Annotated in this window: 108 protein-coding genes and 3 tRNA genes (2 of these 111 running past the window's edge); 47 read left to right on the top strand and 64 right to left on the bottom strand. The window is 68.5% G+C overall.

Annotation, left to right across the window (positions count from 1 at the left end; genetic code table 11):
* Both ABD727_RS12780 and ABD727_RS12775 read left to right on the top strand, forming a co-directional pair.
* Positions 1-2,891, top strand: the 3' portion of a protein-coding gene (locus ABD727_RS12780; RefSeq protein WP_344707769.1) for a chromosome segregation SMC family protein. It extends 514 nt beyond the left edge of the window; the window shows 2,891 of its 3,405 coding nt (coding positions 515-3,405); the start codon falls outside the window, past its left edge; its stop codon occupies positions 2,889-2,891.
* 135 nt (positions 2,892-3,026) lie between these two features.
* The gene (locus tag ABD727_RS12775; RefSeq protein WP_344707768.1) at positions 3,027-5,174 is read left to right on the top strand and encodes a TonB-dependent receptor; all 2,148 of its coding nucleotides are present in this window, start codon (positions 3,027-3,029) and stop codon (positions 5,172-5,174) included.
* Between the two features lie 28 nt (positions 5,175-5,202).
* On the opposite strand, the gene ABD727_RS12770 is transcribed toward ABD727_RS12775, so the two are convergent.
* The 11 genes from ABD727_RS12770 to ABD727_RS12720 form a co-directional block, all read right to left on the bottom strand.
* The gene (locus tag ABD727_RS12770) at positions 5,203-6,720 is read right to left on the bottom strand and encodes a UdgX family uracil-DNA binding protein (protein WP_344707767.1); all 1,518 of its coding nucleotides are present in this window, start codon (positions 6,718-6,720) and stop codon (positions 5,203-5,205) included.
* Positions 6,717-7,961: a putative DNA modification/repair radical SAM protein gene (locus ABD727_RS12765; protein ID WP_344707766.1), complete on the bottom strand. Its 1,245-nt coding sequence runs from the start codon at positions 7,959-7,961 to the stop codon at positions 6,717-6,719. Before ABD727_RS12765 ends, ABD727_RS12770 begins: the two co-directional genes overlap by 4 nt.
* 63 nt (positions 7,962-8,024) lie before the next feature.
* A complete protein-coding gene (locus ABD727_RS12760; protein WP_344707765.1) occupies positions 8,025-8,828 on the bottom strand; it encodes a DUF1206 domain-containing protein in 804 nt (267 codons plus the stop codon).
* Between the two features lie 102 nt (positions 8,829-8,930).
* Positions 8,931-9,326, bottom strand: coding sequence for a hypothetical protein (locus ABD727_RS12755; protein ID WP_344707764.1), 396 nt, complete (start codon positions 9,324-9,326; stop codon positions 8,931-8,933).
* A 51-nt stretch (positions 9,327-9,377) separates the two neighbouring features.
* On the bottom strand, positions 9,378-9,935 hold the full coding sequence (locus ABD727_RS12750; RefSeq protein ID WP_344707763.1) for a demethoxyubiquinone hydroxylase family protein: 558 nt from the start codon (positions 9,933-9,935) through the stop codon (positions 9,378-9,380).
* On the bottom strand, positions 9,914-10,414 hold the full coding sequence (locus ABD727_RS12745) for a disulfide bond formation protein B (RefSeq protein ID WP_344707762.1): 501 nt from the start codon (positions 10,412-10,414) through the stop codon (positions 9,914-9,916). Before ABD727_RS12745 ends, ABD727_RS12750 begins: the two co-directional genes overlap by 22 nt.
* Complete coding sequence (locus tag ABD727_RS12740) at positions 10,414-11,739, bottom strand: S41 family peptidase (protein WP_344707760.1); 1,326 nt, start codon at positions 11,737-11,739, stop codon at positions 10,414-10,416. Before ABD727_RS12740 ends, ABD727_RS12745 begins: the two co-directional genes overlap by 1 nt.
* A gap of 40 nt (positions 11,740-11,779) precedes the next feature.
* Positions 11,780-12,895, bottom strand: a complete 1,116-nt coding sequence (locus ABD727_RS12735) for a murein hydrolase activator EnvC family protein (protein WP_344707759.1) — start codon at positions 12,893-12,895, stop codon at positions 11,780-11,782.
* Between the two features lie 4 nt (positions 12,896-12,899).
* Positions 12,900-13,322 (bottom strand): 23S rRNA (pseudouridine(1915)-N(3))-methyltransferase RlmH, encoded by a 423-nt coding sequence (locus tag ABD727_RS12730; RefSeq protein WP_344707758.1) that lies wholly within the window; start codon positions 13,320-13,322, stop codon positions 12,900-12,902.
* Positions 13,323-13,337: 15 nt separating this feature from the next.
* On the bottom strand, positions 13,338-13,655 hold the full coding sequence (gene rsfS, locus ABD727_RS12725) for a ribosome silencing factor (protein WP_344708083.1): 318 nt from the start codon (positions 13,653-13,655) through the stop codon (positions 13,338-13,340).
* Positions 13,656-13,707: 52 nt separating this feature from the next.
* Entirely contained in the window at positions 13,708-14,367 is a 660-nt protein-coding gene (locus ABD727_RS12720) for a nicotinate-nucleotide adenylyltransferase (protein WP_344707757.1), read from the bottom strand.
* 65 nt (positions 14,368-14,432) lie between these two features.
* On the opposite strand from ABD727_RS12720, the gene ABD727_RS12715 reads away from it, so the two are divergent.
* Complete coding sequence (locus ABD727_RS12715) at positions 14,433-15,404, top strand: DUF3667 domain-containing protein (protein WP_344707756.1); 972 nt, start codon at positions 14,433-14,435, stop codon at positions 15,402-15,404.
* 1 nt (position 15,405) lies between these two features.
* On the opposite strand, the gene ABD727_RS12710 is transcribed toward ABD727_RS12715, so the two are convergent.
* From ABD727_RS12710 to ftsH, 3 genes are all read right to left on the bottom strand, one after another.
* Complete coding sequence (locus tag ABD727_RS12710; RefSeq protein WP_344707755.1) at positions 15,406-15,783, bottom strand: hypothetical protein; 378 nt, start codon at positions 15,781-15,783, stop codon at positions 15,406-15,408.
* A gap of 23 nt (positions 15,784-15,806) precedes the next feature.
* Positions 15,807-16,187 carry a hypothetical protein gene (locus ABD727_RS12705; RefSeq protein ID WP_344707754.1) on the bottom strand — a complete coding sequence of 127 codons (381 nt, stop codon included), beginning with the start codon at positions 16,185-16,187 and terminating at the stop codon, positions 15,807-15,809.
* A gap of 62 nt (positions 16,188-16,249) precedes the next feature.
* Positions 16,250-18,196 carry an ATP-dependent zinc metalloprotease FtsH gene (gene ftsH, locus ABD727_RS12700; RefSeq protein ID WP_344707753.1) on the bottom strand — a complete coding sequence of 649 codons (1,947 nt, stop codon included), beginning with the start codon at positions 18,194-18,196 and terminating at the stop codon, positions 16,250-16,252.
* 216 nt (positions 18,197-18,412) lie between these two features.
* Between ftsH and ABD727_RS12695 the strand changes: the two genes are divergently transcribed.
* The gene (locus tag ABD727_RS12695) at positions 18,413-19,270 is read left to right on the top strand and encodes a serine hydrolase (protein WP_344707752.1); all 858 of its coding nucleotides are present in this window, start codon (positions 18,413-18,415) and stop codon (positions 19,268-19,270) included.
* Here the strand turns inward: ABD727_RS12695 and tilS are convergent.
* The 7 genes from tilS to ABD727_RS12660 form a co-directional block, all read right to left on the bottom strand.
* Entirely contained in the window at positions 19,267-20,223 is a 957-nt protein-coding gene (tilS, locus tag ABD727_RS12690; protein ID WP_344707751.1) for a tRNA lysidine(34) synthetase TilS, read from the bottom strand. The two genes, ABD727_RS12695 and tilS, sit on opposite strands and share 4 nt — an antisense overlap.
* Positions 20,224-20,262: 39 nt before the next feature.
* On the bottom strand, positions 20,263-21,138 hold the full coding sequence (locus tag ABD727_RS12685; RefSeq protein ID WP_344707750.1) for a tol-pal system YbgF family protein: 876 nt from the start codon (positions 21,136-21,138) through the stop codon (positions 20,263-20,265).
* 40 nt (positions 21,139-21,178) lie between these two features.
* Entirely contained in the window at positions 21,179-21,973 is a 795-nt protein-coding gene (locus ABD727_RS12680) for a helix-turn-helix domain-containing protein (protein ID WP_344707749.1), read from the bottom strand.
* A gap of 79 nt (positions 21,974-22,052) precedes the next feature.
* Positions 22,053-24,317 (bottom strand): phosphoenolpyruvate--protein phosphotransferase, encoded by a 2,265-nt coding sequence (ptsP, locus tag ABD727_RS12675; RefSeq protein WP_344707748.1) that lies wholly within the window; start codon positions 24,315-24,317, stop codon positions 22,053-22,055.
* Between the two features lie 49 nt (positions 24,318-24,366).
* Entirely contained in the window at positions 24,367-25,305 is a 939-nt protein-coding gene (locus ABD727_RS12670; RefSeq protein WP_344707747.1) for a J domain-containing protein, read from the bottom strand.
* 88 nt (positions 25,306-25,393) lie between these two features.
* Positions 25,394-26,377 (bottom strand): NAD(P)H-dependent flavin oxidoreductase, encoded by a 984-nt coding sequence (locus ABD727_RS12665; RefSeq protein ID WP_344708082.1) that lies wholly within the window; start codon positions 26,375-26,377, stop codon positions 25,394-25,396.
* Between the two features lie 17 nt (positions 26,378-26,394).
* Positions 26,395-27,633, bottom strand: a complete 1,239-nt coding sequence (locus ABD727_RS12660; RefSeq protein ID WP_344707746.1) for an aspartate kinase — start codon at positions 27,631-27,633, stop codon at positions 26,395-26,397.
* Positions 27,634-27,732: 99 nt separating this feature from the next.
* Between ABD727_RS12660 and ubiG the strand changes: the two genes are divergently transcribed.
* Entirely contained in the window at positions 27,733-28,458 is a 726-nt protein-coding gene (gene ubiG / locus ABD727_RS12655; protein WP_344707745.1) for a bifunctional 2-polyprenyl-6-hydroxyphenol methylase/3-demethylubiquinol 3-O-methyltransferase UbiG, read from the top strand.
* A gap of 13 nt (positions 28,459-28,471) precedes the next feature.
* Here the strand turns inward: ubiG and ABD727_RS12650 are convergent, their stop codons facing one another.
* From ABD727_RS12650 to ABD727_RS12640, 3 genes are all read right to left on the bottom strand, one after another.
* Positions 28,472-28,960: a hypothetical protein gene (locus tag ABD727_RS12650; protein WP_344707744.1), complete on the bottom strand. Its 489-nt coding sequence runs from the start codon at positions 28,958-28,960 to the stop codon at positions 28,472-28,474.
* Between the two features lie 16 nt (positions 28,961-28,976).
* Positions 28,977-30,899 (bottom strand): CocE/NonD family hydrolase, encoded by a 1,923-nt coding sequence (locus ABD727_RS12645; RefSeq protein ID WP_344707743.1) that lies wholly within the window; start codon positions 30,897-30,899, stop codon positions 28,977-28,979.
* A 97-nt stretch (positions 30,900-30,996) separates the two neighbouring features.
* Positions 30,997-31,182: a hypothetical protein gene (locus ABD727_RS12640; RefSeq protein WP_344707742.1), complete on the bottom strand. Its 186-nt coding sequence runs from the start codon at positions 31,180-31,182 to the stop codon at positions 30,997-30,999.
* A gap of 308 nt (positions 31,183-31,490) precedes the next feature.
* Between ABD727_RS12640 and ABD727_RS12635 the strand changes: the two genes are divergently transcribed.
* Positions 31,491-31,982, top strand: coding sequence for a hypothetical protein (locus ABD727_RS12635; protein ID WP_344707741.1), 492 nt, complete (start codon positions 31,491-31,493; stop codon positions 31,980-31,982).
* A 55-nt stretch (positions 31,983-32,037) separates the two neighbouring features.
* A complete protein-coding gene (locus ABD727_RS12630; RefSeq protein ID WP_344707739.1) occupies positions 32,038-32,406 on the top strand; it encodes a hypothetical protein in 369 nt (122 codons plus the stop codon).
* Positions 32,407-33,166: 760 nt separating this feature from the next.
* On the opposite strand, the gene ABD727_RS12625 is transcribed toward ABD727_RS12630, so the two are convergent.
* Entirely contained in the window at positions 33,167-33,460 is a 294-nt protein-coding gene (locus ABD727_RS12625; protein ID WP_344707738.1) for a hypothetical protein, read from the bottom strand.
* Positions 33,461-33,626: 166 nt separating this feature from the next.
* Here ABD727_RS12625 and ABD727_RS12620 point away from each other — a divergent pair, with 166 nt between their 5' ends.
* Positions 33,627-34,349 carry a Crp/Fnr family transcriptional regulator gene (locus tag ABD727_RS12620; RefSeq protein ID WP_344707737.1) on the top strand — a complete coding sequence of 241 codons (723 nt, stop codon included), beginning with the start codon at positions 33,627-33,629 and terminating at the stop codon, positions 34,347-34,349.
* Between the two features lie 190 nt (positions 34,350-34,539).
* Here the strand turns inward: ABD727_RS12620 and ABD727_RS12615 are convergent, their stop codons facing one another.
* Positions 34,540-35,211: a glutathione S-transferase family protein gene (locus ABD727_RS12615; RefSeq protein WP_344707736.1), complete on the bottom strand. Its 672-nt coding sequence runs from the start codon at positions 35,209-35,211 to the stop codon at positions 34,540-34,542.
* Positions 35,212-35,267: 56 nt separating this feature from the next.
* Here ABD727_RS12615 and rlmB point away from each other — a divergent pair, with 56 nt between their 5' ends.
* The 6 genes from rlmB (at position 35,268) to ABD727_RS12585 (ending at position 40,301) form a co-directional block, all read left to right on the top strand.
* Positions 35,268-36,014 carry a 23S rRNA (guanosine(2251)-2'-O)-methyltransferase RlmB gene (gene rlmB, locus ABD727_RS12610; RefSeq protein WP_344707735.1) on the top strand — a complete coding sequence of 249 codons (747 nt, stop codon included), beginning with the start codon at positions 35,268-35,270 and terminating at the stop codon, positions 36,012-36,014.
* Entirely contained in the window at positions 36,014-36,631 is a 618-nt protein-coding gene (locus ABD727_RS12605; RefSeq protein ID WP_344707734.1) for a DNA-3-methyladenine glycosylase family protein, read from the top strand. Before rlmB ends, ABD727_RS12605 begins: the two co-directional genes overlap by 1 nt.
* Positions 36,632-36,657: 26 nt before the next feature.
* Positions 36,658-37,227 carry an NADPH-dependent FMN reductase gene (locus ABD727_RS12600; RefSeq protein WP_425566791.1) on the top strand — a complete coding sequence of 190 codons (570 nt, stop codon included), beginning with the start codon at positions 36,658-36,660 and terminating at the stop codon, positions 37,225-37,227.
* Positions 37,224-38,687 (top strand): FGGY family carbohydrate kinase, encoded by a 1,464-nt coding sequence (locus ABD727_RS12595; RefSeq protein ID WP_344707732.1) that lies wholly within the window; start codon positions 37,224-37,226, stop codon positions 38,685-38,687. The genes ABD727_RS12600 and ABD727_RS12595 overlap by 4 nt, the downstream gene beginning before the upstream one ends.
* Before the next feature lie 530 nt (positions 38,688-39,217).
* On the top strand, positions 39,218-39,640 hold the full coding sequence (gene arsC / locus ABD727_RS12590) for an arsenate reductase (glutaredoxin) (protein WP_344707731.1): 423 nt from the start codon (positions 39,218-39,220) through the stop codon (positions 39,638-39,640).
* A gap of 10 nt (positions 39,641-39,650) precedes the next feature.
* Entirely contained in the window at positions 39,651-40,301 is a 651-nt protein-coding gene (locus ABD727_RS12585) for an aquaporin (protein WP_344707730.1), read from the top strand.
* Positions 40,302-40,357: 56 nt separating this feature from the next.
* Here ABD727_RS12585 and ABD727_RS12580 read toward each other — a convergent pair.
* Positions 40,358-40,428 (bottom strand) — tRNA-Gly (locus ABD727_RS12580).
* 238 nt (positions 40,429-40,666) lie between these two features.
* Here ABD727_RS12580 and ABD727_RS12575 point away from each other — a divergent pair.
* The 5 genes from ABD727_RS12575 to pip all read left to right on the top strand — a co-directional run bounded on the left by ABD727_RS12575 (position 40,667) and on the right by pip (position 44,978).
* Positions 40,667-40,876 (top strand): hypothetical protein, encoded by a 210-nt coding sequence (locus ABD727_RS12575; protein ID WP_344707729.1) that lies wholly within the window; start codon positions 40,667-40,669, stop codon positions 40,874-40,876.
* A 134-nt stretch (positions 40,877-41,010) separates the two neighbouring features.
* On the top strand, positions 41,011-41,856 hold the full coding sequence (locus tag ABD727_RS12570; protein WP_344707728.1) for a hypothetical protein: 846 nt from the start codon (positions 41,011-41,013) through the stop codon (positions 41,854-41,856).
* Between the two features lie 47 nt (positions 41,857-41,903).
* Positions 41,904-42,635 (top strand): 16S rRNA (uracil(1498)-N(3))-methyltransferase, encoded by a 732-nt coding sequence (locus ABD727_RS12565; RefSeq protein WP_344707727.1) that lies wholly within the window; start codon positions 41,904-41,906, stop codon positions 42,633-42,635.
* Between the two features lie 10 nt (positions 42,636-42,645).
* Positions 42,646-44,016, top strand: coding sequence for a glutamate--cysteine ligase (locus ABD727_RS12560; protein ID WP_344707726.1), 1,371 nt, complete (start codon positions 42,646-42,648; stop codon positions 44,014-44,016).
* A gap of 2 nt (positions 44,017-44,018) precedes the next feature.
* The gene (gene pip, locus ABD727_RS12555) at positions 44,019-44,978 is read left to right on the top strand and encodes a prolyl aminopeptidase (RefSeq protein WP_344707725.1); all 960 of its coding nucleotides are present in this window, start codon (positions 44,019-44,021) and stop codon (positions 44,976-44,978) included.
* Here the strand turns inward: pip and ligD are convergent.
* Positions 44,975-47,584, bottom strand: coding sequence for a DNA ligase D (gene ligD, locus ABD727_RS12550; protein WP_344707723.1), 2,610 nt, complete (start codon positions 47,582-47,584; stop codon positions 44,975-44,977). The two genes, pip and ligD, sit on opposite strands and share 4 nt — an antisense overlap.
* Before the next feature lie 84 nt (positions 47,585-47,668).
* Complete coding sequence (gene ku, locus ABD727_RS12545; protein WP_344707722.1) at positions 47,669-48,577, bottom strand: non-homologous end joining protein Ku; 909 nt, start codon at positions 48,575-48,577, stop codon at positions 47,669-47,671.
* Positions 48,578-48,650: 73 nt separating this feature from the next.
* On the opposite strand from ku, the gene ABD727_RS12540 reads away from it, so the two are divergent.
* A complete protein-coding gene (locus ABD727_RS12540) occupies positions 48,651-48,980 on the top strand; it encodes a hypothetical protein (RefSeq protein WP_344707721.1) in 330 nt (109 codons plus the stop codon).
* 9 nt (positions 48,981-48,989) lie between these two features.
* On the opposite strand, the gene phoB is transcribed toward ABD727_RS12540, so the two are convergent.
* From phoB to ABD727_RS12470, 14 genes are all read right to left on the bottom strand, one after another.
* Positions 48,990-49,679 (bottom strand): phosphate regulon transcriptional regulator PhoB, encoded by a 690-nt coding sequence (gene phoB, locus ABD727_RS12535; RefSeq protein WP_344707720.1) that lies wholly within the window; start codon positions 49,677-49,679, stop codon positions 48,990-48,992.
* Positions 49,679-50,374, bottom strand: a complete 696-nt coding sequence (phoU, locus tag ABD727_RS12530) for a phosphate signaling complex protein PhoU (RefSeq protein WP_344707719.1) — start codon at positions 50,372-50,374, stop codon at positions 49,679-49,681. The genes phoB and phoU overlap by 1 nt, the downstream gene beginning before the upstream one ends.
* 13 nt (positions 50,375-50,387) lie before the next feature.
* Positions 50,388-51,134 carry a phosphate ABC transporter ATP-binding protein PstB gene (gene pstB / locus ABD727_RS12525; protein WP_344708081.1) on the bottom strand — a complete coding sequence of 249 codons (747 nt, stop codon included), beginning with the start codon at positions 51,132-51,134 and terminating at the stop codon, positions 50,388-50,390.
* 195 nt (positions 51,135-51,329) lie between these two features.
* Complete coding sequence (pstA, locus tag ABD727_RS12520; protein WP_344707718.1) at positions 51,330-52,223, bottom strand: phosphate ABC transporter permease PstA; 894 nt, start codon at positions 52,221-52,223, stop codon at positions 51,330-51,332.
* Positions 52,216-53,607, bottom strand: coding sequence for a phosphate ABC transporter permease subunit PstC (gene pstC / locus ABD727_RS12515; protein ID WP_344707717.1), 1,392 nt, complete (start codon positions 53,605-53,607; stop codon positions 52,216-52,218). The genes pstA and pstC overlap by 8 nt, the downstream gene beginning before the upstream one ends.
* Before the next feature lie 23 nt (positions 53,608-53,630).
* A complete protein-coding gene (locus ABD727_RS12510; protein WP_344707716.1) occupies positions 53,631-54,665 on the bottom strand; it encodes a substrate-binding domain-containing protein in 1,035 nt (344 codons plus the stop codon).
* Positions 54,666-54,775: 110 nt separating this feature from the next.
* Positions 54,776-55,780 carry an ATP-binding protein gene (locus ABD727_RS12505; RefSeq protein ID WP_344707715.1) on the bottom strand — a complete coding sequence of 335 codons (1,005 nt, stop codon included), beginning with the start codon at positions 55,778-55,780 and terminating at the stop codon, positions 54,776-54,778.
* A gap of 20 nt (positions 55,781-55,800) precedes the next feature.
* Positions 55,801-56,235, bottom strand: a complete 435-nt coding sequence (locus tag ABD727_RS12500; protein WP_344707714.1) for a hypothetical protein — start codon at positions 56,233-56,235, stop codon at positions 55,801-55,803.
* 69 nt (positions 56,236-56,304) lie between these two features.
* On the bottom strand, positions 56,305-56,649 hold the full coding sequence (locus ABD727_RS12495) for a hypothetical protein (protein ID WP_344707713.1): 345 nt from the start codon (positions 56,647-56,649) through the stop codon (positions 56,305-56,307).
* Positions 56,650-56,720: 71 nt separating this feature from the next.
* A complete protein-coding gene (locus ABD727_RS12490) occupies positions 56,721-57,269 on the bottom strand; it encodes a response regulator transcription factor (protein ID WP_344707712.1) in 549 nt (182 codons plus the stop codon).
* Between the two features lie 350 nt (positions 57,270-57,619).
* Positions 57,620-57,705, bottom strand: a tRNA-Tyr gene (locus ABD727_RS12485).
* A gap of 55 nt (positions 57,706-57,760) precedes the next feature.
* Complete coding sequence (locus ABD727_RS12480) at positions 57,761-59,098, bottom strand: hypothetical protein (protein ID WP_344707711.1); 1,338 nt, start codon at positions 59,096-59,098, stop codon at positions 57,761-57,763.
* An 82-nt stretch (positions 59,099-59,180) separates the two neighbouring features.
* The gene (locus ABD727_RS12475; RefSeq protein ID WP_344707710.1) at positions 59,181-59,873 is read right to left on the bottom strand and encodes a pirin family protein; all 693 of its coding nucleotides are present in this window, start codon (positions 59,871-59,873) and stop codon (positions 59,181-59,183) included.
* A gap of 38 nt (positions 59,874-59,911) precedes the next feature.
* On the bottom strand, positions 59,912-60,436 hold the full coding sequence (locus tag ABD727_RS12470; RefSeq protein ID WP_344707709.1) for a gamma carbonic anhydrase family protein: 525 nt from the start codon (positions 60,434-60,436) through the stop codon (positions 59,912-59,914).
* Between the two features lie 77 nt (positions 60,437-60,513).
* Between ABD727_RS12470 and ABD727_RS12465 the strand changes: the two genes are divergently transcribed.
* The 7 genes from ABD727_RS12465 to ABD727_RS12435 all read left to right on the top strand — a co-directional run bounded on the left by ABD727_RS12465 (position 60,514) and on the right by ABD727_RS12435 (position 71,649).
* The gene (locus ABD727_RS12465; RefSeq protein ID WP_344707708.1) at positions 60,514-62,847 is read left to right on the top strand and encodes a PAS domain-containing sensor histidine kinase; all 2,334 of its coding nucleotides are present in this window, start codon (positions 60,514-60,516) and stop codon (positions 62,845-62,847) included.
* A complete protein-coding gene (locus ABD727_RS12460) occupies positions 62,840-63,190 on the top strand; it encodes a response regulator (RefSeq protein ID WP_344707707.1) in 351 nt (116 codons plus the stop codon). The genes ABD727_RS12465 and ABD727_RS12460 overlap by 8 nt, the downstream gene beginning before the upstream one ends.
* Positions 63,191-63,223: 33 nt before the next feature.
* Positions 63,224-63,577: a thiol-disulfide oxidoreductase DCC family protein gene (locus ABD727_RS12455; RefSeq protein ID WP_344707706.1), complete on the top strand. Its 354-nt coding sequence runs from the start codon at positions 63,224-63,226 to the stop codon at positions 63,575-63,577.
* Positions 63,574-64,914: an ABC1 kinase family protein gene (locus ABD727_RS12450; RefSeq protein ID WP_344707705.1), complete on the top strand. Its 1,341-nt coding sequence runs from the start codon at positions 63,574-63,576 to the stop codon at positions 64,912-64,914. The genes ABD727_RS12455 and ABD727_RS12450 overlap by 4 nt, the downstream gene beginning before the upstream one ends.
* A gap of 215 nt (positions 64,915-65,129) precedes the next feature.
* The gene (locus tag ABD727_RS12445) at positions 65,130-67,238 is read left to right on the top strand and encodes an autotransporter assembly complex protein TamA (protein ID WP_344707704.1); all 2,109 of its coding nucleotides are present in this window, start codon (positions 65,130-65,132) and stop codon (positions 67,236-67,238) included.
* The gene (locus ABD727_RS12440) at positions 67,238-71,482 is read left to right on the top strand and encodes a translocation/assembly module TamB domain-containing protein (RefSeq protein ID WP_344707703.1); all 4,245 of its coding nucleotides are present in this window, start codon (positions 67,238-67,240) and stop codon (positions 71,480-71,482) included. Before ABD727_RS12445 ends, ABD727_RS12440 begins: the two co-directional genes overlap by 1 nt.
* Positions 71,482-71,649 carry a hypothetical protein gene (locus ABD727_RS12435; protein WP_344707702.1) on the top strand — a complete coding sequence of 56 codons (168 nt, stop codon included), beginning with the start codon at positions 71,482-71,484 and terminating at the stop codon, positions 71,647-71,649. Before ABD727_RS12440 ends, ABD727_RS12435 begins: the two co-directional genes overlap by 1 nt.
* A gap of 25 nt (positions 71,650-71,674) precedes the next feature.
* Here the strand turns inward: ABD727_RS12435 and ABD727_RS12430 are convergent.
* Positions 71,675-71,761 (bottom strand) — tRNA-Leu (locus tag ABD727_RS12430).
* Positions 71,762-71,885: 124 nt separating this feature from the next.
* On the opposite strand from ABD727_RS12430, the gene ABD727_RS12425 reads away from it, so the two are divergent.
* The 3 genes from ABD727_RS12425 (at position 71,886) to ABD727_RS12415 (ending at position 74,164) form a co-directional block, all read left to right on the top strand.
* Positions 71,886-72,839 carry a complex I NDUFA9 subunit family protein gene (locus ABD727_RS12425; RefSeq protein ID WP_344707701.1) on the top strand — a complete coding sequence of 318 codons (954 nt, stop codon included), beginning with the start codon at positions 71,886-71,888 and terminating at the stop codon, positions 72,837-72,839.
* Between the two features lie 4 nt (positions 72,840-72,843).
* Entirely contained in the window at positions 72,844-73,644 is an 801-nt protein-coding gene (locus tag ABD727_RS12420; RefSeq protein WP_344707700.1) for an undecaprenyl-diphosphate phosphatase, read from the top strand.
* Between the two features lie 73 nt (positions 73,645-73,717).
* Positions 73,718-74,164 (top strand): hypothetical protein, encoded by a 447-nt coding sequence (locus tag ABD727_RS12415; protein WP_344707699.1) that lies wholly within the window; start codon positions 73,718-73,720, stop codon positions 74,162-74,164.
* An 84-nt stretch (positions 74,165-74,248) separates the two neighbouring features.
* Here the strand turns inward: ABD727_RS12415 and rplQ are convergent, their stop codons facing one another.
* The 4 genes from rplQ to rpsM form a co-directional block, all read right to left on the bottom strand.
* Positions 74,249-74,674, bottom strand: a complete 426-nt coding sequence (gene rplQ / locus ABD727_RS12410; RefSeq protein WP_344707698.1) for a 50S ribosomal protein L17 — start codon at positions 74,672-74,674, stop codon at positions 74,249-74,251.
* Between the two features lie 113 nt (positions 74,675-74,787).
* Complete coding sequence (locus ABD727_RS12405; RefSeq protein ID WP_344707697.1) at positions 74,788-75,870, bottom strand: DNA-directed RNA polymerase subunit alpha; 1,083 nt, start codon at positions 75,868-75,870, stop codon at positions 74,788-74,790.
* A 76-nt stretch (positions 75,871-75,946) separates the two neighbouring features.
* Entirely contained in the window at positions 75,947-76,336 is a 390-nt protein-coding gene (rpsK, locus tag ABD727_RS12400; RefSeq protein ID WP_029941296.1) for a 30S ribosomal protein S11, read from the bottom strand.
* A 73-nt stretch (positions 76,337-76,409) separates the two neighbouring features.
* Entirely contained in the window at positions 76,410-76,778 is a 369-nt protein-coding gene (gene rpsM / locus ABD727_RS12395) for a 30S ribosomal protein S13 (RefSeq protein WP_344707696.1), read from the bottom strand.
* 238 nt (positions 76,779-77,016) lie between these two features.
* Between rpsM and ABD727_RS12390 the strand changes: the two genes are divergently transcribed.
* From ABD727_RS12390 to ABD727_RS12365, 6 genes are read left to right on the top strand one after another with little or no spacing between them, the layout of a single operon-like run.
* Positions 77,017-77,937: a bifunctional riboflavin kinase/FAD synthetase gene (locus ABD727_RS12390; RefSeq protein ID WP_344707695.1), complete on the top strand. Its 921-nt coding sequence runs from the start codon at positions 77,017-77,019 to the stop codon at positions 77,935-77,937.
* 26 nt (positions 77,938-77,963) lie between these two features.
* Entirely contained in the window at positions 77,964-80,882 is a 2,919-nt protein-coding gene (gene ileS / locus ABD727_RS12385; protein ID WP_344707694.1) for an isoleucine--tRNA ligase, read from the top strand.
* Positions 80,879-81,379: a signal peptidase II gene (gene lspA / locus ABD727_RS12380; RefSeq protein ID WP_344707693.1), complete on the top strand. Its 501-nt coding sequence runs from the start codon at positions 80,879-80,881 to the stop codon at positions 81,377-81,379. Before ileS ends, lspA begins: the two co-directional genes overlap by 4 nt.
* A complete protein-coding gene (locus ABD727_RS12375; protein WP_344707692.1) occupies positions 81,372-81,785 on the top strand; it encodes a DUF3035 domain-containing protein in 414 nt (137 codons plus the stop codon). The genes lspA and ABD727_RS12375 overlap by 8 nt, the downstream gene beginning before the upstream one ends.
* A 30-nt stretch (positions 81,786-81,815) precedes the next feature.
* Positions 81,816-82,367: a winged helix-turn-helix domain-containing protein gene (locus tag ABD727_RS12370; protein WP_344707690.1), complete on the top strand. Its 552-nt coding sequence runs from the start codon at positions 81,816-81,818 to the stop codon at positions 82,365-82,367.
* Between the two features lie 37 nt (positions 82,368-82,404).
* On the top strand, positions 82,405-82,761 hold the full coding sequence (locus ABD727_RS12365) for a hypothetical protein (RefSeq protein WP_344707689.1): 357 nt from the start codon (positions 82,405-82,407) through the stop codon (positions 82,759-82,761).
* A gap of 3 nt (positions 82,762-82,764) precedes the next feature.
* Here the strand turns inward: ABD727_RS12365 and ABD727_RS12360 are convergent, their stop codons facing one another.
* The 4 genes from ABD727_RS12360 to ABD727_RS12345 all read right to left on the bottom strand — a co-directional run bounded on the left by ABD727_RS12360 (position 82,765) and on the right by ABD727_RS12345 (position 87,492).
* Positions 82,765-83,592: a sulfurtransferase gene (locus tag ABD727_RS12360; RefSeq protein WP_344707687.1), complete on the bottom strand. Its 828-nt coding sequence runs from the start codon at positions 83,590-83,592 to the stop codon at positions 82,765-82,767.
* Positions 83,592-84,038: a preQ(1) synthase gene (queF, locus tag ABD727_RS12355; protein ID WP_344708080.1), complete on the bottom strand. Its 447-nt coding sequence runs from the start codon at positions 84,036-84,038 to the stop codon at positions 83,592-83,594. Before queF ends, ABD727_RS12360 begins: the two co-directional genes overlap by 1 nt.
* 236 nt (positions 84,039-84,274) lie before the next feature.
* Positions 84,275-86,278: an OPT family oligopeptide transporter gene (locus tag ABD727_RS12350; protein ID WP_344707686.1), complete on the bottom strand. Its 2,004-nt coding sequence runs from the start codon at positions 86,276-86,278 to the stop codon at positions 84,275-84,277.
* Complete coding sequence (locus ABD727_RS12345) at positions 86,275-87,492, bottom strand: M20 metallopeptidase family protein (RefSeq protein ID WP_344707684.1); 1,218 nt, start codon at positions 87,490-87,492, stop codon at positions 86,275-86,277. Before ABD727_RS12345 ends, ABD727_RS12350 begins: the two co-directional genes overlap by 4 nt.
* A 119-nt stretch (positions 87,493-87,611) precedes the next feature.
* Here ABD727_RS12345 and ABD727_RS12340 point away from each other — a divergent pair, with 119 nt between their 5' ends.
* Positions 87,612-89,774, top strand: a complete 2,163-nt coding sequence (locus tag ABD727_RS12340) for a prolyl oligopeptidase family serine peptidase (RefSeq protein ID WP_344707683.1) — start codon at positions 87,612-87,614, stop codon at positions 89,772-89,774.
* A 45-nt stretch (positions 89,775-89,819) separates the two neighbouring features.
* Here ABD727_RS12340 and ABD727_RS12335 read toward each other — a convergent pair whose 3' ends face one another.
* A complete protein-coding gene (locus ABD727_RS12335) occupies positions 89,820-90,368 on the bottom strand; it encodes a L,D-transpeptidase family protein (RefSeq protein WP_344707682.1) in 549 nt (182 codons plus the stop codon).
* Between the two features lie 224 nt (positions 90,369-90,592).
* On the opposite strand from ABD727_RS12335, the gene ABD727_RS12330 reads away from it, so the two are divergent.
* Both ABD727_RS12330 and guaA read left to right on the top strand, forming a co-directional pair.
* Entirely contained in the window at positions 90,593-91,180 is a 588-nt protein-coding gene (locus ABD727_RS12330; RefSeq protein WP_344707681.1) for a hypothetical protein, read from the top strand.
* An 84-nt stretch (positions 91,181-91,264) separates the two neighbouring features.
* Positions 91,265-92,824 carry a glutamine-hydrolyzing GMP synthase gene (guaA, locus tag ABD727_RS12325; RefSeq protein WP_344707680.1) on the top strand — a complete coding sequence of 520 codons (1,560 nt, stop codon included), beginning with the start codon at positions 91,265-91,267 and terminating at the stop codon, positions 92,822-92,824.
* 65 nt (positions 92,825-92,889) lie between these two features.
* Here the strand turns inward: guaA and ABD727_RS12320 are convergent, their stop codons facing one another.
* Positions 92,890-93,408 (bottom strand): hypothetical protein, encoded by a 519-nt coding sequence (locus ABD727_RS12320; RefSeq protein WP_344707679.1) that lies wholly within the window; start codon positions 93,406-93,408, stop codon positions 92,890-92,892.
* 117 nt (positions 93,409-93,525) lie between these two features.
* Between ABD727_RS12320 and ABD727_RS12315 the strand changes: the two genes are divergently transcribed.
* From ABD727_RS12315 to ABD727_RS12305, 3 genes are read left to right on the top strand one after another with little or no spacing between them, the layout of a single operon-like run.
* Complete coding sequence (locus tag ABD727_RS12315; protein WP_344707678.1) at positions 93,526-94,107, top strand: L,D-transpeptidase family protein; 582 nt, start codon at positions 93,526-93,528, stop codon at positions 94,105-94,107.
* Positions 94,108-94,166: 59 nt separating this feature from the next.
* On the top strand, positions 94,167-94,748 hold the full coding sequence (locus tag ABD727_RS12310) for a ferric reductase-like transmembrane domain-containing protein (RefSeq protein WP_344707677.1): 582 nt from the start codon (positions 94,167-94,169) through the stop codon (positions 94,746-94,748).
* Positions 94,745-95,047 (top strand): PepSY domain-containing protein, encoded by a 303-nt coding sequence (locus ABD727_RS12305; RefSeq protein WP_344707676.1) that lies wholly within the window; start codon positions 94,745-94,747, stop codon positions 95,045-95,047. Before ABD727_RS12310 ends, ABD727_RS12305 begins: the two co-directional genes overlap by 4 nt.
* A 1-nt stretch (position 95,048) precedes the next feature.
* Here ABD727_RS12305 and ABD727_RS12300 read toward each other — a convergent pair whose 3' ends face one another.
* From ABD727_RS12300 to ABD727_RS12280, 5 genes are all read right to left on the bottom strand, one after another.
* Positions 95,049-95,936 carry a hypothetical protein gene (locus tag ABD727_RS12300; protein ID WP_344707675.1) on the bottom strand — a complete coding sequence of 296 codons (888 nt, stop codon included), beginning with the start codon at positions 95,934-95,936 and terminating at the stop codon, positions 95,049-95,051.
* Positions 95,937-95,964: 28 nt separating this feature from the next.
* Complete coding sequence (locus tag ABD727_RS12295; protein WP_344707674.1) at positions 95,965-98,040, bottom strand: 3-hydroxyacyl-CoA dehydrogenase NAD-binding domain-containing protein; 2,076 nt, start codon at positions 98,038-98,040, stop codon at positions 95,965-95,967.
* 3 nt (positions 98,041-98,043) lie between these two features.
* On the bottom strand, positions 98,044-98,823 hold the full coding sequence (locus ABD727_RS12290) for an SDR family NAD(P)-dependent oxidoreductase (protein ID WP_344707673.1): 780 nt from the start codon (positions 98,821-98,823) through the stop codon (positions 98,044-98,046).
* A 4-nt stretch (positions 98,824-98,827) separates the two neighbouring features.
* Positions 98,828-99,607: an SDR family NAD(P)-dependent oxidoreductase gene (locus ABD727_RS12285; RefSeq protein WP_344707672.1), complete on the bottom strand. Its 780-nt coding sequence runs from the start codon at positions 99,605-99,607 to the stop codon at positions 98,828-98,830.
* Between the two features lie 111 nt (positions 99,608-99,718).
* A complete protein-coding gene (locus tag ABD727_RS12280) occupies positions 99,719-100,975 on the bottom strand; it encodes an acyl-CoA dehydrogenase family protein (protein ID WP_344707671.1) in 1,257 nt (418 codons plus the stop codon).
* A 68-nt stretch (positions 100,976-101,043) separates the two neighbouring features.
* Here ABD727_RS12280 and ABD727_RS12275 point away from each other — a divergent pair, with 68 nt between their 5' ends.
* The 5 genes from ABD727_RS12275 to ABD727_RS12255 all read left to right on the top strand — a co-directional run bounded on the left by ABD727_RS12275 (position 101,044) and on the right by ABD727_RS12255 (position 105,618).
* A complete protein-coding gene (locus ABD727_RS12275) occupies positions 101,044-102,201 on the top strand; it encodes an acyl-CoA dehydrogenase family protein (protein WP_344707670.1) in 1,158 nt (385 codons plus the stop codon).
* A 112-nt stretch (positions 102,202-102,313) separates the two neighbouring features.
* Positions 102,314-103,438, top strand: a complete 1,125-nt coding sequence (locus ABD727_RS12270) for an acyl-CoA dehydrogenase family protein (RefSeq protein ID WP_344707669.1) — start codon at positions 102,314-102,316, stop codon at positions 103,436-103,438.
* Between the two features lie 80 nt (positions 103,439-103,518).
* Positions 103,519-103,716 carry a (2Fe-2S)-binding protein gene (locus tag ABD727_RS12265; protein ID WP_344707668.1) on the top strand — a complete coding sequence of 66 codons (198 nt, stop codon included), beginning with the start codon at positions 103,519-103,521 and terminating at the stop codon, positions 103,714-103,716.
* Between the two features lie 76 nt (positions 103,717-103,792).
* Positions 103,793-104,275: a bacterioferritin gene (bfr, locus tag ABD727_RS12260; RefSeq protein ID WP_344707667.1), complete on the top strand. Its 483-nt coding sequence runs from the start codon at positions 103,793-103,795 to the stop codon at positions 104,273-104,275.
* A 104-nt stretch (positions 104,276-104,379) separates the two neighbouring features.
* The gene (locus ABD727_RS12255) at positions 104,380-105,618 is read left to right on the top strand and encodes a DUF418 domain-containing protein (protein ID WP_344707666.1); all 1,239 of its coding nucleotides are present in this window, start codon (positions 104,380-104,382) and stop codon (positions 105,616-105,618) included.
* Here the strand turns inward: ABD727_RS12255 and ABD727_RS12250 are convergent.
* From ABD727_RS12250 to panB, 5 genes are all read right to left on the bottom strand, one after another.
* On the bottom strand, positions 105,615-106,076 hold the full coding sequence (locus ABD727_RS12250; RefSeq protein ID WP_344707665.1) for an Hpt domain-containing protein: 462 nt from the start codon (positions 106,074-106,076) through the stop codon (positions 105,615-105,617). The genes ABD727_RS12255 and ABD727_RS12250 overlap by 4 nt on opposite strands.
* Before the next feature lie 35 nt (positions 106,077-106,111).
* A complete protein-coding gene (der, locus tag ABD727_RS12245) occupies positions 106,112-107,458 on the bottom strand; it encodes a ribosome biogenesis GTPase Der (protein ID WP_344707664.1) in 1,347 nt (448 codons plus the stop codon).
* Positions 107,459-107,622: 164 nt separating this feature from the next.
* On the bottom strand, positions 107,623-108,942 hold the full coding sequence (locus ABD727_RS12240; protein ID WP_344707663.1) for an outer membrane protein assembly factor BamB family protein: 1,320 nt from the start codon (positions 108,940-108,942) through the stop codon (positions 107,623-107,625).
* Between the two features lie 16 nt (positions 108,943-108,958).
* The gene (locus tag ABD727_RS12235; RefSeq protein WP_344707662.1) at positions 108,959-109,675 is read right to left on the bottom strand and encodes a tetratricopeptide repeat protein; all 717 of its coding nucleotides are present in this window, start codon (positions 109,673-109,675) and stop codon (positions 108,959-108,961) included.
* Positions 109,676-109,771: 96 nt separating this feature from the next.
* Positions 109,772-110,633: the 3' portion of a 3-methyl-2-oxobutanoate hydroxymethyltransferase gene (gene panB, locus ABD727_RS12230; protein ID WP_344707661.1), read on the bottom strand. The gene runs 8 nt beyond the window's last position; only the last 862 of its 870 coding nucleotides appear in the window; its start codon lies off the right edge, out of view — the gene reads right to left on this strand; its stop codon occupies positions 109,772-109,774.

The following is a 110,633-nucleotide window of genomic DNA, read 5'->3' as shown; positions in this document are numbered from 1 at the left end:
AGCAGAAGCTCCGCGCGACCGAGACCAACCTCCAGCGGCTCGACGAATTGCTCGGCGACCAGGAAATCCGCGCCGCCGCGCTCCGTCGCCAGGCCCGCGCCGCGGAGCGCTATCGGGCGCTGACCGACCGGATCCGGTTGAGCGAGGGCCGGCTGATCTACCGCCGCTGGGCCGAGGCCGATGCCGCCGCCCGCGAGGCCGGGGTCGAAGCCGATCGCGCCGCTCGCGAAGTGGAGGCGCTGACCGCCGGACTCGGGCGCGCCCAGGCCGCGCAGCAGGTCGCCGCCGGGCTGGTCGCGGAGCGGCGGCAGGCGGCGACCCGCGCCCGCGAGGAAGGGCAGGAGCTCGCCCACAAGCTCGCCACCACCCGCGCCGCGCTCGACACCGCCCGCCACCGTCTGGTCGAGCTCGAGCGCAGCGCCGGGCAGCTCGACGCCGAGCGCACGCGCGAGCAGGCGCTGTCCGCCGACGCGACCCAGGCGATGGCCGCCCTCGCTGCCGAACAAGAGGCCATCGCGGCGCGACTTGCCGACTCTACCGATCACCAGGCGCGACTGACCGACCAGTTGCGCGGCGCCGAGGAACAGGCTCGGGCGGCCGAGGCGGCGCTCGCCGGTCTCCTGACCCGCGAAGCCGCACTCCGCGCCGAGCGGCAGGTCGCGCTCGCCGCGCTCAATGCGGCGCGCAGCCATGCGGCACGGCTCGCCGACGAGGCTCGCCGGCTCGAGGACCAGCTGGGCCGCCTCGGCGACGGTGCCGACCACTCCGCCCGCCGTGACCAGGCCGCGGCGCGCGCGGCCGAGGCTTCCGCCAAGGCGGCCAGCGCCGAGCAGGCGATCGCCGCCGCCGAGCAGGAGCGCGGGAAGGCCGCCGAGGCACGCAACCTTGCCGAGGCCGCGCTCGCCGAAGCCCGCGCCGCCCATGCCGCTGCGACCAGCGAGGCCGAGGCGCTTCGCCGTGCGCTCAGCCAAGGCAAGGGCTCGGGCGTCCTTGCCAGCATCACGGTCGCGTCGGGCTACGAGAAGGCCTTGGCCGCCGCGCTCGGCGACGATCTCGGCGCCCCGGTCGGAAGCGCGGGCGAGCGCGGCTGGGCGGGGGTCGAGCCCTCGCCCTACGATCCCCCGCTGGCCGACGGTCTTGTCCCCCTCGCAACCCTGGTCACCGCGCCACCCGAGCTTGCCCGCCGCCTCGCCCAGGTCGGGGTCGCCGACGCCGACGACGGACAGCCGCTCGCCGCGGGGCAGCGGCTGGTGACCCGCGACGGCCGGCTTCGCCGCTGGGACGGATTCGTCAGCAGCGGAAGCGGCGCCGCCGCGGCCGAGCGGCTCGAGCGCGCCAATCGCCTCGCCGCGCTCGACGACAGGCTCCCTGAACTTCGTGGGCGATTCGATGCGGCCACCCGCGAGCGCGAGGAGGCGCTTGCCAGGGTGACCGCCGTCGCCACGGCCGCCGACCGGGCCCGGGCCGAGCTGCTCGCCGCGGAAAACACCGCTCGCCAGGCCCGCCGCGACGAGGACGCCGCCGCCGCCGCGCTCGAGCGGCACGAGGAACAGCGTGCTTCACTTCGCCAGCGCCGCGAGGAGCTCGCCCCCGTGCTCGACGCCTCGGCGAACTCGGTCGCGCAGGCCGAGGCGGTGCTTGCCGCGCTGCCCGCGCAGGACGCGCTTGCCGGCGAACTCGCCGACGCCCGCGCGATTGCCGCCGAGCGCGGTCGCTCGGTCGCCGATCACCGCGCCGAACTCGCAACTGCCGCGCGCTCCGCTGCCAGCGATCGTGACCGCCAGCTTGCCGCTGCCCGCGAGCAGTCGGCGTGGGACGAGCGCTCCCGCACGGCGATGCAGCGGATCGCCGGCGCTGAGCGCCGCGCCGAGGAGCTGGCAAGCGAGGCCACGGCGCTCGCGGGCGAACCCGAGCGGCTCGCCGCACAGGTCGCCGCCCACGAGCAGGAGCTGCAGGGTTCGAGCGCGGCGATCGGCGCGGCGCTTGCCGCCGAGCGCGAGGCCGAGGCCGCGCTCGCCGACGTCGGCAAGGCGCTCGCCCAGGCCAACGAGGCGATGGCTCTGGCTCGTGAGCGGCGCGCCGCCGCGGCAACCCGGGCCGAGGCGCAGGCCCTGCGGCGGATCGAATATGGCCGGGTCTGCGGCGAGAAGTTCGAATGCCCCCCGCCGCTGCTTCCCGGAAAGCTAGGCTTCGCGCCCGACGACCTCGCCGACTCGGTCGAGGAAAGCCAGTCGCTCGAACGCCTGACCGCCGAGCGCGAGCGGATCGGGCCGGTCAACCTCGTCGCCGAGCAGGAGCTCGCCGAGCTCGATGAGGCCCGCACCCAGGGCGCCGCCGAGCGCGATGAGCTGACCCAGGCGATTCATCGCCTGCGCGGCTCGATCGGAAGCCTCAATCGCGAGGGCCGGCTCCGCCTGCTCGACGCCTTCGAGCAGGTCGACCGCCACTTCCGGAGCCTTTTCACCACCCTGTTCGACGGCGGCCAGGCGCACCTCGCGCTGATCGACAGCGACGATCCGCTCGAGGCGGGTCTCGAGATCATGGCGCAGCCGCCCGGTAAGCGGCTCAGCGCCCTGTCGCTCCTCTCGGGCGGCGAGCAGGCGCTGACCGCGGTCGCGCTCATCTTCGCGCTGTTCCTGACCAAGCCTTCGCCGATCTGCGTGCTCGACGAAGTCGACGCCCCGCTCGACGACGCCAACGTGGAGCGCTTCTGCGACCTCCTTGTGCGGATGACCGCCGAAACCGACACCCGCTACCTCATCGTCACCCACAATGCGGTGACCATGAGCCGGATGCATCGCCTCTATGGTGTGACGATGGTCGAAAAGGGCGTCAGCCGGATCGTCTCGGTCGACCTCGGCGGCGCCGAGGAGCTGCTCGCAGCCGAGTAGATCATCGATTCATTCGATTGAACAAGGCTGGCTGATGAACCTTTCCATCAGTCAGCGACCTCTTCTTGCGAATAACTCGCATTAGCTTTAGCAGGATCGGACCGAAACGATCCTGACTCGAAGGGGCTTTCTGCCTTGCGTACCGTTGCTCGCGCCCTTGCTGGCGCCACCCTCCTCGTTGTGCCCGCTTCCTCGGTCCTCGCCGCGGAAGTCGTCGCAATCGGCACCGCGACCACCGCCGAGGAGCAGGCCGCGCAAGTGGTCACCGTCACCGGCAAGCGCGACGAATATGGGGTGAAATCGACCGTCACCGGTACCAGGACCAACACGCTGGTGCGCGACATTCCGCAGGCGATCTCGGTCGTGTCGGAAGCGCAGATCGAGGACCAGTCGCTGCGCTCGGTCGCCGACCTCCTGCTGTTCGTCCCCGGCGCGACCCCGGGCACCGGCGAGGCCAATCGCGACCAGCTGACTCTGCGCGGCAACAACACCACCGCCGACTTCTTCGTCGACGGGATCCGCGACGACGCGCAATATTTCCGCGACTTCTACAATCTCGACCGTGTCGAGGTGCTCAAGGGCCCCAATGCGATGATCTTCGGCCGTGGGGGCGGCGGCGGGATCATCAACCGCGTCACCAAGCGCGCCGGCGTCAAGGACAGCCAGCAATTCATCCTCAGCCATGACAGCGAGGGCGGTACGCGCCTCACCGCCGACGACAGCCTGCGCCTCACCGGCGCGCTCGGGCTCCGGGTCAACGGTGTCTACGAGAAGGGCGACAGCTTCCGCCGCGACGTCGACCTCAAGCGCTACGGCATCAACCCGACGATCGGCTGGCAGCCCGGCGCCGACACACGGGTCGACCTGTCCTACGAATATTTCCACGACCGCCGGACCACCGACCGCGGCGTGCCCTCGCTGAACGGGCGCCCGATCAAGGGCTACGACCGCGACTTCTTCGGCGATCCGTCGAACAGCGTCTCCGACGCCGACGTCCAGATCGCCACGCTCGCGGTCGAGCAGAAGTTCGGCGAAGCGCTGCTGCTCCGCCACCGCACCCAGTTGGCCGACTACGACAAGTACTATGTCAACGTCTTCCCGAGCTCGAACGCGAATAGCGGAACGGTCGCGATCGGCGCCTACAACAGCCGCAACGATCGCCGGAACCTCATCAGCCAGACCGACCTCGTGTGGGACGGCCGCATCGCAGGGATCGACCAGACTTGGCTCGTCGGGGTCGAGCTCGGCCGCCAGAAGAGCCGTAACCAGCGGCTGAGCGGGCGCTTCCTCAATGACCTCGGCGCGGTCGACGCAAGCCTCGGCCGGGTCAGCCTGGCCGACACGACGGTCGAGCGCCGGATCGACTTCTTCCGCTCGGCCACCGACGCCGACAACCGGACCCGTGCCACCGTCGCCGCCGGCTATGTCCAGACCCAGCTTCGTCCTGCCGACTGGATCGAGCTGGTCGCCGGCCTGCGCTACGATCGCTTCAAGCTGCGCGTCACCGACGAGAGGACCACCGTTCCGACCTTTGGCCGCACCGACCGCCTGGTCTCCCCGCGGGTCGGGCTCGTCCTCAAGCCGCGCCGCGACCTGTCGCTCTACACCAGCTTCTCGCGCTCGTTCCTGCCGCAGTCGGGTGACCAGTTCTCGGGCCTGACGCAGACAAGCGAGGCGCTGAAGCCCGAGCGGTTCGACAATATGGAGGTCGGCGCCAAGTGGGAGCTGCTCGATGGCCTCCTCGCCACCGCCGCGCTCTACCAGCTCGACCGCAGCAATACCCAGTCGCCCAACCCTGTCGTCGGGCTTCCGCCGCTGCTGACCGGCGCGACCCGCACCCGCGGGCTCGAGCTCGGCCTCGAGCGGAGCATCGCCTCGCGCCTCCAGGTCTCGGCCGGCTATGCGCTGCAGGACAGCGAGATCCTCCGCACCACCGCCTCGGCGCCCGCCGGGCGCAAGGTTCCCCTGGTGCCGCGACACAGCTTCTCGCTCTGGTCCAAGTATCAGTTCAGCAAGCCGCTCGCCGCCGGCCTCGGCCTGCTCGCCCGCTCGAAGAGCACCGCTTCGCTCGGCGGCACCGGCGCGGTTAGCACCGCGACCGTGCTACCCGGCTACGCCCGCATCGACGGCGCGCTTTTCTACAAGCTCGCCCCCGGCATTGAGGCGCAGCTCAACGTCGAGAACCTCACCAACCGCGACTATTTCCCGACCGCGCACAACGACAACAACATCGCTCCCGGCGCTCCGCGCACAGCGCGGCTGAGCCTCAAGGCGGAGTTCTGATCGCTCCTCCCCCGCGGAGGAGCGGCGGCTAGCCCGCCAGTTCCTCGCTCCGCGCCCGGATCCGTTGCAGATCCTCGACGAAGCGTGCGCGCTCCTCCTGCCGGCGATCCTCTTCGGGAATGCGGAGCAGGAAGCTCGGGTGCACCGTCACCCAGCATTCGCTGCCATCGGCCAGCAGCAGGGGTGCGTCGCGCACCTTGCTGATGGTCACCGTCTTGCCGGTCAGCGAGCGGGCAGCGGTGGCTCCGAGCGCGACGGTCAGCGGCGGCCGGATCAGCGCGCGCTCCTGCTCCTGCCACCATTTGCAGGCGTCGATCTCGGCGGTGTCGGGGCGCGCATGGATGCGCTTCTTGCCGCGCAGCACGAACTTGAAATGCTTGACCGCATTGGTGACGTAGGTGGTCGAGCGGTCGATCCCCGCCTTCTCCAGTGCCGCGTCGAACAATTGCCCGGCCGGGCCCACGAACGGCCGTCCGGCGAGATCCTCCTGATCGCCCGGCTGCTCTCCAACGAAGAAGATGCGCGGGTCGAGCGGGCCCTCGCCGAACACCGTCTGGGTGCCGCAGCGGAACAGGTCGCAGCGGGTGCAGTGCATCGCCTCCTCGCGCAGCGCGGCCCAGGCCGCTTCGAGGTTGCCACCGGGTCGCGGGGCCGCCTGTGCGCGTTCGATCATCTCCAGCTCCCGTGCCCGAGCGCCCGCGATCAGCGGCGCGACCAGCGCCGTCTCGGGCATGTTCTTCCAATATTTCTTGGGCATCTCCTTGAGCATCGCCTTCACCTTGAGGCGCGCCGGGTTGAAGATGCTCGAATAATAGGTCCGCCACATGTCCTCGAGCGGATCGCCGTCGGGCGCCTGCGAGCGGTTGGCGCCGGGTCCCTCGCTCAGGATCTCGCTCGCCGGATCCCAGTGGATCGACAGCTCGGGCGTGAGGATCGACCAGCGCATGGTGGCGAAGCGGCGGACGAAGAAGCCCGCCTCGCGCCGGACGATATGATGGTCGGGCTCGAAGAAGGCGACGAAGCGCGTGGTGCCATCCTCCGCCACCTCGCGGAAGCGGACGAAGGCGTGCATCTTGTGCGCGTCACGCCGCACTTCCTTGGCGAGCTTCTCGAGCCGGTCGACAAGAGGGTCGGCGCGATCCTCAAGCGCCCGGCGATTGGCCTTCAATTTCCACAGCAGGGTGTAGAGCAGGGCAAAGCGCTGCGGCTCCGAATGGCAGATCGCCGCCTTGGCCATGTCGATGAACGGCTTGGGCACCGAGAACATCGGCTGGCCCGAAGAAGGCGGCGCCGCGCCCTCGCTTCCGAACAGCTCGCCGTCCTCGCCAGCGACCTGCCAAACCACGCCCATGGGCGGCACGCCGGCCATGACCAGCTCGCGCGCCGCCTCGCGCCAGCCGTCGAAATCGTCGGGCTGGTCGAGGGTGATCTTGAGCGGGTCGATCTGCGGCCCGTCGGGCAGCAGCACGCCCGCACTGCCGCTCACTCCGTGGCGCCGGTCGAACAGGTCGGCGGGATTGCCGCACCGCCCGTTGGCGTCGCTCATGCGGCGAACAGCTCCATCTGGCTCTTCTCGGGCTTGATCCAGCGCTTGAGGTCGGCCTTGTCGGTCAGCAGCGTCGGGCGCCAGTCGCTGGTCACGATGAAAGGCCGGATCTTGGCGACGCTCACCGTCAGCCGAGCCACGTCGTCGAGGGTGAACGTGCGGAAGCGACGCGAGCTCAGGATTCGCGACACGGCCTTGGTCCCGAGCCCTGGCACCCGCAGCAACTGCTCCTTCGTCGCCTTGTTGACGTCGACCGGGAAGTATTCGCGAAACTTGAGTGCCCAGGCGAGCTTGGGGTCGATGTCGAGCGGCAGCATTCCGTCATCGCCCGCCGCGCTCACCACCTCATCGGGCTTGAACCCATAGAAGCGCATCAGCCAGTCGGACTGGTAGAGGCGGTGCTCCCGCATCAGGGGCGGACGTTGCAAGGGCAGCACCGCACTCGCATCGGGGATCGGCGAGAAGGCCGAATAATAGACCCGGCGAAGGCTGAAGCGGTCGTAGAGCGTGCTCGCCTTGGCGACGATGTCGCTGTCGGTCGCCGCGTCCGCCCCGACGATCATCTGGGTCGACTGCCCGGCCGGCGCGAAGCTCGGCGCCGACTTGTACTTCTTCTTGGCGTCGCGCCCGTCCTCGATCGCGCCCTTCATGCCGGCCATCGCGCCCTCGATCTGGCCGACGCTCTTCTCGGGGGCGAGCCGCTTCAGCCCGGGCGCGGTCGGAAGCTCGACGTTGATCGACACGCGGTCCGCGTAGAGCCCGGCCTTCTGCACCAGCTCGGGATCGGCATCGGGGATGGTCTTGAGGTGGATGTAGCCACGGAAGTCATGGTCCTCGCGAAGGCTGCGCGCGACCTCGACCAATTGCTCCATCGTGTAGTTGGACGAAGCGATGATCCCCGAGGAGAGGAACAGTCCCTCGATATAGTTGCGCTTGTAGAAGGCGAGGGTGAGGTTCACCACTTCCTGCGCCGTGAACCGCGCCCGCCGCACGTTCGAGCTCTTGCGGTTGATGCAATAATGGCAATCGAAGATGCAGCTGTTGGTCAGCAGGATCTTGAGCAGGCTGATGCAGCGACCGTCGGGCGCATAGGCGTGGCAGATCCCCATGCCTTCGGTCGAGCCGATGCCCTTTCCGCCGACGCTGTTGCGCTTGGAGGTGCCCGACGACGCGCAACTCGCATCATATTTCGCCGCGTCCGCGAGGATCCCAAGCTTCTCGCGAGTGTCGAGCTGCGCCATTCGTTCGTTATATGTTCACGGCGTCGTCGAGGCAAGCTTTTCCGCTTATTTCCGGCATTTAGCTCAGATCGGAAGCTTGGAGCGAGCCTTTGCGGCCATGCCGTCGACGGGCACGTCCTGGAGCACCCGATAGCGTGCCTCGATCAGGCTGTAGACCCCGAACAGGAGCAGCCCGATGGCGACCAGCACGTCCCACGGCGAAGTCAGCCAGGCCAGCGCCTCGGCCATTCCGCCCGCCTCGCTCGCGCGTTCCTTGAAGCCGGCGGCGACGAGGAAGGTGCCGCTGATCAGGAACACCAGCCCGCGCGCGGCATAGCCGGCCTGGCCGCTCCACCGCGCCCACGGCTGGCTTGCGACCTGCGGCTCGAGATGCTGGAGGAACTTCGCCTTATAGGCATTGACGAGCTGCGCCACGCCGACGCCAAGAAGCACCAGTCCGGCGAGCTCCAGCGCCAGTTCGCCGCCGGGAAGCTGGAGCGCGGTTTGCGCGCCTTCCTGGGTGCCGCTGCCGCTCGACTGGCCCGAGCCCTTGAGCAGCTTTACCGCCTGCCAGGCGAGGAACAGGTGGACGATCCCGCTCGCTCCCGCGCCGAGCCGCTCGACCAGTCCCTTGCGGCCCGATTCATGACGCTCGATGTTGAATGCCGCATCGCTCAGCCGCCACAGGCCGTAGGCGAGGAAGCCGGCGATGATGAGGTAGAGGAGAGTGCGCCCGCCGCCCTCGGCCACCACCGACAGGGCGCCCGCGGGATCCTCGGTTCGCCCGGTCCGCAGGATCAGCAGCCCAATAACCAGATAGAGCAGTCCGCGCGCAGCGAAACCGAGGCGAGTCAGCAAGGTTAGGGTTCGGCTCGGGTCGGCTGTCATGATCATGCTCCTGTCAGCCGCGCCAACTCACCTGCGCCGCCTCCGTTCCGTCGCCGCAACGGTCACGACGGAGAAGCGGTCAGCGACGCGGTCGGAAGATGATCATTCGGGCGGAGTGTCGCCCGCGTCCTGTTCGGCCCGCTCGGCGACGCCTTGCTGAATTTCCTTCAGCGCGCAGCCGTCGACCCCGCCGGGACCCACGCCCGAGCAGGTGCCCGGCCCGGTCGAACCGACCGTCGCGAGCGCCTTGGAGCGCGCGGCCCAGCTCTGGCTGAGCTGCGGCGGGCCCGAGGGGCGAAGCGCCTCGGGAAGGCGATAGCGCTCCTTCTCGCTGCGGCGGGCGCAGACCACGACATCGTCGTCGGTCGAGCGCGGGCAGGGGTCATTGCCGTAGACGATGATCTCGCGGGTCCGGGCGGGAGCGGTCTGCGCATCGGCCGGAAGGGCCAGCGCGCCGGCTCCGGCAGCGGTCAGGGCGATCAGCAAACGGGCCTTCATCATGCATTCCTTTCAGTGGCTTCAGCGCACGGGACGGGCCCGCGTTCCAGCTCAGATCTTCTTGGAGGCGGCGATCGCGACCTTGCAGATGGTGCGGATGGCCGCGCTCAGCACCGGATAGCCGGCGGCTTCTAGCGCGCCATGCTCGCGAGCGGTGTCGCGATGTTCGAGCTCCTCCGCCTGGAACTGGCGGATGTCGCCGGACAGCTCGGCGTCCGAATCGCCGAGTTCGACCAGCTGCTCCTCGTAATGCTTGTCGATCTCGGTCTCGACTGCCTCGGTGCAGGCCATCGCGGCCTTTTCACTGATCAGCGCGGTGACCGCCCCGAGCGCGAAGCCGCCGACGTGCCACAAGGGCTTGAGCAGGGTCGGGCGCACCTTGCGCTCGGTCAGCAGCTGGTTGAAGCGGGCGAGGTGCCGCTCCTCCTGCGCCGCCATGTGCGCGACGAGATGCGCCGCGCGCGAGGAGCCGCGGAGCACCGCAAGCTGCCCGGCATAGATTCGGGTCGCGCCATACTCGCCGGCGTGGTCGACCCGGATCATCGAGGCGAGGTCCGAGCGCCGGTCGCCCGGCTTCCAGCTCCTGCTCAGCGTCGGTTCGTCAGCCATAGGATCGCTCCAGCGGAGGAAAGGGAGATGATCGCGTTCCACGCCGCAAGCGACAGGCCGAGGAAGCTCCACTGGACCTGGTCGCAGCGCACCACGGGCGTGTTGAGGATGGAGTTGAGAAGCTCGGCGGTGCTTCCACCCTGGACCATCGACGAACAGGCGGTGAGACCTTCCCACCAGCGCGCCTCGACCCCGGCGTGGAACAGGCCGATCGCGCCCGACACCGCGATCGCGATGGCGGCAAGGATGGTCAGCAACCGCGCCCTGGCGGGCAGGAAGAAGGACAATCCGCCGAGCGCCAGCGCAACCCAGTGCGGATAGCGCTGCCAGTAGCACATCTCGCAGGGGTTCAATCCGCCGAGATGCTGGGAGCCGAGCGCCCCGGCGAGCAGTGCGCCCGGGACCAGGATCGCAAGCCACTGTCCAAGTCGCGCCGGACCGGAAGCTACCCCGGTAAGCGAACCACTGCGCGCGTCCATCAGCCGGCCCGCGAGGTGCCCGCCGGACCCGTCGCGAGCCGCCGCAGCGTCTTCACCGCATAGTCGAGCTGGAAGTCCTTGATGCCCTTCTTCTCGAGCTCGGCGGCGCTTGCCGAGAAGCGCGGATCGACGTTCGCGTCCTTCTCCAGCAGCTTGTCGTCGACCTTGTTCTGGCTGATGAGGTGGCGGCGGAGGTCCGCCTCGCGCACCGTCGGCCGGTCCTTGTAGTCGGGGTCGCTGAGCTGCGGAACGAGGATGTCCGGCTCGATCCCGCCCGCCTGCACCGAGCGGCCCGACGGCGTGTAGTAGCGCGCGGTAGTCAGACGCAGCGCGCTTGCCTGGTCGAGCTGGATCACCGTCTGCACCGAACCCTTGCCGAAGCTGCGCTCGCCCATGACGAGCGCGCGGCGATGGTCCTGGAGCGCGCCGGCGACGATCTCGGCCGCGCTCGCCGATCCGGCGTCGACCAGCACGATCAGCGGCTTGCCCGCGGTGAGGTCGCCCGGACGGGCATAGAAGCGCTCGATGTCGTCGCGCGCCCGGCCGCGCTCGGAAACGATCTCTCCACGCTCGAGGAAGGCGTCGCTGACCGACACTGCCTCGTCGAGGAGGCCGCCCGGATTGCTGCGCAGGTCGACGATATAGCCGATCGGCTTGGCCGAGCCCGCGGCCTTGTCCATCGCGGTCAAGGCGGCGGCGACCTGCTCCCCGACATTGGCCGAGAACTGGTTGATGTTGAGGACCCCGACTCCGTCCTTCAGTTCCCACTTGACCGGGCGAAGCTCGATCCGCTCGCGGCGCAGCGTGACGTCGAACGGCTTGTCGCGGCCCGGACGGACGATCGTCAGCTTGATCGCCGAGCCCGGAGGCCCGCGCATCTTCTCGACCGAGGCGTCGAGGTCGAGCCCGTAGAGCAGCTCGCCGTCGAGGTGAGTGATATAGTCGCCCGACTTGATCCCCGCGCGATCCGCCGGCGTGTCCTCGGTCGGGCTGATCACCTTGACCGTCCCGTCCTCCTGCGTGACCGACAGGCCAAGCCCGCCGTAATTGCCGTCGGTGGTGGTCTTGAGCTGGGCGAAGTCCGACGCCTCGACGTAGGAGCTGTGCGGATCGAGGCTGGCGAGCATGCCGTCGATGGCGCCCTTGATCAGCGTGTGGTCGTCGACGGTGTCGACATAGTTGGCGCGCACCCGCTCGAACACGCCCATGAACGTCTCGAGTTCCTTGTAGGTGTCGGTGTCCGCGGCGGCGACCGTCGCGGTGGTGAGCGGAACCAGCGCGAGAGCGCCGACGAGAGCCAGGGGCGGAAGCAGCTTGCGGATCATGACACTCACTCTAGCCGGTTAGACCAGCGCATAACAGCATTCAGGATGAACGGGCGATGAGGGCCGCCGGCTCCACCGTACCGCCACGGAACAGTTCGGCGGTCAGGTCGCCGAGTGCGCTTCCGACCCGCTCGCCCGGCGCGACTCGCTCGCCGACACGGCGCGTCGGGCGAAGTCCGCTGAGGAGGGTCATCCGGCCGCCGCCATGATCGATGATTAGCACGCCTTCGCGGCGGCGGAACGGCCCCGAGAAGACGACCGTGCCGCCCGCCGGGGCAACCACCTGCGCGCCGCGTCCGGCGGCGATCGTCAGCCCGCGCGAGCGCACGCCATTGTCCATCAGTTCGCCGACCCCGGTGAGCAGGCGCCCGCTCGCCGGAACGCGCCAGGCGAAGGACTCCGCTTGAGCGGACCCGGCATCGGCGACCGGGCGCGGCTCGGCTTCGGGCAGCTGCGCGAGCGCGGCCGCCAGCCGGTTCGCCGCGGCACGCTGCTCGGTCTCGCTCCGGAGCGAGGCCAGCCGGTCCGCCCGGTCGACCACCGTGTCGCCGGCCGCAAGTGCCTGCCGGCCGCTCGCCGCAGAGGCCGCAAGCGCGTCCTGCTCCAGCCTTGCGAAGCGCTGCTGGGCCGTCTTCGCGGCGGCGCGCTGCTCGCCGAGCGCGGCGACCAGGCTGCGCTGCCGCTCGGTCACCGCCCTTAGTGCCTCGACCTCGCCGCGAAGCGCCGCGCTCCGCCGGTCGACCTCGGGCCGGACGTGCCGCACCAGCGCCGCCAGCCGGACCTGCTCGTCGGCGCCGCCATGGCTTGCAAGAACAACCCACGCCGGTCGCCGAGCCGACTGCACCAGCCCGGCAAGGAGATTGGCGGCCGGCGCTCGCGCCTGTGCCAGTCTCTGGTCAAGCACCGCCTGGCGTCGTGCGAGGCTCGCCAGTTCCGCCTCGCTCGCGGCGATCCTGGCGTCGGCGGCGAGCATCGCCTGCGCCGCCGCCGCCGCCGCCGCCGAGGCCCTGGCCGCCGCGCCGCGGGCCTGGCTCTCGACTTGCTCGAGCCGGCGCTGCTCGGCTTCTGCCGCGCGCGCCTCGCGCTCGGCCTCGATCAGCGGATCGGCCGCCGACAGCAACAGCGGCGCGGCAAGGAGGAGGGCGAGGGCTCGCATCGCCTCAACCCTGCCGGTGATAGGGATGTCCCGCAAGCCAGGAGGTGGCGCGATAGAGCTGCTCGGCCAGCATCGCCCGCGCCATCATGTGCGGCCAGGTCGCCGGTCCGAAGCTCAGCAGCAGGTCGGCGCCTGCACGCACCTCGTCCGAATGGCCGTCGGCGGCGCCGATCAGGAAGCGACACTCGCGCCGTCCCTCGTCGCGCCAGCGCCCGAGCCGTTCGGCCAGGTCGCTCGACGCCAGTGCCTTGCCGCGCTCGTCGAGGAGGACGGTCACGGTCGGAGAGAGGGCAGGGGGAGGGGTTCCGCCGCGGTCGGGCAGCTCGCTGATCTTCGACGGCCATTGCAGCCGCTTCATGTAGCGTTCGACCAGTTCGGCCTCGGGCGAGCGGCCGATCTTGCCGCGCGCGATGATGTGAAGGAGCATGGGGCGAGCCTCAGCTCACCCCGCCGCGACCGCCTTGTCGTCGCCGAACGCCCACATCCGCTCGAGATTGTAGAAGCTGCGGACCTCGGGGCGGAAGAGGTGGACGATGATGTCGTCGGCGTCGATCAGCACCCAGTCCGCGGTCGGCAGGCCCTCGATCCGGACCAGCTTGCCATAATCCTGCTTAAGGCGGTCGGCGAGCTTGTTGGCCATGCTCGCCACCTGCCGGGTCGAGCGGCCGCTGGCGATCACCATATGGTCGGCGATGCTCGACTTGCCGGCGAGTGGGATGGAAACGATGTCGAGGGCCTGATCGTCGTCGAGGCTGCGCATCACCGCGGCGTGAAGGTCGTCGACGGAAGCCGGCGCGCGCGCACCAGCCAGCTCAGGGGTGTCGGCCAAGGTCTCTCCTGTACTCTCTCAAATGGTCAACGCACGATGGTGCGTTCGTGTTGCGGACGAAACGTTCGTGCCAGCGGGGGTCGGCGGCGCGGAGCTGCGTGGCGGAAGTCCGGTCGGGCGGTAGCCGCAGGAAGACGATCGCCGGGGCACTCCACCGCGTCCACTGCTTTGCCTGGCTGCCGGGCCGGACGAAGCGCCGGAGCCAGCCCGAAGCGCTAGCCGTCCGAGCCTCGTCATCATATCCCGGACGCGACAAAACGGCAATCGGCACCGTTGCCGCCAACCGCCGCCAATCTTTCCACTGATGGAATTGCGCCACAGTATCCTCGCCCATCAGCCAGATGAAGCGATCGCGCGGGTAGCGGCGGACGAGAACCTCGAGCGTATCCACGGTGTAGACCTTGCCCAGCCGCCGCTCGATGTCGCTGACCTTGATCGGCGACCGCCGGGCCATCTCCCGGGCCGAGGCGAGTCGCGCCGCATAGGGTGCCATCCCGGCCTTGGGCTTGAGCGGATTGCCGGGCGAGACCAGCCACCACACCTCGTCGAGCCCGAGCGCACTGGCCGCGGCAAGACTCATCGCCCGGTGCGCGCGGTGCGCCGGATTGAAGCTGCCGCCGAGAAGCCCGATGCGCCGTGTCACGGGCGAGGGGCTAGCAGGGCGGCCCCGCCTCTGCCACTCTCGGGGCTGCCGTCAGGGGAAGGCAGATGAACGCGCTCGACAAAGACATCGCTGCTGCCCAGCAGGCGCAGTGCCTCAACTGCGCCGCGCCGCTGAGCGGCCCGTTCTGCGCCAGCTGCGGGCAGAAGGCCCGGATCAACCGCTCGCTCGCCGCCTTCTTCAGCGATCTTCTCGCCGGACTGTTCAACTTCGAAAGCCGCTTCTGGCGCACCCTGCCGATGCTTGCCTGGTGCCCGGGCGACCTTACCCGCCGCTACGTCGAGGGGCAGCGCGCACGCTTCATCTCGCCGATCGCGCTTTACCTGTTCAGCGTCTTCCTGATGTTCGCCGCATTGGGCTCGATGGGCGGTGCGATGGCTGGACTGAACGTCAACAACGGCCTCGCCAAGGCCCGGACGGAAAATCAGGCCCAGCTTGCGGCGCTCGATCGGCAACGGGCCGAGGCTGTCCGCACAAAGTCTCCGACGGTCGAGCTGGATCGCCAGATCGCCGCCAAGCGAGGCGAAATCGCCGACATCGACCGGACCATCAAGGGCGACTTCTCGACCGAACTGGAGAGCGGCAACGACGGGGCGCCCGCTTGGGTCGTCGAGGGCGTCCGCAAGGTCGCCGCAAATCCCCGCGAATTCATGAGCCACGTCCAGGAAGCCGCGTCCAAGTACAGCTGGGCGCTGATCCCCTTGTCCTTGCCCTTCATGTTCCTGCTCTTCCCTTTCAGCAGGCGGCACGTCTTCGATCACGCGGTGTTCGTGACCTACTCGCTGTCCTTCATGATGCTTCTGATCCTTGCCGGAAGCCTGCTGGTGGTGGTGGGAGCCGGCATCATGGCGCCGTGGCTGCTGCTGGTCCCGCCCTTCCACATGTATCGCCAGCTCAAGGGCGCCTACCAGCTGCGCTGGTGGAGCGCGCTGCTGCGCACCTTCGTGCTGCTGACCTTCTCCTTCATCGCCCTGCTGCTGTTCGCGGGGGCGATGGTCGCGCTCAACCTCGTCGCCTGAGCTAGCGGCAGGGGTAGCGCTTCACCATGATGTGGCGGAAGCCGTCCGAAATCGTCATCGAACGGGACTGGGCAGGGGGAATGGCGCGAAGCTCTGCCAGCAACTGCTGCGCACTGAAGCCCACCCTCTTCTGACCCGCCGGGCGGCAATAGACTCCGGGCTTGCCGCTCTTTTCGGCCGCCAGCTGCTCGGCCTTGAGCGCCTCGCCGGACCCCTTCATCTGGGCCATGAGGACGTTGATCTCGCCCTTGTGGAGCAGGGCCAGCATGCCCTTCTTCTCCAGCGCCGTGCCGCGCTTGACGAATTCCGCCAGTGGCATGCTCTGCGCGCTCGCCGCGCTGGCCATCATCAATCCCGTGATCAGAAGAACCAGCCGCATTCCACCCCCATCGATGCCGCCGGTCAGCCCCGGCAAGGATATTTGCGCTGCAACACGATCAGCATGCCTTGCCGCAGGCTGATCCGCTCACGCTGCTGTTGAGGAATGGCTCGCAGACCTTTGATGAACTCCATATTACCAAGCTCGGCGCGCGGCTTGGGCGAGCAATAGAGAATCTTGCGCCCGGCCTTCTCGGCCGCTTCGCGCTCCAGCCGGATGCTGTCGCCCGCCGCCGTCCCCTCGCGTTGCAGTCGCTTGTAGTCGCCATCGACCAGCGCCAGCGGTCCCTTGCCAAGCAGCCGCTCGGCGCGCGTCAGGAAGTTCTGCGCGGTGCCCGGTGCCGCGGCGGCGGCGGGCGTGGCGATCGCGCTGGCGGCAATCAGGACGGTGACCAGATAACGCATAAGACAAACCCCTTCCCGGCAAGCGCCGGAAAGGGGTTTGCCGTTGAGATGCTGGTAACGCGTCAGGCGCCGGCGGGTGCCGCTCCGCCGATCGCGCCCGGACGGCGAGTCTTGGGAATGCCCGCGCCCGCCGTCGGGAAGATCGGCCTGGCCGACGATCCGCGATCGATCGAGCCGCCCGCCAGCAGCGTCTTGATCTCTTCGCCGGTCAGCGTCTCGAATTCGAGCAGCGCCTTGGCGATGAGGTGGAGCTGGTCGACATGGTCGGTCAGGATCTGCCGGGCCCGCTCGAGGCCGCCTTCGACGAACCGCTTCACTTCCGAATCGATGAGCTTGATCGTCTCGCCGCTCATCCGCTTCTGCTGCGGCGCGAAATAGCCGGTCGGGGTCTCGTCGCCCTCGGAGAAGTCGAGCGGTCCGAGCGCGTCCGACATGCCCCACTTGGTGACCATCGCGCGGGCCAGTCGGGTCGCCTGCTGGATGTCGCTCTGCGCACCCGACGACACCTTGTGGTGGCCGAAGATCAGCTCTTCCGCGACGCGCCCGCCGAACGCCACCGCCAGGTCGGCGTGCATCTTGTCGCGGTGGTAGGAATAGCTGTCCCGCTCGGGAAGCGGCTGGACCATGCCCAGCGCGAAGCCGCGCGGGATGATCGTTGCCTTGTGGATCGGGTCGGCGGTCGGCTCGTGCGCGAACACCAGCGCGTGGCCCGCCTCGTGATAGGCGGTCATCCGCTTCTCGTCCTCGGTCATGACCATCGAGCGGCGTTCCGCGCCCATCATCACCTTGTCGCGGGCGTCGTCGAATTCCTGCGCCGCGACCAGCCGCTTGCCGCGCCGGGCGGCGAGCAGCGCCGCCTCGTTGACGAGATTGGCGAGGTCGGCACCCGAGAAGCCCGGGGTTCCGCGGGCGATCACCCGGCCGTCGACGTCGGGCGCCAGCGGCACCTTCTTCATGTGCACCGCGAGGATCTGCTCGCGGCCCTCGATGTCGGGGCGCGGCACCATAACCTGGCGGTCGAAGCGGCCCGGACGAAGCAGGGCGGGGTCGAGCACGTCGGGACGGTTGGTCGCGGCGATGATGATGATGCCCTCGTTGGCCTCGAACCCGTCCATCTCGACCAGCAGCTGGTTGAGGGTCTGCTCGCGCTCGTCGTTGCCGTTGCCGAGCCCGGCGCCGCGATGGCGACCGACGGCGTCGATCTCGTCGATGAAGACGATGCACGGCGCGCTCTTCTTGGCCTCGGCGAACATGTCGCGGACTCGGCTCGCGCCGACGCCGACGAACATCTCGACGAAGTCCGAACCCGAGATGGTGAAGAAGGGCACGCCCGCTTCACCCGCGATGGCGCGGGCGAGCAGCGTCTTGCCGGTACCGGGCGAGCCGACCAGCAGCGCGCCCTTCGGGATCTTGCCGCCGAGCCGGGCGAAGCGGCCCGGATCCTTGAGGAACTCGACGATCTCCTGCAGCTCCTCGCGGGCCTCGTCGATGCCGGCGACGTCGGCGAACGTCACTCGGCCTTCCTTGGGAGTGAGCACCTTGGCCCGGCTCTTGCCGAAGCCCATCGCGCCCGAACCGGCGTTCTTCTGCATCTGCCGCATGATGAAGAAGCTGATCCCGAGGATCAGCAGGAACGGCATCGACTGGTAGAGGAGGATCAGCCAGAAGCTCGACTGCTCGGCTTCCTTGGCCTGCACCTGCACGCCGCGCTGGACCAGCCGCTCGGTGACCTGTGCGTCGGCCGGAGCGGTGGTGCGGAAGCTCTCGCCATTGGCGAGCTTGCCGGTGATCAGCTGGTTGCCGCTGCTGGTGCTTGCGATCGTGACCTGCTTGACGTTGCGGTCCTCGACCTGCCGCACGAAGTCGCTGTAGGCGACCGAGTTGCCGGCCTGGGCGCGGCTTCCACCGTCGAGCATCTGCGCGAACAGCACCAGCGCGAACAGCACGCCGACCCAGATCAGCAGGCTCTTGGTCCAGGCGTTGCCGGGCTTCTTGTTCTTATCGTCCATGGCCGACAATGTAGGTGAGCCGTCCCGCTCCGCCTAGAGGGCCGGGCGACCGTGTCGAGGATTCGACTCGGCGCGTCGAGGCCACCATTCGCCTCACCGCGACGGCAAGTTCTTGTCCCGCCAAGGAACATGCCTCTACCGTTAAGGAACCGTTGGGCCGATCGCCGCGATAGTCGTGGGAACGTCGGTTCTTCCCTTCCTTCTGATGGAGCCTGGATGCGCGTTCTCGCACTGCTCGCATGGATTCTCAGCCTCACCGCGGCCGTGCCCGCGCTGGCCTCGTCGAATCCCGCACTGCAGCCGGTCGAGCAGCAGCTCGCCTCGCTCCTCGCCAACCGTTCGGGCGACGTCGGGGTCGCCGCGCTCGATCTCGCGACCGGAGAGACCGTCGCGGTTAACGGCGACAAGGCCTATCCGATGGCCTCGACCATGAAGGTCGCGGTCGCCGCCGCCTACCTTGCGCAGGTCGACCATGGCCGCCGCAGCCTCAACACGGTCATCGCCGGGCAGAGCGCCCGGTCGCTGATCGAGGCGATGATGACCAAGTCGAACAATGTCGCGACCGATCATCTCATCAACAATCTCGGCGGTCCGTCGGCGATCCAGAGCTGGCTGAGCTTCAACCAGGTCCGCGGCGTGCGCGTCGACCGGACAATCGCCCGGCTTCTCGCCGACAAGCGCGACCTGTGGGACATGCGCGACAGCGCGACCCCCCTCGCGATGGTCTCGATGCTTCGGACGATCGACAAGGGCAACGTTCTGACCCCCGCCAGCCGCCTCTACCTGCTCGACGTCATGGCGCGCTGCGCCACCGGCAAGAACCGCATGCGCGGCATGCTCACCGGGGTTCCGATCGCGCACAAGACCGGCACCCTCAACAACTACACCAGCGACGTCGGCTTCATCACCATGCCCGATGGCCGCCGCCTCGCGGTCGCCTTCTTCGCCCGCGGCGGGGCCGACCGGCCGACCACCATCGCCCAGGCCGCGCGGACCATCTACGACGGCTTCGCCGGCTGGCTCCGCCGGGTCAGCTTCGGCGACAGCATGGCCGCCGCGATCAGCGCCAACTAGGATCGGCGCGGCGGCTCCGGGGAGAGCCGCCAGACCGTCCCGCCCTCGAGGAGCGCGCCGCCGAGGGTGACGCGCGTGCCTGCCTCGAGCTGCCGCATCGCCCGCTCGATCTCCGGCCCGTCAGGCCGGGCCAGGCCGAGCCGGTCATAGCCAAGCAGCAGCAGCCGCCGGCGAAACTCCGCCGGCAGATCGTGTGGTTCGATCCGCACGCCATGCTCGGACCGGACAAGCCGCTCATTCGCCAGCCGGTTCGCGGCATGGGCCAGCGCCTCTTCCGCCTCGGCCAGCGCGGTCGCCGATCGCGCCAGGCGGGCCGAATCGAGCCATTCGGTCCGTCCGAGCAGGGACCGCACCCGGCTGCGATCGTGCCGCGGATCGGCGTTGGCGGGATCGTCGACCGGCTCGAGTCCGGCCGCCTCGACCACCGCCGCCAGCGCCGCCTTGCGCAGTCCGAGCAACGGCCGGACAAGCCGCACCCGGTCGGTCAGCGCACGGCTCTCGCGTACCCCTGCCAGCCCGGCGAGCCCGCTTCCTCGTGCCAGCCGCATCAGCAAGGTCTCGGCCTGGTCGTCGGCATGGTGCGCGGTCGCGACCGCCGCCAGGCCGAAGCGCTCCGCCCAGGCCGCCAGCGCCGCGTAGCGGGCCGTTCGAGCCTGCGCCTGAAGGCTCGCGCCTGACGCGACGGTCACGGTCAGTACGTCGTGAGGGATGCCGAGCCGCGTGCAGCAATCGGCAACGAACGCCGCTTCGGCGGCGCTCTCCGGCCTCAGGCCATGGTCGACCGTCGCCGCTTTTACTTGTCCGGGGCGGGCCTCGGCGGCGAGAAGCAGCAAAGCCAGGCTGTCGGGACCGCCCGATACCGCCACTCCCAGCTCGCCCTCGGGCACCAGCCGGTCGAGGGTCTGGCCGAGCCTCGCGGCGAAGGCCGTAACCTCAGGAGGTCGGCGCGACATGGCCCGCGGTCCCGGCCTTCGCCGGGACGACGGCGGCGATCAGCACTTCGCCTTGGCCTTGGCCGGCGGAAGCAGCTTCTGGAGGTCGGCGCGCATGGTCGAGCCATAGACCTCCTCGAGCTCGGCATAGGCCTTGCACGCCTGCGCCGGCTGCTTAAGCGCGACCAGCGACTGGCCGAGATAGAAGAGGCTGTCGGCGGCCCGCTCGCCGTTGCGATTGCCGCGATAGTTGGCGAGCAGCGCCTCGGCGGCGGCGCGCGGCTGCCCGCTGTCGAGCAGCGCCCGGCCGGCGAGGTTGTTGGCCCAGCTCACCCGGCGATGCCCCGGAAAGCTCGACGACATCGCGCGCAGCGCGGCGATCGCCTGCGGATACTTCTTCTGCAGCCACAGCTGGTAGCCGACGTCATAGGCGGCCTCGGCGTCGGCATCGAGATTGCCGGTGCGGACAGGCCTCGGCGTGGCGGCAGTGGCGGCCGGCTCGGGCCGGGTTTCCGCTACCGCGGGAGCGGTGGTCTCGCTGCCGCTTGAGGTCGCGGCGGGTTCGGCCGGGGCTGCGGTCTCGATCCGGCGCAGACGCGCGTCGACGTCCGCCCGCATCCGCGCCAGCTCGGTCTCGAGCGTCGCGACGCGATTGCCATTCTCCTCGGCCAGCCGGGTGCTCTCGGCCAGCTGCCGCTCGAGCGCGTCGATCCGATTGGACAAGGCGACCACCACCACCTGGCTCGCGGCCGGGCTGTCGTCGACGCCGGCGGTGTCGGCGGGCTGGCCCTTTGGGAAGACCTGGCGCTGGATCTGGCGGGTCTGCCGCTCGAGCCGGTCGATCCGCTGCTCGGGGGTGGGCTGCCGCTGGGCGGAGGCCGGCGCGGCAAGGAAGAGGGCGGCGGCCGAAAGGCTGAAGGTCAGGGTGCGCATCATGGCTCTGTTCGTGGGAGTCGCAGGCTTGCCGGTCAATGAACTACGGAGTGACCGGCGGCACCGCGGCCGGAGCCGTTGCCGCGGGGCCACGCATCAGGTCCGTAGGGGCCAGGCTGACGTTGCTGACCAGCGTGTCGGCAGGGCCGACGGCGGGCGCGTCGGCGGTTCCGACCGAGATCCGGATCGACTGCGGCCGACCCGTCCGAAGGACCGGCGCGGTGGCGGTGGCGGGGACCTCGAAGCTCTGCCCCGGGGCAAGCTCGCCCTGGAACAGGTTGCGGCCGCCGCGCTCGCGCACCTGGAACCAGACCTGCTCGTTGGCGGTGATCACCACCGGCCCGGTCGGGGTCGCGTTCGGAGCGGCGGAGGCGGGGACCGACCCGGCCGGCGAAGCCTCGCTCGTCGCCGGCGCCTCGGCGACTTCGTCGGGTGCCGTCAGATCCTGATTGCGCATGTAGAGGAAGGCGGCGACCGCGGCGACCAGCAGCAGCAGCGCGGCGAGCATGAGCCAGCGCGGCATCACTCGCGCCGGGTCGGCCGGCTCGAACACCTGCGCCTCAGGCCGCGCCGCCAGCGCGCCGCCGCCCATTTCGGCCCGGAGGTCCTCGCCGATCTGGCGGCGGTCGAGCCCGACCACGCCCGCATAGCTCTTGGCGAAGCCGATCGTGTAGGTCGGCGCAGGAAGCTTGGCCCATTCGCCAAGCTCGAGGCTCTCGAGATGGCGGGTCGGAATGCGCGTGCGGGAGGCGACATCCTCCAGCGTGATCCCCTGCGCCTCGCGAGCGGCACGGAGCTGTTCGCCTACCGTCGCCGTTTCGGCCGTCTCTTCATCCATTAAAGATCCCCACCCGAACTCTGGTGCCACAGGTTCCGTCTTGTCGCGGCCAAGCGCGCATCCGTCAACTTGGCGACATTCAGCCGACCGCCACTCCGTGCCGCTTGGCCCAGTCGCCGAGCACCTTGCGCATGTCGCGGGGCGGGCGGGCAAGCAGTTGCTCGACCTTGGTCCGAATTGCCGAGGCGTCGAGCGAGCGGACCATTGCCTTGACCGGGCCCACTGCCGCCGGCGTGATCGAGAAGTTGCTGATCCCGATCCCGATCAGCGCCATGGCCTCGAGCGGGCGCCCGCCCATCTCGCCGCACACCCGCACCGGAACGCCGGCGGCGCTCGCCTCGCGCGCCACCCTCCGGAGGAAGCGGAGGATCGCCGGGCTCAGCCAGTCGTAACGAAGCGCCAGCCGCGGATCGGCGCGGTCGGCGGCGAACAGGAACTGGGTCAGGTCGTTGGTCCCGATCGACAGGAAGTCGATCCGCGGCAGCAACTGGTCGAGCATCTCGGCCAGGCTCGGCACCTCGAGCATCGCGCCATATTCGATCCGCGAAGGACCTTGCCGCCGCTCGCGCACCCACTCGACCTGCGCCTCGAACAGCGCGCGGGCTTCCTCATATTCCCACGGTTCGGAGATCATCGGGAACATGACCCGCAGCGTCCGCCCCTCGGCGGCCTCGATCAGCGCCCGTGCCTGCGCCTTCATCAGCGCGGTCCGCTCGAGGCTGAGGCGGAGCGCGCGCCAGCCCATTGCCGGGTTCTCGGCTTCGTCGCGGATGTCGTTCAGATAGGGCAGGGCCTTGTCGCCGCCGATGTCGACGGTGCGGAACACCACCGGGCGCTCGCCTGCCGCGTCGAGCACCTGCCGGTACAGCTTGAACTGTGCGTCGCGTCCGGGAAGCGCGGCCGAGACGAGGAACTGGAACTCGGTCCGGAACAGCCCGATTCCGTCGGCCCCGGTCGCGTCGAGCGTCGCCGCATCCTCGGCGAGGCCGGCATTGACCATCAGGGTCGTCTGCAGCCCGTCGCGAGTGACCGCCGGAAGGCCCCGGATCGCGGCATATTCGGCGCGGCGCTTCTGGCTCATCGCCATGCGATTGTCGAAGCTGCTCGCAATCGGCCGGGTCGGCCGGACCACCAGGCTGCCCTGGTTGCCGTCGACCAGCACCGCGTCGCCCTCGGCGGCGATATGGCCGATGTCCTTGACCCGCCCGATCACCGGCACGCCCATCGCCCGGGCGACGATCGTCACATGGGCGGTGAGCGAGCCTTCCTCGAGCACCACCGCCTTCAGCCGGCGCCGGTCATATTCGAGCAGCTCGGCGGGCCCGAGGTTGCGCGCGATCAGGACCGCGTCGCGCGCCAGTCCCGACTGCGCCGCGGTCCCGATCCGCCCGCTGACGATCCGCATCAGCCGGTTGGAGAGGTCCTCGAGGTCGTGCATCCGCTCCTTGAGCAGGGGATCGTCGATCTCGAGCATCCGGGCCCGGGTCCGCTGCTGGACCCGCTCGATCGCCGCCTCGGCGGTCAGCCCACTGTCGATCGCCGTGTTGATCCGCCGGACCCAGCCCTCGTCATAGGCGAACATCTTGTAGGTCTCGAGGATCTCCTGATGTTCGCCCGCGGTCCCGAACTCGGCTTCGCGGGTCCATTGCTCGATCTGCTCGCGCATCTTGCGGAAGGCGGCGACGACCCGCGCCCGCTCGAGCTCGGGATCCTCGGAAACGGTATGCTCGACCACCACCCGCGGCTGGTGGAAGACCGCGTGGCCGCGCGCCATGCCCGCGACCAGCTTGAGCCCGGCGAGCCGGATCATGCCCTCGCCCTGGCCGCGGCGCCGCTCGGCCCCATCGACCAGCCTCGCTCCGGCGATCAGCTCGGACAGCACCATCGCCACCGTCTGGAGCGCCTCGATCTCGACCTCGGCATAGGCGCGCGGCTCGGCATGCTGCACCGCAAGCACCCCGATCGCCCGCTCGCGGAAGATGATCGGCACGCCCGCGAAGCTGTGGAAGGCCTCCTCGCCGGTTTCCGGGCGATAGGCGAAGGCGGGATGGCTGCTCGCTTCGGCGAGATTGAGGATCCGCTCCTCGTTGGCGATGGTGCCGACCAGGCCCTGGCCAAGCGCCAGTCGCGTGACGTGGACCGCGCTCTTGTTGAGGCCCTTGGTCGCCGACAGCTCGAGCGCCCCGGCGCGGAGCAGGTAGATGGAGCAGACCTCCGAGCCCATCGCCTCGGCGATGAGGTCGACGACATGGTCGAGCTTGGCCTGCGCCGACCCGCGCTTGGCCATGACGTCGTGAAGCCCGGTCAGGATCTCGCGGGCGGACGTGGCTGCGGACAAGGGCATGGACCGCAGCGCTACCAGCCCCGCCGCGCTTGTCCAGCGGCGGCTTGACCTAGCGCCGCATGATCGCGGCGACTTCCTGGTTGCGGGCGAGGTAGGCGTCGCGCTTGCAGCTGTCGCTTCCGCACGCCTCGAGCCGCTTGAGGAAGCCGATCCGGCTCTCCATCAACCGCGAGCGGCGCGCCTGGTCGCCGGCGAGGAACGACTGATTGTAATAGACCACCTGGTGCCGGTCGAGCGCGGCAAGGTCGATGTCCGAGCCGCGCGTCGGTGCGCTCCGCGTCGCCTGCCGCGATGCCAGCCGGACGGGGGGCTGCGCCTGCGCCTGGGCCTGGGCCTGGGATTCAGCAAGCCGCGAAGACTCGGCTTTCCTCGGGGCGGTGGCGACCCGCCGCTGGGCAAGCTCGACGGGTTTCGCGGGCGGCGTGCGTACCGCCGTGTCCCGCGCCGCCGGAAGCGGCAGGGGCAGCGGAGCCGGGGTGGGAAGCGGGATGTCGCGAGGGTCGGGCAGCACCGCCTCGGGTTCTTCGGTGGAGGGCAGGGGAGTGCGGACCGGCGGCTCGGGCTCGCTCCGCTCGGGCAGCACCGACGGTACTTCCGGCGCCGGCTTGGCCACGTCGCGCTGCGCCGTCCGGACCGGTCCGGATCCACCATCGAATTCTGGCAGCGGCTGAGTCAGCGCGGCGTAGAGCAGCCCCGCGGTGGCCGCCGAGATGGCGAAGAAGGCCAGCCGACCGGTCTGCCGCTTGGCCTTGCGCGGCATCGCCATCGCGCCGCCGGGGGCGAAGCGCTCGTCCATCGCAAGCCCGTGCGCCGACCGCCGCTCTGGATCGCTCACCAGCCGATAGGCCGCGGCGACCGACTTGGCGCGCTCGACATCGGCGCCCGGCTGGTCGGGATGGTAGCGCTTCATCAGCGCCAGATAGGCAGCGCGGATGACCGCGTCGTCGGCGGTCGGAAGCACTCCCAGCACGCGATAGGCGTCGCTCATGTTCATCAGCTTGGGCGTCGGACCTCCCGGGCCGAATCACTTGTTTCTCAACGCGAAGGCCGCGCCCTAGCGCATAACGCGCCGCGGGTCAGCGCCGCCTGGCAAGCGCCGCTTCGGCCTCCTCGACCAGCTCGGCGATGATCTCGGCGGTGGGCTGCTCCCTGGTCACCATGCCGACCGACTGGCCCGCCATCACGCTTCCGGTCTCGACATCGCCGTCGATCACCGCCCGCCGCAGCGCGCCCGCCCAATAATGCTCGATCTGGAGCTGCGCCTCGGCCATCTCCAGCCGCTTGCCGTCGAGATGCTCGGCGATCTCGCGCTGCTTGGCGGCGAAGCGCTCGGTCTCCTTGTTCTTGAGCGCGCGCACCGGGATGACCGGCAGCCGCGGATCGATCTGCACGCTCGGCACCGCGTCACGTGCGCTCGCCCGAATGAAGGCCTTCTTGAAGTTGGCGTGGGCGATGCTCTCGGTCGCGCAGACGAAGCGGGTGCCCAGCTGGACCCCCGCCGCGCCCATTTCGAGATAGGCGGCGATCCCCTCGCCCCGGCCGATCCCGCCGGCGAGGAAGACCGGGATCTGCTCGGCCATGTGCGGCAATATTTCCTGCGCGAGCACCGTGGTCGAGACCGGGCCGATGTGCCCGCCGGCCTCCATCCCCTCTATCACGATCGCGTCCGCGCCCGAGCGCGTCAGCTTCTTGGCCAGGCTCAGCGCCGGGGCGAAGGCGATGAGCTTGGCGCCGGTGCCCTTGATCTTCTCGATCGCGCCGCCCGGGGGAAGCCCGCCGGCGAGCACGACATGCCCGACGCCGTGCCGCCCGCACACCTCGATCAGCTCGTTGAGCTGCGGGTGCATGGTGATGAGGTTGACCCCGAACGGCTTGTCGGTGCGCTTCTTGGTTTCGGCGATCTCGGTGTCGAGCAGCTCCGGGTTCATCGCCCCGCAGGCGATCACCCCGAACCCGCCGGCGTTGCTGATCGCCGCCACCAGGTTGCGCTCCGAGACCCAGCTCATCGCCCCGCCCATGATCGCGTAGCGCGTACCCAGGAACTCGGCGCCACGCGCCATCAGGTCGTCGAGCAGGCTCATGCCTGGCGCTCCGCGTCGAGCCCGAAGGCGGTATGCAGCACCCGTACCGCAAGCTCGGTATAGGCCTCCGGGATCAGTACGCTCACCTTGATCTCCGATGTCGTGATCGCGATCACGTTGATTCCCCGCTCGGCGAGCGTGTCGAACATTTGCGCCGCGATCCCGGCGTTCGAGCGCATCCCGACCCCGACCACGCTGACCTTGACCACGTCGGTATCGGTCAGCACGTCACCGAAGCCCGCGCTCTCCCGCACCTTCTCGAGCTCGGCCACCGCCTGCGGCAGGCTTGCGGTCGGAACGGTGAAGGTGAGGTCGCTCGGGCTTCCCGGCTTGGCCACCGACTGGACGATCATGTCGACGTTGATGTTGGCTTCGGCGAGCGGGCGGAAGATCGCCGCCACCGCGCCTGGCCGGTCGGGCAGCCCCGCCAGCGTGATCCGCGCTTCGTTCAGATCGTGGGCGATGCCCGTGATGATGTTGCGTTCCATGTTCAGTTCCCCGACCGCCTCTTCCCCGGCGATGAGCGTGCCCGTCTTGTCCTCGAACGAGGACAAGACGGTCAGCGGCATGTTGAAGCGCATGGCGAGCCCGACCGAGCGCGTCTGCAGGACCTTGGCCCCGACCGACGCCAGCTCGAGCATCTCCTCGTAGGTGACCGTCTCGAGCTTGCGCGCCCTCGGCACGATCCTCGGGTCGGTCGTGTAGACTCCGTCGACGTCGGTGTAGATGTCGCAGCGGTCGGCCTTCATCGCGACCGCGAGCGCGACCGCCGAGGTGTCCGATCCGCCGCGGCCGAGGGTCGCCAGCGCGCCTTCGCCGGTCACGCCCTGGAAGCCCGGGATCACCGCGATCCCGCCTTCGCCGAACGCCCGGTCAAGCACTGCGACGTCGATCTCCTCGATCAACGCCGAGACATGGCCCGATGCGCGGATCGGCAATTGCCAGCCCATGTAGCTGCGCGCCTTCAGCCCCATTCCCTGGAGCGTGATCGCAAGCAGCCCGCTCGTCACCTGCTCGCCGCTTGCCACCACCACGTCATATTCACGCGGGTCGTAGAGCGCGGCGGCCTCGCGGCACATCTGGACCAGCCGGTCGGTCTCGCCAGCCATCGCCGACACGACCACCGCCACCTCGTTGCCGGTCTCAACCTCGCGCCGCACCCGCTCGGCGACCGCGCGGATCCGCTCCATCCCCGCCATCGAGGTCCCGCCGAACTTCATCACGATGCGGGCCATCAGCGCTCCCCTTCCGCTTGCGGGAGGGGCCGGGGGAGGGCTTGTCGCAGGTCGTTGTTCCGCATGGTCGCCATGGCGCCGCCCTGTTAGGGAAGCCCCATGGCCGAAACAAGCACGAGCATCCTTCCGCAAGAAGCCGCCCACTTCGGCGCGATGGCCGCCGACTGGTGGGATCCCAAGGGCAGCTCGGCGATGCTCCACCGGTTGAACCCCGTCCGCCTGGCCTTCGTCCGCGAGTGCATCGACCGCCATTTCGATTCCGACGAGCGAAGCCTTCGCCCGCTCGAGGGCCGCACCGCGCTCGACGTCGGCTGCGGCGCCGGGCTTCTGGCCGAGCCGCTCGCCCGGCTGGGCGCCCACGTCACCGGGATCGACGCCGCGCCCGAGCTGATCGAGGCCGCCCGCACCCATGCCGGCCAATCGGGGCTCGCCATCCGTTACGTCGCGGGCGAGGTCGGAGCGCTCGACGGCACCTTCGACCTCGTCACCGCGCTCGAGGTGGTCGAGCATGTCGCCGACCCCGCCGCCTTCGTGCGCCAGCTCGCCGATCGCCTCGCGCCCGGCGGCCTTCTCGTGATGAGCACGCCCAACCGCACCGGCCTGTCGCGCCTGCTCACCATCACGCTCGCCGAGGGCGCCGGCCGGATCCCGCGCGGCACCCACGACTACGACCAGTTCCTGCCCCCCGAGCAGCTCGCCGCGCACCTCGCCGCCGCCGGCCTCGCCGTTACCGCCACCCGCGGAATCGCCTTCTCGCCGGGCAAGGGTCTTCACCTCAGCGAGGACCTGCGCCTCAACTATCTCGTCGCCGCGACCTGGCCCTGAAGCGCGTCGCCGCTCAGTCGTCCGACACTTCCATCCACCAGCCGCCGCCGATCGGCCGCATGGCGTTGAACCATGTGTCGGTGACGAAGCCTCGCCGGTCGCTCGTGTCGTCAAGGCTGGGCAGTACCCGCCGCCCCTCCATCGTCCCGTCTCTCCAGCTTACGGACTTCATCGCGCCCCCGAAGGCGAAGCCCCAGCGGAACAGCGCGAAATCGACATAGCGCTCGTCGCCCTTGCGCCCGCCACCCTGGATGACCGTCGCTCCGGTCCGCTCGCGAAGCCGTTCCATCAGCGCTCGCTCGCCCGCGTCCAGCGCGCCGAGCGTCGACGGATCCTCGAGGTCGAGCCGCACATATTGCCGCTCCAGCCCGAGCACGATGTCGCGCGCTTGCTCGAAGTCCGCCCGGTTCGCCCGCAGCGTTCCGATCACCTCCGAGTCCGACGGAAGCGAGGGCGAGCACCCCGCCACTCCGAGCAGCAGCAAGAATGCCGACAGGCGCATCCACCACATCCCGTCGTCAGTCCAGCCCGAGGACGATCCGCGACGGGGTCGCCTTGCCGTGGTGGATGCTGTTCCTCGCCGCCCGGCCCACCGTCTCCTCGCCGTTCCGGCCGCCGGTGTTGAGGTTGCGTTCGTAGCGCGGGAAGTTGCTGCTGGTGACCTGCAGCCGGATTCGGTGGCCCGGAAGGAAGCTGTTGCCGGTGAACATCGGCGGCAGCGTCACCTTCACCACCCGGCCCTTCTCCATCATCTTCGGCCGGTCGTAGCCGTCGCGATAACGCACCCGGAAGATCGAATCGTCGAGGTTGTAGGAGCGGCCGTCGGGATAGACGTCGGTCAGCTTGACCGCGATGTCGGTGTCGGGCGCGTCCGACGACACGAACAGCTCGAGCGTCACCGGCCCGCGCACTTGCATCGTCCGGGTCAGCGGCGCGGTCGAATAGACCAGCACGTCCTGCCGGGCCTCGACCTGCGCCTGGTCGTAGGCCCCCGCCGCCGGGATCCCGCCCATGCAGCAGGCCCCGCCGCCGAGCGTCTGCACCGGGCGCAGCGGATCGTAGACGAAGCTGTCGGCCTTGCGCGGGCTTGGCGCGGGGGCGGGCACCAGCATCCCGTCGCCCTGCACGCTGTTCGCGCCCGTCCGGCTGGTCAAATAATAGGTCATCGTCCGCGCCGGCATGGTCATCGAGCGGTCGCCCTTCAGCCAGGCGTTCTCGCCCATCTGGTAGGTCTGGACCTTGGGCTCGGCGGCGGCCCCGTTGGCCACGCCCTTCAGCTTCCAGTCGAAGAATTCGATGATCCGCTTGTCGAAGTCGTAGGAGGGATCGCCGATGTCGCGCTCGCCCACCGGCCCCGTTGCGGGCTGGCGCTGGAACGAGCAGTGGACCCCGGGCGAGACGACCAGATATTGCTGGTCCGCCGGTCGCCCGGCGGCGATGTTCTTGCGGGCGTAATCGTAGAGGTAGAGGTTGGGTCCGACGCTGACGTCGTACCAGCTCACTCCCCACAGCGCCGGCACGCCGAAGGTGTCGCCCTCGTTGGCGAAGCTGATCTCCTTCCACTTCGGCTCGGCCGGGGTCCAGCGCGAGAACCAGTCCCAGTCGGTGCGCGGGCCCTTGTCGGCGGCGATGAGGTCGCTGACCGGCAGGTGGCCGTAAAATTTGAGCATGTCCGCGGTCGAGATCTTGGGCGTCGTCGCATAGGCGTTGAGCCGCTGCGAATAGAGTTTGGCCAGTCGCGTCTTCGCTTCGGGCGTGAGGTCGGCGGGGAACATCGGCCGCTCGTCCGCGCCCGGCCCGCTGCTCCCGATGTAATCGCGCATCCAGCTCGCGAAGAGCAGCTGCAGCGCGCCGCCGCGATAGATGTTGCCCTGCTCGGCATAGGGCCCGATCTTGCCGATCCCCGCGCCATAGCCGAGCACCACCGCCGCCTGATGCGCCGGATGGTTCAGGGCCATCAGCGCCAATTGGTCCTCGGCGGTGGACGAGCAGCCATAGGTCCCGACCTTGCCGGTCGACCAGGGCTGCTTCGCCACCCAGCTGAGCGTGTCGACCCCGTCCGGCCCGGCGTTCGCCATGTAGATGTGCTTGCCCTCGGACATGTACATCCCGCGCTCGTTCTGCAGCACCAGCGCATAGCCGCGGTCGAGCAGCTTGCGCGCGAACTGGTCTTGCGCGCCGGGCTCCTCGGGATTGCCGATCGGATAGGGGGAGCGGACGACGATGGCGGGGAAGGGGCCGGCGCCCCTGGGCAGATAGACGCTGGTGTCGAGCCGCACCCCGTCGCGCATCGGCACCCACTGATGCTCCATCGCCTTGGCGACGACCGCCCCCTCGGGCGCCTTGATTGACTGCGCGGCCGCCACGGAGGGCGCCAGCGCCCCCGCCAGCATCGCCGCCGCGGCGCACCCGCTCACCCACTTGCTGCCGCTCGCCGTCATCCTGCCACCCTTGCTGTTCGCGCCGACTATGCGGGGGCGAAGTGCGGCATGCAAAGGCTAGTTGACGCCACCGCCCGATCGCCGTTCCGAGACCCTCTCACCGACCATCCCGTCCCGAGGCGCCGGCACGCACCAGGGCCCTGACCAGCGCTATCGCCACCCAATACACCGCCCCCGCCACCATCGAGACGATCCCGGGCATGACCATCATCGGCACGAAGAAGAGGGCGAGGCCCAGCAGGAACAGGAAGATCGCGAAACGGTCGGGGCAAAGAAGTCGCAACACCGCGCCACACTAGGCGCGGGGATGTCCGCTTACGACCCATTGCGGACCCGCGCGCGCCTGCTAGCCTTGCAGCGTGCCGGTCGAGAACCTCCCCGTCGCAAAGCGATGGGGAGGGGGACCGCTCCGCGTCAGCGGAGTGGTGGAGGGGCCAGCCACATGCGCGCCATCACCCGTTGCGGACATCGCAGCCAACAGCACCGGCCATTGCGAACCGTGGCTGCAGCGCCTTAGATCGCGGCATGTCGGAGCGAGCAAAGGCGTGGGTGGTCCGGAGGCAAGTCCGCCGATTGCGTGGGCTTGCGCCTTTGCTGGCCCTGACATTGCTGTCATCCTGCGAGGAGGAGCGACAGCCACCTGCGACATTTCTATTCGAATTGCTGCCGGTCAGCGGCAGTCTGGCCGATGCGCGGCGCGCCGGATTAACCGACTGCGTTTCGCACAATGTCGAGATGCGGTGCCGCAAGGAAGGCCTGTTCTTCCGGCGGCACGGACCATTCAGCGCGGCCGTCGATCTTGGCGGCGGCGATGGTGCGGGCGGCTTCGATCACCTTACCTTGTGGCATTCCTCGGACCAGAGCGCCCTGGTGGCCGTCACCAATGACTTGCGCAGCGAGGGCTGGAGCGAATGCCTGACCCCGTCGGGGGCCGACTGGAAGGGTAAGGCCATCTACCAGCAAAGAGGGTCGCCGGTCTTCCTCGCGCTGGATCTGACCTATTGGGACAGACGCAGCCTCACGCTGTTTCGGGCGGTGCCGACGAACATTCCAGCGTGCCGCGCGCATGGGCAAGCGGGGTGAGCATGGCGACGTTCGACCCATTGCGGACCTCCGGGCCTTAGTTATCGAAACCGCCATGGAACACGCATCGCTCGTTGCCTTTCTGGAAGGCAAACTCGCGCCGGAGCAGTTTGGCGACGAAGTCGGCGCGGAGGTGAGCGCCTGTAATCAAGCGTTCCGCTCAAAAGGCTTGGGCTACATTGTCGTCAGCGATGGGCCTTGCACCATCGTTACCCGCGACCATGCGAAGCGCCTTTTGGAGGCCGTAGCGGATCAGCGACTGACCTTCCAGATCGCGAACTATGCGGCGGACTGTATCATCATGAGCGACGACTTCGAGTTTGCGGACGATGCGGTGAACGAGGCGATCTACTTCGTTGAGGATGACAGTGTCGCACCAACGCTTGAGGAAGTGCGAGCAGCCATCGAGCAACTCTCACGCTGACGTCCGCTTTCCACCCAATCAGGACATTCACCGAACGACACGTTGTCAGCTCGGCGGACCTCCGCCAACTCATGCCTGTTCTCAAATTGTCGTGAGCGGGCGGCGTGGTGAGAAGGGGTCGGGGCAAAGTCAGAGCATGTCTGCCCAAGTGCCAGCCGCCGCGGCACCGTAGTCGTCGTCGAGGCGACAGGCCTTGCCGCTTCCCTCAGCCACCCGATCGCCAGCACCTTCATGGGGATCGACAGGCCGGTAGTCGCGCCGCAGCCGCGCTGGAGCAGGACCGCTCATCGTGGTCACGGAAGCGATAACGGACCGCGCGGACACCTCCGGGAAGACATTCCGCGCAACGCCTAAATCTATGTTATAAATCGCCTGATTATAATTGCTTATCCTCGGTCGGCGACCTGAGTCGCGCCGACGGGGGAACGGATCATGAGTGGCAGGCAGGCCGACCGCGACTACTATCGACAACGGGCAATCACCGAGTGGGCCCGAGCGTGCGAGGGCGCTGATCCTCGGGTCGTGGCCTGTCATCTCGAACTCGCCAGGCGATACGAAGCGCTGGCTCGGGACAATGAGCCGGCGCACCTTGCAATGCCGATGCTGGCGGCTTGAGGTGGCCGAAAGCAGCGAGCGATATCGGACAAGGGAGCTGGAAGAGCGTCGCCTTGCCGATCTTACGGAAGGCGAAGCGCAGGTCATTCACCGGCTCAGCGCCGACCTCTACGGCGAGATCTGCCGGCAACTCGAAGCGGAAGGTTCAGACGATCGTGGGGCCGCTGCTCGGCAGGTCGATGGCCAGGCTCGTTCCGATCGCCTCGAGTAGCACGATTGGTCCCGCGAGACTCTCAGGGTCGGCGCCACGATCATGGGCGCTTTCCTCGGCGACCTCTGCCGCCACCGCGACGATCTCGACCGCATCCGCGATCGCGATCACGTTTCGAGCGATCAGGCCGTGCAGCAGGCTTTCCACGAGAAGCAGGGCGGCCCGGCCATGCGCGTCGGCGTTCGGTGGCCGTGAACCATCCGCATTGTCGTTCAGCGTGACCGTCACCGATACTCTCCTTAGGCGCGAAGCTTCGCGGCCGCCGGAGCTGTGAGGAATCAAGCCGACGCATGATCGATATAGGGCCGGACGCCCTGCCACCAATCATCCAAATCAACTTTCGACAATAACTTTACCGAATATGAAATTGGGCTTCACTGTGTGACTGTGCTCCATGCCTAACCAGTTCATCAAAAAACTCCGTGGTTTCGGGAGGTTAGGCGAGGCTGACGTCGAAGCGCTCAAGCGCGCCACCGCCCGCCCGCGCCGATTGCCCCAGAAACACGACCTCATCCGGGAAGGCGACCGACCGGGACCCGTGTTCGTGATCCTCGAAGGCTGGGCCCATCGGTACAAGATTCTTCCGAACGGCACGCGTCAGGTTCTCGCTTTTCTCATGCCCGGCGACGCCTGCGACCTTCACATCGGTCTGCTCGGCGAGATGGACCACAGCATCCAGACACTGACCAATGCGCTCGTCACCACCATCGGCCGCGACGAGATCGAGAAGATCTTCGTTGATCATCCGCGGATCGCCAATGCGATGTACGTCTCGCAACTGGTGGACGAGGGCACCATGCGGGCGTGGATCACCAGCATGGGCCGTCGCACCAGCATCGAACGCGTCGCCCACCTCATGTGCGAGCTGTTCATCCGTGCCCGGAACATCGGTCTGCAGACCGAACCGGTGTTCGACCTGCCGCTGTCGCAGCTTCTGCTTGCGGACTCGCTGGGGATGACGGCGGTTCACCTCAATCGGGTGCTGAAGGAGCTCCGCCAGGAAAATGTGATGACCCTGACCCGCGGCTGCGTGTCCATCGTCGATATCGGCAAGCTGATCCGCATCGCCGGCTTCGACGACAATTACCTGCATCGCCGGATCCGCGCCGCGGCCTAGGGCTGCACTCGTCTTGCAAAGTAGGATTCGCGCTGCTTAGTTCACCGGAAGGGTTCGCCTCTTCGTTCTTTCAACCTGTCAGCTCAGCTTTGCGACCTGTTGCCTGAATGCACCAGAATGGTTGTTAGAAAAGGAGGTTGGAAGGCGTACGGAAACCCGGCACCCTGTGAACTTCGAGAACTTCGGGGCCTCAGAAGTCCACTTTGTCGTAATGTTGTGGCGGAACGATCACTTCCATGCGTTCCCCGAGCAACGGTCGGAAGGCCGGCCGGCTCTTCATCACCGAATACCAGTCCTTGGTCTGCTTGTGCCCGCGCCAGTCGACCGCGCCGAGATAGTCGATGACCGAAAGGTGCGCCGCCGCGGTGAAGTCGGCGAGGCTCAGCGCCGGGCCCGCCAGCCAGCGCCGGTGGTCGAGCAGATAGTCGAGATAGTCGAGGTGGTTGTTGCCGACCCGCATCGCCTCGCGAAGCACCCGCGTGTCGGGGCTCTCCTTGCTGACCAGGCGCTTCCGCATGCGCTCGACCATCAGAGGCTCGACCACCTCGTGGAACAGCTTCTCGTCGAACCATTCGGTCAGCCGGCGGATCTCGGCGCGCTGGGCGGCGTCGCCGTGGATCATCGGCACCTTCTCGATCGTCTCGTCGAGATATTCGGCGATCGGCTGGCTTCCGATCAACGTCACCCCGCTGTCGCTCTCGACCAGCACCGGCGTTTCGCCGGCCGGGTTGAGGTCGAGGAACTCGTCCCTCCGCTCCCACGGGTTCTCGCGCACCAGCTCGGCGGGGACGCCCTTTTCGGCCATCACCAGCCGGACCTTGCGGGAGAAGGGACAAAGCGGGAATTGCAGGAGCTGCCACATGGCTCCGGCTTTAACGCGGCTTCACCGGGGGGCAAGGCGAAGCTACAGACGGCGGCATGTCCCGTCGCAAGAAGTCGCACCAGTCGAGCCACGGCTCCGCCAACCGTCCCCGTTTCTGGGGCAAGCACGCCGTCGCCGCGGCCCTCGACAATCCCGATCGCAAGGTCCTGAAGGCCTGGGCGACGCGCGAGGCGGCGGGCTTCATGAACTTCCCGCCCGAGGTCGCGGTGACCTTCGCCGAAGCCGCCGATCTCGGCCGGCTGGTCCCCTCCGACGCGCCGCACCAGGGGGTGGTGATCGAGGTCGAGCCGCTTGAGGACGTGTGGCTCGGCGACCTCCTTTCGGAGGCCGACGACAAGGCGGTGCTGCTGGTCCTCGACCAGGTCACCGACCCGCAAAATGTCGGCGCGATCCTGCGCTCGGCGGCGGCATTCGGGGCGATCGGGATCGTCACCCAGGACCGCCACGCCCCGCCCGAGAGCGGCGCCCTCGCCAAGGCCGCTTCGGGGGCGCTCGAGCGGGTGCCATGGGCTCGGGTGGTCAACCTCGCCCGCGCGCTCGAGGAGATCGCCGAGGCGGGCTTCTGGCGGATCGGGCTCGCCGGCGAGGCGCGCTCGACCCTCGGCGAGGCGCTCGGCCCGCAGCGCGTGGCGCTGGTGCTCGGCGCCGAAGGCCCCGGCATGCGCCAGAACATCCGCGAGCATTGCGACGCGCTTGCCAAGCTTCCGATCAGTCAGGCGGTCGAGAGCCTCAACGTGTCCAACGCCGCCGCCATTTCGCTTTACGCCGCGACCGTCGCCTGATGGTCCACTCGCCCGAGGAGTTCGGCCGCGGGCTCGACCATCTCGCCTCCGCCGAGCCGAGCTTCGCCGCGGTCCTCGAGCGGCTCGGCCGACCGGGCCCCCGCGTCCATCCGCGCGGCGCGGCGGCGCTGATGCGGACCATCGTCGGCCAGCAGGTCAGCGTCGCCGCGGCGGATTCGATGTGGGGCAAGCTCACCGCCGCCTATGGCGATCCGCCCGATCTCGAGCGCCTGCTCTCGGCAACCGACGAGGAACTGCGCGCGCTCGGCCAGTCGCGGCAGAAGGCGGGCTACCTCCGAAGCCTCGCCGCGCTGACCCACTCGGGCGAACTCGACCTCGACGCGCTGCCCGTCGAGGACGAGGAAGCGATCGCGCACCTTACCCGGGTCAAGGGCATCGGCCGCTGGTCGGCCGAGATCTATCTCCTCTTCGCCGAGGGGCGGGGGGACGTCTTCCCGGCGGGTGACCTCGCAGTGCAGATCGAGCTCGGGCGGCTGCTCGGCACCGACGAGCGCCCGTCCGAGAAGTGGCTGCGCGAGCGGGCGGCGGAGTGGTCCCCCTATCGCGGGGTCGCCGCGGTGCTCGCCTGGCACAGCTACAATACCAAGGTGCTGTAGCGATGGCGCCGCGCTAGAGGATGGCGATGGAGCCCACTTCCCCCCGCCGGATCGTCGCCATCGGCGGCACCATGCGTCCCGGCAGCAGCACCGAGCGAGCGCTGGCGATTGCAGCCGCCGCGGCCGAGGCGGCGGGCGGCCACGTCACCAGCTTCGGCGGCGACTATATCAGCCACCTGCCACACTATCGCGGCCCGCAGTGGAGCCATGACAGCGGGCGCGAGCTGGTCGAGGCAGTGCGCGCCGCCGACGGTATCCTGCTCGCCAGCCCGGGCTACCACGGGACCGTCTCGGGCATGGTCAAGAACGCCATCGACTATCTCGAGGAGCTGGCGGAGGATCGCCGCCCCTATCTTGACGGGCGCCCCGTCGGACTCATCGTCACTGCCTTCGGGCACCAGGCGGCGAACAGCGGGATGACGACGTTGCGGACCATCGCCCATGCCCTGCGCGGCTGGCCGACCCCGTTCGGAGCGGCGGTCAAGCTCCATGCCGACAGCTTCGACGCCGAGGGCAGCTGCCTCGATCAGGCGGTCCGCGGCCAGCTCGAGCTGGTCGGCCGGCAGGTGGCGCAGGCGGCCGGACGGCTGGGGTGACCGAGCGGGCCATCCTGGTCCTCGACGCCGGCACCAGCTCGACCCGCGCCATCCTCTACGCCGCCGACGGCACCGTCCTCGGCCACTGCAGCCGCGAGCTGACCCAGCATTATCCGGCGCCCGGGCTGGTCGAGCATGATGCCGACGAGATCTGGCGCCACAGCCTCGCCTGTGCCCGCGAGATGGTCGCGGCGGCGGGCGGGGCCGAGCGGATCGCCGGGATCGGGATGACCAACCAGCGCGAGACGGTGGTCGCCTGGGACCGCGCGACCGGCGCGCCGCTCGCTCGCGCCACCGTCTGGCAGGACCGCCGCACCGCCGACGCTTGCGAGGCGCTGCGCGAGGCGGGGCACGAGGGCCTGGTCCAGCGCCGCACCGGCCTCCTCCTCGACCCCTATTTCTCGGCCACCAAGATGGCCTGGCTACTGGCCAACGAGCCGGCGGTGGCGAAGGCGGGGGAGCGGCTCGCCTTCGGAACGGTCGAGAGCTGGCTCGCCTTCAAGCTCAGCGGGGCGCACCTCAGCGACGTCAGCAACGCCAGCCGGACCCTCCTCTTCGCGCTCGACGGCCACGACTGGGACCCGGAGCTGCTGGCCCTGTTCGGAGTGCCCCGCGCGGCCCTGCCCGGGATCGTCGGCAATGCCGGCCGCTTCGCCGAGAGCCGGCCCGAGCATCTCGGCGGCGCGATCCCGATCACCGGGCTGGCCGGCGACCAGCAGTCGGCGACGATCGGCCAAGGCTGCCTCGCCCCCGGCCAGACCAAGCTGACGCTCGGCACCGGCGCCTTCGTCCTCACCAACCGCGGAACCCAGCCGCCTCGCGACCCCGGTCGCCTGCTCGGCACCATCCTGTGCGAGGTCGGCGGAGTCCGCCACTATGCGCTGGAAGGCGCGGTGTTCGTCGCGGGGAGCCTGATCCAGTGGCTTCGCGACAACCTCAACCTTCTCGACACCGCCGCCGAGACCGAGGCGCTGGCCCGCTCGGTCCCCGACAATGGCGGGGTGGTCCTGCTGCCCGCGCTGTCGGGTCTCGGCGCGCCCTACTGGAAGCCGCAGGCGACCGCGACCATCGCCGGCCTGACCTTCGCCGCGACCAGGGCTCACGTCGCCCGGGCCGCGCTCGAGGCGGTGAGCCACCAGCTGGTCGACCTCGCCGAAGCCTTCGCGGCGGCGGGCGCGCAGTGGGGCACGCTGCGCATCGACGGGGGCCTGTCCGCCAACGACTGGCTGGCGCAGGACCTCGCCGACATGACCGGGCTGGCCGTCACCCGCCCGAGCGACGTCGAGACCACCGCCCGCGGCGCGGCGCTGCTGGCCGCGGTCGGCGCCGGCCTCCACCCCGACCTTCCCGCCGCGGCGGCGGCGATGATCCCGAGCGGGGTCCGGTTCGAACCGCGGGACCTCGGCGCGGAACGGTCGCGGCGATTGGACGCCTGGCACCTGCTGGTGGCGCAGGCCTGACCTCCCGCCGGCCGACGTTGCAGGGAAAGCGCAGGATCGTTGCCGCCGCGCCACGGAAATTTCGGAAATGGGCCCGGGAAGCGCCCGAAGTTCACGAAGTTCACAGGGTGCGGGGTCTTCGCAGACCATTGCGCCCCTTCTTAATGAACCATTTTGGTGCAATTATGCCACAAAGCCCGTCCCGCGGAAGCAACCTTGGGAGCCAGGACAAGCGGTCTTGGGCCGCCGGTTCGACAAGGGGAAAGAGCAAGCGGAAGAACCGCTCCGGTAAGTAGAGCAGTCGAATTCCTACTTTGCAAGTGCTGGACGGGCGGACAGGTAAGGGCCTGGCCGGGGTGTCGGCTTCATTGTTGGCCGTGCAAGCCGACGATCAGCGCCAGACGAGAGGCGACGACCTGCTCCGCCGCACGGCCGCGCCCGCGTTTGTGGCCTCTTTCGCGGGGCGGTGGTCGTGATCCGCTTCCAGGTGCCCGGTGGGTGGAAAGCGGACGTAGCAGGCCCGTAACATCGCGCTCATATGTCCAGCCAACATGGACGTCATCATCTATCACAATCTCGATTGCGGCACGTCGCGCAACGCACTGGGAATGATCCGCAACGCAGGCATCGAGCCGCACGTCATCGAGTATCTCAAGACCCCGCCAAGCCGCGCACTGCTCGTCTGGCTCATGCAACGTGCCGACCTGTCGGCACGCGACCTTCTACGGCAGAAGGGGACGCCTTATGCGGACCTTCGCCTCGACGATGCGCAACTCAGCGAAGGCCAGCTAATCGACGCGATGATCGCGCATCCGCTCCTCATCAACCGGCCCCTGGTCGTATCGCCACTCGGCGTGAAACTCTGCCGGCCTTCCGAAGCGGTGCTGGAGTTGCTTCCGGCAAACCAGAAACTCCCTTTCACGAAGGAAGATGGCGAACAGGTTCTGACCGACGACGGATCGCGTGTCCGGTAACTCGCCGGCCATGGTTCGAAGGCTTGCGAGCGAAGGACTGGGTTCCTTCTTCCTGTTCGCCTGCGTCATCGGCTCCGGCATCATGGCCCAGGACCTCAGTGCCGGAAACGATGCGGTGGCGCTGCTGGGCAATACACTTGCCACGGCAGCCATGCTGTTCGTGCTGATCACCATATTCGGGCCCATCTCGGGCGCACATCTGAACCCCGCCGTCAGCCTTGTCGCTGCGTTGCGGAGAGAGCTTAGGTGGCGCGATGCCATTCTTTACACGTCGACGCAGCTAGTCTTCGGCATTCTCGGCGCGTGGGCGGCGCACCTGATGTTCGACCTGCCGGCGCTACAGCTCTCGGTGAAGGGGCGCACCGGAGTTGGTCAGTGGATCGGGGAGGCGATCGCTACCTTTGGACTTGTGCTGACCATCCTGGGCTCTGTCCGCTCTCGCCGGGAGTGGGTTGCTCCAAGCGTGGCGCTCTACATCACAGCCGCATATTGGTTCACGTCATCGACCAGCTTCGCCAATCCGGCGATCACGATTGCACGAAGCCTGACGAACACCTTTGCCGGCATTGCCCCGCACGACGTTCCTCCGTTCATCATCGCTCAGCTTGTCGGGGCGGGAGCGGCGGCACTGCTTGCAAGGTGGTTGATCGATCCCAGCTAATGTCCGCAACGGGCGGACGTGGACGGTCGCCGAGCTGCTAGGTGCTGTTTAGGATGAGCGGGTGAAGGGAATCGAACCCTCGTCGTAAGCTTGGAAGGCTTCTGCTCTACCATTGAGCTACACCCGCGAGACATCGACCCGGTCCGTGCTTGCCGCTGCCGTGGCAGCGCCGCCGTGGCTGGTCGGTGCGTCGCGGGTGCAGTGCCATCCTCGGCACCCATCCGTCAACCTGCCGACGGCGCGGAAGGTGGCGCGCGCATGCCTGCTGGTGCCGCGAAGAGTTCGGTCTGGATTGGGGGCAAGGACAAGGCCGCGCAGAGGGCCGGCGCCCCAGAGGCAGTTCCTCCTGACCAGAGGAACGCACGATGAACCACCGCTACCGTATCACCGCCGACCGCCTTGCCGCCTGCGGTGCCTTCCTGATGCTCTCGGGCACCGCGCCCGCCGCGGATGGATCCTGGATCACCGGCGTGCCGCGCGCCGCCCTGCTGACCAATGCGCCCTTCGAAGCCTGCCGCGTGCCCTTCGAGACGGCGGCTCCGTTCGTCTATCGCTACCGACCCTGTTGGGAGTGACCCGGGGCCGACGCGGAGCCAGATGGCGAGGAGACGCCGGGGGCTGAGCCGCGCCTTGCGGGGGCAGGCGGATCTGTCGACTTGCCATGGGGCGAGTGCGCGGCCAGTCTCGCGGGCGCTCCAGTGGAGGCTCCATGCGTCATCCCGTCCTCGCGTTTCTTCTCCTCGCCCCCGGATTCGTCGCCGCGCCGACGTACGCGCAGGCGGTGCCGGCCGCTCCGATGCTCGACCGGTGGGAGGTGGTGGTCGCCCCGGGCAAGTGCACGCTGTCGCGGCGCTACAGCCAGCCGGCGGCGACGCGGCTGACGATCGACACCGATGTCGGGACGGGCGACTATTCGCTATCGATCGCGATGCCCGGGCTCGAGCGGCAGCCGGTCGGGCTTCCGGGCGAGGCGGTGCTCAAGGCGGACCGCAAGACCGCGGCGCGCGGCTTCGTGACGGTGTTCCGCGAAGGGGAGGCGGGCGCTCCGCTGCTCGCCAACATGGCCGGGCTGTCGGCGGGCGCGATGACGGCGCTCGCCGCGGCGCGCGAACTCAGCATTTCGGGCGAGCAGCTGCGGGTGAAGCCGCTCGCGCTTCCGGCTGCCGCGCAGGCGATGGCGGCGCTTAGGACCTGCGAGAATGAGCAGATGGTCGAATGGGGCGCCGATCCGGCGCAGTTCGCGCCTGGCGGGAGCATGCCGCGGGTCCGCGACCTCCATGCGCTGCTGCCGCAGTCGGCGCTGCGCAAGATGCCCTATCCGGCTGGGCCTGCGAACCTGATGCATGTGCTGGTGATCGACGAGCGCGGGGCGGTGGCAAGCTGCGCCTCGTCGGGCGCGCTCGTCGGGGCGCCATTGGAGAAGACGGTCTGCGCCCAGCTCGTCGGCAAGGTGGTGGGGACTCCGGCGAAGGACCCGGGCGGCAAGCCGGTGCGCGGCGTCGTCGGCTACTTCCCGGCGCTGATCCGCTCCTTCATCGTGCAGACGCCGATCTGATCCGCCCGGGCCTTGCCGCCACAAGGCCGCGCGACTAGCGCGCCGACATGACCGCCACCCCTGCCTGGCCGCCGCGATCCTTGCCACGCCTGTTCGTCGAGCAGCCGCTGGCGGCGGATCATGCGGTGTTGCTCGAGGGCAAGCCGGCGCATTATCTCGCCAACGTGCTTCGGCTGGGCGAGGGCGCCGAGCTTCTGCTGTTCGACGGGGCGAGCGGCGAGTGGCGGGCGTCGATCGAGGCGGCGGCGAAGAAGCGGCTGGTGCTTCGGGTGACCGAGCAGGTGCGGGCGGCCGAGACCCTGCCGCCGCTGACGCTCGCCTTCGCGATGATCAAGCGCGCGCCGGTCGAGTGGCTGGTCGAGAAGGCGACCGAACTCGGCGTCGCACGGCTGCAGCCGGTGGTGACCCAGCGGACGGTGGTCGAGCGGTTCAATCCCGAGCGGCTCCGGGCGATCGCGATCGAGGCGGCCGAGCAGTGCGGGCGGACTCGGCTGCCGGAGATCGGCGAGCCGGTGAAGCTGGCGGCATTGCTCGGGGTGCATGAGGGGGCGCTGCTGTTTGCCGACGAGACGGGCGGGGCGCCGATGGCTTCGGTGCTGGTGCCGGGACCGGCGACGATCCTGATTGGGCCCGAGGGAGGCTTCACCCCCGACGAGCGGACGGCCATCCTCGGCGCGGGAGCGGTCGGGGTCGGGCTCGGGCCGCGCATCCTCCGCGCCGAGACGGCGGCGCTGGCCGCGGTCAGCCTCTATATGGCGGGCGCCGGGGATTGGCGCTAACGCGCGAAGCATGACCACTAGGACCGACCTTAGCGACAGCCCCCTCATCACTGGCCGCGACGACCTGCTGGCGGTGTTCTCGGGGGGCGAGAAGCCCGAGGCCGACTGGCGGATCGGGACCGAGCACGAGAAGTTCGTCTATCGCCTCGCCGACCATCGCGCGCCCGCCTGGGACGAGTCCGGCGGGATCCGCGACCTGCTGATGGGGCTGACCGACTATGGCTGGCGCCCGATCGAGGAGGACGGCAAGGTCATCGCGCTCGCCGGGAGCGACGGGACCATCAGCCTCGAGCCGGCGGGGCAGCTCGAGCTGTCGGGTGCCCCGGTCGAATCGCTCCACGAGACCTGCGCCGAAGCCGGGCGGCATCTCGAGCAGGTCAAGGCGGTCGGCGACCGCCTTGGGCTTGGCTTCCTCGGGCTCGGCATGTGGCCCGACAAGGCGCGCGCCGAGCTGCCGATCATGCCCAAGGGGCGCTACGGGATCATGCTCCGGCACATGCCGCGCGTGGGCGGGCTCGGGCTCGACATGATGCTTCGCACCTGTACCATCCAGGTCAATCTCGACTACTCGTCCGAAGCCGACATGGTGAAGAAGTTCCGCGTCGGCCTGGCCCTGCAGCCGCTCGCCACCGCGCTGTTCGCCAATTCGCCGCTGACGGAAGGGCGTCCCAACGGCTTCAAGAGCTTCCGAAGCCATATCTGGACCGACACCGACCCGCACCGGACGGGCATGCTGCCCTTCGTGTTCGAGGAGGGCTTCGGCTACGAGCGCTACTGCGACTATGCGCTCGACGTCCCGATGTACTTCGTCATGCGCGACGGCAAGTACATCGACTGTGCGGGGGAGAGCTTCCGGGCATTCCTCGACGGCAAGCTGCCGCAGCTTCCCGGCGAGACCCCGACGGTCGCCGACTGGACCGACCATCTCTCGACCGCCTTCCCCGAGGTCAGGCTGAAGAGCTTCCTCGAGATGCGCGGGGCCGATGGCGGGCGCTGGGGGCGAATCTGCGCGCTTCCCGCTCTGTGGGTCGGGCTGCTCTACGACGCCGGCGCGCTCGACGCGGCATGGGACCTCGTCAAGCACTGGAGCATCGAGGAGCGCGAGCAGCTTCGCGCCGACGTCCCACGGTTGGCGCTGGAGGCATCGGTGCCCGGCGGGGGCACCGTCCGCGAGCTTGCCGGCCGGGTTGTCGAGATCGCCTCGGCCGGGCTGGCAAGCCGCGCCAGGCTCGACGCGGGCGGGACCAACGAGGTCGGCTTCCTCGATCCCCTGCGCGAAGTGGTGGCGACCGGGGTCACGCCCGCCGACCGGCTGCTCGCCTGGTACCATGGCGCGTGGCAGGGCGACGTCACCAAGGTCTATGACGAGCTGAGCTTCTGACCATGACCGAGCGCCGCACCCTCTACCCGCCGATCGAACCCTATCGCAGCGGCATGCTCGAGGTCGGCGACGGACACAGCCTCTACTGGGAATTGTGCGGCAACCCGCAGGGCAAGCCGGTGGTGTTCCTTCACGGCGGTCCGGGGGGCGGGGCGAGCCCGGCGCACCGCCAGCAGTTCGATCCCGCGCGCTACCATATCCTCGTCTTCGACCAGCGCGGCTGCGGCCGCTCGACGCCCTTCGCAAGCCTCGAGGCGAACACGACCTGGCACCTCGTCGAGGACATCGAGCGGCTGCGGACGCAGGTGATGGATTGCGAGCGCTGGCAGGTGTTCGGCGGGAGCTGGGGCTCGACGCTGTCGCTTGCCTACGCGCAGACCTATCCCGAGCGGGTGACCGAGCTCATCCTGCGCGGGATCTTCCTGTTCGACCAGCATGAGGTCGACTGGCTCTACGAGGAAGGTGGCGCGTCGCAGGTCTATCCGGACGGATGGGACGAGTTCGTCGCGCCGATTCCGGAAGAAGAGCGCGGCGACATGATGGCGGCCTACCATCGGCGGCTGACCAGCGACGACGAAGCGGTGCAGCTCGAAGCAGCCAAGGCGTGGAGCAAGTGGGAGGGCGTGACCGTCACTTTGCTGCCCGATCCGGCGGTGATCGAGGAGTTCACCGAGCCCGCCAAGGCGATCGCGGTGGCGCGGATCGAGAACCACTACATGCGTGCCGGCGGGTGGCTCGAGGAAGGGCAGCTGCTGCGTGGGGTCGAGAAGATCCGGCACATCCCGGGCGTGATCGTGCAGGGTCGCCACGACATGTGCACCCCGCCCAAGGCGGCATGGGAGCTGCACAAGGCCTGGCCGGAAGCAACGCTGCACATCGTCCCCGATGGCGGGCATCTCTACAGCGAGCCGGGAGTGCTCGACCAGCTGGTCCGCGCGACCGACAGGTTCGCCGACGACTAGAAGTCGGGGAGGGCCTGCCTTCCCTGGCCCCACTTCTTCAGGCCCTTGTCCGCCGCCCGGTCGAGGAGGCTTGCCGCGTCGCGGATCGAGAAGATGTTGGCACCCTTGAGGTCAGGCAGTTCGTCCCAGGTGACCGGCGCGGCGACCGGGGCGCCCTCGCGGGCGCGGGCGCTGTAGGGCAGGACCGCGGTTGCGCCGCGCTGGTTGCGAAGCCAGTCGAGGAAGATGCGGCCCTTGCGCTGGTTCTTGCGGATGTTGGCGGTGAAGGTCTCGGGCTCGGCCTCGGCGATCGCGCGGCTGAAGCGCTCGGCGAAGCTCTTGACGGTCGGCCAGTCGCGGCTCTGGTCGAGAGGCGCGACGACGTGAATGCCCTTGCCGCCCGAGAGCAGGGGAAAGGTCTCGAGCCCTAAGTCGGCGAGCATGTCGCGGAGGCGAAGCGCGGCGGTCTTGACGCGGTCGAACCCGAGGCCCTCGTCGGGGTCGAGGTCGAACACCAGCCGGTCGGGCTTCTCGAGGGGATCGATCCGGCTCCCCCAGCCGTGAAACTCGATGGTGTTCATCTGCACGCATTCGAGCGCGCCGATCGGCTCGTCGACGTAGAGATAGTCCTCGGTCGTGCCGTCGCCTTCCTTGACCGGGACGTGGAGCACGTGCGCGCCCATCGAGCCGCTGTCGTGCTTCTGGAAAAAGCAGTTCTTCGAGCGGCCCGAGGGGCAGCGGATGAGGGTCATCGGGCGGTTGGCGAGATCGACCATGAGGAGGTCGGCGACCGCGGCGTAATAGTTGGCGAGATCGCCCTTGGTGAGATTGTCCTCGGGGAAGATGACGCGATCGGGGGAGGTCAGGCGGAGGTCGAAGTCGGCGGCGGTGCGCAGATCCTCCCCGTCGCGGAGCGATGGGGAGGTGGCAGCGGCGGAGCCGCTGTCGGAGGGGCCTTTCCCGACCTTCGCCTTGGCCCCTCCACCACGCCGCTTTGCGGCGCGGTCCCCCTCCCCATCGCTCTGCGACGGGGAGGTTGCGGTCGTTTCCAGCACGACGTCCCTGGCCGGCTTGTCTTCGCGCAGGCCGAGGAAGCTCGGGTGCCGGAGGACGCCGTCGGTGGTGAATTCGGTATAGGCGATCTCGGCGACGAGGGTCGGGTCGATCCAGGTCGAGCCGCGGCGGGCGGTGCGGGGAACGTCGAGCGCGGGCTCATCGCGCTTCATCGGTGCCATGCGTTTGCTCAACGCCTCGATGGTCTTCGTGTCGAAGCCGGTACCGACCTTGCCGACGTAGCGGAGCGTGCCACCTTCGTTGACGCCCAAGTGGAGCGAGCGGAAGCCGCGGCGCTTGTCGCTCGCCTGCCAGCCGACCACGACGAATTCCTGGCGGGCGATGCACTTGATCTTGAGCCAGCACTTGCTGCGGGTGCCGCGATAGGGCGCGCTGGCCTTCTTGGAGATGATCCCTTCGCCCTTGTCGGCGCAGACCTTGTCGAACAGTTGTTCGCCCTTGCCGACGATGTGGTCGCCGTAGACGAGCGGGGCGGGGACGCCCTCGAGAAGCGCCGCGAGGCGCTTCTTGCGCTCGAGGGTGGAGAGCGCGGTGATGTCCTCGCCGCGGTCGACGAGAAGGTCGAAGGCGAAATAGGCGAGGTCGGGGCGGGACTGGCCGCTGCCGCCCTTCACGGTCGACTGAAGAAGCTGGAAGTTGGGCTTGCCATCCTTGTCGAGCGCGACCGCCTCGCCGTCGAGCAGGCAGCCGGGTGGAAGCGTGGCGGCGGCGGCGTCGGTCAGCTCGCCGAAGAAATCGCTCCAGTCCTTGCCGTTGCGGGTCCAGGCGAGCGCTCCGCCCCCGCCGACGCTGAGCAGCAGCCGGTAGCCGTCATATTTATACTCGTGGATCCAGTCCGAGCCGGTCGGCACATGGTCGGCGAGGGTCGCGAGCTGGGGGGCCTGGAAGGCGGGCGGGGACACGACCTTGCGCTTGGTCCGGCCGCCCTTCTTGCCGCCCTTGTTCGATTGCCAGACGTCCTCGCCGGCCGCGATCTCGGCCATGCTGCGGCCGCTCTCGACGCTGGTGAGGCAGGCTTCGACCAGCGCGTCGCCTTCCTCGGGTCTGGCCTCCTCGTCGGTGACCTTCTTGAGCATCCACGCCTCGCCCTTCTCGCCGGGCTTGGGCTTCATCCGGAACATCACCCATTCGCCCTTCATCCGCTCGCCTTCGAGGGTGAAGTGGAGATGGCCTTCCTCGAGGGTCTTGCGCGGGTCCTTGTCGGGATGCGGGATCCAGCGACCGCGGTCCCACAGCATGACCGTGCCGCCGCCATATTCGCCCTCGGGGATGATGCCCTCGAAGCCGCCATAGTCGAGCGGATGGTCCTCGGTGCGCATCGCGAGGCGGTTGGTCTTTGGGTCGAGGCTGGGACCGCGGGGCACTGCCCAGCTCTTGAGGACTCCGTCGAGTTCGAGCCGGAAGTCCCAGTGAAGGCGACTGGCCTCATGCTTCTGGACGACGAAGCTTTCGCCCTTGCCCTTGAGCTTTCGGCCCTTCGGCTCCTTCGTCTTCGCGAAGTCGCGCTTGGCATTGTAGGTGTCGATCGTGAGGCCGGAGGGGCGTTTAGCCACGGCCGTTCTCCTGCACAGGCAGGAGAACGGTGACCTCGAGGGCGCCGCCGAAAGGTACGGGGCCCCAGCGGCCGCAGGAGGGCATCAGCGTTTGCCCCCCGCAGCCTTTCTCGGGGTGGCCGGCTTGCGCGAGGGGGCGGGCTTGGCAGCGGCTTTCTTGGCGGCGGGCTTCTTCGGCGGGGCCGGCTCGCCATTGTCGTTGCTTTCGCCGAGGCTCTTCTTGAGCGCGGCCATCAGGTCGATGACATTGGTCTTGGGCTTCTTCGCGCCGTCGTCGGGGTCCTGGATGACGAGCCCGCCACCCTTGGCCTTGCGCTTCTGGTCGATGAGGCCCTTGAGCGCATCGATGTAGCGGTTGTGGAATTCGCCGGCGTCGAACTTGCCGCTCTTCTTGTCGATCAGGCTGGTGGCGAGTTCGAGCAGGTCGGCGTCGGGCTCGACGTCGTCGATCTCGCGGAAATAGCTCGACGCCTTGTTGAGCTCGTCGGCGTAGCGCAGCGTCTCCATCAGGATTCCGCGGCCGCACGGCTTGATCGCGACGACATATTCCTGGCCGCGCATGGCGAGCTGGCCGATCCCGATCTTGCGGGCTCGGCGGAGCGCTTCGCGAAGAACGATGAACGCCTCCTCGGCGAGGTCGTCGGCGGGGACCACGAAGTAGGGCTTCTCGTAGTAGAGCGCGTCGATGTCGTCGGCATCGACGAAGTGGGCGAGCTCGAGCGTCTTGCGGCTCTCGAGCTTGACGCTCTCGATCTCCTCCGGCTCGAGCAGGACATATTCGCCCTTGCTGATCTCATAGCCCTTGACGATGTCGTCGGTGCTGACCGGCCCGACCCCGGGCACCACCTTCTCATATTTGATCCGCTTGCCGCTCGGCTCGTGGATCTGGTGGAAGGAGATGCTCGCGCCGGACTTGGAGGCGGGATAGATTTCGACGGGGATCGAGACGAGGGCGAGGCGGATCTGTCCGCGCCAGCTGGGACGGGCGGCCATTGGGCAGGCTCCTTGAAAACGTTTCGACCCTGAATCGCTTGGGAGGCGAGCGCGGTTCCGTTACTGTCCACGGATGGTCAACGCCGCAATCAACCCCGCGATCATCGCCGCCGCGCAGCAGGCCGCGCTCTCAGGCAAGGCGATCGCCGATCAGCTGCTCAAGGGCCGGGCGATCGACCGGCGAAGCGCGATCCCGCTCGACCTGTCGGAAAAGGGTTCGGCCGAGGCGCTGGCCTATCTGGTCAAGCGCGAACAGGTGCGCGAGGCGGGGAACGGGCGCTACTGGCTCGACCAGGATGCGATGGCTCGGTCGAGGGCCAATTCGATCCGCTGGGTGGCGATCATCGCCATCTTCCTGTTCAGCGTCGCGGCGAGCCTGGTCGCGCTTCTCGCCGCGTCCTGACGGGTCGGATCAGGCCATCACCGCGTCGAGCGCATAGCCGGCGCTGCGCACGGTCCGGATGAGGTCGGGCTCGCCGATCGCCAGCCGGAGCCGGCGGATGTGGACGTCGACGGTGCGAAGCTCGATCTCCTCGCTGTGCGGCCAGACCGTCTCGAGCAGCTGCTGGCGCGAGAAGACGCGTCCGGGGTTCTCGAGAAAGTGGCGGAGCAGGCGGTATTCGGTCGGGCCGAGCGAGAGGTTCTTGCCGTCGCGCTTCACCCGGTGCGCGACGAGGTCCATCTCGAGCCCGCCATAATCGAGCGCCTGGGCGGCGAGGGCTGGGCGGACCCGGCGCAGCACGGCCGCGGCGCGGGCGACCAGCTCCTTGGGGCTGAACGGCTTGGTGATATAGTCATCGGCGCCGGTCTCGAGCCCGCGGACCCGGTCGTCCTCCTCACCGCGCGCGGTCAGCATCAGGATTGGCAGGTTGGCGGTGGCCGGGCGGCGGCGCAGGCGGCGGCAGACCTCGATCCCGCTGATCCCCTCGATCATCCAGTCGAGGACCATGATGTCGGGGCGGATCTCCTCGGCGAGGATCAGCGCTTCCTCGCCGTCACCGGTGCGCGTGACGACATAGCCGTCGCGCTCGAAATGGAAGGTGATGAGGTCGGCGAGCGAGCGGTCGTCCTCGACCAGCAGGAGGCGCTTGGCCCCGGCCATCAGCTGGACAGCCCTTCAGCGCCCTTGACCCGGTCCGCCATCTGCTGGCCGGTCGCGGCGTAGAAGACCATCTCGGCAATGTTGGTGGCGTGGTCGCCGACCCGCTCGAGGTTCTTGGCGACGAACAGCAGGTGCGCCGACTGCCCGATGATGTGCGGGTTCTCCATCATGTGGGTGAGGAGCGTGCGGAAGATGCTGTCGTAGAAATCGTCGACCGCCTTGTCGCGCTCGCACACCCGAAGGGCGGCGTCGGAGTCGCGCTGGACGAAGGCGTTGAGCACGTCATGGACCATCGCGGTGGCGATGCGGGCCATTTCGGGCAGCAGCGACAGCGGCTCGATCTTGGCCGCGCCTTCTAACAGCGGCACGCGCTTGGCGATGTTCTTGGCATAGTCGCCGATGCGCTCGACCACGCCCGAGATCTTGAGCGCGGCGACGACGTCGCGAAGGTCGCCAGCCATCGGCGCACGCAACGCGATGATCTGGATCGCGCGGCGTTCGGTCTCCGCCTCGAGCGCGTCGATCTTCTTGTCTTCCTCGATCACCCGAAGCGCGCCGTCGAGGTCGCGCTCGGACAGGCAGCGCATCGCCTCGATGATCGCATGCTCGGCCCGGCCGCCCATCTCGGTGATGAGCGCCCGGAGGCGGTCGAGATCCTCGTCGAAAGCCTTCAGCGTATGTCCCTGAGTTGCCACAGATAAGCTCCCCTCAGCCGTAGCGGCCGGTGATGTAGTCCTGGGTGCGCTGCTCGCGCGGATTGGTGAAGATGTCGCTCGTCTTGCCGTATTCGATCAGTTCGCCGAGGTGGAAGAAGGCGGTCCGCTGGCTGACCCGCGCCGCCTGCTGCATGTTGTGGGTGACGATCGCGATGGCGTAGCGGCCGCGAAGCTCGTGGATGAGCTCCTCGATCTTGGCGGTGGCGATCGGGTCGAGCGCCGAGCAGGGCTCGTCCATCAGGATGACCTCGGGGTCGACCGCGATGGCGCGGGCGATGCACAGGCGCTGCTGCTGGCCGCCCGAAAGCGCAGTGCCGCTTTCGCCGAGGCGATCCTTGACCTCGTCCCACAGGCCCGCGCGGCGAAGGCTCTTCTCGACGATCGCGTCCATTTCGTCCTTGCCGCTGGCGAGGCCGTGGATGCGCGGCCCGTAGGCGACGTTCTCGAAGATCGACTTGGGGAAGGGGTTGGGCTTCTGGAACACCATGCCGACCCGGGCGCGGAGTTGGACGACGTCCATGTCGGGCGAGGTGATGTCTTCGCCATCGAGGGTGATCGTGCCGGTCACGCGGGCGCCGGCGATCGTGTCGTTCATCCGGTTGAGGCAGCGCAGGAAGGTCGACTTGCCGCAGCCCGACGGGCCGATGAAGGCGGTGACCTTGTCGTCGTGCACCTCGATCGAGACGCCCTTCAGCGCCTGCTTCTCACCGTAATAGACCTTGACGTCCTCGGCCCGCATCTTGGGCGAAGTGCCGGGGTCGAGGTCGACCGCCGGGGCCGCACGGTTTGTCGATGCCGACTGCTGCTCCTCGGGTGGAAGGCCGGGGGCGAGGGGATCGTTCTCGGACGCCACGCGCGCGACCACAGTCGACGGGAAGGGTACCGCCGAGTTGGTCAGGATGGGCTGCTTTTCGTCGGTCATTGGTTGCGGGCCTTACCAGCGGCGCTCGAAGCGATTGCGAAGATAGATGGCGAGGCCGTTCATCATCAGCATGAACAGCAGGAGGACGATGATCGCGGCGCTGGTCTTCTCGACGAACGCGCGATCGACCTCGTCGGACCAGAGGAAAATCTGGACCGGGAGAACAGTGGCGGGGTCGGTGATCCCCTGCGGCGGCGAGACGATAAAGGCGCGCATGCCGATCATCAGCAGCGGTGCGGTCTCGCCCAGGGCGCGGGCCATGCCGATGATGGTGCCGGTAAGGATCCCAGGCAGCGCGAGCGGGAGGACGTGGTGGAAGACGACCTGCATCTTCGACGCGCCGACCCCGAGTGCGGCGTCGCGGATCGAGGGCGGCACCGCCTTGATGGCGTTGCGCCCGGCGATGACGATTACCGGCATGGTCATCAGCGCGAGCGTCAGCCCGCCGACCAGCGCGGCCGAGCGCGGCAGGTTCATGACGTTCAGGAACACCGCGAGGCCGAGCAGTCCGAAGATGATCGAGGGCACCGCGGCGAGGTTGTTGATGCTGACCTCGATGAAGTCGTTCCAGCGGTTCCGCTTGGCGAACTCCTCGAGGTAGACGGCGGCCAGCACCCCGACCGGGAAGGCCAGCGCCATCGTCACGATGATGGTCAGGAACGAGCCCTTGAGCGCGCCCCAGACGCCAACCATCATCGGGTCGGTCGCGTCGCTCGCGGTGAGGAAGGTGGACGAGAAGCCGCCGACCCCGCGGACCGTCATGGTGACGAGCAGGAAGGCGAGGAAGGCGAGGCTGACGCCGACGGCGAGCAGCCCCAGCGCCTTGAACCGGCGCTCGGCGGCGTAGCGGCGGGCGATGCGCTTGGTCATCGCCTCGCTCGCCCAGCGGGACGAGGGCTTATTCATAGGCTTCCCGGTAGCGGCGGACGACCCGCAGCGCGATGAGGTTGAGGAGCAGGGTGACGAGGAACAGCACCAGCCCGAGCGCGAAGGCGGCGAGGGTCTTGGGGCTGTCGAACTCTTGGTCGCCGGTCAGCAGCTGGACGATCTGGGTGGTGACGGTGGTCACGCTGGCGAACGGGTTGGCGGTCATGTTGGCGGCAAGGCCGGCGGCCATGACCACGATCATCGTCTCGCCGATCGCCCGGCTGATCGCCAGAAGCACGCCGCCGACCACGCCGGGAAGGGCGGCGGGAAGGATGACCTTGCGGATCGTCTCCGAGCGGGTCGCGCCCAGCGCCAGGCTGCCGTCGCGCATCGACTGGGGAACGGCGGCGATGCTGTCATCGGCCATCGAGCTGACGAAGGGGATGATCATCACGCCCATGACGAGCCCGGCGGCGAGCGCGCTTTCGCTCGAAGCGCTGCTGATACCGATTGCGAGCCCGAGGTCGCGGACCAGGGGGGCGACCGTCAGCGCGGCGAAGTAGCCGTAGACCACGGTCGGCACGCCGGCGAGGATCTCGAGCAGCGGCTTGAGCAGCTTGCGCAGCTTCGCCGGGGCATATTGGGTGAGGAAGATCGCGCTCATCAGCCCGAGCGGGATGGCGACGATCATCGCGATGATCGCGCCGATGAAGATGGTGCCCCAGAAGAGCGGGATCGAGCCGAAGGCGCCCGACGAACCGGCCTGGTCGGCGCGGATCGCGACCTGCGGGGACCAGGTCGTGCCGAACAGGAAGTCGCTGGCGTCGACCATCGAGAAGAAGCGCATCGTCTCGAACAGCAGCGAGAGGACGATCCCGAAAGTCGTCAGGATCGCGATCAGCGAAGCGGCGACGAGCAGGCCCATCACCCAGCGCTCGACCCCGGCGCGGGCGCGAAGCGTGGGCGAGACGCGGGTGATGGCGAAGCCCGCGCCGGCGAGCGCGAGGAGCAGGGCGAAGCCGCTTCCGATCAGCCCGTAGCGGCCGAGCGCGGCCTCGTAGACGGGCACGAGCGCCTGGGCGAGCGGGTTGAAGGCGAGGTCGGAAGCACCGGTCGCGACCGCTGCAGCCTCGGACAGGATCGAATCGCGGGCGAGGTCGAAGGCGGGAAGCTGCTGGCCGGCGGGGCTGGCGAGCACGTCCTGCTTGACCAGCCCGCCCTGGACCGGAGCCCAGATGGCAAGGAACAGCAGCGCGGGAAGCGCGGCCCACAGCGCGGCATAGATGCCGTGGTAGGTCGGCAGGCTGTTGAGCCGCCGACGCGTGCTGCCGGCGCCCTGCAGCCCCGCCGCGCGCCCACGGGCGACGACGAAGGCGGCAGCGGCCACCAGCAGCACGACAAGCAGGCCGAGCCCGATACTCATGATGGCGCGGCCTCAGCCCGTCTTTACTTGAGGGTCGACGGGTCGAGCGGCGTCATGCCGGTCGCGGCGGCGTTGGCGGTCGTGGCGTCGGCGCCCTTGAACGGGACCAGGCCACGCTTCTCGAGCAGCCCGCCGGTGCTCCACTCCTTTGCGAACTGCGCAAGGAAGGCCTTCATCGACGGCTTGACCGCCGCATGCTCGCCCTTGGCGTAGATGTAGAGCTTGCGCGCGCCGGGGTAGGAGAGGTCCTGGATGGTGGCTTCGGTCGGAAGCACGCCGCCGACCTCGACTGGGCGGATCTTGTCGGCGTTGGCGGAAAGGAAGCTGTAGCCGAGCACGCCGATGGTGCCGGGGTCGGCCTCGACCTTCTGGACGAGAAGGTTGTCGTTCTCGCCGGCCTCGACGAACAGGCCGTCCTCGCGCACCTTGGTGCAGAGGTCCTTGTGCTTGGCCTCGTCGCTCTTCTTGAGCGCCTTCATCGCGGGGTCGCTCTCGCAGCCCTTGGTGAGCATCAGTTCGGCGAAGCTGTCGCGGGTGCCGCTGGTCGGCGGCGGGCCGAGGACCCGGATCTTGAGCGCGGGAAGCGCCGGATTGACGTCCTTCCAGGTCTGCGCCTTGTTCGGCCCCTTGCCATAAGGGTTGGCGGCGACGGCGGCGTAGATGTCGGCAAGGCTGACCTTGAGCGGCTCGGCCTTGTTCGATTCGATGAGAGTCAGCCCGTCGATCCCAATCGGCACCTCGATGACCTGCTTGGCGCCGGCGGCGGCACAAGCGTCATACTCGCTCTTCTTCATCGGCCGGGAAGCGTTGACCATGTCGGGGAAGTTCTGCCCGACGCCACCGCAGAAGAGCTTGATGCCCGAACCGGTGCCAGTCGATTCGACGATCACGCTGGTCCCGGCATTGGCCTTCTGGAAAGCCTCGGCGACTGCGGTCGTGAACGGATAGACGGTCGACGAACCGACGATCTTCAGCTGGTTGGCCGCATTGCTGCTGTTGCCGCCGCCACAGCCACCCATCAGCGCCGCCAGGGGCAGCACAAGCCACATCTTGGTCATTGACTATCCTTCGTATTCGGGCGGACCACCCGCCCCCCGAGGCGCGGCCTAGGCCCGTGCTACGGGCCCTCCTGTGACACCAAGATGACAGGCTGATGACAGCGGCCGGCTCAGCCCTGCGGGAGGCGGATCTCGACCTCGGTGCCCTGGCCGACCCGGCTCCGGATCTCGAGCTGGCCGCGATGGCGCTCGACGATCTGGCGGACGATGGCGAGCCCGAGCCCGGTGCCGCCGCTGTCTCGGCTGCGCGCCGCATCGACCCGGTAGAAGCGCTCGGTCAGGCGGGGGATGTGGCGGGCGGCGATGCCCTCGCCATGGTCGCGCACGAGGAGCCGCTGCCAGCGGCCGTCCTGCTCGAGGGAGACCTCCACCTGCGCCTCGGTACCCGGGCGGCAGCCGTAGCGGAGGGCGTTGTGGAGGAGGTTATCGACCAGCTGCCGGAGCTGGGCGGGATCGCCGCTGACCGCGGGCAATGGGTCCGCGAGCGCGAGCTGGATGGCGCAGGAGCGTTCACGGGCGAGCGCTTCCGCCGCCGTGGCGGCCTCGCGGACCAGTTCGGGCAGCGAGACGCCGGTCTTGAGAACGGCGAAGCGGCCGGCCTCGATCCGCGACAAACCCATCAGGTCGCGGATGATGGCGAGCATGCGCTCGGCCTGGACCTGGATCTGCTCGCCGAAGCGACGGCGGGTCTCGTCGTCGAGCGGCGCATCGTCGGCGAGGGTTTCCGAATAGCCGAGCACCGAGGCCAGCGGGGTGCGCAGTTCGTGGCTGGCGTTGGCGACGAAATCGACCTGCGCCCGTTCGGTCGCGCGGCGGGCCGACTGGTCGGTCAGCCGGACGAGCAGCAGCCCGGGGTCGAGCCGCTTGATGCGGACCAGCCAGCTGCGGTCGATGCTTCCGATTCCGAGCACCTCGAGCTTGCGGTCGCCACCCGCAAGGATGGCGTCGAGCGCCTGCGGCTGGCGGATGGCGAGGCGGATATTCTGGCCGACCAGCCCCTCGCCGAGCAGGCTGCGGGCAGCGGGGTTGGCGGCGACGGTGCGCTCGCCCGAGACCAGCAAGGTGGGTTCCTCGAGCGCGTCGAGCAGTGCGATTGCGATCGGAGGAACGGTCATGCCGCCGGAATGCTAGGTGGTCAGGCGGGATCCAGCAACCGGGCGCGCCAGCCTTCAACCAGCTGGGTCCGAAGCGTGCCGACCGCGATCAGCAGGATGATCGGGTAGGACCAGAAGGCGAGCGCGGCTCCGAACACGAAGCGCATGAGGTCGGGACTGACCAGCTTGAGCAGGTGGACGCTGGTCGCGGTCAGCTGCAGCCCCGCGACCCACATCGGCCAGAAGCGCTCCGACCTCAGCGCGAGCGCGACGAAGGCGCCGAGGACGCAAAGGTCGACCAGGAAGGCGAGGAGGTCGAAGCTCTGGAAACGCGTGGCCATGCTCTGGGCGACGAGCATGGTCGCCAGATTGCCAGCGACGCAGATGAGGCCGGCAGCGCGCTCGTCGAAGCGGCCGCGCCACCAGGTCAGCGCCACCACGGCCAGCAGGAGGAGGTTGAAGAGCCCAATGCGCATGTGCGCCCTATGGCACGACGTCGCCGGTGATCCACCGACGACGCCAGCCCTGAGTTGAAGTCGGCGGCTTCAAGAGACCGCGCGGAGGGGTGACAGGGCACCCGGTGGAGGACATTCGACCGAATCGCCGAAGGAGACGGTGCGCAGACCCGGGACCTTCTGCCGCGCCTCGACCAGCGCCGCGTGGCAATTGGCCATGCCGCCGCGGGCGGATACCAGCCCCTGCAGCGAGCAGGCGACCTGCTCGAGCGCCTGGTGACCGGTGGCGATGCCGACGCCGGTGACCGACCGGGCACGGATCATGCGATTCTGGAGCTCGGCCAGTTCGATGAGTGCCGCTTCGATGCTGTCCTCGACGGCGCGAACCTGATGCGCCACGTCCGCCGCCGTCTGTTCGAGAATGTGCCTACGCATGACCTCTCCCTGCCGGAAGCCCCCGCTTCCGGACTCTGTTGGCTTGCAGCAGGAGCGGCTGGCGGAAGGCCTCAGGGATGGACCAGGCGGGCCAGGCTCTCCAGCCCCGCGAGGAACATCCCGGCCGAGAAGCTGGCGCCGATCGCAATTCCGACGATCGCTGCCAGTCTCTTTCCCGCAGGCCACCCGTTGCTGGGTTGCTGTGGTGTCGACCAAGGAAACAGGGAGGGACCGGAACGGACCGTCCTTTGCTCGGTTTCAAGGCGCTCCGCCCCGACCCCCCCTGTGCGATCAGCGTGCCGAATCTGATAACTGACCGCCCCGTCGTTTTGCGGAGCAGCGGACGGCCGGTCGATGTCCGGCGATTGATATATCAATTGCTGATATGTCTCGCTCGACGAAGGACTTACGCCTGCCTCGTCAGCGCCTGGGAAGCGGTTACGGTCGTAGACGTCGACCAGCCGCGCCGCTTCACTGCGCCGAGTGACGCCGAGCCTGCGGATCGCACCGCGAACGCGCTGGTCGACGGTATGACTGGAGATGGCGAGCCGGGTCGCAATCTCCTTCGAGCTGAGATGCCGATTGACGAGGCGCAAGACTTCAAGCTGGCCGCGGCTCAATTCCGAGCAGCGCTCCCATCCGGCGATTGGCGCCGTGCCTGAAGAACCAGGCCCCCCAGCCGGTTCAACTCTGTCCGCCGACCCCCGCTCTTTCGAAACAAAAGGGGTCATGCGCTTTTGTTTAGCAGATAATCCTCAACGAAGTCAGTAGGTCATCTACCCGACACGCATAGTAGCGACTGATCAGATTTGGCTTTTTTCCGCCATTCTTCGGGAAGTGAGTTGGCGACGGCTGGCCCAGCGCCGAACCGTGCCGCGACATTGATCCGAATCAGTTTCGAGATCGCAACCGAATCTGTGGATTATTTCGATTTCGCGATAGACGGGCCGGCCTTGGGCGGGAGCCATGATGGTGGAGAGGGCTGGATTCGAACCAGCGTACGCTTGCGCGGGCAGATTTACAGTCTGCTGCCTTTAACCACTCGGCCACCTCTCCACGAGGTGCGAGGCGCGCCAATGCCGATGCACCGCCGCCCTGTCAACGCTTGTCCCTATCGGCGGACCGCCTCGTCGAGCCGCTTGGCGCCGAGACCCGCAAGCCGCGCTTCACCCGGCTGCAGGACGAGAGGGGCGAGGCGGTCCGAGCCAGGCTTCTGGTGTCCGACGAGGAACGCCGACCCGGTCCGTCCGGTGCCGCCACCCCAGCGATAGCTGACGTTGAAGGCGATGATCGGCACGAACAGGCGCCGGCCCTGCGCCTCGTATTCGCGGATCGAGGCGCGGTTGATGCGGATCTCGTGGGTGAGTTCGGTTGCGGCGCCGCGCGGAAGCTCGGCAAGGCCGCTGTCAGTGCTTGCCGCGCGCTCGAAATAAGCGGCGAGCTCGGCGGCCTGGTTGTCGCCGGCATTGAGCGGAAGCGCCTCGACGATGACGTCGCGCGCCGCGGCCGTCCCGCCGTTTGCGAGCACGATGGCGATGCGGATGATCACCTGGGTCTCGTCGAGCAGGATCTCGCTGACCGCGAGGTCGAGATCGATCCATGGCCGAAGCCGGGTGCTGACGATCCCACCGGCCGGTAGCGGCGCGGCTTGCGGCGCGGGCGTCGGTGAGGGCTGAGCCTCGGGCGGAGGAGGCGGAGCCGTGCGAAGCCTGCTGGTGACCATGCCGGTCGGAAGCGGCGGAGCCGGGGCAGGGGCAGGAGCCGGGGCTGGGGTTGGTGCCGGTGCTGGCGGGACCGGGGTGGGCGAACGTTCGCGGGGAAGGCCGACCGGCGCGAGCACCAGGCCGTCGTCGGCATCCTCGAGGTCCCGCTCGCGCCCGCGCCGGCGGAGCCAGAGGGCAAGCGCGATGCCCGCCGCGACTGCGGCGAGGGCCCATGGCCACCAGGCGGCGCCGCTCTCGGGTACCGAGGCCGGGACGTCGTCGGCGGGAGGCGGCGCGACATCGCCGACGGGCAGGCTCGGGGTGGCGAGATCGCTGACGGGCGCCGGGGTCGGGGCCGCGACCGGCTCGGGCAGGCCGACGGTGACCTGCTGCTGCGGCGGGGCGACCACGGGGGTAGGCTCGGTCCGGGCCGCCGGCGGAAGCGCCACCGACTCCGAGCGCCGCGTGGGCGCAGCATCCGTCGTGGCCGGTGCCGGGCGCGGAGCCGGCGCCGGGGTCCGCGTTGACGGCGGAGCCGTGGTCGCCGGTGCCGGAGTCTCGGTCGCGGGCTGAGTGTCAGGCCTGCGGGTGCCGGGGAGCGAGAAATCGCGCAACTGCTCGGGGCCGACCGTTCCTTCGCGGGGCGGCGGCGCCGGAGTGACGACATTGGCCTGCGTATTCTGCGCGGCCGCCGGCAGGGCCGGGGCAAGCAGCAGGAGGCAGGCAAGGAAAATGGTCCGCGGCACGGGTCTGCAGGTCATCGGCGCTTTGATGGATAGGGAAGCGCCTATTGAACCAGCAAGCCCGCATCGGCAAGCGGCGGCGCGCTCAGCGAGCGTCCACCAGCACCAGTTCGGCGTCGGCATCGCCCTCGATCGTCAGCCGGGCTTCGCCGGTGACGGCGATCCCGTCGCGGGCACCGGCGGCCACGCCGTTGACCCGGACCGGGGCCGAGGCGACCAGATAGAGATGCCGGGCCGGATCCGCTTCGAGCGTCAGGGTGGAGCCGCCGCGAAGAGTGGCCCCCATGATCCGCGCATCGGCATTGATATCGAGGGCGCCGTCGTCGCGATCGCCGCTCGCGAGAAGCTGGAAGCTGCCGTCTCGCGCGTCCTTCGGGAAGGGCATCGCGCCCCAGCTCGGGCGAGAACCCGGCCGGTCGGTCTCGATCCAGATCTGGAACAGGGTCGTCTGCTCGTCCTCGAGATTATATTCGGCATGGGTGACGCCGGTCCCGGCGCTCATCACCTGCACGTCGCCGGCAGCGGTCCGGCCCTTGTTGCCCATGCTGTCCTGGTGGGTGATCGCGCCGGTCCGGACATAGGTAATGATCTCCATGTCGCGATGGGGATGAGGCGGAAAGCCCGACTTCCCCGCGATCCTGTCGTCGTTCCAGACTCGGATGCTGCCCCAGCCCATGCGGGCGGGATCATGGTAGTTGGCAAAGGAGAAATGATGGCGGGCGTCGAGCCAGCCATGGTCGGCGTGGCCGAGAGTGGCGAAGGGGCGGATGTCGATCATGGAGGCAAGGTGGGCCCGAGCGGAGGCGCCGCCAAGTGTCAGGACTGTAACCGCAGTCGGTCGGCGTAGAGCGCCGCCTTCTGCGCGTAATGGAGCGCGCCCGCTTCGAGCATCTGCAGTTCCTCCTCGGTAAGCCTGCGGACGACCCGCGCCGGAGCTCCGACCAGCAGCTGCCCGCCCTCATAGGTCTTGCCTTCGGGTACGAGGGCGCCCGCGCCGACGATGCAGCGCTCGCCGATGAAGGCGCCATTAAGTACCCGGGCACCCATTCCGACGAGCGCGCCGTCGCCGATCGTGCAGCCGTGGAGGATCGCCTGGTGGCCGACCGTCACCCGCCGGCCGATGACGAGCGGCGCGTGGGGATCGCTGTGACAGACGGCGCCGTCCTGGATGTTGCTGTCCTCGCCGACGAGGATCGGCGTGTTGTCGGCGCGGATCACCGCGCCGAACCAGACGCTTGCCCGGGCTTCGAGCCGGACGTCGCCGATGAGGTCGGCGGACGGGGCGACCCACGCCCCCGGCGCTATCGTCGGGCCGACGCCATCAAGGGAGTAGGATGCCATGGCGCAAGGCTAGGCCAATGGCGCCTCGCAGGCAAAGACGTCTTTGCGGCGCTCGAACAAGTCGCTAGCGGGTTGCGATGCCTGTGTTTCTCGACGGCGGTGGCGAATGTGGCGCCCTCATCAAATCACGCGACTGGTCTGACAGCCTCGGACCGGTCGAATTGTGGTCGCGGAGCCTGAAGGCGGCCACGGGACTTCTTCTCCGTTCTCCTGTTCCAATGGTGATGCTTTGGGGCGAGGAGGGCATCATGCTCTACAACGACGCCTATTCGGTGTTCGCGGGCGGCCGTCATCCACAGCTTCTTGGATCGCGGGTGCGCGAGGGCTGGCCCGAGGTCGCGGACTTCAACGACCATGTGATGAAGGTCGGGCTGGCCGGCGGCACCCTGTCGTTCAAGGACCAGGAGCTGGTCCTGCATCGACACGGCGAGCCCGAGACGGTGGCGATGAACCTCGATTATTCGCCGGTGCTCGGCGACGACGGCAAGCCGGCCGGCGTGCTCGCCATCGTGAACGACACCACCGATCGGGTTGCGGCCGAGCGCGCGATGCAGGCCCGCGCCGATCGGCTCGGCCTGTTCGATCGCCTGTCGCAGGAGATCGGCGACATCGGTGCGCCCGACGAGATCATGGCGGTCACCGCGCGGCTGATCGGCGAGCATATGCACGCCTCGGTGGTCGCTTATGCCGACATGGAGGTCGACCAGGACGCCTTCACCATCCGCGGCGACTGGTCGGCCAAGGGCGCCCAGAGCATCGTCGGCAACTACCGGCTCGATGCCTTTGGCGAGACTGCGGCACGGGCGATGCGCGCGGGCCGCGCACTCGTCCTGCGCGACGTCATCGGTGAATTGGGCGAGGTCGAAGGCGCCAAGTTCCTGTCGATCGGCATCCAGGCGACGATCTGCATGCCCTATGTCCGCGCCGGCAAGCTCGCCGCGATGATGGCGGTGCACCAGAACGTGCCGCGCGACTGGACCGCCGACGAGCTGTCGCTGGTCGCCGAGGCGACCGAGCGCAGCTGGGCGCACATCGTCCGGGTTCGCTCGGAAGCGATCCTGCGCGAAAGCGAGGACCGCTTCCGCAACATCGCCGACCAGACACCGGTGATGCTGTGGGTCACCGACGAGACCGGCTACTGCACCTACCTCAACCGGACCTGGTACGAGTTCACCGGGCAGGAGCAGCATGAAGGCGAGGGCTTCGGCTGGCTGAACGCGGTCCACGAGGAGGATCGGCCGGGCGCCGAGCGTTCCTTCCTCGCCGCCAACGAAGCCCATGTCCGCTACGAGACCGATTTTCGCGTGCGCCGTGCCGATGGCAAGCTGCGCTGGTGCATCGACGCCGCCGCTCCGCGCTTCGACGGATCGGGCAAGTTCCTGGGGTTTGTCGGATCGGTGATCGACGTCGACGAGCGCCGCGAGAATGTCGAGCGTGTCCGCCGGAGCGAGGAGCAGCTTCGCGCCGTGATCGACCAGATGCCGGTCGGGGTCGCGATTGCGCGTGCGCCCGGGGGGGAAATCTTCCTCTACAATCAGGCGCTTGAGGAGATGCTCGGCCATCCGCTGATCTCGGACGGGGCCGAGACCTACAGCCGCTATGGCGGCATCGACGAAGACGGACGCGCAATGCCTGCCGAGCGCTACCCTCTTTATCGCGCGGTCGCCTCCGGCGAGACGGTGATTAACGAGGAGATGCGCTACCGTCGGCCGAGCGGAGCGGTGGTTCACCTGCTCGCCCAGGCCGCACCGGTGCTCGACGACGAAGGTCGTGCGGAGATCGCGATCGTCGCGCTTCAGGACATTACCGCCCGCAAGCGGGCCGAGACCCACCAGCGGCTGCTGATCAACGAACTCAGCCACCGCGCCAAGAACCTGCTGGCGATCATCCAGAGCATCGCCCAGCAGAGCTTCAAGGGCGACCATGCCTCTGCGGACTCGCTGGCGCGGTTCGAAGGGCGGCTCGGCGCGTTGTCGGCGGCGCACGGGATCCTGACCCAGGAGCGATGGGAGAAGGTGCCGCTCCGCCGGCTGATCTGCGACACGTTCACGACCGTGCGGAGCGAGGATGAGCGGCTGACGCTCGATGGCGGCGATATCCTCGTTTCGCCGAAGGTCTCGGTGAGCATCGCCATGGCGATCCACGAGCTTGCGACCAACGCACTCAAATATGGCAGCCTCAGCAACGAGACGGGCAAGGTCGAGGTGCGCTGGAAGAACGAGGACGGCCGCCTCCGGCTGAGCTGGAAGGAACGGGGCGGACCGGTCGTCCACGAGCCCGAGCGGCGCGGCTTCGGCAGCCGGATGATCGAGCGCGGCCTGTCTGCCGAGCTTGGCGGAAGCGTGGTCATCCACTTCGAACCCGACGGCGTGCTGTGCGAGGTCAATGCGCCGATGCCGGTCGATGACTGAGCGCCGCCGGATCCTGCTCGTCGAGGACGAGCCGATGATCGCCTTCGCGCTGGAGGACATCGTGTCCGACCTCGGATACGAGGTGGTCGGCCCCGCGCACCGCCTCGCCGACGCGCTCGTGCTGGCAGCCAACCAAGAGCTCGATGGCGCGATCCTCGACGTCAACCTCAACGAGGTGTCGAGCTTCCCGGTCGCCGACCTGCTCAAGGAACGAGGAATCCCCTTCATGTTCGCGACCGGCTATGCCGAGGGCGGGGTCGACTGGACCGGCGAGGTCGTGGTCATCGCCAAGCCCTATGGGCGGGATCAGCTGGCCCAGGCGCTCGCCTCGCTGTTCGCCTAAGGTCCGGGTTCTTCCCCCGGCGCGGATTCCTATATGCGGGCCATGCTGACCGTTTGGTACGATGGCTCCTGTCCACTCTGCGTACGTGAGATCGCCCTGATGCGGCGGCTCGACCGGGCCGGGCGGATCCGTTTCACTGACGTCGCCAAGGATGGGCCCGCCGACTGCCCGATCGACCGAAGCGCGCTGCTGGCCCGCTTCCACGCCCGCGAGGGTGACCGGCTGCTGAGCGGGGCCGAGGCCTTCGCCGCGATGTGGCGGGCCATTCCGCTGCTCCGCCCGCTCGGGCTGCTCGCCCGCAATCGGCAGGTGCTTGCGCTACTCGAGCGCGCCTACGTCCGTTTCCTCGTCGTCCGTCCGAGGCTCCAGCGGCTGCTCGCCTCGTGAGCGAGGAGGAAGGCGGCGGCCGCTCGGTGCCGCGCTCGCGGATGGCCCGCGCCGGCCAGTTCGGAAGGCTGGCGGGCGGCCTTGCGGGCGGGATGCTGGCCGAGGGGGCGCGAAGGCTGGGGCAGGGCGAGCGGCCGAAGGTGCGCGACCTGCTGCTGACGCCGGGCAACCTCAACCGGGTCGCCGACCGGCTGGCGCATCTGCGCGGCGCGGCGATGAAGCTCGGGCAGATGATCTCGCTCGATGCCGGCGACTTCCTACCGACCGAGCTGACCGACATCCTCGCCCGGCTGCGAAGCAATGCCTACCACATGCCGCCACCGCAGCTGCAGAAGGTACTCGCGGCCGAATGGGGCGCCGACTGGCGGCGCCGCTTTGGCCGCTTCCAGGCCCATCCGATCGCCGCCGCGTCGATTGGCCAGGTCCACCGAGCCGAGACGCTCGACGGGCGGGTGCTCGCGATCAAGGTGCAATATCCGGGCGTCGCGGAGAGCATCGACTCCGATGTCGACAATGTCGCGACGCTACTTCGCGTGTCGGGCCTGATCCCCGCCGAGCTCGACCTCTCGCCGCTGCTGGCCGAGGCCAAGGCGCAGCTTGCGCGCGAATCCGACTATCGTCGCGAAAGCCGCGAGATGCACCGCTTCGGCGAGCTGCTCGCGGGCGACCCGGACTTCGTCGTGCCCGCCCTCGACGAGGAGTTCAGCACCTCGCGGGTGCTGGCGATGACGTTCCTCGAGAGCCGTCCGATCGAGAGCCTCGACGAGGCGCCGCAGGAGCGCCGCAACCAGGTCATGGAGAGGCTGGTCGGACTGGTGCTGCGCGAACTGTTCGAGTTCGGCGTGATGCAGACCGATCCCAATTTCGCCAATTACCGGATCATGGACGACGGGCGGCTGGCGCTGCTCGACTTCGGCGCGGCGCAGCCGGTCGCCGGGGTGGTGCAGCAGGGCTATGCGCGCCTGCTCCGCTCGGCGCTTGAGGGTGATACGGCGGCGATCAAGCAAGGCGCGGTCGCGGCCGGCTTCCTCGGCGCGGTCGCGGCCGAGCGGCATCCGCAGGCGCTCGACCGGATGGTGGCCATCGTCCTTGCCGAGCTGCACCGCCCCGGCGCCTTCGACTTCGGCGACCGCGCCTTCCTCCAGGTGCTTCGCGAGGAGGGCATGACCATCGCCGCCGACAAGGCGAGCTGGCACCTGCCGCCGGCCGAGCTGCTGTTCGTCCAGCGCAAGATCAGCGGCACCGCACTGCTCGCCGCGCGGATGAAGGCGCAGGTCGACGTGCGGGTGTTGCTCCGCCGCTACCTTCCGGCCGAACCGGTCGGGTCGAAATGGTGACATTGGAGCAACAAGTGGAACAAGAAGCGGCGAGGATCGTGGCGGCGCTGCAACCTTTGCCGCGCTGATCAGTCGCGTTAGGGTCGACACGACAGCCCGGTGCCTGCTCGGCATCGTCCATGCCCGTTGCCGAGAGCGCCCTTTTGCCCAATCGATCACTGCAGCGCCTGACACGATCGCTCCTGACCGGGTCCGCGATGCTGCTCTTTGGTGCCATGGCGAGCGAGGCCGCGGCGCAGATCGCGCCCCCGGCGCCCGAGCGCCCAGTCTGCCCGCCCGAGACGTCGACCGCCGCGCCGGCCCCGCCGGCGGGCGCGAACCTGCCCGAGATCGAGCCCATCGTCTGCCAGGGCGAGGTCGAGCAGGAAGCGCCCCCGCTCGGTCCCGACGATCCGTCGCTTGCCCAGCCGCTCGAGAGCGTCGCCGAGTTCGAGCAGAAGCTGCGTGCGCAGGAAGCCGCCGACGTGGCGCCGAGCGCCGATCCGGAGATCGCCGCGCCGCTTCCGCCGCTGGCGACCTTCGACGTGCGCGAGGTGGAACTTGCCCAGCCCGAGCCGAGCACCGCCGCGGCCGAGCTTCGCTACGCGGTTCGGGTCGATGGCCTCGAGCAGGCCGACGCCGCGACCGAGACCAGCCTCAGGGGCGAGTTCGACGAGCTGTCGGCGCTGGAGGATGGCAAGGGCAAGGCGGCCAACGAGGCGCAACTGTCGGCGCGGCTGACCGAGGACAGCCGGCTCGTCCAGCGCATCCTCCAGGCCGAGGGCTGGTACGATGCCGCGGTCCAGACGCGGATCGACCCGGCAGTCACCGAAGGCACGGTGCGGCCCGCGACGGCGGTCCTGCTGGTGGCCCCGGGTGAGCGCTACAGGATCGGCAGCATCGCGCTCCAGGCCGGCCCCACCGTTCCCGCCGACCTCGTCACCAGCAACCTTCCGCTCAAGCTCGGCGAGCCGATCGTCGCCGAGCGGATCCAGGGCGCCGAAGCCAATGTCGCCGTGGTCCTTCCGCAGCAGGGCTACCCCTTTGCCACTGTCGGCCAGCGCGACGTGCTGCTCGATCCCGACACCAAGCTCGGCGACTATACGCTTCCAATCACCGTCGGCCCGAGAGCCCGCTTCGGCGGTTTCCGCACGGTCGGCGACCTTGCCTTCGACGTGCGCCATGTCGAGGTGCTCGCCCGGTTCAAGCGCGGCGAGCTGTACGACAGCCGCGACGTGGACGACCTCCGCCAGGCACTGGTCGCTACCGGGCTGTTCGCCACCGTCGCGGTCGAGGCCGAGCGGACCAACCAGGCCAACGCCGACGGCACCGAAAACGTCGTCATGCTGGTCACCCAGGATGCTGGCCCGCCGCGCACGCTCGCCGCGAGCGCAGGCTATGGCACCGGGCAGGGGCTTCGGGTCGAGGCCAGCTGGACCCACCGAAATCTGTTCCCGCCTGAGGGCGCGCTGATCGCCTCCGCCGTTGCGGGAACAAAGGAACTGGGCGCCTCGGCGATCTTCCGCCGCTCGAACGCGGGCAAGCGCGACCGCACGCTTCAGGCCGGGATCGAGGCGCTTCGCAGCAATTATGACGCGTTCAATGCGCTGACCGGGCGGTTGTTCGCCCGGCTGAGCTACGACAGCACGCCGATCTGGCGGAAGACGATCACCTGGGGCATTGGCGCGGAGATCCTCGGCACGGTCGAGGAAGATTATGACTTCGCCCGCGCCGGACGGTTCAAGCGCAAGTTCCTCATCGGCGGGCTCAGCGGTCAGCTCGGCTTCGATCGCACCGACAGCCTGCTCGATCCGACCCGCGGTTTCCGCGCCCAGATCCTGGTTCAGCCCGAGGGCGCGCTCCGCGACGGCTTCCGCCCCTATCTGCGAAGCCAGCTCGACGGCAGCGCCTACTATCCGTTCGGCGACAGCCTGGTGGTGGCGGCGCGCGGACGGCTCGGCACGACGCTCGGGATCGATCGCTTCAACCTGGCCCCGTCGCGCCGCTTCTACGCCGGTGGCGGCGGGTCGGTCCGCGGGTTCGGCTTCCAGCAGCTCGGCCCCAAGGACCCCGACAACCGACCGCTCGGCGGACTGAGCCTGGTCGAGGCCGCGGGCGAGGTTCGCTACCGCTTCGGCGACTTCGGGGCGGTCGGCTTCGTCGATGTCGGGCAGGTCTATGACAAGCGCGTTCCCGACTTCTCGGGGCTTCGCGCCGGGATCGGCGTCGGCGGGCGCTACTACACCAGCTTCGGACCGCTGCGGCTCGATGTCGCCACGCCGCTCGGCCGCAAGAAGGGCGAGAGCCGCTTCAACGTCTATATCTCCATCGGCCAGGCCTTCTGATGAGCGAGGCCGTCGCCGCCCCAGGTGCCGTTCCGCCCGTGGGCGAGGAGCGGATCATCGTCCGCCACCGCGTCAACTGGCCGTTGCGGATCGCCAAGATCCTGCTCGGGCTGGTGGTCGCGGCCGCGCTGCTGGTCCTGGCGGTGGCGGTCGGGATCAACACCGACGGCGGGCGTCGCTTCATCGCCGAACGGATCGCCGGGCTCGAGTTTGCCAACGGGATGAAGATCGGGATCGGCCGGATCGAAGGGTCGGTCACGGGCGACCTGACGATCCGCCAGTTCACCCTGTCGGATCCCAAGGGCGTTTTCTTCGCTGCACCGGTCGTGCGGCTCGACTGGCGGCCGTTCGACTATCTCAACAACCATGTCGACATCCGCAGCCTGACCGCGCCGACCGCGACCCTCTCGCGGCTGCCCGAGTTCACCGCCACTCCGCCCAGCGACGGCCCGATCCTGCCGGACCTCGACATCAGCATCGGGCGGCTCCGGATCGACCGCCTGATCCTCGAGCCTGCGGTCACGGGCGAGCGGCGGATCGGCTATGTCGACGGCAAGGCGCGGATCGCCGACCGCCGCGCGCTGGTCAACCTCGAGGCTGCGGCACTGGGGGTCGAAGGTCGCGCCGGGGGCGATCGGCTGCTGCTCAAGCTCGACGCGGTGCCCGACGACAACCGGCTCGCGCTCGCCGCCTTCGTCAGTGCACCGGCCAACGGGGTGATCTCGCGCCTGACCGGGATCGCCAGGCCTGCGCGCCTGCAGTTGCAGGGCGCCGGCGACTGGAAGCAGTGGAATGGCCAGCTCGCGGTCGATCTCGACAATGCCGCCTTGGCCCGCCTCGGGCTGAGCGCGCGCGACGGCACCTTCGCCGTGCGCGGTCCGACCCGAATCGCGCGACTGGCCGAGGGCTCGACGGCGGCGCTGCTCGGCCCGATCACCACCATCGCGGTCCAGTCGACCTGGGCCAATCGCCGCGCCGACCTCTCGGCCCGCGCCTCGAGCGATGCCTTCACGATGGTCGCAAACGGCGTCGCCGACCTCGGCCGCGATCGGTTCGAGAAGATGCGGGTGAATTTCGCGCTTTTGAAGCCGGGCGCGCTTGCGCCGAACCTCGCGGGCCGCGACCTGCGCGTCGTCGCCGGCCTGTCGGGTGCGATCCGCCGCCCGACCGTCGACTATCGCGTGACCGCCTCGACGCTCGCCTTTAACGACATGGGACTGCAGGGCCTCGACGCGCGCGGCGTGGCACGGTTCGACCGGACCCAGCTAATCGTTCCGATCGCCGCGACCGCGCGGGCTATCACCGGGCTCGACGTCGCCGCCGGAGGGTCTCTCCGCAACGTCCGCCTCGACGGCGACCTCGCGGTCGACTGGCCGCGGATCGTGTCGGACAACATCCGCATCCGCTCGGACCGGATCGACGCCAAGGCGATCGTCCTCGCCGACGTCGCCCGAGGCCTCTACACCGGGGCGATCGAGGGTCGGATCAACGACTATCGGATCGACAGCCTCGGTATCTTCAACATCACCACCAACGCCGACGTGAAGACGCTAGGCAATGGCGGCTTTGGCCTCGTCGGGCGGATCCGGGCACAGTCGACGCGGCTGTTCAACGACGGGCTTCGAAGCTTCCTCGGCGGCAACCTCGTCGCATCGAGCGATGTCGCCTACGGGGCGGACGGGATCATCCGCTTCTCGCGGCTGCGGCTGAACGCGCCCGAGCTCCGGGTCACCGACGGCCGGGGCAGCTATGCGCCGAGCGGCCAGATCGCGCTCACCGCGAGCGGAGTCTCGCGGCAATATGGCCCGGTCGGGGTGCAGGTCGCCGGCACCGTCTCGAGCCCGCGCGCGATCGTCACCGCCGCCCGGCCCGGATTCGGATTGGGGATCGCCGGACTCCGGGCGGAGATCCGGAGCGCCGGCAACGCCTATCTCGTCATCGCCCGCGGGCGCAGCGACTATGGCGACTTCACCGCCGACGTCGCGGTCCAGACCGCCGCGGGTCCGCTGACCATCGACATCCGCCGCGCGACGCTGGCCGGGATCACCGTCGACGGACGGGTTCGGCAGACCGGCGCCGGGCCCTACGCCGGGCAGCTCAACGCGCGCGGGCAGGGGATCTACGGCCTCGTCCGACTCGCCGCGGCGGGCCGCTACCAGCAGGCGATCGTCAACCTTCGTGCCCGCGACGCGGTCCTGCCCGAGCCGGCCGGGATCGCCGTCGGCGCCGCGATCGTCGATGCCCGGATCATCCTCTACGACCAGCCCGAGATCGTCGCCGACGCGCAGCTCGCCCGGGCACGCTTCGGCTCCACCGAGCTGTCGGCGTTCCGGACCATCGTCAATTACCAGGGTGGGCGCGGATTCGCGCGCGGGCTGGCCGAGGGCAACAGCGGAGTGCCCTTCCGCCTCGCCTTCAACAGCCAGCTCGAGCCGCGGCTATGGCGCGCGGCGCTGCGCGGACGAGTCAACGGGATCGACGTTCGGACCGACAGCCCGGCCCGCATTGTCCCCGGCAGCGGCAGCTACGAGCTTCTCCCGACCCGGCTCCTGCTCGAGCGCGGAAGCATGCGGTTGTCGGGCACTTACGGCCGCGGGCTGCGCCTGCAGAGCCGGATCGACGGGGTCGACATGAGCCTCGTCAATCTGTTCGCCCCAGGGCTGGGGGTCGGCGGCCGGGCGACCGGAAGCGTCGACTTCGCCCAGGTCGGTTCAGCCTTCCCGACGGTGGACGCGAGCCTCGCGATCCGCAACTTCACCCGGACCACCGCCGCCGCGGTCAGCCGGCCGCTCGACGTCAACCTCATCGCCCGACTGGCACCCGGAACGGGAACCCTCAACGCCGTGATGCGCACGCGCGGCACCGTGGTCGGGCGGGTCCAGGCCGCGATCGTCCCGGTCGGTGGCGGCAGCTGGACCGAGCGGATCGCGGGCGCTCCGCTGCGCGGCGGGATCCGCTACTCGGGACCGGCCGACGCACTCTTCTCGCTCGCCGGACTGACCGACCAGAGCCTCAGCGGTCCGCTCGGCGTCGCGGCCGACTTCGGCGGGCGAGTCGAGCAGCCCTCGCTCCAGGGCATCGTCCGCGGCCGCAACCTGACCTATGCCAACGCGACCTACGGGACCCGCCTCACCAATCTCGCGGTGCAGGGCCGCTTCACCGGCGAGCGGCTGCAGATCGACCAGCTGACCGCCAATGCGGGAAGCGGCACGGTGACCGGCAGCGGCTATGTCAGCCTTGCCGCCGCAAGCGGCTATCCCGCCAACTTCGACCTCGCGCTCAACAATGCCCGACTTGCCGACAGCGACGCGCTGAGGGTCAGCGCCACCGGCAATGTCCGCCTGGTCAAGGCCGCCAACGAGGCGCCGCTGCTGACCGGGACGGTGCGACTGCCCGCGACCCGCTACCAGGTCGTCCGCCAGGGCGGCGCTCAGGTCCCCGAGCTGACCGGGGTCCGCTTCAAGCCGCCGAGGGGCCGGCCGAGGGTCACCGGCGATGCCGCTCCAGCGTCAGCCGCCGCAAGCTTCGGCGACGTGCGCCTCGACCTCACCATCCGTGCGCCCGACGAGCTCTACGTCTCGGGGATGGGGCTGGAGAGCGAATGGAGCGCCGAGCTCAGGGTCACCGGGACCAGCCAGAACCCGCGCGTCGCCGGCAACGTCGAACTGGTCCGCGGCACGCTCGGCTTCGCCGGCCGCTCCTTCACCCTGCAGGAAGGGCGGATCCGCTTCGCCGGCGGGGCGACCACTGACGCCACCATCGCGCTGAGCGCGCTCGAGACGATCGAGGACGTCGACGTGACGGTCAACGTCAGCGGCTCGGCGCTCGACCCCAAGGTGACCTTCTCGAGCTCGCCCGGCCTGCCGCAGGACGAGATCGTCAGCCGGATCCTATTCGGCAACAGCGTCGGCCAGCTGTCGGCGATCCAGGCGGTCCAGCTCGCCGCCTCGCTCAACACGTTGCGGAGCAGCGGCGGCGGCCTCAACCCGCTCGGCAAGCTGCGACAGATCGCCGGGGTCGACCGGCTTCGGATCCTCGGGCCCGACGACACCACCGGCCGCGGCACCGCGCTCGCGGCGGGCAAGTATATCGGGGACGACATCTACCTCGAGGTGGTGACCGACGCCCGCGGCTTCACCGCGACGCAGCTTGAGGTGACGCTGAGCCGGAGCCTGTCGATCCTCAGCCAGGCGGGGGGATCGAACAGCACCAACGTCAACGTGCGCTACCGGAAGACCTACTGATGCGGATGGTCGCAATCGGGGCGGTGCTGGTGGCGCTCGCCGGGTGCGGCGACCGGCGGACCTTCGATGAGCGCTACGACGACACCAGCAAGCAGCTGGAGGAGAAGGCGCGCCAGCTCGACCAGAATCTGTCCCAGAATGTCGACGAAGCGCCCAAGAAGCGCTGATTTGCTCGCTCCCGAACGTGCGGGATGGTGCCCAGGAGAGGACTCGAACCTCCACGACCTTGCGATCGCCAGCACCTGAAGCTGGTGCGTCTACCAATTCCGCCACCTGGGCACAGGAGCATAAGAGCGAGAGGTTTCTCGCTGGTAGGCGGCGGGCACTAGAGGGGGAGGGCGAGGGCTGTCAACAGCCGTTCGCCCGCCTTGTGAGCGAAAGCACACGCGGCTAGGGCGATGGCATGACCGGCACTCATTGGCACCAGCGCATCGTCACCGTCTTCGGCGGCGGCGGCTTCATCGGCCGCTATGTCTGCGAAGCCCTGTTCAAGACCGGGGTCCGGGTGCGTGTCGCCCAGCGGACCCCGCGCGACGCCTTCTTCCTGCAGCCGCTGGCGGCGGTCGGGCAGCTCGACCTCGTGCGCGCGGACTTCACCCGTCCCGACACGCTCGGGGCGGCGGTGGAGGGTGCCTGGGGGGTGATCAACCTCGTCGGAGCCTTCAGCGGCAAGCTCGACGCGATCCACGGCAGCGCGCCGGGCCGCATTGCCGAACTCGCCGCCGCGACCGGGGCCGAGAGCCTGGTCCATGTCTCGGCGATCGGGGTCAGCGAGGACAGCCCGTCGACCTACGCCCGAACCAAGGCGGCGGGCGAGGCGGCGGTGCGCAAGGCCTATCCGCGCGCGAGCATCGTTCGCCCGAGCGTCGTCTTCGGTCCCGAGGATGATTTCACCAACCGTTTCGCCGGAATGGCGCGAATGCCGTTCCTGCCGGTGCTCGGCGGCGGGACCCGCTTCCAGCCGATCTTCGCCCGCGACCTTGGCCAGGCGATCGCCAGGGCCGCGCTCGAGCCGGAGCGCTTTGGCGGCGAGACCTACGAGCTGGGCGGTCCCGACGTCTTCACCATGGCCGAACTCAACGCAGTCATCGCCGAGGCCGCCGGGCAGAGCCCCGAGATCCTGCCCCTGCCGAACTTCGTCGGCGACGCGATGAGCCGGCTTGGCTTCCTTCCCGGGGCGCCGATCACCCGCGACCAGTGGCTGATGCTGCAGAAGGACAATGTGGCGAGCGGGCCGGGTCTCGAGGCATTCGGGATCACCCCGACCCCGCTTCCCGCCGTCGCGCCCGAGTGGCTCGGCCGCTTCCACAAGGGTGGGCGCTTCGCCAGCCGCCGCGCCCAGGCGAGCGTCGGCTGAACTGATGCCGATCCTGCTGCTGGTCGTCATCCTCGGCATCGTCGAGGGACTGACCGAATATCTGCCCGTCTCGTCCACCGGCCACCTGATCCTCGCCACCGAGTTGCTCGGCTTCCGCGCGTCGGACTGGGAAGCGTTTAACGTCGCCATCCAGCCGGGCGCGATCCTGGCGATCGTGGTGCTCTACTGGCGGACCTTCTGGGACGTCTTCACCGGCCTGTTCCGCAAGGACGCCGGAGCCTGGCGGTTCGTCCGCAACCTCGTCGTCGCCTGCGTCCCCGCGGTCGTCCTCGCGCTGCTGATCGGCGACTATATCGAGGCGCTGCTCGGCAATGCGGTGGTGGTCGCCTGGGCATTGGTCATCGGCGGGGTCGCGATCCTGATCATCGAGCGGCTCGTCCGGCCGCGCGAATGTGGCGGGGTCCAGAACCTTACCCTGCGCCAGTCGGCGACGGTCGGGCTGATCCAGTGCCTGGCGATGGTGCCCGGTGTCAGCCGCTCGGGCGCGACCATCCTCGGCGCGATGAGCATCGGGGTCGACCGCAAGACCGCGGCCGAGTTCAGCTTCTTCCTCGCCATGCCGACGCTGTCGGGCGCGACCGCCTATTACCTGCTCAAGCACCACGACCGGGTGCCCGCGGAAATGTACGGCAACATCCTGATCGGAAGCCTCGTCAGCTTCGTGGTCGCGCTGGTCGTGGTGAAGCTGTTCGTCGGGTTCGTCACCCGCTTCGGCTTCGCGCCCTTCGCCTGGTACCGGATCATTGCCGGTGGCGCCGCGCTCGTTTGGCTCACTCTGCGCTGAACCCTCGTTCAGGCTAGGCCAAGGCAGGCGTGCTAAGGCTCTGCGCAAATTGGCTGATTCGAGGAGCAGAAAGATGCAACGCCTGATCATCGCGGCGCTGGCCGCGGCGGCTGCCGTTCCCGCTGCGGCGCAGCCCTACCCGCAGCCCTATCCCCCGGCGCCCCCGCCGGCCGCGTCGCTTCCGCCCGAAATTGCGGACGGACGCACGATCGACCAGCTCGGCAACATGGTCGGTGCGCTGACCCGGGCCTTGCTCGAGCTTCCGGTCGGCGAGGTCGAGGCGGCGATCGAGAACCGCCCGGTGACGTCGGCCGACCGGCGCAAGACCGTCCGTTCGGTCACCGGCACCGACGAGCGCGAGCTCGGCGAGCAGATCGAGGAGAGCAAGGTCGCGGTGAAGCAGGGCGGGGCCGCCGTGGCGCGTTCGCTGCCGGTCATCCGCGACGCCCTCAACCGCGCCGGTGACGAGATCGCCCGGGCGACCGCCAATGTTCCCCAGCCGGGCTATCCGCGCCGCTGAGGAGCTTTCACCGGCTTCGAACAAGAGAAAAGGGCCGCTCCGGATTGTCCGGGGCGGCCCTTTGCTTTGTCGGTGGCTGGTGCCTCAGGCGGCCAGCTGATCGTCCTCGTCGTCGGCCATGATCGGCCCCGAGTCCTGGCCCTTGGCCGAGACGTCGCGGTCGACGAACTCGATGATCGCCATCGGCGCGGCGTCGGACTGGCGGATGCCGGCCTTGATCACGCGGCAATAGCCGCCGTTGCGGCCGGCGTAACGCTCGGCCAGCACGTCGAACAGCTTCACCAGCATCGCGTCGTCGAGAAGACGGGCGTGCGCCAGACGGCGGTTCGAGAGGCCGCCCTTTTTGGCGAGGGTGATGAGCTTCTCGGTGTAGGGACGAAGCTCCTTCGCCTTGGCGAGGGTGGTGGTGATCTGCTCGTGCTTGATCAGCGCCGCCGCCATGTTCCGGAACAGGGCCGCGCGGTGGGCCGAGGTGCGCTGCAGCTTACGGCCGCCAACACGATGTCGCATAGTATCTTCCTTCTTCGTTCGTCGGAGCCCCGTTCAAGGTAGGCCCCGCCCGGCGGTGATTGAGGGCACCGCCCTGACCCTTGCGAGCCCGGCCGAGGCCGGGCTCCGGAGGCTTAGCCGAGCATTTCCTGCTCGAGCTTCTTGGCCATCTCTTCGATGTTCTCCGGCGGCCAGCCGGGGATGTCCATGCCGAGGCGCAAGCCCATCGAGGCAAGGACTTCCTTGATCTCGTTGAGGCTCTTGCGGCCGAAGTTCGGCGTGCGGAGCATCTCGGCCTCGGTCTTCTGGACGAGGTCGCCGATGTAGATGATGTTGTCGTTCTTCAGGCAGTTGGCCGAACGGACCGACAGCTCGAGCTCGTCGACCTTCTTGAGAAGGTAGCGGTTGAGCTGGTTGGTGTCGGTGGTCTCGGGCACCGCCCCGCCGCCGATCGGAGCCGCCGGGGCAGCCTGGCCGATCATCGGCGAGGCCGAGCGGTAGCTCGAGTCGTCGAAGCCGACGAACAGCGCCAGCTGGTCCTGGAGGATGCGCGCGGCATAGCCGATCGCCTCTTCCGGGGCGATGGTGCCGTCGGTCTCGACCGTCAGCGTCAGCTTGTCATAGTCCAGTTCCTGGCCGACGCGGGTGTTCTCCACCTTGTAGGCGACCTGGCGGACAGGGCTGTAGAGCGCGTCGACCGGGATGAGGCCGATCGGCGCGTCGAGCGGACGGTTGTTCGCGGCGGCGACATAGCCCTTCCCGATGTCGGCGGTCAGCTCCATGTTGAGCGTCGCGCCCTGGTCGAGGTGGCAGATGACGAGGTCGGGGTTGGTGATCTCGATGTCGCCCGAGGTCTGGATCTGACCGGCGGTGACTTCGCCCGGACCGGTCGCGGTCAGGTGCAGGCGCTTGGGGCCTTCGCCTTCGAACTTGAGGGCGATCTGCTTGACGTTGAGGACGATGTCGGTGACGTCCTCGCGAACTCCGGCGAGGCTCGAGAACTCGTGCAGCACGCCCTCGATCTTGATCGAGGTGATGGCGGCACCCTGCAGGCTCGACAGCAGCACTCGGCGAAGCGAGTTGCCGAGGGTCATTCCGAAGCCGCGCTCAAGCGGCTCGGCAACGAAGACGGCCTTGCGACGGGCGTCGCCGGCGGCCTTGCGCTCGAGCGCGTTGGGCTTCTTCAGTTCCTGCCAGTTCTTTGCGTTGACGGCCATGTTGCTTCCTTGGCAGCGGAGGCCGCGTCCGGCCTCCAGAGGGGTATTCGGGTCGGGTCGGGCGAGCAGCGCCGCGTCAGACGCGGCGGCGCTTGCTCGGACGGACGCCGTTGTGCGGGATCGGGGTCACGTCGCGGATCGAGGTGATCTGGAAGCCGACGGCCTGAAGGGCGCGAAGCGCGCTCTCGCGGCCCGAACCCGGGCCCTTGACCTCGACCTCGAGGGTGCGGACGCCGTGATCGGCAGCCTTGCGGCCCGCGTCCTCGGCCGCGACCTGCGCGGCGTACGGGGTCGACTTGCGGCTGCCCTTGAAGCCCATCATGCCGGCGCTCGACCAGGCAATCGCATTGCCCTGCGCGTCGGTGATGGTGATCATGGTGTTGTTGAAGCTCGCGTTGACGTGAGCCACGCCCGCCGAGATGTTCTTGCGCTCGCGGCGCCGAAGGCGCTGGGGTTCGCGTGCCATATCCTACTATCCTTATCCATTCGTCCCGAGCGCGAGGCTCGAAGGACGTGAAGCTGAAGCGAGAAAAAGAAGCTTACTTCTTCTTGCCCGCGATCGGCTTGGCCTTGCCCTTGCGGGTGCGCGCATTGGTGTGCGTGCGCTGGCCGCGGACCGGAAGGCCCTTGCGGTGGCGCAGGCCACGGTAGCAGGCGAGGTCCATCAGCCGCTTGATGTTCATCGCGGTCTCGCGGCGGAGGTCACCCTCGACCGTGTGATCGGCGTCGATGGCTTCGCGGATCTGGAGGACTTCCTGGTCCGACAGGTCCTGAACCCGGCGCTCGTTCGCGATGTTCAGCTTGGTGGTGATTTCCTTGGCCTTGGTGCGCCCAATGCCGTGGATGTAGGTCAGCGCGATTTCGACGCGCTTGTTGGTGGGGATGTTGACCCCGGCGATACGTGCCATGAAGGTGCGTTCTTCCTTGTGTTAGCTCCACGGACCGGCGCCATGCCGACCCATCTCGTCGCTTGCACCCCGCATTCCGGGCCCTTGTCTGGCATCAGGAAAGTCTAACGCCAAAACGGCGGACGCAAGGGAGCGCCGCCGGGAACGGAGGAACGGGATGCGGCGCAGATATGATGCGGCCCTTCCCGAGTCAACCGGCTTTGCGTGATCGCGGCTCCTCGCCTAAGGGCCGGAGAACATGCAGCGACTTTCCCTGAGCAACGGCATTCCGGACGCATTCCGGAACTCGGTCGTGGCCCTCGGCAACTTCGACGGTTTCCATCTCGGCCACCAGGCGGTGGTCGGGCGTGCCGTCGCCCGCGCCGCGCACGAGGGTCGGCCCGCGGTGGTCGCGACCTTCGACCCGCACCCGGTGACCTTCTTCAAGCCCGACGCCGCCCCCTTCCGCCTGACCAGCCTCGACCAGCGCGAGGCACTGTTCGCGGGCGCAGGCGCCGATGCCATGCTGCTATTCGACTTCGACGCCGCGCTTGCCGCGACGAGTGCGGCCGAATTCGTGGCGATGCTCCAAGCTGTGGTCGGAGCGGCGGCGGTGGTGACGGGGGAGGACTTCGTGTTCGGCGCCCGGCGGAGCGGCGATGCGGACTTCCTTCGAGCGGAAGGAGAGCGCCTCGGCCTTGCCGCCGAGACGGTCAGCCCCGTCGCGCTCGGCGAGGAGCCGGTCAGCTCGAGCCGGATCCGCCAGGCGCTGGCCGCGGGCGATCCCGGCACCGCGACCCGGCTCCTCACCCGCGCCTTTGCCATCCGCGGCCCTGTCCAGCATGGCGACAAGCGCGGCCGCGAGCTCGGCTATCCGACCGCGAACATGGTGCTCGGCGACTATCAACGGCCCGCCTACGGCATCTATGCCGTGCGGGTCCGGCTGGCGGACGGAAGCGAGCATCCCGGGATCGCCAACGTCGGCGTGCGCCCGACCTTCGAGCCGCCGGTCGAATTGCTCGAGACCTTCCTGCTCGACTGGTCCGGCGACCTCTACGGGCAGGAGATCGAGGTCGCGCTGCACCACTTCCTCCGCCCCGAGCGGCGGTTCGAGAGCATGGACGCGCTGAGCCAGCAGATGCGGTCCGACGAGGCCGAGGCGCGGCGGTTGCTGCTCTAGGCCTCGCCCGCTAGAGCCGCCGCCAAATGTCGGACGAACAAACCCCCGCGAAGCGCGCCAATCCTGAAGCAAAGGATTATCGCGACACCGTCTTCCTGCCCAAGACCGCCTTCCCGATGAAGGCCGGACTTCCGCAGAAGGAGCCGGCGATCCTCGCCCGCTGGCAGGAACAGGACCTCTACGGCGAGCTGCGCCGTCAGCGCGAAGGCCGGGAGAAGTTCATCTTCCACGATGGCCCGCCCTACGCAAACGGCGACATCCACATCGGCCACGTCCTCAACAAGACGCTGAAGGACCTCGCGGTCCGCACCCAGTCGCTGCTGGGCAAGGACGCGCCCTTCGTTCCCGGCTGGGACTGCCACGGCCTGCCGATCGAGTGGAAGGTCGAGGAGCAGTATCGCAAGAAGAAGCGCAACAAGGACGAGGTCCCTCCGGCCGAATTCCGCGCCGAGTGCCGCGCCTATGCCCAGCATTGGGTCGACGTGCAGAGTGGCCAGTTTCGGCGCCTCGGCATCCTCGCCGACTGGAAGAAGCCCTATCTGACGATGAGCTTCGAGGCCGAGGCGACCATCGTCTCCGAGCTGACGAAGTTCGCCGAGTCCGGCCAGCTCTACCGCGGCGCCAAGCCGGTGATGTGGAGCCCGGTCGAGAAGACCGCGCTCGCCGAAGCCGAGATCGAATATGAGGACGTCACCTCGACCCAGATCGACGTCGCGTTCGAGATCGTCGAGAGCCCGATCCCCGAGCTGGTCGGCGCGCATGCGGTGGTTTGGACGACGACTCCGTGGACGATCCCGGTCAACCAGGCGATCGCGTTCGGGGAAGGCATCGACTATGAAGTGATCGAGTGGGGCTTCCCCGTCCGCCGATATCTCGTCGCTTCCGAGCTCAAGAATGCCTTGATCAAGCGGCTCAGCGAGACGCTCGACAAGGACGACGACGCACCAACGATCGACCTTCCGCCCGAATGGCACGAGGGCTTCCTCGCAGACCTCGACAAGTTCGAGGCCGAGAATCCTGCACCGCCACCAACGACCTGGAAGGGCGCGCAGCTCGCCGGCAGCATCGCCCGGCACCCGATGCACCACCTTGGCGGTTTCTTCGCCAAGCCGCGCCCGCTGATCGCGGCGCCGCATGTCACGACAGACGCCGGCACGGGCCTCGTCCACATGGCGCCCGACCATGGCGAGGAAGATTTCGAGGCGTGCAAGGCGGTCGGGATCGACCCCGTCTTCGCGGTCGAGGGCGATGGCAAATATCGCGAGGACTGGCTGTGGCTGGGCGGGCAGGGCTCGGTCATCAACACCAAGTTCAACGGCCCCGATGGCCCGATCTGCACCGACCTGCGCGAGTCCGGCGCGCTCCTGAGCGCGGGCGACTTCAAGCACAGCTACCCGCATTCGTGGCGCTCCAAGGCCCGCGTCATCTATCGCTGCACCCCGCAATGGTTCGTCGGCATGGACCAGCCGATCGAGGGCGGCACGACGCTCCGCCAGCGCGCCTTGTCCGAGATCGACCGAGTCCGCTTCGTTCCCGACAAGGGCCGCAACCGGATCGGCTCGATGGTCGAGGGCCGCCCCGACTGGGTGCTCAGCCGCCAGCGCGCCTGGGGCGTTCCGATCACGCTGTTCGTCGATCGCAAGACCGGCAAATATCTGGTCGACCCCGAGGTCAATGCCCGCATTGTCGCCGCCGTGCGCGACAAGGGCGTCGATGCGTGGACCGAAGAAGGCGCTGTCCAGCACTTCCTCGGCGCTGGCCGCGACCCCGACGATTACGAGCAGGTCACCGACATCCTCGACGTCTGGTTCGACAGCGGCTGCACCCATGTCTTCACGCTGGAGAGCGGCCACTGGCCCGAGCAGCGCTGGCCCGCCGACCTCTATCTCGAGGGCTCGGACCAGCATCGCGGCTGGTTCCAGTCGAGCTTGCTTGAGAGCTGCGGGACCCGCGGCCGGGCGCCCTACGACACGGTGCTGACCCACGGCTTCACCATGGATTCGAAGGGCATGAAGATGTCCAAGAGCCTGGGGAACACGGTCAACCCGCTCGACCTCATGAAGGAGACCGGGGCCGACATCCTGCGGCTGTGGGTGGCGAGCGTCGACTTCACCGAGGACCATCGCATCGGCAAGGAGATCCTCGCCGGCGTCTCCGACAGCTACCGCAAGATCCGCAATACCTTCCGCTACCTGCTCGGGGCGCTCGAGGGGTTCGAGAATTCCGAGCGGGTGACCGACGTCTCGGCCATGCCCGAGCTCGAGCGCTACATGCTCGCGCTGCTCAGCAAGCTCGACGCGGACCTGCGCGAGGCGGTCGCGAATTACGACTTCAACGGCTATGCGCGGGCGCTCGGCGACTTCTGCAACAACGATCTCAGCGCCTTCTACTTCGATATCCGCAAGGACTGCCTCTACTGCGACGCGGCCACGGACCCGAAGCGGATGGCCTATCGCAGCGTGCTCGACACCCTGTTCCATGCGCTGGTCCGCTGGTTCGCGCCGGTCCTCGTCTTCACGACCGAGGAAGTTTGGGCGAGCCGCTACCCCGACGCGGCGTCGGTGCACCTCAGCGAGTGGCCCGAACTGCCCGACGCGGCGGACGAACGGATGCTCGAGATCTGGGCGGGCTACCGCGCACTTCGCGAGCAGGTGACCGCGCAGATCGAGCCGATGCGGCGCGAGAAGGTGATCGGCTCGAGCCTCGAGGCCAAGGTCGCGATCGGGCTGCCCGACACGGCCGACCGGCCGATGCTGACCTCGGACGAACTGGCCGAGCTGTTCATCGTCTCGGACGTGGTGCTCGACACGGGCACGGTGGTCGAGGGCCCGGCGGTGATCGCGCACCGGACCGACCATCACAAGTGCGGGCGCTGCTGGCGGCACCTGCCCGAAGTTAAGGAAGACGGGGACCTGTGCGCCCGCTGCGAGGAGGTGGTCGCGTGAGGGGCAAGAACGGGTTCATCGTCGCCGGGCTGCTGTTCCTCGCCGACCAGCTCAGCAAGTGGCTGGTGGCCGGTCCGCTCGGGCTGACCGAGCTTGGCCAGAACATCCATGTCCTGCCCTTCTTCGACCTGACGCGGGTGCACAACCACGGCATTTCGCTCGGCCTGCTGACCGCCGAGAGCGACAGCACCCGCTGGCTGCTGGTGGCGATGACCGCGGCGATCGCCGGGGTGGTCGGCTTCTGGCTGACCCGCGAGGAGCAGGCGGGCGACCGGATCGCGCTCGGCATGGTGCTGGGCGGCGCGCTCGGCAATATCGTCGACCGCGTGCGGCTCGGCTATGTATTCGACTTCGCCGACCTTCACATCGGCGATTTCCGTCCATTTCTGGTCTTCAATGTTGCCGATGCCGCGATTAGCATCGGCGTCGTGATCCTGATATTGCGCGCACTATTGGTCCGCGATGCCGGACCCAAGGAGAAGCTCGACGATGCGTAAGTCCCTTACCCTGCTGACCGCGATGGCCGCGCTGGCGACCTCCGGCTGCGCCCTGTTCGGCGGCGGTGGCGGCGGCACCAAGCTCGACGAGTTCCGCGTCGCCCGCAACGCGCCGCTGGTGATCCCGCCCGACTACAGCCTGACCCCGCCGCGGGCCGGCACCGCCTCGCTGACCGCCGAGGGCGCGCAGAGCCAGGCCGTGCAGGCGCTGTTCGGCGGCCCCGCGCCGCGCCCGGCGAGCGAGACCGGACTGCTCGAGAAGGCGGGCGCCGATCGCGCTGCGCTCGGTGCCCGCTCGGTCGCCGGAAGCCCGGACACGGCGGTAATCGACAAGGGCGCGCTGACCCAGACGATCCTCGCGACGCCGGCCGGCGACACGCAGATCGCGTCCATCCAGACTCCGTAAGCCGATCAGCAGAGCGGGAGGGCAGACCACATGGCAGACGACACGATTTCCGCCCGGCTGGTCGAGGTGGAGACCCTGCTCGAGCGTTCGCGCAAGCGGTTCGAGGAAGGGCAGAAGATGGCGGAGGAGGCGCATGCCCTCGTCTCCGAGCTCCAGCAGCAGTTGATCGGCGCGCCGGTCAGCCTGCCGCGCGACGACCAGGACGACGTCGCCTCCAAGCTGCTCGCCAGCCTGAAGGCGCAGGGTTCCGAGCTTCCGCCGACCCTGTGCGGCGGGCGGATGGCGGTGGACCAGGTCCAGCGGCTGATCCGCATCGACGGCCACCCGATCGCGATCACCGAGATGGAATATCGCGTGCTCGAGCTGCTCGCCTTTGCGCGCAACAATGTCGTCACCCGGACGATGCTGCTCAAGCATCTCTATCGCCGTGCCGACGACCAGCCGCAGCCCAAGATCATCGACGTGTTCATCTCCAAGCTGCGCAAGAAGCTGCGGTTGGCGAGCGGCGGGGCCGAGTTCATCGAGACCATCCCGCAACGGGGCTGGATCCTGCGCGACCTGGAAGCGACCGCGGCGGCCTAAACCATTTCTCAACCATGCGGCTTTACTTGCGAGTCGCATGATCCACTTCCAGCCCGAGACCAGCGTCGCCCCCGCTCCCTATGTCGAGGCGGTGGAACGGCTGCGCAGCGTCCGCAAGGCGCTGGCGCTGGTCGAACTGTTCGACGGGCGGGCCAAGCGCGACCTCGACGAGATCCGCTTCGACGCGCTGTTCCTCGACGCACCGGAAGCGGTCCAGCGCTGCGCCGACGGGCGCTCGGTCCAGGCGGCCGGTGCCGCCGCGGCGGGGATCGAGGCGCTGATCGGCGCCGAGAGCGCGGGCGAGACGCCCAACCCGGCGGCGATCGACGTGCTCAGCGACAGCCTTCGCCGCGACCTCCAGGGCATCCATGCCCTGTTTGTCGGACGGGCCTGAGGCTCAGCCCTTCTCCTTGGGGGTGTGCGGGTCCGCGCCCCACTCGCTCCAGCTTCCGTCGTAGAGGCGCGAGTCGCGATTGCCGAGCAGGCGCGCGGCGAAGATCAGGCTGTTGGCAGTAACGCCCGAGCCGCAGGTGGCGACGAACGGCCGTTCGGGATCGAGCCCGGCATTCTCGAAGGCGGCCCGGATCTCGCCCGGCGCCCGGAAGCGACCGTCGGCATCGTAGAGCGCCGAGAAGGGCAGGTTGCGCGCGCCCGGCATGTGCCCCGCCTCGAGCCCCGGACGGGGTTCGGGCTCGGTCCCGGCGAAGCGGGCCGGCGCGCGCGCATCGGCGAGCGGGACCCCGACCCCGCGCAGCAGGTCGGCCTTGGTCACCACTTCATTGGGCCGGGCGGCGGCGGCGAAGCTGGCGCGGCGCTCGGGCGGCGGATCGGCGGTGACGGGATGTCCTTCGGCGATCCAGCGCTTCAGCCCGCCGTCGAGGATGGCGACATTGCGGGCCCCGAAGTGGCGAAGCATGAACCAGGCGCGGGCCGAGGTCCGGAGATCGCTGTCATCGTAGATGACGATGCGGTCGTCCGAGCCGACGCCGAGCGCTTCCATGCCCGCAGCGAAGGCGTCGGCGCTGGGCAGCATGTGGCTGGTGGCGGCGTCATGGTCGGCGAGCATCTCGATGTCGAAGAAGCGGGCGCCGGGGATGTGCCGCGCCTCATAGTCCTGCCGGGGATCGCGGTTGGCGGCGGGCAGGTGCCAGCTGGCGTCGAGCACGACGAGGTCGGCGGCGCGGATGTTCGCCGCCAGCCATTCGACCGAAACCAGATCGTCCATCATCCTCTCCCGCGATAGCTCGCCACGCCCTGGTCGGGGACCCACAGGCCCTCCGGGGGCGCGGACGATTGCCAGAAGACGTCGATGGGGATTCCGCCGCGCGGATACCAGTAGCCGCCGATGCGCAGCCAGCGGGGCTTCATCTCGTCGAACAGGCGCTGGCCGATGCCGACCGTCACGTCCTCGTGGAAGCCGCAATGGTTGCGGAAGGAGCCGAGGAACAGCTTGAGGCTCTTCGATTCGACGATCGTCTCACCCGGCGCATAATCGAGCACGAGGTGGGCAAAATCGGGCTGGCCGGTGACCGGGCAGAGCGAGGTGAATTCGGGCGCGGCGAAGCGGACGAGGTAGAGCGAGCCGGTCCGCGGATTGGGCACATAGTCGAGCTCGGCCGCCTCGGGGGAAGCGGGAAGGGTGCTGGTCTGGCCCAGGTGCCGAGGAGTCATCTCGTTCATCATCGTCTCTTCAACTCGTGTCTGCCCGCGCCGCGAGTGCAGTCCGAAGTTACCCAAGTTACCCTGGTGGAGTGCTTCGGACCGCCCCGAAGTTACCCAAGTTACCCTGGTGTGCATGTGGGTTCTTCTTCGCGGCACCCGAAGGAAAGACCCGCGCCCGGCCAAGGCCGAGGCGCGGACTTTCCGCCGCCGATCGTCTTACCGAAAGAGGCGCCTGTAGGACAGCCTCAGCGGATCGCGGCCTCCTGCGGCGGGATCGGGCCTTCGTCGGCGGTCGGTGCCACCGAGGCGCTGGCGCGGGTGCGCAGGTAGAGGAAGACGATCCCGCCGGCGAACAGCAGGATGCTAATCGGGACCGCCCAGGGATTGTCGGCGACGACCGCGAGCACTTCGGCGCTGTTCTCCGAGCCCGAACGCTCGGCCCCGGCGACGAGACCGGCGAAGACGACGCCCATCAAGCTCTCGCCGACGATGAGGCCGGTCGCCATCAGCGTCCCGATCCGCTCGGCAAAGGCCGGGTTGACCGAGCGTTCTGCCCAGCGGTTGTAGAGGTAGCCAAGGAGCGCGCCGACCGGGATCAGCAGGGTCAGCTCCATCGGCAGGTAGATGCCCATGCCGACCGCGAGCGCGGGCAGGCTGAAGCGGCGGGTGGCGCGGCGGAGCGTCTCGTCGACCGCGATCACCGCGACTCCGATCATCGCCCCGGTGGCGATCAGCGACCAGTCGAGGCTTCCACCGAGCACGCCGGTGGCGATGGTCGAGATGATCTGCGCCTGCGGAGCGGAGAGGGCGTTGGGCCCGGCCCCGGGGGCACCTTCGAAGCCGAAGGCGGTGTTGAGCAGTTCGAGGATCGGCGGGATGACCAGCGCGCCGAAGATCACGCCGAGGACCAGCGCGACCTGCTGCCGCCACGGGGTGGCGCCGACCAGCTGACCGGTCTTCAGATCCTGGAGGTTGTCGTTCGAGATGGTCGCGACGCCGAAGATGATCGCGGTGACGAACAGGGCGAAGGCGACCAGCGCGCGGGTCCCGTCGGCATCGACCGTGCCGCTGTAGAGACCGGCGAGGATCAGCGAGATGCCGAGCACCGAGAGGATCCCGACGCCCGAGATCGGGCTGTTCGAGGCGCCGATCAGGCCGGCCATGTAGCCACAGACCGAGGCGATCACGACGCCGGCACCGAGCACGTAGAGCAGCGACAGTCCGATGGTCGGGAATGGGTTGGCGGCGATCGGGCCGCTCTGCGCAAAGCCGAACAGGAGCAGCGCGATCGGGATCATCGCGGCGACGATGGTCCCGCCGACGATGGTGATCGGAAGGTCGCGCTCGGTCAGCTCGAGCTGCTCGCCGGCGCCGCGGGCGCGGTTGGCGGCGAGCGCTCCGGCGATGCCCTTAGCGATCGGGCCAATGATCTTGAGCAGGGTCCAGATGGCGGCGATGCCGATGGTTCCGGCGCCGATGAGGCGGGCCTTCTGGCGGAAGGCGGCGGAGACCAGCGCCTCGACGTCGCCCGCCGAGGCCGCCACCAGCGCGGGGTCGGTGGACCAGCTCGGGACCAGCCAGAACCAGCTGATGACCAGGCCGACGACCATCGCGATTCCGACCGCCATGCCGACGAGGTGGCCGACGCCGATCAGCGCCATCGAGAAGCTTGCGGAGACGGCGGTCGCGCCGCTTCCGAGGCGGAGCACCTGGCTGGCGGACTCGGCCGCGAGCTTCATCTTGGCGAGGATGAAGAAGCCCGCCGAGACGAGACTGGAAAGGAGGATGGCGCGAAGCCCGCGGCGGTTCTCCTCGGCCCCGCCGACGCCCGCGCCGACCTTAAGCACCTCGGCTGCGGCGACACCCTCGGGATAAGGGAGGTCGGACCCGGTGACGAGCGCGCGGCGCAGCGGCACCGAATACATCACCCCGAGGATCCCGCCGATCGCGATCACCGCGACCGACAGCCAGTAGGGGAAGCCGGTCCACCAGCCGATCATGACGAGGCCGGGAAGGACGAAGATGATCGCCGACAGCGTTCCCGCCGAGGAGGCGATCGTCTGGACGATGTTGTTTTCCTGGATGGTCGCGTCGCGGACGAAGCGGAGCACGGCCATCGAGATGACCGCGGCGGGAATTGAGGTCGCGAAGGTGATCCCGAGCTTGAGGCCGAGATAGACGTTGGCGGCGGTGAACAGGACGGTGAGCACGGCCCCAAGCAGGATGCCGCGAAGCGTGAGTTCCTTCATCGTGCGGCCTCCCCCCAGCCGGTTGCGAGAAATCGGGTGGCGAAGGCGCAGTGGAGCGCGACGCCGCGTTGCAGCCAGTCCTCGTGGACCGTCATCTTGGCATGGTGGAGCCCGGGCCGGCCCTCGGCCTGCTCGTCCGGTGGCGCGACCCCGACGAAGGCCATGCAGCCCGGCACCCGCTGGAGGACATAAGCGAAGTCCTCGCCGCCCATGATCGGGCTCGGCATCGGCACGAACTGGTCGGCACCGAACAGGTCGGCGGTGAGGCTCTCGACCATGGCGACGGCGCGGGCGTCGTTGACGCAGGCGGGATAGCCCTGGTCGACCCGGGTCTCGGCGGTGCAGCCGTGGGTCTCGGCGACGCCCTTGACGATCCGCTCGAAGGCGGCGCGGCCATCGGCGCGGCGGACGTCGGAGAGGGTGCGGAGCGTGCCCTTGAGTTCGACCGTCTCGGGAATGACGTTGTAGGCGGTGCCGGCGTGGATCTGGGTGATCGAGATCACCGCCGCGTCGAAGAAGGGGACGCGCCGGGCGATGTAGGCCTGGAGCGCGCCGACCGTCTCGCAGGCGACGGGGATCGGATCGATCGCGTCATAGGGCATGGCCGCGTGGCCGCCCTTGCCGCGGATGGTGGCGTTGAGCGCGTCGGTCGAGGCGAGCAGCGGGCCGGGGCGGCTGGTGACCATCCCGCCGGGCAGGGTCGGCCAGATGTGGAGCGCGAAGGCGACATCGGGCGCGGGATCGTCGAGCAGCCCGTCCTCGATCATGAAGCGGGCGCCGTGATGGCCCTCCTCGCCGGGCTGGAACATGAAGACGACGGTGCCCTCGAGGCTGGCCTGCTGCGCGCTGAGGATCCGCGCGGCGGCGGCGAGCATCGCCGAGTGGGTGTCGTGGCCGCAGGCGTGCATCGCGCCGGCGGTGGTGCTGGCGAAGTCGAGCCCGGTCTCCTCGTGGATCGGGAGCGCGTCCATGTCGCCGCGAAGCAGCACGGTGCGGCCGGGGCGGGCGCCGCGAAGGATGGCGACGAAGCCGCTGGTCGAACTGCTGTCGCGGATCTCGAGCGGCAGGCCGGCAAGCGCGGCCTTGAGCTTATCGGTGGTGCGGGCGCAGTGGAGGCCGATCTCGGGATCGGCGTGGATGGCGCGGCGGAGCGCGATCATCGCCGGAAACTCGGCCTCGGCGGCGGCAGCGAAGTCGGTATTGAGGAGGGTCATGGCAGCGGGATGCGCGGCTTTGCCTGCGGAGGCAAGCGCTTGCCTCGGCCCGCGAGACTGCTAGCAGTCGGCGCGACATACCGGAGGGGTCCATTCCCATGCGCAAGAGCTTGATTCTGATGACGCTGCCGATCGCCGCCTGTTCGACCACCCCGCCGCAAGGCTCGCTGACCACGCCGCCGCCGGTGGAAGCGCCCGCCGAGGCCGCCGCCCCGGTGCCCGCAGCCCCGGCGCTCGCCTATCCGCAGACCCGCCGCGACAATGTCGTCGAGACCCAGTTCGGAGTGGCGGTGGCCGATCCCTATCGCTGGCTCGAGAATGACGTGCGCAAGGACCCGCAGGTGGCCCAGTGGGTGGCGGCGCAGAACCAGGTGACCAACGGCTTCCTCGCAACCCTGCCGGGCCGCGATACCCTCAAGCAGCGCATGACCCAGCTCTACAATTACGAGCGGGTCGGAGTGCCGGTGAAGAAGGGGCGGAGCTACTTCTACCAGCGCAACACCGGCCTTCAGAACCAGTCGCCCTTGTTCGTTCGCGACAGCCTCAACGGGCCCGAGCGGCTGCTGATCGACCCCAACAGCTTCAGCAAGGACGGCGCCACCGCGCTCGCCGAATGGGTGCCGAGCGAGGACGGGCGCTACCTGCTTTATGCGATCCAGGACGGCGGGTCGGACTGGCGGACGCTGAAGGTGCTCGACGTGCGCACCGGCCAGGTCGTCGGCGACGAGGTCAAGTGGGTGAAGTTCTCGGGCCTCAGCTGGTCCAAGGACAGCAAGGGCTTCTTCTATTCGCGCTTCCCCGAAAGCACCGCGGGGCAGGACTTCCAGTCGCTGAACAAGAACCAGGCGGTTTATTATCACCGGTTGGGGACGGCGCAGTCGGCCGACCGGCTGATGTTCGCCCGGCCCGACCGGCCCGAGCTGAGCAACACCGCGAGCGTCAGCGACGACGGTTCGACCCTGGTGGTGACCTCGGCGAGCGGGACCGACGAACGCTACGAGGTGACGCTGGTCGACTGGCAGAAGCCCAATGCCAAGCCGCGCGTGCTGATCCCGGGCTTCACCCACGACTACAGCTACATCGGCAATCGCGGGTCGACCTATTATTTCCAGACCAACGACGGCGCACCGCGGCTCAAGGTGGTGGCGATCGACGTCAATGCGTCGCGGCCCAACAAGCGGACCATTGTCGACCAGCAGGCCGAGACGCTGAGCGGGTCGAGCCTGGTCGGCGGCAAGCTCATCCTGTCCTACCTCAAGGATGCCTCGACCGAGGTCCGCGTGCACAGCCTCACCGGCGCGCGCGAGAAGGTGATCGAGCTTCCGGGCCTCGGCACCGCGGGCGGCTTCTCGGGCGACATCGACGATCCCGAGACCTTCTTCGCCTTCACCAGCTTCAACCGGCCGACGACGGTCTATCGCTACGACGTCAAGGCCAATGCCAGCACTGCATGGTTCGAACCCAAGCTGCTGTTCAACCCCGACGATTTCGCGGTCGAGCAGCGCTTCTTCGCGTCGAAGGACGGCACCCGCGTGCCGATGTTCATCGTCCGCAAGAAGGGGCTGACCGGCCCGGCGCCGACGCTGCTCTACGCCTATGGCGGGTTCAACGCGTCGATGACGCCGAGCTTCTCGGCCACGCGCCTCGCCTGGCTCGAGCAGGGCGGGACCTATGTGCTGGCGAACATCCGCGGCGGCGGTGAATATGGCAAGGCGTGGCACGATGCCGGGCGGCTCGCCAACAAGCAGAACGTGTTCGACGACTTCATCGGCGCGGGCGAGGCGCTGATCGCGACCGGCGTGACGCCCAAGGGCGGCCTCGCGGTCCAGGGCGGCTCGAACGGCGGCCTGCTGATCGGGGCGGTGGTCAACCAGCGCCCCGATCTGTTCGCGGCAGCGATCCCGCAGGTCGGCGTGATGGACATGCTGCGCTTCGACCGCTTCACGGCCGGGCGCTACTGGGTCGACGACTATGGCTATCCCAACAAGGAAGCCGATTTCCGCACCCTGCTGGCCTATTCGCCCTATCACAACATCAAGGCGGGGCTGCCCTACCCGGCGGTGATGGTGACGACTGCCGATACGGACGACCGGGTCGTGCCCGGCCACAGCTTCAAATATGCGGCGCAGCTCCAGAGCGCCGCGCCCGAGGGTCCGCCCAAGCTGATCCGGATCGAGACCCGCGCCGGTCATGGCTCTGGCAAGCCGACCGACAAGATCATCGAGGAAGCCAGCGATATCGTCGCCTTCGTGGCGAAATATACCGGGCTGGAGATCAAGTAGGCGGCGTCCCGGCAGGAGCGGAATGCTCTCGCCGGGACGACGTTCCTAGCTGATCACCACGCGGTCGCCGATGTCGGTCATCCCGAACAGCTTGGCGGCGAAGGCGGCGGGAAGCCGGACGCAACCATGGCTGGCCGGGCGGCCCGGAATGTTGCCGGCGTGGAGCGCGATTCCATACTGGTCGAGGCGCTGCATGAAGGGCATCGGCGCGTTGTCATACTTGCGGCTGTGATGCATCCGCTTCTTCTCGAGGATCGGGAAGATGCCTGCCGGCGTGTCCTTGCCGGGCTTGCCCGACGAAATGGTCGAGACGCCGATCAGCTCGCCGGCGCGGTAGACATAGGCGCGCTGGTCATCGAGACTGACGACGACCTCGAGCGCACCGTCGCGCGGGGCGTCTGCGGCCCACCAGTAGCCACCGGGCTTGAGGTTGCGGCCCTCGAGCACGGGCTCGGCATGGTCGCGCGCCTGAGACACGGCTGATGCGGCGGTCATCAGGGCGGCGGGGCTTTCGTCGGGTCCAAGGTCGGCGGCAAGAGTCGGACTTGCCACCGCGACGGCAAGAGCCGCCACGAGGGTTGCTAAACGCTTCATTTTGCAGGTCTCCGTTTGGTCGTAAAACCCGCGGAGAAGCGCAGCGGTTCCGGACTTCACGCTGGCGAAATGAACTCCGCTTCATTGTCAAGCAGAAAAGTTGAAGACGGCAAGAAATCTGAACCGGAGCCTTCACCGGCATTCAGACGCGATGCAGCGCAATCCGCACATAAGCGTTTGCGTGGCGAAGCGATGACTTCGCGAATCGATGAGGAGGCGTGGCCATGAAGGCTGTTTCTAAGATCCTGGCGGGTACTGCTGCCGTCGCTGCGGTGACCCTGGGTGCGGCGGCCCCGGCCGCGGCGCAATATTATCCCGGCTACGGCGGCTACGGCGGTGGTGGCCTTGGCGACGTGATCGTCGGCCAGGTGCTCAACAACATCCTGCGCGGTGGCAATCCCTATGGCGGCAACGCCTATTACGGGACCAACAACTACAACCTCGAGCGCGCTGCGGTCGACCAGTGCGCCCGCGCGACCGAGCAGCGCCTGAACGGCCAGAGCGGCTATTATGGCGGCTACAACAACGGTTACGGCTACAACAATGCCGGCTACCGGGTCGTCCAGATCGACCGCGTCGAGCGCACCCGCAATGGCAACATGCGGGTCTATGGCCAGGCCGCGAACACGGCCTACCAGGGCAATTACGGCTATGGGTACAACCAGCGCTACGGCGGTGCGTACAACCAGCCGTACGGTGGCTACCAGCAGGCAGCGGCTCCGTACCGCTTCAGCTGCAAGTTCGAGCGCAACGGCCGGATCACCGACCTTGATCTCAATCGCAACCGGACCGCTTACCGCTACGGCTACTAAGCTCACGCGCTAAGTGGACAGGAGGGCGCCGTGGCCATAGGGCTGCGGCGCCCTTTCTCTTGTCCTTGAGCGGAGCCACACGCCTTGACCGTGCAACCGGCCGAAACCCTCCTGATCGTCGATTTCGGGAGCCAGGTGACCCAGCTCATCGCCCGCCGGGTGCGCGAGGCCGGCGTCTATTGCGAGATCGCGCCCTTCAACGCGGCGGAAGAAGCGTTCGAGCGGCTTCGGCCCAAGGGCATCATCTTCTCGGGCGGGCCGTCGTCGGTGACCTTCGAGGACAGCCCGCGCGCGCCGCAGGTGATGTTCGACAGCGGCTTGCCGCTGCTCGGCATCTGCTACGGCCAGCAGACGCTCCACCAGCAGCTGGGCGGAACGGTGGTCACCTCCGACCAGAAGGAATTCGGGCGCGCCTATATCGAGGTGGTCGCCCCATCCGCGCTGTTCGACGGGCTGTGGAAGGTCGGTGAGCGGCACCAGGTGTGGATGAGCCACGGCGACCGGGTCGAGAGCCTGGCCGAAGGCTTCGAGGTCGTCGCCCGGAGTGAGGGCGCGCCCTTCGCCATCGCGACCGACGAGGAACGCCGCCGCTACAGCCTGATGTTCCACCCCGAGGTGGTCCACACCCCCGACGGCGGCAAGCTGCTGGCAAACTTCGCGCGCCACATCTGCGGCTGCAGCGGAAGCTGGAGCATGGCCGCCTATCGCGACCAGAAGATCGCCGACATCCACGCGCAGGTCGGCGACGGCCGGGTGATCTGCGGGCTGTCGGGCGGGGTCGACAGCGCGGTCGCGGCGGTGCTGATCCACGAGGCGATCGGCGACCAGCTGACCTGCGTGTTCGTCGACCATGGGCTGATGCGGGCGAGCGAGGCCGACCAGGTCGTCTCGCTGTTCCGCGGCCACTACAACATCCCGCTGGTCCATGTCCGGGCGGAAGAGCTGTTCCTCGGCGGGCTCGCCGGGGTCGACGACCCCGAGGCCAAGCGCAAGTTCATCGGCAAGACCTTCATCGAGGTGTTCGAGGCCGAGGCGGCGAAGATCGGCGGGGCCGATTTCCTGGCGCAGGGGACGCTTTATCCCGACGTGATCGAGAGCGTCAGCTTCACCGGCGGGCCGTCGGTGACGATCAAGAGCCACCACAATGTCGGCGGGCTGCCCGAGCGGATGAACATGCAGCTGGTCGAGCCGCTGCGCGAACTGTTCAAGGACGAGGTGCGGGTGCTCGGCGAGGAGCTCGGCCTGCCCCCGGCGTTCGTCGGGCGGCACCCGTTCCCGGGACCGGGGCTGGCGATCCGCATCCCGGGTGCCGTGAGCAAGGACAAGTGCGACATCCTGCGCAAGGCCGACACCATCTACCTCGAGGAGATCCGCAACGCCGGGCTCTACGACGCGATCTGGCAGGCGTTCGCGGTGCTGCTTCCGGTGCGCACGGTCGGGGTAATGGGGGACGCGCGCACCTACGACTATGTCTGCGCGCTTCGCGCAGTGACCAGCGTCGATGGGATGACGGCCGACGTCTATCCCTTCACGAGCGAGTTCCTCAGCCGGGTCGCGACCCGGATCGTCAACGAGGTGAAGGGCATCAACCGGGTGGTCTACGACTATACGTCGAAACCGCCGGGCACGATCGAGTGGGAGTGAGCCCGGACTCGTCAGCGTCCGGGGGACGCTGATTGCCGGCTCACTCGGCCGTCAGGCCGTAAGGCTCAGCGCCGCCCCGCCTCGTCCAGCGGAGGCACGAAGCGCGTGTTGCCCGGCGCTTCGGGTTTCCAGCAGGGCTGGAGCGCAGCGAGCAGGCGGTCGATCCAGGCGGCGAGCGGGGTCCGGACGTTGCTGGTGATGCGGAAGCGGGTGCCTCCGTCGCCGATCCGGCCGGGAGCGTCGAGGCTGTAGCCGACCCCGTCTAGGATGAGCCATGGGCTTTCCCGTCCCTGGCCGGGAACGTCGGGACCGGCGGTGATCTGCTCCATCGTTCCGATCAGCTCGCGCGAGCCGGGGCAGTCGGCGGTGGTGGTCCAGCCGACGGACGTCGTGCCGCGCTCGGTGTAGGTGCGGCGCATCCAGTAGCGGATTCCTCCGGGCCGGGTTCCGGCGATGGTGCCGATCTCCACCGTCTCCTTCGATCGGCGAAGCGCCGGATTGCGGCCGATCGTCGCCCAGCTTGGGCTGAGCGAAACGGAATCGGCCTGGACGACCGCCAGCAGCGAAGCGAGGAGGAGGCTCATGGCGGCAAATGTGTCAGTCCGGTCGCCGGCAAACCAGAAGTTTCTCAAGCGCCTGGAAATTAAACCACCATATACCGGTGACTTGACGCCATGCCGCCAGTGGATTGTGGATGCGCGATGACCAGCATCGCCCGCCTTCGACTCGCCGCCCTTGCCTTGACCGCAGGGCTGCTTGCCTCCTGCGCCACTGCCCCGAAGCAGGCCGGGACGGGCAATGCCGTTCCGGTCGCCCAGGCGCAGCTGCCGTACGAGTGGACCCATGGTCATGCGCCAAGGGCGACCAAGGAGGCGCAGGCGCTGTTCGGGACGGTGGCGATGAAGCCGGGCCAGTATCGCTGGGCGACGACCATTCCCGATGCGCCGGCGAGGGTGATCATCGACCGGATGCAGCAGCTGATGTTCGTCTACAAGGGCGACACGCTGGTGGGGGTGACGACCATCTCGTCGGGCAAGAAGGGCAAGGAAACCCCGCTCGGCTACTGGAAGGTGTTCCGCAAGCAGGTGAAGGGTTTCAGCCGCAAGTATGACAATGCGCCGATGCCCTACATGCAGATGTACGACCCGATGGGGATCGCCTTCCACGCCGGCGCGCTGCCCGGCTATCCGGCGAGCCACGGCTGCGTCCGGCTGCCGCTCGAATTCGCCAAGAAACTGTACGGGCTGACCACCAACGGCACCGAGGTGGTGATCGAGGGCTGAACGCCCTCATCGATCGATTTGCTATTGCGACGCGTTCGCAAGAACGCTAGCGGGGTTTCGTGTCCCGCGGCAAGCTCTTCTTCTGGCTGCTTCTTTCGCTCCCGCTTGGTGCGGCGCTGCTCCGTTATGCGCTGACTCCCGAGGCGTGGCCGGGCGACCTTCTTCATCCGACCGGCGAATGGTCGGCGCGCTTCATCATCCTGGCGCTGATGGTCACCCCGCTGCGGCAGCTGTGGCCCGAGGCGCGCGCGATGCGTTTTCTTGCGCGGCACCGGCGTGCGCTGGGCGTCGCGGGCTTTCTCTACGCGCTGGCGCATCTCGTGGCCTATGTGCTCGACATGGAGACGCTCGCCGCGATGTGGGCCGAGCTCGGCGCGCCGGCGATCTGGAGCGGGTGGCTCGCGCTGCTGCTGCTGCTGCCGCTCGGGCTCACCAGCAACGATGCGGCGATGCGGCTTCTTCGCTCGGGCTGGAAGAAGCTCCAGCGGCTCGCCTATCCGGCCGCGATCCTCACCCTCGTCCACTGGGCGCTGGTCCACGACGGCCTCGCCGCCGCGCTCGCCCACTTCATTCCCCTCGCATTGCTCCAGGCGATGCGGGTGGCCCGTCACTACCGTTCCAACCCAAGGAGTGTTGCATGATCCGTTCGTTCATTCTCGCCGGCGGCCTTTCGCTCGGCCTGCTCGCCGCCGTTCCCGCCGCCGCCACCGGCAAGATGACCTGCAATGCCCCGCAGGCGCAGTGGAAGAGTATGGAGAGCCTGCAGGCGAGCCTCGTCAAGCAGGGCTGGCAGGTGCGCAAGGCCAAGGTCGATGGCGGCTGCTACGAAGTCTACGGCACCGATCCCAAGGGCAATCGGGTCGAGGCCTATTTCCACCCGGTCAGCTTCAAGCTGCTGCTGAGCAGCCGCCGCGGCGAGGTGCTCTACAAGGCCAAGTAGGTCAGAGCGGAAGCAGGGTAAGGGCAAGCTGGGGTTCGAAGCCGAAACCGTGGGCGACTGCGGGAAGGCGGACGATCACCAGCCGCCAGTGCCCCCGCGGCGCTTCCGCCGAGCGGCCGATGCGGCATTGATGAAGCATCGGCCCGTTCACCCCGTCGCTCGCCAGCAGCCGGGCGAGGGCGTTGCCGAGATGGCGATCCTCGTGGCGGTTGGCGAGCCGCAACCGCTGCCCGTCGAGGACCAGACCGGCGGGATGGTCGAACAATCGTTCGGCGGACTCGGTCAGCGCAGCGAGCTGGCCGTAGCGGTCGAGCAGGATGGTCGCCTCGTTGCGGCCGCCGAGGCCCGAGAGCATGGTCTCCGCCATTTCCTGGCCAAGTGCGAGCTCGACTCGGACCGCGCGCTGCGCCGAGCGGGCCAGCCTGGAGAAGCGCTCGAGCACCACCGCGTCGCAGGGTCCTTCGCGCGACGAGCGAAGCAGCGCCATGCCGAGCAGGCCGTCCGAATCGAGCAGCAGCGGCATCTGGCAGCCGAACGGGATGTCGAGATCGCTGCAGGCGTCGTCGTAGTAGGAGGTGTCCTGCGCTCCGCGATAAGCGGCATAGTGCCGCTCGTGGCGGAGCTGCATCGGCCGGTCGGTGACGCCGATCCGCCAGTTGGCGGGGCCGTGGAGCAGCGGATTGCCGAGGTGCCGATGCGGATCGGTCGGCGTGTCGCTGAGGATGTTGAGCGAAAGCTGGAGCGGGCCACCGATGCCGAGCAGCTGCGCGGTGCGGCTGCCGGTGGCGACCGCCAGGAGGGCGATCGCCTCCTGCCAGCCGCCATCGCGGAAGGGGGCGTTGAGGAAGGCGAGTTCGGCTTCGCGAAGAAGTTCGTCCGACGCCCCCACTGACGCTACCCCCTATGTTCCGCTACCCCTAGCGAGCGGTAAACTTCTCGCCTTTTCCGGCCTTGTCCAGCAGCAATTGGCTGAAGGTGAAATCGTCACCCATGTGCGGGGCGGCGGCCTTGAGCCCATCGACGATCTTCTGCAGCCCTTCGCTGTCGGCCCAGTGCATTGGGCCGCCGCGGTAGACCGGCCAGCCATAGCCGTAGATCCATACGACATCGATGTCGGACGCGCGCTGGGCCATGCCCTCCTCGAGGATCTTCGCGCCCTCGTTGACCATCGTGTAGAGGGTCCGCTGGACGATCTCCTCGTCGCTGATCTCGCGCTTCTGAACCCCGGCCTTGCCGCGGAAGTCCTCGATGATCTCGGCAACCCGGGCGCTTTCCGAAGGACGGCGCTTCTCGTCATAATCGTAGAAGCCGGCCTGCTTCTTCTGGCCCCAGCGGCCTTCAGCGGCGAGCGCGTCGCGGATGTTCTCGATCCGGTTGACGTCGCGGTGCCAGCCGATGTCGACCCCGGCGAGGTCGGCCATCTGGAAGGGGCCCATCGGCATTCCGAAGTCGGTGTGGACCTTGTCGATCTGCGCCGGGGTGGCGCCCTCGAGGAGGAGCTTGGTCGCCTCGGTCTGGCGCGGGATCAGCATGCGATTGCCGATGAAGCCGTAGCAGACGCCCGCCACGACGGCGACCTTCCGGATCTTCTTGGCGAGCGCCATGGCGGTGACCAGCACGTCGTCGGCGGTCTTGGCGCCGCGCACCACTTCGAGCAGCTTCATCACGTTGGCGGGCGAGAAGAAGTGGAGCCCGACCACGTCCTGCGGCCGGCTGGTGGCCGCGGCGATCTCGTCGATGTTGAGGTAGCTGGTGTTCGACGCGAGGATCGCGCCGGGCTTTACCACCTTGTCGAGCCGGGCGAAGATCTCCTTCTTGATCTCCATCTGCTCGAACACCGCCTCGATCACGAGGTCGCAGTCGGCCAGCGCGTCGAAGTCGAGCGTGGGGTTGAGCAGGCCCATCATGTGGCCGACCTGCTCTTCGGTGAAGCGGCCCTTTTTGGCGCTCGCCTGGTAGTTCTTGAGCATGACGCCGGTGCCGCGGTCGAGCGCCTCCTGCGCGGTCTCGACGATCGTCACCGGGATGCCGGCGGTGAGGAAGTTCATCGAGATGCCGCCGCCCATGGTGCCGGCGCCGATCACGCCGACCTTGCGGATCTCGCGCGGCTTCACGGTCTCGTCGACGCCCTCGATCTTGGCCGCCTTGCGCTCGGCGAAGAAGAAATATTGCTGCGCCTTGGCCTGGGTGCCGCTCATCAGCTCCATGAACAGCTGGCGCTCGACCGCGACGCCCTCGGCATAGGGATGCTGGACCGCGGCGCGGACCGCCTCGAGGTTCTTGCGGGGCGCTTCGAAGCCCTTGAAGGTGCGCGGATTGGCGGCGACGAAGTCGTCGAACACGCTCGGGGAGGCTTCGGCGATCTTGTCTTGGCGCTCGGAGGACCGGGGCAGCGGGCGGACCTCGGCGACTTCGGTCGCGTAGGCGACGGCGTGCTGGAGGAGATCGCCCTCGATCATCCGGTCAACGAGCCCGATCTCGAACGCTTCCTGGGCGCCGATCGGATTGCCCGAGGTGGTCATCTCGAGCGCCTTGTGGACACCCGCGACGCGCGGCAGTCGCTGGGTGCCGCCGGCGCCGGGGAGGAGGCCGAGCTTCACTTCGGGCACGCCGAGCTTGGCCGAGGCGACCGCACAGCGATAATGGCAGGCGAGCGCGACCTCGAGGCCGCCGCCCAAGGCGGTGCCGTGGATCGCGGCGACCACCGGCTTCGAACAATTCTCGATGATGTCGACGACCTGCGGAAGCATCGGCTGGGCGAAGGCCTTGGGGGTGCCGAACTCGCTGATGTCGGCGCCGGCGAAGAAGGTCGCGCCCTCGCCGATGATGACCACGGCCTTGATCTCGTCGGAGGCGTCGGCCTCCTCGATCCCGCGGACGAGGCCTTCGCGCACCGCATGGCCAAGCGCGTTCACCGGCGGGTTGTTCGACGAGATGATGAGGACGTGGCCGTGCTTCTGCGTGCTGATGGGCGAGGTCACTTGGGTCTCCATGGGCTAGATGGCCGTGCGGCCATAATCCTGACGGTTGAAGGGATGCGAGGAGGACAGGCCGCCGTCGACGACGAGCGCGTGGCCGTTGACGTAGGAGGACTCGTCCGAGGCGAGGAACAGCGCCGCATGGGCGATCTCGTCGGGGACGCCGCCGCGGCGCATCGGGTTCAAATGGCCGAGGCGGTCTTCCTGACCCTTGGCGCGGGCGCGCTCGTAGACGAACTCGGTCATGCCGGTCTCGATCAGGCCGGGGCAGATCGCATTGACCCGGACATTGGAGGTCGCGAGCTGCTGGGCGGCGGTCTTGACCAGGCTGATGACGCCCGCCTTGGAGGCGCTGTAGGCCGCGCCGCCAGCACCCGAGCGAAGCCCGGCGACGCTGGCGGTGCAGATGATCGACCCGCCGCCCTGCTCCTTGATGATCGGCGCGGCATGCTTGATTGCGAGCGCCGGGCCGATGAGGTTGACCCGAAGGATCTCGGTCCAGTCCTCGACCGTCTGCTCGAAGATCGAGGCGAGACCGCCCGAGATTCCGGCATTGGCGAAGAAGCCGTGGAGCGCGCCATGCTGTTCGCGGGCGATCGAGACGAGCGCGGCGACGTCCTCCTCGCGGCCGGCATCGGCACGGTGGTCGGCGCCCTGCAGGTCGGCGGCGATGACGGTCGCGCCATGCTGGCGGAACAGCGCGGTGCTGGCCTTGCCAATGCCCGAGCCAGCGCCGGTGACGATGATCACCTTGCCTTCGAGGCGAGGGTGGTGGCGGTGCTCGGGCTCGACGCTCATCGGCTCAGAACCCCGCGCCGAAGGTGGAGCCGCCGTCGACGACCAGGGTCTGGCCGGTGACGAAGCTGCCGGCGTCGCTGGCGAGGAACAGCGCGGCGCCGGCGATCTCGCGCGGCTCGCCGATGCGCTTCAGCGCCGAAACCTTGGTGACCGACTTGAGGATGTCGGGATTCTCCCACAGCGCGCGGGCGAAGTCGGTCCGGACGAGGCCGGGCGCGATCGCGTTGACCCGGACGTTCGAGGGCCCGAACTCGGCGGCGAGGTTGCGGACGAGCTGGAGGTCGGCGGCCTTGGAGATGTTGTAGGCGCCAATCACGGTCGAGCTGGTGATCCCGCCGACCGATGAGACGATGATGATCGAGCCCGACTTGCGCTCGACCATCTCGGGCGCGACGAAGCTGGTCAGCCAGTGGTTCGAGAGGACATTGTTGTCCATGATCTTGCGGAACTGCTCGTCGCTGATCCCGCCCATCGGCCCGTAATAGGGATTGGAGGCGGCGTTGCAGACGAGGACGTCGATCTGCCCGAGCTCGGCGCGGGTGCGATCGATCAGCTCGCGCAGCGCCTCCTTGTCGGAGATGGAGGCGGCGATGGCGACCGCCTTGCCCTGGCCGCGGGCATTGATCGCCGCCGCGACCTCCTCGCAGGCATCCTGCTTCCGGCTGGAGATGACGACGTTGGCGCCGTGCGCGGCCATTTCCTCGGCGATTGCTCGACCGATGCCCCGCGAGGAGCCGGTGACGATGGCGGTCTTGCCGGAAAGGTCGAATAAAGAGCTGCTCATTCTCAAACTCCGTTCGCCCTGAGCCAAGTCGGATCGAAGAGACCGCCAGGTCAAGGGCGTTGGCGCGGACGTGCTTCGACTTCGCTCAGCACGAACGAGGTTGGTTCGCGATCAAGGCACCTGCGGATCGAGCGGCGGGTGCTTGCCATATTCGATCAGCGCGATGGCGCGGTTGTGGACCTCGTCGGGGCCGTCGGCGAGGCGCAGCGTGCGGATGCCGGCCCAGCTGTGGGCGAGGCTGGTGTCCTGGCTGACGCCCATGCCGCCGAACGCCTGGATGGCGTCGTCGATGATCTGCAGGGCCATGCGCGGCGCCTTGACCTTGATCATCGCGATCTCGGCCTTGGCGGCCTTGTTGCCGGCCTTGTCCATCAGGTCGGCGGCCTTGAGGCAGAGAAGGCGGGTGCAGTCGATCTCGATCCGAGCCTCGGCGACGCGCTGTTCCCACACGCTGTGCTCGGCGATCTTCTTGCCGAAGGCGGTGCGCGACTGGATCCGGCGGACCATCAGCTCGAGCGCTTCCTCGGCCGCGCCGATGGTGCGCATGCAATGGTGGATCCGGCCCGGTCCGAGACGGCCCTGCGCGATCTCGAAGCCGCGGCCTTCGCCGAGCAGGAGGTTGTCGGCGGGAACGCGGACGTCCTTGAGCTCGATTTCCATGTGGCCGTGGGGCGCGTCGTCATAGCCGTAGACGGTGAGCGCGCGCTCGACGGTGATGCCGGGTGCATCCATCGGGACGAGGATCATCGACTGCTGGGCATGGCGGCGCGCTTCCGGGTCGGTCTTGCCCATGACGATCGCGACCTTGCAGCGCGGATCGCCGGCCCCCGAGCTCCACCACTTGCGGCCGTTAATGACATAGTCGTCACCGTCGCGGGCGATCTCGCACTGGATGTTGGTCGCGTCGGACGAAGCGACCGCGGGCTCGGTCATCAGGAAGGCCGAGCGGATTTCGCCCCGCATGAGCGGCGCCAGCCACTGGTCCTTCTGCGCGCGGGTGCCGTAGCGGTGGAGCACTTCCATGTTGCCGGTGTCGGGCGCCGAGCAGTTGAACACCTCGGAAGCGAAGCCGACCCGGCCCATCTCCTCGGCGCACAGCGCATATTCGAGGTTGGTCAGCTGCTCGCCCTCGAAGGCGAAGCTCTCGTCGACATGCTGGAGCGCGCCGCCCGGCGGCATGAACAGGTTCCACAGGCCTTCGGCACGCGCCTTGGCCTTGAGCGGCTCGAGTCCTTCGAGGTGATGCCAGCGGTCGCCCTTGTTCAGCTCGGCGGCGAGGCCGGGCACGGCGGGACGGACATGGTTCTGGACGAAAGCGCGAACGCGATCCCGGAAGTGAGCCTGTCTTTCGGTCAGGTCGAAGTCCACGCGCGCGCTCCTCTATTTCCTTCAGTTGGCAATGCGCTAGGACGGGACACAAGAGGAGACAAGCCGCGATGACCGATCTCGAAAGCTTCCGCGCCGAGACCCGCAGCTGGCTCGAGGCGAACTGCCCGGCCGAGATGCGCACCCCGATGCGCTCGGAGGACGACGCCTGCTGGGGCGGGCGCAACTTCCAGTTCCAGTCCGAAGCGCAGGAGCAATGGCTCCGGGTGATGGGCGAGAAGGGCTGGACGGTCCCCGACTGGCCCGCTGCCTATGGCGGCGGCGGTCTGTCGCCCGCCGAGACCAAGGTGCTGCGCGAGGAGATGAAGGCGATCGGCGCGCGCAACCCGCTGTCGAGCTTCGGAATCTCGATGCTCGGGCCGGCGCTTCTGAAATATGGGACCGAGGAGCAGAAGACGCGCTTCCTGCCCGAGATCGCGCGCGGCGAGATCCGCTGGTGCCAAGGCTATTCCGAGCCGGGTGCGGGATCGGACCTCGCGGGCCTGCAGACCCGCTGCGAGGACAAGGGCGACCACTGGCTGGTCAACGGCCAGAAGGTATGGACCAGCTATGCCGACAAGGCCGACTGGATCTTCTGCCTGGTGCGGACCTCGACCGAGAGCAAGCATGGCGGGATCAGCTTCCTCCTGTTCGACATGGAGAGCGAGGGGGTCTCGACCAAGCCGATCCTGCTGATCAGCGGCTATTCGCCCTTCTGCGAGACCTTCTTCGACGACGTGAAGGTGCCCAAGGACCAGATCGTCGGCGAGGTGAACAAGGGTTGGGACGTCGCCAAATATCTTCTCGGACACGAGCGCGAGATGATCAGCGGCATGGGGCTGGGCTCGGGCTCGTCGCGGACGCTTGCCGCGAGCCTCGGCGAGATCGACGACCCGGTGCTTGCCGCCGAGGTCGCGCTGTTCGACGTCGATGCGATCGCCTTCGCCGCGATGAGCGAGCATTTCATCGACCAGCTGAAGGCCGGCGAAGCGCATCCGGCGATGCCGAGCATGATGAAATATGCCGGGACCGAACTGAACAAGAAGCGCCACGAGCTGATCATGGCGGCGGGCGGCTCCGACGCGCTCGAATGGGACAGCGAGCGGTCGCGCGGCGGCAAGGCACCGCGCGAATGGCTCCGGACCAAGGCCAATTCGATCGAGGGCGGGACCAGCGAGGTCCAGCTCGGAATCGTCGCCAAGCACATCCTTCGGCTGCCGGGGGCGTAAGCCTCCCGGAGATTTGTGGGGGGTCGTTCGCCCTGAGCGAAGTCGAAGGGCCCCACGAACCGTCGCCAAACGTCCTTCGACTTCGCTCAGGACGAACGAGAGTTGTGAAACGATGATCCTTACCGACGACCAGCGCCAGATCGCCGACATGGCCAAGTCCTTCCTCGCCGAGGAGGGCACGATCGCGAAGCAGTTGCGCCACTGGCGAGACATCGGCTGCAAGGACGGGTTCGGGCATGACCTGTGGAAGCAGATGGCCGAGCTCGGGCTGACCGGCCTTGCGGTTCCGGAAGCGGAGGGCGGGCTCGGCCTCGGTGCGACCGAGGCGGCGCTGGTGATGGAGGAAGTCGGTCGCAACCTCACTCCCTCGCCCTTCCTGACGACCGCGCTGGTCGCGGTCGAGGCGATGAAGGGGACGGAGCAGGGCAAGCACTGGTTCCCCGGCATCGTTGCCGGCGAGACGGTCGCGGCGATCGCGGTCGACGAGGGCCCGCACCACCGCCCGCGTCAGATCGCGCTGCGCGCCGAGCGCTCGGGCAACGGCTTCGCGCTGTCGGGCACCAAGCAGTTCGTGGTCCATGGCGCCTCGGCGGACGTCATCCTCGTCGCGGCGCGCACCAGTGGTTCGGCCGGCGAGAGCGACGGGCTGACCCTGTTCGCGGTGCCCCGCGAAGCGGCCGGAATGACGGTCGAGAATGTCGCGCTCACCGATAGCAGCAAGGCCGCTCGGCTGACCTTCGACAAGGTCGCGGTCGATGCCGACGCGGTGATCGGCGAGGTGGACGGCGGCTGGGAGCCGCTTCGCCGGGCGATGCGGCTCGGGCGCACCGGCGCTGCCGCCGAGATGGTCGGCGCGGCAGGCGGGGCGATGACCATGACCGTCGACTATCTTCGGCAGCGCAAGCAGTTCGGAAAGCTGATCGGCGAGTTCCAGGTGCTCCAGCACCGCGCCGCGCACCTGTTCGGCGAAATCGAGATCGCCCGCGCGGCGACGCTGAAGGCGGCCGAACTGCTCGACAAGGGCGACGACAAGGCCGGGATCATGAGCCACGTCGCCAAGGCCAAGGCCGGGCGGGTTGCGACACTGGCGGTGCAGGAAGGCGTCCAGATGCACGGCGGCATCGGGATGACCGACGAGCATGACATCGGCTTCTACATGAAGCGGGCGAAGGTGCTCGATTCGCTGTTCGGTGACAGCAGCTACCATGCGCGAATGGTGCAGGTGATGGGGGCCTGATCGAGAGAGCCCCAGCCTCTCACCCGCGCAGTAAAGCAAAGCTCTTGCGAACGCTTCGCATTACCATTAGCAACAAGCTAATGATCGTCTGCGTCTGCAATGCGATTCGCGAGGAGAAGGTGCGGGAAGCCGCACGGACCGGCGCGTGCACCGTTGGCCAGGCCTATGCGCGCTGCGGCACCAAGGCGAAGTGCGGAAGCTGCCTGCCTTTCGCCCGCGCGATCATCAACGAGGAACGCGCCGCGCTCGCCGCCAACCCGCCGGCGGTCGCCGCCTGACATTCCCTTTCTGCGAACGACTCTTGCAAGTCGTTCGCGCTTCGGTTGATTGCCGCAACGGAGTAGAAGCCGCGCCATGAAGGGCGACCCCACGATCATCGAGCTGCTCAACGAAGCGCTCAAGGCGGAACTGACCGCCATCAACCAATATTGGCTGCACTATCGGCTGCTCGACAATTGGGGCGTGCACAAGCTCGCCGCCTACGAGAAGCATGAGAGCATCGACGAGATGAAGCATGCCGACCGCTTCGCCGAGCGGATCCTGTTCCTCGAGGGCCTGCCCAACTTCCAGATGCTCGGACGGCTGCGGGTCGGGGAGACGGTCGAGGAGATCCTCAAGGCCGATCTCGAGGCCGAATATGAGGCGGCCAAGATGTACCGCGAGGCGGTGGCGATCTGCGACGACAAGCGCGACTATGTCAGCCGCGACCTGTTCGCCGAGGTTCTCCGCGACGAGGAAGGCCATATCGACTTTCTCGAGACCCAGTTCGAGATGATCGCGCGGATGGGCCTGCCCAACTACATCCAGCTGCAATCAAACGCCGCCGAGGCGCATTAGGCTCTTCCCTCATCGGTCTTGCCGGGCTTGACCCGGCGTCCGCCTTCCTACTCACTGCGAAGAGACAGACTCCGGATGAGGTCCGGGGTGACGGGGGGTTAGGCATGGCAACGACTTCAGGCGAGCGAATCGCCACGCTCGACATCGTCCGCGGGGTGGCGGTGATGGGCATATTGGCGATGAACATCGTCGCCTTCGCGGACGTGCCCGCCGCCTACTTCAATCCGCTGGCACAGACGGTCGCGGTGCGGACCGACGACCTCCTTACCTATGCCGGGCAATTCCTGCTGTTCGACGGCAAGATGCGCGGGCTGTTCTCCTTCCTGTTCGGGGCCTCGCTGCTGCTGCTGTCGGAAAAGATGGCGCCCAACCTGGTCCGCCGGCGGCTGATGTGGCTGCTGCTGTTCGGCGCGCTGCACTTCTTCTTCATCTGGTGGGGCGACATTCTGATCGCCTATGCGCTGGTCGGCTTTCTCGCGCTGGCATTCCGCGATGCGGGGGTGCGCGCGCTGGTCATCGCCGCCGTGGTGCTGCTTGCGATCCAGTTCGCGCTGTTCGCCGGCATGACCTTCTATTCGCTGTCGCTCCAGGATGCGATCGCGGGCGGGACGGCGAGTGCCGAGCAGCTCAAGTCGTGGGAGGAGATGACCCGCGACATCGCCATGCCGAGCGCGGCACGGCGGGCAGAGGCCATCGCGCTCTACCTCGGTCCGTGGACCAGCCTGGTCCACCACCAGTTCACCGAGAAGGCCTTCATGCCGCTGGCCGGACTGTTCGGCGTCGGCTGGGAGACACTGGCCTACATGCTGCTCGGCATGGCCTCGCTGAAGAGCGGGCTGCTGACCGGAGCCTGGGCGGATCGCCGTTACTGGCGCACCGCGCTCATCGGCCTCGCGATCGCGCTTCCGGCCTATGTCGTGGCGCTGCGCTTCCTGTTCCGCTCGGAGTGGGCGGGGCCGGCGATCTTCATGTGGGCCTTCGCGGCGACGGTGCCGGTGCGGCCGCTGATGGTCGTCGCCTTCGCCTGCCTGATCATCCTCGCGACCCGGCGTGGCGGCGCGCTGACCGGGCGGATCGCCGCCGCCGGGCGCGCCGCCTTCAGCAACTATCTCGGGACGTCGATCGTGATGACCGCGATCTTCTACGGCTGGGGGCTGGGGCTGTTCTCGACGCTCGGCCGCATGGAGCTCGCCGGCGTGGTGCTGGCGACGTGGGCGGCAATGCTGCTGTGGTCCAAGCCGTGGCTCGATCGCTTCCGCTACGGGCCGCTCGAATGGGCATGGCGGAGCCTGACCTTCGCCCGGCTCGAGCCGATGCGCCGGCAAGCTGCCGTCGCGGGCTAGATCCGGCCGAAGCTCTGATTGTTGGCCTTGCGGCCGAAGCCTCCGGGCATCGCGCCGGGGCGGCTCTTGAGCGGATTGGTCGCCTCGTCGAACAGGGCGATGGTACGTTCGAACACCTTGCGCAGCTCGACGACGTCGCGGATGAGTTCGTCGGGGAAGCGGCGGGTCTCGATGCACAGCCGCGCGGTGCTCTCGATCAGTTCGGCAATCCTGGCCAGCGGCTCGGCGCCGAACTGGCGGGCCTCGCCCTTGATGGTGTGGGCGGGAATGACCAGAGCCACGGTATTCTGGTCGTGCATCGCCTGCTCGATCGCGGCGACAGACTTGGTCCCGTCCTCGCGGAAATAGGAGAGGATGCGGATGAAGCCCGGTCCGAGCTCCCCGCGAGTCTTCTCGAAATGCGCCCAGTCGACGACGTCGCCGCCCGGACGCTCGACCTGATTATCCTCGGATCCCATGCCTTCCTTCTAGTGCCGCGAAGGTAAAGGCGGGGTTAGCGGTCGAACGGGTTCTTGGGGGCGCGCAGGGTCATCCGGAGCGGGACGGCGCCGAGATCGAAATATTTGCGCAGGCTGTTGAGCAGGTAGCGCCGGTAGCTCTCGGGCAGCTGGTCGACGCGGGTGCCGAACACGACGAAGCTCGGCGGACGGGTCTTCACCTGCGTGATGTAGCGCAGCTTGATCCGGCGGCCGCCGGGGGCGGGCGGGGGGTTGGTCTCGACCGCCTGCTCGAACCAGCGGTTGAGCTCGCCGGTGGAAGTACGGCGGTTCCACGCCTCGCGCAGGGTGAAGGCGGCGCCGAGCAGCTGGTCGATGCCCTTGCCGGTGACCGCCGAGACGGTCAGCACCGCGGGGTCCTTGAGCTGGCTCAGCCCCTCGACGAGCGCGGCCTTGACCCCGTTGAACAGCGACGAGGCATGCTCGGCGACGTCCCACTTGTTCAGCGCGATGACCAGCGCGCGGCCTTCCTCGAGCACCTGGCTGGCGATCTTGAGATCCTGCACCTCAAGGCCGCGGGTGGCGTCGAGCAGCAGGACGACGACCTCCGCCATGTCGATCGCACGGCGGGTGTCCTGGACCGACAGCCGCTCGAGCTTGTCCTCGACCTTAGCCCGCTTGCGCAGGCCGGCGGTGTCGACCAGCTTGACCTTGCGACCCTGCCATTCCCAGTCGATGCTGATGCTGTCGCGGGTGATCCCGGCCTCGGGTCCGGTGATCATCCGGTCTTCGCCGAGCATCCGGTTGACCAGCGTCGACTTGCCCGCGTTCGGGCGACCGACGATGGCGAGGTGGAGCGGGCGGTCGGGATCCTCGGGGTCGAGCTGCTCTTCCTCCACTTCCTCGCGCTCGACGAACGGGCGGAGGTGCTCGAACAGGTCGACCAGGCCCTCGCCATGTTCCGCCGACAGCGCGATCGGTTCGCCGAGACCGAGCGAAAAAGCCTCGAGCCGGCCCGCCTCGCCGCCGCGGCCCTCGGCCTTGTTGGCGGCGACGATGACCGGCGTGTCCTCGACCCGCAGCCAGCGGGCAATTTCCTCGTCGAGCGGAGTGACGCCTTCGCGCGCGTCGATCACGAACAGCGCCGCGTCGGCCTCGCGCACCGCGGCCTCGGTCTGGCGGCGCATCCGGCCGGGGAGGCTGGCGGGATCCTCGTCCTCGAAGCCGGCGGTGTCCATGATCTGGAACTCGAGCCCGAGGAGGTGGGCGGTGCCGACCCGCCGGTCGCGGGTGACGCCCGGTCGGTCGTCGACCAGCGCCACGCGCTTGCCGACGAGGCGGTTGAAGAGGGTCGACTTGCCCACGTTCGGGCGCCCGACGATGGCGACGGTGGGAAGGGGCATGGGGCGTCTCTTACCGGAGTGATGGGAATTAGACCACTTCGCCGCTCCCCACCTGGAGGAAGCCGTCACGAAGCGACTGAGGGGTCCTCGACCAAGGCCGAGAACCCCCCCGTCAGCCGCGAAGCGCGGCTGCACCCTCCCTCAGCAGGGAAGGTGGTGGTTGATCAACGAAAGGCGTGCAGGCGCGCGCGGTCGTCAAGGACGTAGAGGGTATTGGAAGCGACGACCGGGCTGAGGCTGATCGGCGCGCCTATGTTGGTCTGGCTCTGGAAAGCGCCGGTTGCTGGGTCGATGTTGACCAGCACGCCGTTGCTTCCGCCGAGCACCAGGCGGCCGCCGGCCAGAACCGGGCCGACATAGGAGATGGGGCCGCGCTTTGCCTTGGCGTTGGCGAAGGCCGGGAGCTGGTTGATCCAGCGGATCTTGCCGGTCTGGCGGGCGATCGCCATCACCTTGGCATCGTCGGTCACTGCGAACAGCCAGTCGCCCGCGATCGCCGGAGTGGCGGTCCCGGCGAGGTTGAGCTCCCAGATGCGCTGACCGCTGATGAGGTCGAGCGCGACCATCCGTCCGCCCTGGCCGAGCGCGAACACCTGGCCGTTGTCGATCACCGGCGAGGCGTCGATGTCGCTGAGGTTGGCGACGCTGGTCGAGATGGAGGTGCGGGCGAGCGCGTCCTGCCAGACCACACGGCCGTTCTCGTAGCGATAGGCGTTGAGCTCGCCCGAGCTGAAGCCCGCGACGACGGTGCCCTGCGCGAAGGCCGGGGCGCCGGTGCCGAACACGCCGGCGATCTCGACCGAGGCGGTGGCCGACCAGTTGGTCGTCCCGTCGGCGGTCTTGAGGCTGTAGAGCTGGTTATCCTGGCTCATCACGTAGAGCGTGTCGCCAACCAGGGTGGGAGCGCCGCGAAGCGGTCCGCCCGGACGCACCTGCCAGGCGCGCGCGCCGTTGCGGGTGTCGAGCGCGGCGACGAAGCCGAGGCCGTTGGTGGCGTAGACGCGGTTGCCCTCGACCGCCACGCCGCCGCCGAAGAGCGAGGCATTGTTGCCCTTCTCGGTCCCGAACTGCACCGCCCAGCGCTGGCCGCCGGTCGCCGCATCGAAGGCGCGGACGGTGGCGTTGGTGTCGATCGTGTAGACCGTCCCACCGGCAATCACAGGAGCGGAGGCGAGGCGGGCGTCGAGCGACGTGCCCTGGCCGGTCGAGATCGACCAGGCGGTGTTGAGCGCAGTCCCGAGCGCGAGGTGGCCGACCGCCTTGGACGGGCTTCCGCCGGGCTGGCTCCAGCTGTCGTTGGCGGTGGCTGCAGGAAGCGCGAAGGGCAGCGCCGCCGTGGCCGGGTCGACCTGGACGTCGGGATCGGTCGAGAGGACCGAGACCCGGTCGCCGAGGACCGGAGTCTTCGGGCGCGCCTTGTTGAGCACGTTGCAGCCGGCGAGCAGCGAGGCGGCAATGGACAGGGTGACGAGCTTGCGGATCATGGGCGTGGGTTGGTCCTCAACGGGCCGCGGGAGCGGTCGGGGCAGCGGCGGCGGCAGGCGCGGCCGGGATGGAAAGACTGGAGGCGAGCTCGGCGGTGCGAGCCTTGATCGTGGCGGGCACGTCCTTGTCGGCGGCGACGGCGCGGAGCAACTGCGCGGCCTCGCTGCGGCGGTTGGCCTTGACCATCGCCAGCGCGGTCAGCTCGGCCGCCGAGCCGAACCAGGCACCGTCCTTGACCGCGAGCGGCTGCATGCGGGCAATCACGTCCTCGGGCTTGAGGGTGTCGAACTCGAGCTGGGTGCGGCGGATGAGGGCTGCGTCGCGATAGGCCTGCGGAGCGCCGCTATCGTCGGTCACCTGCGTATATTGGGCGATGGCCGTCGCGCGGTCGCCGTCCTGGATGGAGAGCGCGGCGCGGGTCAGGCGGGCGGCGGCGGCCATGCTGTCATTGGCATTGCCGGCGATGGTCTCGAGCCGCTTGCCCGCGTCCCCGCTCTTGTTCTGGCCGATGTCATTGAGGATCGCGCTGAACGCTTCGCTGTTGGCGGCGGCCTGCTGCGCCTGCTGGTTGCGCCAGTAGAGGTAGCCGCCGGTCGCGAGCAGGATCAGCACCGCGAGCGCGATCAGCCACTTGCCCCACCGCTTGGCGAATTCCTCCGCCTGGCTGCGGCGCAGGTTGTCGTCGACTTCCTTGATGAAGCTTTCGCTGGTTTGTCCGGGCGCCAGTGCCAAGAAGGTCGATCCTTGTGAGTGTTCCGGCGCTCTTCGCCGGAATTTGATGAACGCAAGCTTGAAGCTGGGGCGTCTAACCGCTTTTGCGAAGAGCGGCTAGGCCTTGGGCCGGTAGGTCTGGTCGGCGGTCGGGAAGGAGCGCGCACGGACCTCTCCGGCATAGGCCTCGACCGCGTTGCCGATGCGGGTCGCGAGGTCGTCGTAGCGCTTCACGAAGCGCGGCGTGCGCTCGAACAGGCCGAGCATGTCCTCGGTCACCAGCACCTGTCCGTCGCATTCGGCCGACGCGCCAATGCCGATGCTCGGCACGGGAATGGCGCGGGTGATGGTGGTGGCGAGTTCCTCCATCACGCCTTCGAGCACCACGCAGAAGGCGCCAGCCTCGGCCACGCCCTTGGCATCGTCGAGGATCTTGGCGGCCTCGGCCTCGCTTCGCCCGCGCGCGCCATAGCCGCCGAGCGCGTTCACCGCCTGCGGGGTCAGGCCGACATGGCCGATGACCGGGATGCCGCGGTCGGTGAGGAAGCGGATGGTCGGGGCGATCGCCCGGCCGCCCTCGAGCTTGACCGCCGCGCAACCCGTCTCCTTCATGATCCGCGCCGCGCTGGTGAAAGCCTGCTCGGGCGAGCCTTCGTAGCTGCCGAACGGCATGTCGACCGCTACCAGCGCGTGCCAGCTCCCGCGCACCACCGCGGCGCCGTGGTTGCACATCATCTCGAGCGTGACCGGCACGGTCGAGGGCAGGCCGTAGATGACCTGGCCGAGGCTGTCGCCGACCAGCAGCAGGTCGCAATGCGGGTCGAGCAGCTGCGCCATCCGCATCGTGTAGGCGGTGAGCATGACGATCGGCTGCTCGGTCCGCCCGTCCTGCTTGCGGCCCTTGAGGGCGGGGACGGTCATCCTTTTGCCCGGAACGGGCGACGGGGTCGCCCGGCTGGTCGAGGTGTCGATCGTATAG

This window comes from Sphingomonas swuensis (assembly GCF_039538045.1).
GTDB lineage: Bacteria > Pseudomonadota > Alphaproteobacteria > Sphingomonadales > Sphingomonadaceae > Sphingomicrobium > Sphingomicrobium swuense.
This window is presented reverse-complemented; position numbering and strand designations above follow the sequence as displayed.

Bases quoted from the DNA above. Each gene is read 5' to 3' on its own strand.
- ABD727_RS12770 (WP_344707767.1), bottom strand. From the start codon at position 6,720: ATGAGCGACGCCAACGGGCGGTGCGGCAATCCCGCCGACCTGTTCGAC.
- ABD727_RS12765 (WP_344707766.1), bottom strand. From the start codon at position 7,961: ATGGCGCAGCTCGACACTCGCGAGAAGCTTGGGATCCTCGCGGACGCG.
- ABD727_RS12760 (WP_344707765.1), bottom strand. From the start codon at position 8,828: ATGACAGCCGACCCGAGCCGAACCCTAACCTTGCTGACTCGCCTCGGT.
- ABD727_RS12755 (WP_344707764.1), bottom strand. From the start codon at position 9,326: ATGAAGGCCCGTTTGCTGATCGCCCTGACCGCTGCCGGAGCCGGCGCG.
- ABD727_RS12750 (WP_344707763.1), bottom strand. From the start codon at position 9,935: ATGGCTGACGAACCGACGCTGAGCAGGAGCTGGAAGCCGGGCGACCGG.
- ABD727_RS12745 (WP_344707762.1), bottom strand. From the start codon at position 10,414: ATGGACGCGCGCAGTGGTTCGCTTACCGGGGTAGCTTCCGGTCCGGCG.
- ABD727_RS12740 (WP_344707760.1), bottom strand. From the start codon at position 11,739: ATGATCCGCAAGCTGCTTCCGCCCCTGGCTCTCGTCGGCGCTCTCGCG.
- ABD727_RS12735 (WP_344707759.1), bottom strand. From the start codon at position 12,895: ATGCGAGCCCTCGCCCTCCTCCTTGCCGCGCCGCTGTTGCTGTCGGCG.
- ABD727_RS12730 (WP_344707758.1), bottom strand. From the start codon at position 13,322: ATGCTCCTTCACATCATCGCGCGCGGCAAGATCGGCCGCTCGCCCGAG.
- rsfS (WP_344708083.1), bottom strand. From the start codon at position 13,655: ATGCGCAGCCTCGACGACGATCAGGCCCTCGACATCGTTTCCATCCCA.
- ABD727_RS12715 (WP_344707756.1), top strand. From the start codon at position 14,433: ATGAACGCGCTCGACAAAGACATCGCTGCTGCCCAGCAGGCGCAGTGC.
- ABD727_RS12710 (WP_344707755.1), bottom strand. From the start codon at position 15,783: ATGCGGCTGGTTCTTCTGATCACGGGATTGATGATGGCCAGCGCGGCG.
- ABD727_RS12705 (WP_344707754.1), bottom strand. From the start codon at position 16,187: ATGCGTTATCTGGTCACCGTCCTGATTGCCGCCAGCGCGATCGCCACG.
- ftsH (WP_344707753.1), bottom strand. From the start codon at position 18,196: ATGGACGATAAGAACAAGAAGCCCGGCAACGCCTGGACCAAGAGCCTG.
- ABD727_RS12695 (WP_344707752.1), top strand. From the start codon at position 18,413: ATGCGCGTTCTCGCACTGCTCGCATGGATTCTCAGCCTCACCGCGGCC.
- tilS (WP_344707751.1), bottom strand. From the start codon at position 20,223: ATGTCGCGCCGACCTCCTGAGGTTACGGCCTTCGCCGCGAGGCTCGGC.
- ABD727_RS12685 (WP_344707750.1), bottom strand. From the start codon at position 21,138: ATGATGCGCACCCTGACCTTCAGCCTTTCGGCCGCCGCCCTCTTCCTT.
- ABD727_RS12680 (WP_344707749.1), bottom strand. From the start codon at position 21,973: ATGGATGAAGAGACGGCCGAAACGGCGACGGTAGGCGAACAGCTCCGT.
- ptsP (WP_344707748.1), bottom strand. From the start codon at position 24,317: ATGCCCTTGTCCGCAGCCACGTCCGCCCGCGAGATCCTGACCGGGCTT.
- ABD727_RS12670 (WP_344707747.1), bottom strand. From the start codon at position 25,305: ATGAGCGACGCCTATCGCGTGCTGGGAGTGCTTCCGACCGCCGACGAC.
- ABD727_RS12665 (WP_344708082.1), bottom strand. From the start codon at position 26,377: ATGGCGCGTGGCGCCGAGTTCCTGGGTACGCGCTACGCGATCATGGGC.
- ABD727_RS12660 (WP_344707746.1), bottom strand. From the start codon at position 27,633: ATGGCCCGCATCGTGATGAAGTTCGGCGGGACCTCGATGGCGGGGATG.
- ubiG (WP_344707745.1), top strand. From the start codon at position 27,733: ATGGCCGAAACAAGCACGAGCATCCTTCCGCAAGAAGCCGCCCACTTC.
- ABD727_RS12650 (WP_344707744.1), bottom strand. From the start codon at position 28,960: ATGCGCCTGTCGGCATTCTTGCTGCTGCTCGGAGTGGCGGGGTGCTCG.
- ABD727_RS12645 (WP_344707743.1), bottom strand. From the start codon at position 30,899: ATGACGGCGAGCGGCAGCAAGTGGGTGAGCGGGTGCGCCGCGGCGGCG.
- ABD727_RS12630 (WP_344707739.1), top strand. From the start codon at position 32,038: ATGGAACACGCATCGCTCGTTGCCTTTCTGGAAGGCAAACTCGCGCCG.
- ABD727_RS12620 (WP_344707737.1), top strand. From the start codon at position 33,627: ATGCCTAACCAGTTCATCAAAAAACTCCGTGGTTTCGGGAGGTTAGGC.
- ABD727_RS12615 (WP_344707736.1), bottom strand. From the start codon at position 35,211: ATGTGGCAGCTCCTGCAATTCCCGCTTTGTCCCTTCTCCCGCAAGGTC.
- rlmB (WP_344707735.1), top strand. From the start codon at position 35,268: ATGTCCCGTCGCAAGAAGTCGCACCAGTCGAGCCACGGCTCCGCCAAC.
- ABD727_RS12605 (WP_344707734.1), top strand. From the start codon at position 36,014: ATGGTCCACTCGCCCGAGGAGTTCGGCCGCGGGCTCGACCATCTCGCC.
- ABD727_RS12600 (WP_425566791.1), top strand. From the start codon at position 36,658: ATGGAGCCCACTTCCCCCCGCCGGATCGTCGCCATCGGCGGCACCATG.
- arsC (WP_344707731.1), top strand. From the start codon at position 39,218: ATGGACGTCATCATCTATCACAATCTCGATTGCGGCACGTCGCGCAAC.
- ABD727_RS12585 (WP_344707730.1), top strand. From the start codon at position 39,651: ATGGTTCGAAGGCTTGCGAGCGAAGGACTGGGTTCCTTCTTCCTGTTC.
- ABD727_RS12575 (WP_344707729.1), top strand. From the start codon at position 40,667: ATGAACCACCGCTACCGTATCACCGCCGACCGCCTTGCCGCCTGCGGT.
- ABD727_RS12570 (WP_344707728.1), top strand. From the start codon at position 41,011: ATGCGTCATCCCGTCCTCGCGTTTCTTCTCCTCGCCCCCGGATTCGTC.
- ABD727_RS12565 (WP_344707727.1), top strand. From the start codon at position 41,904: ATGACCGCCACCCCTGCCTGGCCGCCGCGATCCTTGCCACGCCTGTTC.
- ABD727_RS12560 (WP_344707726.1), top strand. From the start codon at position 42,646: ATGACCACTAGGACCGACCTTAGCGACAGCCCCCTCATCACTGGCCGC.
- pip (WP_344707725.1), top strand. From the start codon at position 44,019: ATGACCGAGCGCCGCACCCTCTACCCGCCGATCGAACCCTATCGCAGC.
- ku (WP_344707722.1), bottom strand. From the start codon at position 48,577: ATGGCCGCCCGTCCCAGCTGGCGCGGACAGATCCGCCTCGCCCTCGTC.
- ABD727_RS12540 (WP_344707721.1), top strand. From the start codon at position 48,651: ATGGTCAACGCCGCAATCAACCCCGCGATCATCGCCGCCGCGCAGCAG.
- phoB (WP_344707720.1), bottom strand. From the start codon at position 49,679: ATGGCCGGGGCCAAGCGCCTCCTGCTGGTCGAGGACGACCGCTCGCTC.
- pstB (WP_344708081.1), bottom strand. From the start codon at position 51,134: ATGCGGGCCGAGGACGTCAAGGTCTATTACGGTGAGAAGCAGGCGCTG.
- pstA (WP_344707718.1), bottom strand. From the start codon at position 52,223: ATGAATAAGCCCTCGTCCCGCTGGGCGAGCGAGGCGATGACCAAGCGC.
- pstC (WP_344707717.1), bottom strand. From the start codon at position 53,607: ATGAGTATCGGGCTCGGCCTGCTTGTCGTGCTGCTGGTGGCCGCTGCC.
- ABD727_RS12510 (WP_344707716.1), bottom strand. From the start codon at position 54,665: ATGACCAAGATGTGGCTTGTGCTGCCCCTGGCGGCGCTGATGGGTGGC.
- ABD727_RS12505 (WP_344707715.1), bottom strand. From the start codon at position 55,780: ATGACCGTTCCTCCGATCGCAATCGCACTGCTCGACGCGCTCGAGGAA.
- ABD727_RS12500 (WP_344707714.1), bottom strand. From the start codon at position 56,235: ATGCGCATTGGGCTCTTCAACCTCCTCCTGCTGGCCGTGGTGGCGCTG.
- ABD727_RS12495 (WP_344707713.1), bottom strand. From the start codon at position 56,649: ATGCGTAGGCACATTCTCGAACAGACGGCGGCGGACGTGGCGCATCAG.
- ABD727_RS12475 (WP_344707710.1), bottom strand. From the start codon at position 59,873: ATGATCGACATCCGCCCCTTCGCCACTCTCGGCCACGCCGACCATGGC.
- ABD727_RS12470 (WP_344707709.1), bottom strand. From the start codon at position 60,436: ATGGCATCCTACTCCCTTGATGGCGTCGGCCCGACGATAGCGCCGGGG.
- ABD727_RS12465 (WP_344707708.1), top strand. From the start codon at position 60,514: ATGCCTGTGTTTCTCGACGGCGGTGGCGAATGTGGCGCCCTCATCAAA.
- ABD727_RS12460 (WP_344707707.1), top strand. From the start codon at position 62,840: ATGACTGAGCGCCGCCGGATCCTGCTCGTCGAGGACGAGCCGATGATC.
- ABD727_RS12455 (WP_344707706.1), top strand. From the start codon at position 63,224: ATGCGGGCCATGCTGACCGTTTGGTACGATGGCTCCTGTCCACTCTGC.
- ABD727_RS12445 (WP_344707704.1), top strand. From the start codon at position 65,130: ATGGCGAGCGAGGCCGCGGCGCAGATCGCGCCCCCGGCGCCCGAGCGC.
- ABD727_RS12440 (WP_344707703.1), top strand. From the start codon at position 67,238: ATGAGCGAGGCCGTCGCCGCCCCAGGTGCCGTTCCGCCCGTGGGCGAG.
- ABD727_RS12435 (WP_344707702.1), top strand. From the start codon at position 71,482: ATGCGGATGGTCGCAATCGGGGCGGTGCTGGTGGCGCTCGCCGGGTGC.
- ABD727_RS12425 (WP_344707701.1), top strand. From the start codon at position 71,886: ATGACCGGCACTCATTGGCACCAGCGCATCGTCACCGTCTTCGGCGGC.
- ABD727_RS12420 (WP_344707700.1), top strand. From the start codon at position 72,844: ATGCCGATCCTGCTGCTGGTCGTCATCCTCGGCATCGTCGAGGGACTG.
- ABD727_RS12415 (WP_344707699.1), top strand. From the start codon at position 73,718: ATGCAACGCCTGATCATCGCGGCGCTGGCCGCGGCGGCTGCCGTTCCC.
- rplQ (WP_344707698.1), bottom strand. From the start codon at position 74,674: ATGCGACATCGTGTTGGCGGCCGTAAGCTGCAGCGCACCTCGGCCCAC.
- ABD727_RS12405 (WP_344707697.1), bottom strand. From the start codon at position 75,870: ATGGCCGTCAACGCAAAGAACTGGCAGGAACTGAAGAAGCCCAACGCG.
- rpsK (WP_029941296.1), bottom strand. From the start codon at position 76,336: ATGGCACGCGAACCCCAGCGCCTTCGGCGCCGCGAGCGCAAGAACATC.
- rpsM (WP_344707696.1), bottom strand. From the start codon at position 76,778: ATGGCACGTATCGCCGGGGTCAACATCCCCACCAACAAGCGCGTCGAA.
- ABD727_RS12390 (WP_344707695.1), top strand. From the start codon at position 77,017: ATGCAGCGACTTTCCCTGAGCAACGGCATTCCGGACGCATTCCGGAAC.
- ileS (WP_344707694.1), top strand. From the start codon at position 77,964: ATGTCGGACGAACAAACCCCCGCGAAGCGCGCCAATCCTGAAGCAAAG.
- ABD727_RS12375 (WP_344707692.1), top strand. From the start codon at position 81,372: ATGCGTAAGTCCCTTACCCTGCTGACCGCGATGGCCGCGCTGGCGACC.
- ABD727_RS12370 (WP_344707690.1), top strand. From the start codon at position 81,816: ATGGCAGACGACACGATTTCCGCCCGGCTGGTCGAGGTGGAGACCCTG.
- ABD727_RS12365 (WP_344707689.1), top strand. From the start codon at position 82,405: ATGATCCACTTCCAGCCCGAGACCAGCGTCGCCCCCGCTCCCTATGTC.
- ABD727_RS12360 (WP_344707687.1), bottom strand. From the start codon at position 83,592: ATGGACGATCTGGTTTCGGTCGAATGGCTGGCGGCGAACATCCGCGCC.
- queF (WP_344708080.1), bottom strand. From the start codon at position 84,038: ATGACTCCTCGGCACCTGGGCCAGACCAGCACCCTTCCCGCTTCCCCC.
- ABD727_RS12350 (WP_344707686.1), bottom strand. From the start codon at position 86,278: ATGAAGGAACTCACGCTTCGCGGCATCCTGCTTGGGGCCGTGCTCACC.
- ABD727_RS12345 (WP_344707684.1), bottom strand. From the start codon at position 87,492: ATGACCCTCCTCAATACCGACTTCGCTGCCGCCGCCGAGGCCGAGTTT.
- ABD727_RS12340 (WP_344707683.1), top strand. From the start codon at position 87,612: ATGACGCTGCCGATCGCCGCCTGTTCGACCACCCCGCCGCAAGGCTCG.
- ABD727_RS12335 (WP_344707682.1), bottom strand. From the start codon at position 90,368: ATGAAGCGTTTAGCAACCCTCGTGGCGGCTCTTGCCGTCGCGGTGGCA.
- ABD727_RS12330 (WP_344707681.1), top strand. From the start codon at position 90,593: ATGAAGGCTGTTTCTAAGATCCTGGCGGGTACTGCTGCCGTCGCTGCG.
- ABD727_RS12320 (WP_344707679.1), bottom strand. From the start codon at position 93,408: ATGAGCCTCCTCCTCGCTTCGCTGCTGGCGGTCGTCCAGGCCGATTCC.
- ABD727_RS12315 (WP_344707678.1), top strand. From the start codon at position 93,526: ATGACCAGCATCGCCCGCCTTCGACTCGCCGCCCTTGCCTTGACCGCA.
- ABD727_RS12305 (WP_344707676.1), top strand. From the start codon at position 94,745: ATGATCCGTTCGTTCATTCTCGCCGGCGGCCTTTCGCTCGGCCTGCTC.
- ABD727_RS12295 (WP_344707674.1), bottom strand. From the start codon at position 98,040: ATGGAGACCCAAGTGACCTCGCCCATCAGCACGCAGAAGCACGGCCAC.
- ABD727_RS12290 (WP_344707673.1), bottom strand. From the start codon at position 98,823: ATGAGCGTCGAGCCCGAGCACCGCCACCACCCTCGCCTCGAAGGCAAG.
- ABD727_RS12285 (WP_344707672.1), bottom strand. From the start codon at position 99,607: ATGAGCAGCTCTTTATTCGACCTTTCCGGCAAGACCGCCATCGTCACC.
- ABD727_RS12275 (WP_344707670.1), top strand. From the start codon at position 101,044: ATGACCGATCTCGAAAGCTTCCGCGCCGAGACCCGCAGCTGGCTCGAG.
- ABD727_RS12270 (WP_344707669.1), top strand. From the start codon at position 102,314: ATGATCCTTACCGACGACCAGCGCCAGATCGCCGACATGGCCAAGTCC.
- ABD727_RS12265 (WP_344707668.1), top strand. From the start codon at position 103,519: ATGATCGTCTGCGTCTGCAATGCGATTCGCGAGGAGAAGGTGCGGGAA.
- bfr (WP_344707667.1), top strand. From the start codon at position 103,793: ATGAAGGGCGACCCCACGATCATCGAGCTGCTCAACGAAGCGCTCAAG.
- ABD727_RS12255 (WP_344707666.1), top strand. From the start codon at position 104,380: ATGGCAACGACTTCAGGCGAGCGAATCGCCACGCTCGACATCGTCCGC.
- ABD727_RS12250 (WP_344707665.1), bottom strand. From the start codon at position 106,076: ATGGGATCCGAGGATAATCAGGTCGAGCGTCCGGGCGGCGACGTCGTC.
- der (WP_344707664.1), bottom strand. From the start codon at position 107,458: ATGCCCCTTCCCACCGTCGCCATCGTCGGGCGCCCGAACGTGGGCAAG.
- ABD727_RS12240 (WP_344707663.1), bottom strand. From the start codon at position 108,942: ATGATCCGCAAGCTCGTCACCCTGTCCATTGCCGCCTCGCTGCTCGCC.